100 protein-coding genes, 1 tRNA gene and 1 pseudogene (2 of these 102 only partly in view) are annotated in these 115343 nt (G+C 65.2%); 35 read left to right on the top strand and 67 right to left on the bottom strand.

Annotation, left to right across the window (positions count from 1 at the left end; genetic code table 11):
* From CEK29_RS23835 to CEK29_RS07530, 3 genes are all read left to right on the top strand, one after another.
* Positions 1-16365 carry the 3' portion of a VCBS domain-containing protein gene (locus tag CEK29_RS23835; protein ID WP_094857731.1) on the top strand. Its footprint begins 9864 nt before the window's first position, so 16365 of the gene's 26229 nt are visible here — the last part of the coding sequence; the start codon falls outside the window, past its left edge; its stop codon occupies positions 16363-16365.
* A gap of 89 nt (positions 16366-16454) precedes the next feature.
* Positions 16455-17138, top strand: a complete 684-nt coding sequence (locus CEK29_RS07535; protein WP_094857730.1) for a transglutaminase-like cysteine peptidase — start codon at positions 16455-16457, stop codon at positions 17136-17138.
* Between the two features lie 18 nt (positions 17139-17156).
* On the top strand, positions 17157-19184 hold the full coding sequence (locus tag CEK29_RS07530; protein ID WP_094857729.1) for a bifunctional diguanylate cyclase/phosphodiesterase: 2028 nt from the start codon (positions 17157-17159) through the stop codon (positions 19182-19184).
* Positions 19185-19238: 54 nt separating this feature from the next.
* Here CEK29_RS07530 and CEK29_RS07525 read toward each other — a convergent pair whose 3' ends face one another.
* The 3 genes from CEK29_RS07525 to CEK29_RS07515 all read right to left on the bottom strand — a co-directional run bounded on the left by CEK29_RS07525 (position 19239) and on the right by CEK29_RS07515 (position 22623).
* The gene (locus tag CEK29_RS07525) at positions 19239-20078 is read right to left on the bottom strand and encodes a M48 family metallopeptidase (RefSeq protein WP_094800769.1); all 840 of its coding nucleotides are present in this window, start codon (positions 20076-20078) and stop codon (positions 19239-19241) included.
* Between the two features lie 74 nt (positions 20079-20152).
* The gene (gene aroC, locus CEK29_RS07520) at positions 20153-21211 is read right to left on the bottom strand and encodes a chorismate synthase (RefSeq protein ID WP_094857728.1); all 1059 of its coding nucleotides are present in this window, start codon (positions 21209-21211) and stop codon (positions 20153-20155) included.
* 38 nt (positions 21212-21249) lie between these two features.
* Positions 21250-22623: a putative bifunctional diguanylate cyclase/phosphodiesterase gene (locus tag CEK29_RS07515; protein WP_176456852.1), complete on the bottom strand. Its 1374-nt coding sequence runs from the start codon at positions 22621-22623 to the stop codon at positions 21250-21252.
* 242 nt (positions 22624-22865) lie between these two features.
* On the opposite strand from CEK29_RS07515, the gene CEK29_RS07510 reads away from it, so the two are divergent.
* Positions 22866-25655: an EAL domain-containing protein gene (locus tag CEK29_RS07510; protein WP_094857727.1), complete on the top strand. Its 2790-nt coding sequence runs from the start codon at positions 22866-22868 to the stop codon at positions 25653-25655.
* A gap of 77 nt (positions 25656-25732) precedes the next feature.
* On the opposite strand, the gene CEK29_RS07505 is transcribed toward CEK29_RS07510, so the two are convergent.
* The 3 genes from CEK29_RS07505 to CEK29_RS07495 form a co-directional block, all read right to left on the bottom strand.
* Positions 25733-26461, bottom strand: a complete 729-nt coding sequence (locus tag CEK29_RS07505) for a response regulator transcription factor (protein ID WP_094800309.1) — start codon at positions 26459-26461, stop codon at positions 25733-25735.
* Positions 26462-26589: 128 nt separating this feature from the next.
* Positions 26590-28119, bottom strand: coding sequence for a protein adenylyltransferase SelO (locus CEK29_RS07500; RefSeq protein ID WP_094857726.1), 1530 nt, complete (start codon positions 28117-28119; stop codon positions 26590-26592).
* Positions 28116-28487, bottom strand: coding sequence for a DUF2069 domain-containing protein (locus CEK29_RS07495; RefSeq protein WP_094800312.1), 372 nt, complete (start codon positions 28485-28487; stop codon positions 28116-28118). Before CEK29_RS07495 ends, CEK29_RS07500 begins: the two co-directional genes overlap by 4 nt.
* Before the next feature lie 17 nt (positions 28488-28504).
* On the opposite strand from CEK29_RS07495, the gene CEK29_RS07490 reads away from it, so the two are divergent.
* Both CEK29_RS07490 and CEK29_RS07485 read left to right on the top strand, forming a co-directional pair.
* Entirely contained in the window at positions 28505-29893 is a 1389-nt protein-coding gene (locus tag CEK29_RS07490; RefSeq protein WP_094800314.1) for a YihY family inner membrane protein, read from the top strand.
* A gap of 48 nt (positions 29894-29941) precedes the next feature.
* Complete coding sequence (locus CEK29_RS07485; protein ID WP_094800316.1) at positions 29942-30400, top strand: CBS domain-containing protein; 459 nt, start codon at positions 29942-29944, stop codon at positions 30398-30400.
* Between the two features lie 84 nt (positions 30401-30484).
* On the opposite strand, the gene dusA is transcribed toward CEK29_RS07485, so the two are convergent.
* On the bottom strand, positions 30485-31495 hold the full coding sequence (dusA, locus tag CEK29_RS07480) for a tRNA dihydrouridine(20/20a) synthase DusA (protein WP_094857725.1): 1011 nt from the start codon (positions 31493-31495) through the stop codon (positions 30485-30487).
* A gap of 221 nt (positions 31496-31716) precedes the next feature.
* Here dusA and CEK29_RS07475 point away from each other — a divergent pair, with 221 nt between their 5' ends.
* The gene (locus tag CEK29_RS07475; protein WP_094857724.1) at positions 31717-32685 is read left to right on the top strand and encodes a homoserine kinase; all 969 of its coding nucleotides are present in this window, start codon (positions 31717-31719) and stop codon (positions 32683-32685) included.
* A 65-nt stretch (positions 32686-32750) separates the two neighbouring features.
* Positions 32751-33554, top strand: a complete 804-nt coding sequence (locus tag CEK29_RS24075; protein WP_249279049.1) for a BPSS1780 family membrane protein — start codon at positions 32751-32753, stop codon at positions 33552-33554.
* Between the two features lie 6 nt (positions 33555-33560).
* Here the strand turns inward: CEK29_RS24075 and CEK29_RS07465 are convergent.
* From CEK29_RS07465 to metE, 24 genes and pseudogenes are all read right to left on the bottom strand, one after another.
* Positions 33561-33878 (bottom strand): annotated as a pseudogene (locus tag CEK29_RS07465) (DUF192 domain-containing protein); the annotation flags it as partial.
* On the bottom strand, positions 33875-34834 hold the full coding sequence (locus tag CEK29_RS07460) for a type II secretion system F family protein (RefSeq protein ID WP_255176094.1): 960 nt from the start codon (positions 34832-34834) through the stop codon (positions 33875-33877). The pseudogene CEK29_RS07465 and the gene CEK29_RS07460, both read right to left, overlap by 4 nt.
* Positions 34831-35679 carry a type II secretion system F family protein gene (locus tag CEK29_RS07455; RefSeq protein ID WP_094800324.1) on the bottom strand — a complete coding sequence of 283 codons (849 nt, stop codon included), beginning with the start codon at positions 35677-35679 and terminating at the stop codon, positions 34831-34833. The genes CEK29_RS07460 and CEK29_RS07455 overlap by 4 nt, the downstream gene beginning before the upstream one ends.
* A gap of 3 nt (positions 35680-35682) precedes the next feature.
* A complete protein-coding gene (locus CEK29_RS07450; protein WP_176456851.1) occupies positions 35683-37638 on the bottom strand; it encodes an ATPase, T2SS/T4P/T4SS family in 1956 nt (651 codons plus the stop codon).
* Entirely contained in the window at positions 37635-38951 is a 1317-nt protein-coding gene (locus tag CEK29_RS07445) for a type II and III secretion system protein family protein (protein ID WP_094857721.1), read from the bottom strand. The genes CEK29_RS07450 and CEK29_RS07445 overlap by 4 nt, the downstream gene beginning before the upstream one ends.
* Positions 38952-39117: 166 nt before the next feature.
* Positions 39118-40053: a Flp pilus assembly protein CpaB gene (gene cpaB / locus CEK29_RS07440; RefSeq protein WP_094857720.1), complete on the bottom strand. Its 936-nt coding sequence runs from the start codon at positions 40051-40053 to the stop codon at positions 39118-39120.
* Positions 40050-40919: a hypothetical protein gene (locus CEK29_RS07435; RefSeq protein ID WP_217903863.1), complete on the bottom strand. Its 870-nt coding sequence runs from the start codon at positions 40917-40919 to the stop codon at positions 40050-40052. Before CEK29_RS07435 ends, cpaB begins: the two co-directional genes overlap by 4 nt.
* 137 nt (positions 40920-41056) lie before the next feature.
* Positions 41057-41851: a hypothetical protein gene (locus CEK29_RS07430; protein ID WP_141218317.1), complete on the bottom strand. Its 795-nt coding sequence runs from the start codon at positions 41849-41851 to the stop codon at positions 41057-41059.
* 5 nt (positions 41852-41856) lie between these two features.
* Positions 41857-43263: a hypothetical protein gene (locus CEK29_RS07425; protein ID WP_094857717.1), complete on the bottom strand. Its 1407-nt coding sequence runs from the start codon at positions 43261-43263 to the stop codon at positions 41857-41859.
* Positions 43260-43541 carry a hypothetical protein gene (locus CEK29_RS07420; RefSeq protein WP_432759237.1) on the bottom strand — a complete coding sequence of 94 codons (282 nt, stop codon included), beginning with the start codon at positions 43539-43541 and terminating at the stop codon, positions 43260-43262. Before CEK29_RS07420 ends, CEK29_RS07425 begins: the two co-directional genes overlap by 4 nt.
* Before the next feature lie 175 nt (positions 43542-43716).
* Positions 43717-43848: an entericidin A/B family lipoprotein gene (locus tag CEK29_RS07415; protein ID WP_094800340.1), complete on the bottom strand. Its 132-nt coding sequence runs from the start codon at positions 43846-43848 to the stop codon at positions 43717-43719.
* 27 nt (positions 43849-43875) lie between these two features.
* Entirely contained in the window at positions 43876-44571 is a 696-nt protein-coding gene (locus CEK29_RS07410) for a fumarylacetoacetate hydrolase family protein (protein ID WP_094857716.1), read from the bottom strand.
* A 183-nt stretch (positions 44572-44754) separates the two neighbouring features.
* Positions 44755-45291, bottom strand: a complete 537-nt coding sequence (gene ppa, locus CEK29_RS07405; protein ID WP_094800344.1) for an inorganic diphosphatase — start codon at positions 45289-45291, stop codon at positions 44755-44757.
* 39 nt (positions 45292-45330) lie between these two features.
* On the bottom strand, positions 45331-46938 hold the full coding sequence (locus CEK29_RS07400) for a heme biosynthesis HemY N-terminal domain-containing protein (RefSeq protein WP_094800346.1): 1608 nt from the start codon (positions 46936-46938) through the stop codon (positions 45331-45333).
* A gap of 3 nt (positions 46939-46941) precedes the next feature.
* The gene (locus tag CEK29_RS07395; protein ID WP_094857715.1) at positions 46942-48138 is read right to left on the bottom strand and encodes a uroporphyrinogen-III C-methyltransferase; all 1197 of its coding nucleotides are present in this window, start codon (positions 48136-48138) and stop codon (positions 46942-46944) included.
* Between the two features lie 37 nt (positions 48139-48175).
* Positions 48176-48949 carry a uroporphyrinogen-III synthase gene (locus tag CEK29_RS07390; RefSeq protein ID WP_094857714.1) on the bottom strand — a complete coding sequence of 258 codons (774 nt, stop codon included), beginning with the start codon at positions 48947-48949 and terminating at the stop codon, positions 48176-48178.
* Positions 48950-49004: 55 nt separating this feature from the next.
* Positions 49005-49952 carry a hydroxymethylbilane synthase gene (gene hemC, locus CEK29_RS07385; protein ID WP_094800352.1) on the bottom strand — a complete coding sequence of 316 codons (948 nt, stop codon included), beginning with the start codon at positions 49950-49952 and terminating at the stop codon, positions 49005-49007.
* Between the two features lie 8 nt (positions 49953-49960).
* Positions 49961-50083 (bottom strand): hypothetical protein, encoded by a 123-nt coding sequence (locus CEK29_RS24070; protein ID WP_255176093.1) that lies wholly within the window; start codon positions 50081-50083, stop codon positions 49961-49963.
* Complete coding sequence (locus CEK29_RS07380) at positions 50070-50792, bottom strand: TerC family protein (RefSeq protein ID WP_094800354.1); 723 nt, start codon at positions 50790-50792, stop codon at positions 50070-50072. The genes CEK29_RS24070 and CEK29_RS07380 overlap by 14 nt, the downstream gene beginning before the upstream one ends.
* Before the next feature lie 171 nt (positions 50793-50963).
* Positions 50964-51662: a TerC family protein gene (locus tag CEK29_RS07375; RefSeq protein ID WP_094857713.1), complete on the bottom strand. Its 699-nt coding sequence runs from the start codon at positions 51660-51662 to the stop codon at positions 50964-50966.
* Positions 51663-51962: 300 nt separating this feature from the next.
* On the bottom strand, positions 51963-52844 hold the full coding sequence (gene sucD, locus CEK29_RS07370) for a succinate--CoA ligase subunit alpha (RefSeq protein ID WP_094800358.1): 882 nt from the start codon (positions 52842-52844) through the stop codon (positions 51963-51965).
* Positions 52845-52865: 21 nt separating this feature from the next.
* The gene (sucC, locus tag CEK29_RS07365) at positions 52866-54026 is read right to left on the bottom strand and encodes an ADP-forming succinate--CoA ligase subunit beta (protein WP_094800360.1); all 1161 of its coding nucleotides are present in this window, start codon (positions 54024-54026) and stop codon (positions 52866-52868) included.
* Between the two features lie 10 nt (positions 54027-54036).
* Positions 54037-54645: a DUF2889 domain-containing protein gene (locus tag CEK29_RS07360; RefSeq protein WP_094800362.1), complete on the bottom strand. Its 609-nt coding sequence runs from the start codon at positions 54643-54645 to the stop codon at positions 54037-54039.
* A gap of 231 nt (positions 54646-54876) precedes the next feature.
* Positions 54877-57171 (bottom strand): 5-methyltetrahydropteroyltriglutamate--homocysteine S-methyltransferase, encoded by a 2295-nt coding sequence (gene metE, locus CEK29_RS07355; protein WP_094857712.1) that lies wholly within the window; start codon positions 57169-57171, stop codon positions 54877-54879.
* A 151-nt stretch (positions 57172-57322) separates the two neighbouring features.
* On the opposite strand from metE, the gene CEK29_RS07350 reads away from it, so the two are divergent.
* Positions 57323-58243: a LysR family transcriptional regulator gene (locus CEK29_RS07350; protein WP_094857990.1), complete on the top strand. Its 921-nt coding sequence runs from the start codon at positions 57323-57325 to the stop codon at positions 58241-58243.
* Between the two features lie 15 nt (positions 58244-58258).
* Here the strand turns inward: CEK29_RS07350 and recX are convergent, their stop codons facing one another.
* Positions 58259-58813 (bottom strand): recombination regulator RecX, encoded by a 555-nt coding sequence (recX, locus tag CEK29_RS07345; protein ID WP_440588316.1) that lies wholly within the window; start codon positions 58811-58813, stop codon positions 58259-58261.
* Positions 58814-59090: 277 nt separating this feature from the next.
* Entirely contained in the window at positions 59091-60152 is a 1062-nt protein-coding gene (recA, locus tag CEK29_RS07340) for a recombinase RecA (RefSeq protein WP_094800370.1), read from the bottom strand.
* Positions 60153-60427: 275 nt separating this feature from the next.
* Here recA and CEK29_RS07335 point away from each other — a divergent pair, with 275 nt between their 5' ends.
* From CEK29_RS07335 to CEK29_RS07325, 3 genes are all read left to right on the top strand, one after another.
* Positions 60428-61117: a response regulator transcription factor gene (locus tag CEK29_RS07335; RefSeq protein WP_094800372.1), complete on the top strand. Its 690-nt coding sequence runs from the start codon at positions 60428-60430 to the stop codon at positions 61115-61117.
* A gap of 115 nt (positions 61118-61232) precedes the next feature.
* Complete coding sequence (locus tag CEK29_RS07330) at positions 61233-62615, top strand: sensor histidine kinase (RefSeq protein WP_094800775.1); 1383 nt, start codon at positions 61233-61235, stop codon at positions 62613-62615.
* Between the two features lie 187 nt (positions 62616-62802).
* Positions 62803-64476, top strand: coding sequence for an MFS transporter (locus CEK29_RS07325; protein WP_094800374.1), 1674 nt, complete (start codon positions 62803-62805; stop codon positions 64474-64476).
* Positions 64477-64920: 444 nt separating this feature from the next.
* Here CEK29_RS07325 and CEK29_RS07320 read toward each other — a convergent pair whose 3' ends face one another.
* On the bottom strand, positions 64921-65139 hold the full coding sequence (locus CEK29_RS07320; RefSeq protein ID WP_094800376.1) for a hypothetical protein: 219 nt from the start codon (positions 65137-65139) through the stop codon (positions 64921-64923).
* Positions 65140-65288: 149 nt separating this feature from the next.
* Here CEK29_RS07320 and CEK29_RS07315 point away from each other — a divergent pair, with 149 nt between their 5' ends.
* The gene (locus CEK29_RS07315) at positions 65289-66188 is read left to right on the top strand and encodes a recombination-associated protein RdgC (RefSeq protein ID WP_094800776.1); all 900 of its coding nucleotides are present in this window, start codon (positions 65289-65291) and stop codon (positions 66186-66188) included.
* A gap of 98 nt (positions 66189-66286) precedes the next feature.
* Here CEK29_RS07315 and CEK29_RS07310 read toward each other — a convergent pair whose 3' ends face one another.
* The 4 genes from CEK29_RS07310 to CEK29_RS07295 all read right to left on the bottom strand — a co-directional run bounded on the left by CEK29_RS07310 (position 66287) and on the right by CEK29_RS07295 (position 69052).
* Positions 66287-67582 (bottom strand): aspartate carbamoyltransferase, encoded by a 1296-nt coding sequence (locus tag CEK29_RS07310; protein WP_094800378.1) that lies wholly within the window; start codon positions 67580-67582, stop codon positions 66287-66289.
* A gap of 84 nt (positions 67583-67666) precedes the next feature.
* Complete coding sequence (locus tag CEK29_RS07305; RefSeq protein WP_176456849.1) at positions 67667-68089, bottom strand: hypothetical protein; 423 nt, start codon at positions 68087-68089, stop codon at positions 67667-67669.
* A 10-nt stretch (positions 68090-68099) separates the two neighbouring features.
* Positions 68100-68528 carry a BPTD_2524 family lipoprotein gene (locus CEK29_RS07300; RefSeq protein ID WP_094857710.1) on the bottom strand — a complete coding sequence of 143 codons (429 nt, stop codon included), beginning with the start codon at positions 68526-68528 and terminating at the stop codon, positions 68100-68102.
* A 392-nt stretch (positions 68529-68920) separates the two neighbouring features.
* Positions 68921-69052 (bottom strand): entericidin A/B family lipoprotein, encoded by a 132-nt coding sequence (locus CEK29_RS07295; RefSeq protein WP_094800382.1) that lies wholly within the window; start codon positions 69050-69052, stop codon positions 68921-68923.
* 140 nt (positions 69053-69192) lie between these two features.
* On the opposite strand from CEK29_RS07295, the gene CEK29_RS07290 reads away from it, so the two are divergent.
* Positions 69193-69951, top strand: a complete 759-nt coding sequence (locus tag CEK29_RS07290; RefSeq protein WP_094800384.1) for an endonuclease — start codon at positions 69193-69195, stop codon at positions 69949-69951.
* A gap of 112 nt (positions 69952-70063) precedes the next feature.
* Here the strand turns inward: CEK29_RS07290 and CEK29_RS07285 are convergent, their stop codons facing one another.
* Positions 70064-70396 (bottom strand): hypothetical protein, encoded by a 333-nt coding sequence (locus CEK29_RS07285; RefSeq protein ID WP_094800386.1) that lies wholly within the window; start codon positions 70394-70396, stop codon positions 70064-70066.
* A 265-nt stretch (positions 70397-70661) separates the two neighbouring features.
* Positions 70662-70738 (bottom strand) — tRNA-Met (locus tag CEK29_RS07280).
* Between the two features lie 530 nt (positions 70739-71268).
* On the opposite strand from CEK29_RS07280, the gene CEK29_RS07275 reads away from it, so the two are divergent.
* Positions 71269-72705 (top strand): aminotransferase-like domain-containing protein, encoded by a 1437-nt coding sequence (locus CEK29_RS07275; RefSeq protein ID WP_094857709.1) that lies wholly within the window; start codon positions 71269-71271, stop codon positions 72703-72705.
* 180 nt (positions 72706-72885) lie between these two features.
* Here the strand turns inward: CEK29_RS07275 and CEK29_RS07270 are convergent, their stop codons facing one another.
* A complete protein-coding gene (locus CEK29_RS07270) occupies positions 72886-73131 on the bottom strand; it encodes a hypothetical protein (RefSeq protein WP_094800390.1) in 246 nt (81 codons plus the stop codon).
* A gap of 117 nt (positions 73132-73248) precedes the next feature.
* On the opposite strand from CEK29_RS07270, the gene CEK29_RS07265 reads away from it, so the two are divergent.
* Entirely contained in the window at positions 73249-73704 is a 456-nt protein-coding gene (locus CEK29_RS07265) for an Lrp/AsnC family transcriptional regulator (protein ID WP_094800392.1), read from the top strand.
* A 90-nt stretch (positions 73705-73794) separates the two neighbouring features.
* A complete protein-coding gene (locus tag CEK29_RS07260; RefSeq protein ID WP_094800778.1) occupies positions 73795-74100 on the top strand; it encodes a hypothetical protein in 306 nt (101 codons plus the stop codon).
* 10 nt (positions 74101-74110) lie between these two features.
* On the opposite strand, the gene bla is transcribed toward CEK29_RS07260, so the two are convergent.
* Positions 74111-75037, bottom strand: a complete 927-nt coding sequence (gene bla / locus CEK29_RS07255; protein WP_094857708.1) for a class A beta-lactamase — start codon at positions 75035-75037, stop codon at positions 74111-74113.
* 37 nt (positions 75038-75074) lie between these two features.
* On the bottom strand, positions 75075-75995 hold the full coding sequence (locus tag CEK29_RS07250) for an aldose epimerase family protein (RefSeq protein WP_094800396.1): 921 nt from the start codon (positions 75993-75995) through the stop codon (positions 75075-75077).
* Positions 75996-76118: 123 nt separating this feature from the next.
* On the opposite strand from CEK29_RS07250, the gene CEK29_RS07245 reads away from it, so the two are divergent.
* The 4 genes from CEK29_RS07245 to CEK29_RS07230 all read left to right on the top strand — a co-directional run bounded on the left by CEK29_RS07245 (position 76119) and on the right by CEK29_RS07230 (position 80489).
* Positions 76119-76517: a DUF1090 domain-containing protein gene (locus CEK29_RS07245; RefSeq protein WP_094857707.1), complete on the top strand. Its 399-nt coding sequence runs from the start codon at positions 76119-76121 to the stop codon at positions 76515-76517.
* Positions 76518-76634: 117 nt separating this feature from the next.
* A complete protein-coding gene (locus CEK29_RS07240) occupies positions 76635-77372 on the top strand; it encodes a phosphatase PAP2 family protein (RefSeq protein ID WP_094857706.1) in 738 nt (245 codons plus the stop codon).
* 432 nt (positions 77373-77804) lie between these two features.
* The gene (locus CEK29_RS07235) at positions 77805-79157 is read left to right on the top strand and encodes an MFS transporter (protein ID WP_094800400.1); all 1353 of its coding nucleotides are present in this window, start codon (positions 77805-77807) and stop codon (positions 79155-79157) included.
* Between the two features lie 219 nt (positions 79158-79376).
* Positions 79377-80489: a porin gene (locus tag CEK29_RS07230; RefSeq protein ID WP_094800401.1), complete on the top strand. Its 1113-nt coding sequence runs from the start codon at positions 79377-79379 to the stop codon at positions 80487-80489.
* Positions 80490-80545: 56 nt separating this feature from the next.
* Here CEK29_RS07230 and CEK29_RS07225 read toward each other — a convergent pair whose 3' ends face one another.
* Together CEK29_RS07225 and CEK29_RS07220 are read right to left on the bottom strand one after the other, a co-directional pair.
* Positions 80546-80935: a DUF2809 domain-containing protein gene (locus CEK29_RS07225; protein WP_094800402.1), complete on the bottom strand. Its 390-nt coding sequence runs from the start codon at positions 80933-80935 to the stop codon at positions 80546-80548.
* 31 nt (positions 80936-80966) lie between these two features.
* Positions 80967-82193 (bottom strand): MFS transporter, encoded by a 1227-nt coding sequence (locus CEK29_RS07220; protein WP_094857989.1) that lies wholly within the window; start codon positions 82191-82193, stop codon positions 80967-80969.
* A gap of 434 nt (positions 82194-82627) precedes the next feature.
* Between CEK29_RS07220 and CEK29_RS07215 the strand changes: the two genes are divergently transcribed.
* Complete coding sequence (locus CEK29_RS07215; RefSeq protein ID WP_249279067.1) at positions 82628-83443, top strand: prohibitin family protein; 816 nt, start codon at positions 82628-82630, stop codon at positions 83441-83443.
* Between the two features lie 89 nt (positions 83444-83532).
* On the opposite strand, the gene CEK29_RS07210 is transcribed toward CEK29_RS07215, so the two are convergent.
* Positions 83533-83817: a hypothetical protein gene (locus CEK29_RS07210; protein ID WP_094800404.1), complete on the bottom strand. Its 285-nt coding sequence runs from the start codon at positions 83815-83817 to the stop codon at positions 83533-83535.
* Between the two features lie 396 nt (positions 83818-84213).
* Here CEK29_RS07210 and CEK29_RS07205 point away from each other — a divergent pair, with 396 nt between their 5' ends.
* Together CEK29_RS07205 and CEK29_RS07200 are read left to right on the top strand one after the other, a co-directional pair.
* Complete coding sequence (locus CEK29_RS07205; protein ID WP_094857705.1) at positions 84214-85572, top strand: c-type cytochrome; 1359 nt, start codon at positions 84214-84216, stop codon at positions 85570-85572.
* Positions 85565-86509, top strand: a complete 945-nt coding sequence (locus CEK29_RS07200) for a c-type cytochrome (RefSeq protein WP_094857704.1) — start codon at positions 85565-85567, stop codon at positions 86507-86509. The genes CEK29_RS07205 and CEK29_RS07200 overlap by 8 nt, the downstream gene beginning before the upstream one ends.
* A 25-nt stretch (positions 86510-86534) precedes the next feature.
* Here the strand turns inward: CEK29_RS07200 and CEK29_RS07195 are convergent, their stop codons facing one another.
* Both CEK29_RS07195 and CEK29_RS07190 read right to left on the bottom strand, forming a co-directional pair.
* Complete coding sequence (locus tag CEK29_RS07195) at positions 86535-86819, bottom strand: hypothetical protein (RefSeq protein ID WP_141218316.1); 285 nt, start codon at positions 86817-86819, stop codon at positions 86535-86537.
* Entirely contained in the window at positions 86816-87163 is a 348-nt protein-coding gene (locus CEK29_RS07190; protein WP_141217929.1) for a hypothetical protein, read from the bottom strand. Before CEK29_RS07190 ends, CEK29_RS07195 begins: the two co-directional genes overlap by 4 nt.
* 418 nt (positions 87164-87581) lie before the next feature.
* On the opposite strand from CEK29_RS07190, the gene CEK29_RS07185 reads away from it, so the two are divergent.
* The 6 genes from CEK29_RS07185 (at position 87582) to CEK29_RS07155 (ending at position 94123) form a co-directional block, all read left to right on the top strand.
* Positions 87582-88556, top strand: a complete 975-nt coding sequence (locus CEK29_RS07185; RefSeq protein WP_094800411.1) for an XRE family transcriptional regulator — start codon at positions 87582-87584, stop codon at positions 88554-88556.
* A 75-nt stretch (positions 88557-88631) separates the two neighbouring features.
* Positions 88632-89177, top strand: a complete 546-nt coding sequence (locus CEK29_RS07180; protein WP_094857702.1) for a hypothetical protein — start codon at positions 88632-88634, stop codon at positions 89175-89177.
* Between the two features lie 237 nt (positions 89178-89414).
* On the top strand, positions 89415-90158 hold the full coding sequence (locus CEK29_RS07175) for a sulfite exporter TauE/SafE family protein (RefSeq protein WP_094800415.1): 744 nt from the start codon (positions 89415-89417) through the stop codon (positions 90156-90158).
* Between the two features lie 722 nt (positions 90159-90880).
* Entirely contained in the window at positions 90881-92794 is a 1914-nt protein-coding gene (locus CEK29_RS07170) for an autotransporter domain-containing protein (protein ID WP_141218315.1), read from the top strand.
* Between the two features lie 687 nt (positions 92795-93481).
* Entirely contained in the window at positions 93482-93811 is a 330-nt protein-coding gene (locus tag CEK29_RS07160; protein WP_176456848.1) for an Imm58 family immunity protein, read from the top strand.
* Positions 93812-93853: 42 nt separating this feature from the next.
* A complete protein-coding gene (locus tag CEK29_RS07155) occupies positions 93854-94123 on the top strand; it encodes a transcriptional regulator (RefSeq protein ID WP_094857699.1) in 270 nt (89 codons plus the stop codon).
* 280 nt (positions 94124-94403) lie between these two features.
* On the opposite strand, the gene CEK29_RS07150 is transcribed toward CEK29_RS07155, so the two are convergent.
* Entirely contained in the window at positions 94404-94745 is a 342-nt protein-coding gene (locus CEK29_RS07150; RefSeq protein ID WP_094857698.1) for an XRE family transcriptional regulator, read from the bottom strand.
* Complete coding sequence (locus tag CEK29_RS07145; protein ID WP_255176092.1) at positions 94738-95127, bottom strand: type II toxin-antitoxin system RelE/ParE family toxin; 390 nt, start codon at positions 95125-95127, stop codon at positions 94738-94740. The genes CEK29_RS07150 and CEK29_RS07145 overlap by 8 nt, the downstream gene beginning before the upstream one ends.
* 1002 nt (positions 95128-96129) lie before the next feature.
* On the opposite strand from CEK29_RS07145, the gene CEK29_RS07140 reads away from it, so the two are divergent.
* The 3 genes from CEK29_RS07140 (at position 96130) to CEK29_RS07130 (ending at position 97657) form a co-directional block, all read left to right on the top strand.
* Positions 96130-96345, top strand: coding sequence for a hypothetical protein (locus tag CEK29_RS07140; RefSeq protein WP_094857697.1), 216 nt, complete (start codon positions 96130-96132; stop codon positions 96343-96345).
* Between the two features lie 112 nt (positions 96346-96457).
* On the top strand, positions 96458-96853 hold the full coding sequence (locus CEK29_RS07135; protein WP_094857696.1) for a hypothetical protein: 396 nt from the start codon (positions 96458-96460) through the stop codon (positions 96851-96853).
* A gap of 132 nt (positions 96854-96985) precedes the next feature.
* Positions 96986-97657, top strand: coding sequence for an SOS response-associated peptidase (locus tag CEK29_RS07130; protein ID WP_094857695.1), 672 nt, complete (start codon positions 96986-96988; stop codon positions 97655-97657).
* Between the two features lie 125 nt (positions 97658-97782).
* On the opposite strand, the gene CEK29_RS23445 is transcribed toward CEK29_RS07130, so the two are convergent.
* Positions 97783-98664 (bottom strand): H-NS family nucleoid-associated regulatory protein, encoded by an 882-nt coding sequence (locus tag CEK29_RS23445; protein ID WP_141218314.1) that lies wholly within the window; start codon positions 98662-98664, stop codon positions 97783-97785.
* A 909-nt stretch (positions 98665-99573) separates the two neighbouring features.
* Entirely contained in the window at positions 99574-99804 is a 231-nt protein-coding gene (locus tag CEK29_RS07115) for a hypothetical protein (protein WP_094857693.1), read from the bottom strand.
* A gap of 528 nt (positions 99805-100332) precedes the next feature.
* Between CEK29_RS07115 and CEK29_RS07110 the strand changes: the two genes are divergently transcribed.
* Together CEK29_RS07110 and CEK29_RS23830 are read left to right on the top strand one after the other, a co-directional pair.
* On the top strand, positions 100333-100614 hold the full coding sequence (locus CEK29_RS07110; RefSeq protein WP_440588310.1) for a cold-shock protein: 282 nt from the start codon (positions 100333-100335) through the stop codon (positions 100612-100614).
* A gap of 631 nt (positions 100615-101245) precedes the next feature.
* Positions 101246-101407: a hypothetical protein gene (locus tag CEK29_RS23830; protein WP_176456847.1), complete on the top strand. Its 162-nt coding sequence runs from the start codon at positions 101246-101248 to the stop codon at positions 101405-101407.
* 480 nt (positions 101408-101887) lie between these two features.
* On the opposite strand, the gene CEK29_RS24205 is transcribed toward CEK29_RS23830, so the two are convergent.
* From CEK29_RS24205 to CEK29_RS07040, 15 genes are all read right to left on the bottom strand, one after another.
* Entirely contained in the window at positions 101888-102040 is a 153-nt protein-coding gene (locus CEK29_RS24205) for a hypothetical protein (protein ID WP_440588315.1), read from the bottom strand.
* Positions 101985-102380: a hypothetical protein gene (locus CEK29_RS07105; protein ID WP_094857692.1), complete on the bottom strand. Its 396-nt coding sequence runs from the start codon at positions 102378-102380 to the stop codon at positions 101985-101987. The genes CEK29_RS24205 and CEK29_RS07105 overlap by 56 nt, the downstream gene beginning before the upstream one ends.
* Positions 102377-102931, bottom strand: a complete 555-nt coding sequence (locus tag CEK29_RS07100; protein ID WP_094857691.1) for a lysozyme — start codon at positions 102929-102931, stop codon at positions 102377-102379. The genes CEK29_RS07105 and CEK29_RS07100 overlap by 4 nt, the downstream gene beginning before the upstream one ends.
* 13 nt (positions 102932-102944) lie before the next feature.
* On the bottom strand, positions 102945-103385 hold the full coding sequence (locus CEK29_RS07095; RefSeq protein ID WP_094857690.1) for a hypothetical protein: 441 nt from the start codon (positions 103383-103385) through the stop codon (positions 102945-102947).
* Positions 103386-103450: 65 nt separating this feature from the next.
* Positions 103451-103873 carry a hypothetical protein gene (locus CEK29_RS07090; protein WP_094857689.1) on the bottom strand — a complete coding sequence of 141 codons (423 nt, stop codon included), beginning with the start codon at positions 103871-103873 and terminating at the stop codon, positions 103451-103453.
* Between the two features lie 1201 nt (positions 103874-105074).
* Positions 105075-105872 (bottom strand): hypothetical protein, encoded by a 798-nt coding sequence (locus CEK29_RS07085; RefSeq protein ID WP_094857688.1) that lies wholly within the window; start codon positions 105870-105872, stop codon positions 105075-105077.
* Positions 105869-106717 (bottom strand): hypothetical protein, encoded by an 849-nt coding sequence (locus CEK29_RS07080; RefSeq protein ID WP_141218313.1) that lies wholly within the window; start codon positions 106715-106717, stop codon positions 105869-105871. Before CEK29_RS07080 ends, CEK29_RS07085 begins: the two co-directional genes overlap by 4 nt.
* A gap of 10 nt (positions 106718-106727) precedes the next feature.
* Positions 106728-108200, bottom strand: a complete 1473-nt coding sequence (locus CEK29_RS07075; RefSeq protein ID WP_094857686.1) for a hypothetical protein — start codon at positions 108198-108200, stop codon at positions 106728-106730.
* Positions 108201-108211: 11 nt separating this feature from the next.
* A complete protein-coding gene (locus tag CEK29_RS07070; protein WP_094857685.1) occupies positions 108212-110734 on the bottom strand; it encodes a hypothetical protein in 2523 nt (840 codons plus the stop codon).
* Positions 110704-113019, bottom strand: coding sequence for a phage tail length tape measure family protein (locus CEK29_RS07065; protein WP_094857684.1), 2316 nt, complete (start codon positions 113017-113019; stop codon positions 110704-110706). The genes CEK29_RS07070 and CEK29_RS07065 overlap by 31 nt, the downstream gene beginning before the upstream one ends.
* A 35-nt stretch (positions 113020-113054) precedes the next feature.
* A complete protein-coding gene (locus CEK29_RS07060) occupies positions 113055-113363 on the bottom strand; it encodes a DUF1799 domain-containing protein (RefSeq protein ID WP_094857683.1) in 309 nt (102 codons plus the stop codon).
* Between the two features lie 47 nt (positions 113364-113410).
* Positions 113411-113791 carry a phage tail assembly chaperone gene (locus tag CEK29_RS07055; protein ID WP_094857682.1) on the bottom strand — a complete coding sequence of 127 codons (381 nt, stop codon included), beginning with the start codon at positions 113789-113791 and terminating at the stop codon, positions 113411-113413.
* Positions 113792-113865: 74 nt separating this feature from the next.
* Positions 113866-114513 (bottom strand): phage tail protein, encoded by a 648-nt coding sequence (locus CEK29_RS07050; RefSeq protein WP_094857681.1) that lies wholly within the window; start codon positions 114511-114513, stop codon positions 113866-113868.
* A gap of 107 nt (positions 114514-114620) precedes the next feature.
* A complete protein-coding gene (gene gp17, locus CEK29_RS07045) occupies positions 114621-114977 on the bottom strand; it encodes a tail completion protein gp17 (RefSeq protein WP_094857680.1) in 357 nt (118 codons plus the stop codon).
* Positions 114974-115343, bottom strand: partial view of an HK97 gp10 family phage protein gene (locus CEK29_RS07040; RefSeq protein ID WP_094857679.1) — the 3' portion only. The gene runs 206 nt beyond the window's last position; 370 of the gene's 576 nt are visible here — the last part of the coding sequence; the start codon falls outside the window, past its right edge; the stop codon is at positions 114974-114976. Before CEK29_RS07040 ends, gp17 begins: the two co-directional genes overlap by 4 nt.

The raw sequence follows: 115343 nt of genomic DNA, 5'->3' as shown, positions 1-115343 counted from the left end.
GCGCCGAAGCTGAGTGGCGAAGTCACTGGGTCCGTGACCGAGGATGGCGTCAAGACCGCCAGCGGTCAGCTCACTACGACGGACGTCGACACCACCGACACGCACACCTATTCCGTCGTCGGCAACGCTAAGGGAACGTATGGCTCATTCGGCGTAGATGCCAATGGCAAGTGGACCTACACGCTGGATAACGCCGCAGCCCAGACGCTGAAATCGGGTCAGGCGATTACTGAGACCTATACGGTCCAAGTTAGCGACGGACACGGCGGTACTGACACGAAGGTGATCTCCGTCACGATCAACGGCACAGATGACGCAGCAGTCATCACCCCGCACACTCCGGGTGCCGATCAAGGACGTGTTCAAGAGGACAGTCAGCTCGTCACCAACGGCAAGCTGGATATCGTCGACCCGGATGCCGGTCAAGCTGCGTTCCAGCCGCAACCGTCGACTCAAGGGGCGTTCGGCACCTTCACGGTCGATGCGAACGGCAACTGGACGTATAACCTAGACAACGCCAACAAAGCTGTCCAGGCACTCGGCGCAGACAAGTCGCTGACCGAGACCTTCACGGTCACGTCCGCCGACGGGTCGAAGCACGACATCACGGTCACGATTCAAGGGACCAACGATGCACCGAAGCTCTCCGGCGAAGTCACGGGTTCGGTGACCGAAGATGGCGTGAAGACGGCCAGCGGTCAGTTGACGACCAGCGACGTCGACACGACCGACACGCACACGTATTCCGTGGTTGGCAAAGCCACCGGTGCCTTTGGTTCGTTCGCTGTCGATGCGACGGGCAAGTGGACATATACGCTCGACAACGCCGCAGCGCAGACGCTGAAGTCGGGCCAGGCGATTACTGAGACCTACACGGTTCAAGTCAGCGACGGACACGGTGGCACCGACACGAAGGTCATCTCGGTCACCATCAATGGCACGGACGACGCGGCCATCATCACCCCGCATACCCCGGGTGCCGACCAAGGTCGTGTTCAGGAAGACGGCCAGCTTGTCGCCGGTGGCAAACTGGATATTATCGATCCGGACGCCGGGCAGGCTGTATTCCAACCTCAGCCCGGAACGGCCGGCGCCTACGGCACGTTCGCGGTCGACGCCAACGGCAACTGGACTTACAACCTCGACAATGCGAATAAGGCAGTTCAAGCGCTCGGTGCAGACAAGTCGCTGACGGAGACCTTCACGGTAACGGCTGCCGATGGTTCCACGCACGACATCACGGTCACGATTCAAGGCACGAACGACGCACCTAAGCTCTCGGGCGAAGTTACCGGTTCGGTGACCGAAGATGGCGTGAAGACCGCCAGCGGTCACCTGACGACGACTGACCGCGATACGACGGACACGCACACCTACTCTGTCGTCGGCAACGCGAAGGGAACCTATGGTTCGTTCGGCGTCGATGCCAATGGCAAGTGGACCTACACGCTGGATAACGCCGCAGCCCAAACGTTGAAGTCGGGCCAGGCGATTACTGAGACCTATACGGTTCAGGTCAGCGATGGTCACGGTGGTACCGACACCAAAGTCATCTCCGTCACCATCAACGGCACCGATGACGCTGCCGTCATCATCCCGCACACGCCGGGCGCCGACCAGGGTCGCGTCCAAGAGGACGGACAGCTCGTCACCAACGGCAAGCTCGATATCGTCGATCCGGATGCCGGGCAGAGTGTGTTCCAAGCTCAGCCGGCGACGGCGGGCGCCTACGGCACCTTCACTGTCGATGCCAATGGCAACTGGACCTACAACCTCGACAACACCAATAAGGCTGTACAGGCACTTGGTGCCGATAAGTCGCTGACCGAGACCTTCACGGTCACGTCCGCCGATGGTTCCACGCATGACATCACGGTCACGATTCAAGGCACGAATGACGCGCCGAAGCTCTCCGGTGAAGTCACGGGCTCGGTGACCGAGGACGGTACCAAGACGGCCTCTGGTCAGCTCACCACGACGGACGTCGATACCACCGACACGCAAACCTACTCTGTCGTCGGCAACGCGAAGGGAACATATGGCTCCTTCGGCGTCGATGCCAATGGCAAGTGGACCTATACACTCGACAACGCTGCCGCCCAAACGTTGAAATCGGGCCAAGCGATCACTGAGACCTACACGGTCCAGGTCAGCGACGGCCATGGCGGTACGGACACGAAGGTGATCTCTGTCACCATCAACGGCACGGATGACGCTGCCGTCATCACCCCGCACACGCCGGGCGCCGACCAGGGTCGCGTCCAAGAGGACGGACAGCTCGTCACCAATGGCAAGCTGGATGTTGTCGATCCGGATGCCGGCCAAGCTGTGTTCCAGCCGCAACCGTCGACTCAAGGGGCGTTCGGCACCTTCACTGTCGACCCCAACGGCAACTGGACTTACAACTTGGACAACGCCAACAAGGCTGTCCAGGGTCTCGGCGCGGACAAGTCGCTCACGGAGACCTTCACGGTCACGTCTGCCGACGGCTCCACGCACGACATCACGGTCACGATCCAGGGTACTAACGACGCGCCCAAGCTGAGTGGTGAAGTCACGGGCTCGGTGACCGAGGACGGCACCAAAACGGCCTCTGGTCAGCTCACTACGACGGACGTCGACACCACAGACACGCACACCTACTCTGTCGTCGGCAACGCCAAGGGAACCTACGGTTCGTTCGGCGTAGATGCCACGGGCAAGTGGACGTACACGCTGGATAACGCAGCAGCGCAGACGCTGAAGTCCGGCCAAGCAATCACGGAAACCTACACCATCCAGGTCAGCGACGGTCACGGCGGTACGGACACGAAGGTTATCTCGGTCACCATCAACGGCACCGACGACGCTGCCGTGATCACCCCGCACACGCCGGGGGCCGACCAAGGTCGTGTGCAGGAAGACGGACAGCTCGTCACCAACGGCAAGCTCGATATCGTCGATCCGGATGCCGGCCAGGCTGTGTTTCAGGCGCAGCCTGGAACGGCGGGTGCCTACGGCACGTTTGCCGTCGATGCGAGCGGTAATTGGACTTACAACCTCGACAACACCAACAAGGCTGTCCAGGCTCTAGGCGCCGACAAGTCGCTGACGGAGACGTTCACGGTCACGTCGGCCGACGGGTCGAAGCACGACATCACGGTCACGATTCAAGGGACCAATGACGCGCCGAAGCTCTCGGGCGAAGTCACCGGTTCGCTGACCGAGGACGGCACCAAGACGGCATCTGGTCAGCTCACCACGACTGACGTCGACACGACCGACACGCACAGCTACTCTGTCGTGGGCAAGGCCACCGGCGCCTTTGGTGCGTTCGCAGTGGATGCCACCGGCAAGTGGACCTACACGCTGGACAACGCCGCAGCGCAGACGCTGAAGTCGGGCCAGGCGATCACGGAAACGTACACGGTTCAAGTTAGCGACGGCCACGGCGGTACCGACACGAAGGTGATCTCGATCACCATCAACGGTACCGACGATGCTGCCGTGATCACCCCGCACACGCCGGGGGCCGACCAAGGTCGTGTGCAGGAAGACGGACAGCTCGTCACCAACGGCAAGCTCGATATCGTCGATCCGGATGCCGGCCAGGCTGTGTTCCAACCGCAGCCCGGAACGGCCGGCGCCTACGGCACGTTCGCGGTCGACGCCAACGGCAACTGGACCTACAACCTCGACAATACCAACAAGGCAGTACAGGCACTTGGTGCCGATAAGTCTCTGTCCGAGACCTTCACGGTCACGTCCGCCGATGGTTCCACGCATGACATCACGGTCACGATTCAAGGGACCAACGATGCGCCGAAGCTCTCCGGCGAAGTCACGGGTTCCGTGACGGAAGATGGCGTCAAGACCGCCACTGGCCAGCTCACCACGACTGACGTCGATACGACCGACACGCACACCTACTCCGTCGTCGGCAACGCGAAGGGAACATATGGCGCCTTCGGCGTAGATGCCACGGGCAAGTGGACGTACACGCTGGACAATGCCGCAGCCCAGACGCTGAAGTCGGGGCAAGCAATCACGGAAACCTACACCGTCCAGGTCAGCGACGGCCACGGTGGTACGGACACGAAGGTGATCTCGGTCACGATCAACGGGACTGATGACGCTGCCGTCATCACCCCGCGCACGCCGGGGGCCGACCAGGGTCGCGTCGAAGAGGATGGACAGCTCGTCACCAACGGCAAGCTCGACATCGTCGACCCTGATGCCGGGCAGGCTATGTTCCAAGCTCAGCCGGCGACGGCGGGCGCCTACGGCACGTTCGCCGTCGATACGAACGGCAACTGGACCTACAACCTCGACAACACCAACAAGGCTGTACAGGCACTTGGCGCCGATAAGTCGCTGACCGAGACCTTCACGGTCACGTCCGCCGATGGTTCCACGCATGACATCACGGTCACGATTCAAGGCACGAATGACGCGCCGAAGCTCTCCGGTGAAGTCACAGGTTCGGTGACCGAGGACGGCACCAAGACGGCTTCCGGTCGGCTCACCACGACTGATGTCGACACGACCGACACGCACACGTACTCCGTGGTTGGCAAGGGCAGCGGCACCTACGGTTCGTTCGCCATCGATCCCACGGGCAAGTGGACCTACACGCTCGACAATGCTGCCGCTCAGACGCTGAAATCGGGGCAGGCGATTACTGAGACCTACACGGTCCAGGTCAGCGACGGCCACGGCGGTACCGACACGAAGGTGATCTCGATCACCATCAACGGCACCGATGACGCTGCCGTCATCATCCCGCACACGCCCGGGGCCGATCAAGGTCGTGTTCAGGAAGACGGCCAGCTTGTCGCCGGTGGCAAACTGGATATTGCCGATCCGGACGCTGGGCAGGCTGTATTCCAGCCTCAGTCCGGAACGGCCGGCGCCTACGGCACGTTCGCTGTCGACGCCAACGGTAACTGGACTTACAACCTCGACAACGGCAACAAGGCTGTCCAGGGTCTCGGCGCGAACAAGTCCTTGACGGAGACCTTCACGGTCACGTCCGCCGACGGCTCCACGCACGACATCACGGTCACGATTCAAGGCACGAACGACGCACCCAAGCTCTCCGGTGACGTCACGGGTTCGGTGACCGAGGACGGCACCAAGACGGCTTCCGGCCAGCTCACCACGACTGACATCGATACGACCGACACGCACACGTACTCCGTCGTCGGTAACGCGAAGGGAACGTATGGCTCGTTCGGTGTCGATGCCAATGGCAAGTGGACCTATACACTCGACAACGCTGCCGCCCAAACGTTGAAGTCGGGCCAAGCGATCACCGAAACTTACACGGTCCAGGTGAGCGACGGCCACGGCGGCACCGACACGAAGGTCATCTCGGTCACCATCAACGGTACCGACGACGCAGCCGTGATCACCCCGCACACGCCGGGCGCCGATCAAGGTCGCGTCCAGGAGGACGGCCAACTCGTCGCCAATGGCAAGCTCGATGTCGTCGATCCGGATGCCGGCCAAGCTGTGTTCCAAGCGCAACCCTCGACGCAAGGCGCCTACGGCACGTTCTCGGTCGACGCCAACGGCAACTGGACCTACAACCTCGACAACGCCAACAAGGCTGTCCAGGCTCTAGGCGCCGACAAGTCTCTGACGGAGACCTTCACGGTCACGTCGGCCGACGGGTCGAAGCACGACATCACGGTCACGATTCAAGGCACCAATGACGCGCCCAAGCTCTCGGGCGAAGTCACGGGTTCGGTGACCGAGGACGGCACCAAGACGGCTAGTGGTCAGCTCACCACGACTGATGTAGACACGACCGACACGCACACGTACTCCGTGGTTGGCAAGGCCAGCGGCACCTACGGTTCGTTCGCCATCGATCCCACGGGCAAGTGGACCTACACGCTCGACAATGCTGCCGCCCAGACGCTGAAGTCGGGTCAGGCGATCACGGAAACCTACACCGTCCAGGTCAGCGACGGCCACGGTGGCACGGACACGAAGGTGATCTCGATCACCATCAACGGCACCGACGATGCTGCCGTGATCACTCCGCACACTCCGGGTGCCGACCAAGGTCGCGTCCAGGAAGACGGTCAGCTTACGACTAACGGCAAACTCGACATCGTTGACCCAGATGCGGGCCAAGCCGTCTTCCAAGTTCAACCGGCGACGGCTGGCGCCTACGGCACCTTCACGCTCGATGCGAACGGCAACTGGACGTACAACCTGGACAATGCCAACAAGGCTGTCCAGGCTCTAGGCGCCGACAAGTCGCTGACGGAGACGTTCACGGTCACGTCGGCCGACGGGTCGAAGCACGACATCACGGTCACGATTCAAGGGACCAATGACGCGCCGAAGCTCTCGGGCGAAGTCACGGGTTCGGTGACCGAGGATGGCGTCAAGACCGCCAGCGGTCAGTTGACGACCAGCGACGTTGACACCACCGATACGCACACCTACTCCGTCGTCGGCAGCGCGAAGGGAACGTATGGTTCCTTCGGCGTCGATGCCACCGGCAAGTGGACCTATACGCTCGACAATGCTGCCGCCCAAACGTTGAAGTCGGGCCAAGCGATCACCGAAACTTACACGGTCCAGGTGAGCGACGGCCACGGCGGCACCGACATGAAGGTGATCTCGGTCACCATCAACGGCACCGACGATGCCACCGTAATCACTCCGCACGCCCCGGGCGCCGACCAAGGTCATGTGCAGGAAGACGGTCAGCTCGAGACCAGCGGCAAGCTTGATATCATCGATCCGGATGCCGGCCAAGCTGTGTTCCAAGCGCAACCCTCGACTCAAGGTGCGTTCGGCACCTTCACGGTCGACGCGAACGGCAACTGGACGTACAACCTCGACAACGGCAACAAGGCTGTCCAGGGTCTCGGCGCCGACAAGTCGCTGACCGAGACCTTTACGGTCACGTCGGCCGACGGGTCGAAGCACGACATCACGGTCACGATTCAAGGCACCAATGACGCGCCCAAGCTCTCGGGCGAAGTCACGGGTTCGGTGACCGAGGACGGCACCAAGACGGCTAGTGGTCAGCTCACCACGACTGATGTAGACACGACCGACACGCACACGTACTCCGTGGTTGGCAAGGCCAGCGGCACCTACGGTTCGTTCGCCATTGATCCCACGGGCAAGTGGACCTACACGCTCGACAATGCTGCCGCTCAGACGCTGAAATCGGGTCAGGCAATTACCGAGACCTACACGGTCCAAGTCAGCGACGGTCACGGCGGTACCGACACGAAGGTCATCTCGGTCACGATCAACGGCACGGATGACGCTGCCGTCATCACCCCGCACACGCCCGGGGCCGATCAAGGTCGTGTTCAAGAAGACGGTCAGCTCGTCACCAACGGCAAGCTGGACATCATCGATCCGGATGCCGGCCAAGCTGTGTTCCAAGCGCAGCCTTCGACGCAGGGTGCGTTCGGCACGTTTACTGTCGATGCGAACGGCAACTGGACCTACAACGTCGACAACGCCAACAAGGCTGTACAGGCACTCGGCGCGGACAAGAGTCTGACGGAGACCTTCACGGTCACGTCGGCCGATGGCTCCACGCATGACATCACAGTCACGATCCAAGGTACGAACGACGCGCCGAAGCTGAGTGGCGAGGTTACCGGCTCCGTGACCGAAGATGGCGTCAAGACCGCCAGCGGTCAGTTGACGACGAGCGACGTTGACACAACTGACACGCACACCTACTCCGTAGTTGGCAAGACCACCGGCACCTATGGATCGTTCGCTGTCGATGCCACGGGCAAGTGGACCTACACGCTCGACAATGCTGCCGCTCAGACGCTGAAATCGGGTCAGGCAATTACCGAGACCTACACGGTCCAGGTCAGCGACGGCCACGGCGGCACCGACACGAAGGTCATCTCGGTCACCATCAACGGCACCGACGACGCAGCCGTGATCACCCCGCACACGCCCGGGGCCGATCAAGGTCGTGTTCAAGAAGACGGTCAGCTCGTCACCAACGGCAAGCTGGACATCGTCGATCCGGATGCCGGCCAAGCTGTGTTCCAAGCGCAACCGTCGACTCAAGGGGCGTTCGGCACCTTCACTGTCGACGCCAACGGCAACTGGACCTACAACCTCGACAACGCCAACAAGGCTGTCCAGGCTCTAGGCGCCGACAAGTCTCTGACGGAGACCTTCACGGTCACGTCGGCCGACGGGTCGAAGCACGACATTACGATCACGATTCAAGGAACCAACGATGCGCCGAAGCTGAGTGGCGAATTCACTGGGTCCGTGACCGAAGATGGCGTCAAGACCGCCAGCGGTCAGCTCACCACGACTGACGTCGATACCACCGACACGCACACCTACTCTGTCGTCGGCAACGCGAAGGGAACGTATGGTTCCTTCGGCGTCGATGCCACCGGCAAGTGGACCTATACGCTCGACAACGCTGCCGCCCAAACGTTGAAGTCGGGTCAGGCGATCACTGAGACTTATACGGTCCAAGTTAGCGACGGACACGGTGGCACCGATACGAAGGTGATCTCGGTCACCATCAATGGCACCGATGACGCTGCCGTCATCACCCCGCATACACCGGGAGCCGATCAAGGCCGCGTTCAGGAGGATGGACAGCTCGTCACCAACGGCAAGCTCGATATCGTCGATCCGGATGCTGGGCAGGCTGTGTTCCAAGTTCAACCGGCGACGGCCGGCGCCTACGGCACCTTCGCCGTCGACGCGAACGGCAACTGGACGTACAACCTCGACAATGCCAACAAGGCGGTACAGGCACTCGGCGCGGACAAGACTCTGACGGAGACCTTCACGGTCACGTCGGCCGACGGGTCGAAGCACGACATCACGATCACGATTCAAGGAACCAACGATGCGCCGAAGCTGAGTGGCGAATTCACTGGGTCCGTGACCGAAGATGGCGTCAAGACCGCCAGCGGTCAGCTCACCACGACTGACGTCGATACCACCGACACGCACACCTACTCTGTCGTCGGCAACGCGAAGGGAACGTATGGTTCCTTCGGCGTCGATGCCACCGGCAAGTGGACCTATACGCTCGACAACGCTGCCGCCCAAACGTTGAAGTCGGGTCAGGCGATCACTGAGACTTATACGGTCCAAGTTAGCGACGGACACGGTGGCACCGATACGAAGGTGATCTCGGTCACCATCAATGGCACCGATGACGCTGCCGTCATCACCCCGCACACTCAGGGCGCGGACCAAGGTCGCGTTCAGGAAGACGGACAGCTTACGACTAACGGCAAACTGGACATTGTTGATCCGGATGCTGGTCAGGCCGTGTTCCAGGCACAACCCACGACGCAAGGCGCCTACGGTACGTTCGCGGTCGACGCGAACGGTAACTGGACCTACAACCTCGACAACGCGAATAAGACAGTTCAGGCACTCGGCGCGGATAAGAGTCTAACGGAGACCTTCACGGTCACGTCCGCCGACGGTTCCACCCACGACATCACGGTCACGATCCAAGGCACGAACGACGCACCGAAGCTCTCCGGCGAAGTCACGGGCTCCGTGACCGAAGATGGCACCAAGACCGCCAGCGGTCAGCTCACCACGACGGACGTCGACACCACCGACACGCACACCTACTCTGTCGTCGGCAACGCCAAGGGAACCTACGGTTCGTTCGGTGTCGATGCCACCGGCAAGTGGACCTATACGCTGGATAACGCAGCAGCGCAGACGCTGAAGTCGGGTCAGGCGATCACCGAGACCTACACGGTCCAAGTCAGCGACGGCCACGGTGGCACCGACACGAAGGTAATCTCAGTCACCATCAATGGCACCGATGACGCAGCCATCATCACCCCGCACACCCCGGGCGCCGATCAAGGTCGTGTTCAAGAGGACGGTCAGCTCGTCACCAACGGCAAGCTCGATATCGTCGATCCGGATGCTGGTCAGGCTGTGTTCCAAGTTCAGCCGGGCACTCAGGGTGCCTACGGCACGTTCGCGGTCGACGCGAACGGTAACTGGACCTACAACCTCGACAACGCGAATAAGGCAGTTCAGGCACTCGGCGCGGATAAGAGTCTGACGGAGACCTTCACGGTCACGTCGGCCGACGGGTCGAAGCACGACGTCACGGTCACCATCCAAGGGACCAACGACGCGCCCAAACTGAGTGGCGAAGTCACGGGCTCCGTTACCGAAGATGGCACCAAGACCGCCAGCGGTCAGCTCACTACGACTGACGTCGACACCACCGACACGCACACCTACTCTGTCGTCGGCAACGCCAAGGGAACCTATGGTTCCTTCGGTGTCGATGCCACCGGCAAGTGGACCTATACGCTCGACAACGCTGCCGCCCAAACGTTGAAGTCGGGCCAAGCGATCACCGAAACGTACACGGTCCAGGTGAGCGACGGCCACGGCGGCACCGACACGAAGGTCATCTCGGTCACCATCAACGGTACCGACGACGCGGCCGTGATCACCCCGCACACGCCGGGCGCCGATCAAGGTCGCGTCCAGGAGGACGGCCAACTCGTCGCCAATGGCAAGCTGGATGTCGTCGATCCCGACGCCGGACAATCGACCTTCCAAGTCCAGGCCGCCACCAAGGGCGCCTACGGCACCTTCGCCATCGATGCCAACGGCAGCTGGACCTACAACCTCGACAACGCCAATAACTCCGTTCAGGCACTCGGTGCCGGCAAGTCCCTGACCGAGACCTTCTCGGTCAAGTCGGCCGACGGCACGACCAGCCAGATCACGGTCACGATTCAAGGGACTAACGACGCACCGAAGTTGAGCGGCGAAGTCACCGGCTCGGTGACCGAGGACGGCGTCAAGACGGCATCGGGTCAACTGACCGGCACCGACATCGATGCCGGTGACAAGCTGACCTACTCCGTCGTCGGCAATGCCGCAGGCACCTACGGCTCCTTCGCCGTGGACGCCAACGGCAAGTGGACCTACACCCTCGACAACGCGGCTGCCCAGATCCTGAAATCGGGCCAGGCAGTCACCGAGACCTACACGGTCCAAGTTAGCGACGGCCAAGGCGGCACTGACACCAAGACGGTGAACATCACCATCAACGGTACCGACGACGCCGCCATCATCACCCCGAGCAAGCCGGGTGACGACGCAGGCACGGTGAAGGAAGACGGCACCCTGCTCGCCGCGGGCAAGCTCAACGTCGTCGACCCCGACGCAGGTCAGGCAAGCTTCCAAGTCCAGGCCGCCACCAAGGGCGCCTACGGCACCTTCGCCATCGATGCCAACGGCAACTGGACCTACAACCTCGACAATGCCAACAACTCCGTGCAGGCACTCGGTGTCGGCAAGGCCCTCACCGAGACCTTCTCGGTCAAGTCTGCTGACGGCACGACGAGCCAGATCACGGTCACGATTCAAGGGACTAACGACGCACCGAAGTTGAGCGGCGAAGTCACCGGCTCGGTGACCGAGGACGGCGTCAAGACGGCATCGGGTCAACTGACCGGCACCGACATCGATGCCGGTGACAAACTCACCTACTCCGTCATCGGTGGCGCAACGGGCACCTACGGCTCCTTCGCCGTGGACGCCAACGGCAAGTGGACCTACACGCTGGATAACGCCGCAGCTCAGGTCCTGAAGTCGGGCCAAGCCGTCACCGAGACCTACACGGTGCAGGTGAGCGACGGCCAAGGTGGCACGGATACCAAGACGGTGAACATCACCATCAACGGCACCGACGACGCAGCCATCATCACCCCGAGCAAGCCGGGTGACGACGCAGGCATCGTCAAGGAAGACGGCACCCTGCTCGCCACCGGCAAGCTCAACGTCGTCGATCCCGACGCCGGCCAATCGACGTTCCAAGCCCAGGCCGCCACCAAGGGCGCCTACGGCACCTTCGCCATCGACGCCAACGGCAGCTGGACCTACAACCTCGACAACGCCAATAACTCCGTGCAGGCACTCGGTGCCGGCAAGTCCCTGACCGAGACCTTCTCGGTCAAGTCGGCCGACGGCACGACCAGCCAGATCACCGTCACGATCCAGGGCACCAACGACGCACCGAAGCTCTCCGGTGAAGTTACCGGCACGGTCACGGAAGACGGCGTCAAGACAGCCACTGGTCAACTGACCGGCACCGATATCGACGTAGGCGACAAGCTCACTTACGCGGTCGTCGGTGGCGCAACGGGCACTTACGGCTCCTTCGCCGTGGACGCCAACGGCAAGTGGACCTACACCCTCGACAACGCGGCCGCTCAGATCCTCAAGACCGGCCAGGCCGTCACCGAGACCTACACGGTGCAGGTGAGCGACGGCCAGGGTGGCACCGACACCAAGACGGTGAACATCACCATCAACGGCACCGACGACGCCGCCATCATCACTCCGAGCAAGCCGGGTGACGACGCAGGCATCGTCAAGGAAGACGGCACCCTGCTCGCCACGGGCAAGCTCAACGTGGTCGATCCGGACGCAGGTCAGGCAAGCTTCCAAGTCCAGGCCGCCACCAAGGGCGCCTACGGCACCTTCGCCATCGACGCCAACGGCAGCTGGACCTACAACCTCGACAACGCCAATAACTCCGTTCAGGCCTTGGGTGCCGGCAAGTCGCTGACCGAGACCTTCTCGGTCAAGTCGGCCGACGGCACGACCAGCCAGATCACGGTCACGATTCAAGGGACTAACGACGCACCGAAGTTGAGCGGCGAAGTCACCGGCTCGGTGACCGAGGACGGCGTCAAGACGGCATCGGGTCAACTGACCGGCACCGACGTCGACGCCGGCGACAAACTCACCTACTCCGTCGTCGGGAACGCCGCAGGCACCTACGGCTCCTTCGCCGTGGACGCCAACGGCAAGTGGACCTACACCCTCGACAACGCCGCCGCTCAGATCCTCAAGACCGGCCAGGCCGTCACCGAGACCTACACCGTTCAAGTCAGCGACGGCCAAGGCGGCACGGACACCAAGACGGTGAACATCACCATCAACGGTACCGACGACGCCGCCATCATCACCCCGAGCAAGCCGGGTGACGACGCAGGCATCGTGAAGGAAGACGGCACCCTGCTCGCCACCGGCAAGCTCAACGTCGTCGATCCCGACGCAGGTCAGGCAAGCTTCCAAGTCCAGGCCGCCACCAAGGGCGCCTACGGCACCTTCGCCATCGATGCCAGCGGCAGCTGGACCTACAACCTCGACAACGCCAATAACTCCGTTCAGGCCTTGGGTGTTGGCAAGTCGCTGACCGAGACCTTCTCGGTCAAGTCGGCCGACGGCACGACGAGCCAGATCACGGTCACCATCCAGGGGACCAACGACGCACCCAAGCTTTCGGGCACCCTCACGGGCACCGTCACCGAGGACGGAACGCAGACCGCGAGCGGCCAGCTGTCCGCCACCGATGTGGACACGGGCGACCGACTCACCTATGCCACCGTCGGCAACACGACGGGCACCTACGGCTCCTTCTCCATGGACGCCGCCGGCAAGTGGACGTACACGCTGAACAACGCCGCCGCGCAGGTGCTGAAAGGCGGAGAGACGGTCACCGAGACCTACACGGTGCAGGTCAGCGACGGTCAGGGAGGCACGGACACCAAGACGGTCACCGTCTCGATCAACGGGACGGACGACGCCCCGGTGATCACCGGCCAGACCTCCGGCTCGGTCACAGAGGACTACACGCTGACCGCCACGGGCAAGCTCACCGTCACCGACGCGGACGCGGGCCAGAGCGGTGTCGTGGCGCAGACCAACGTGGTCGGCAAATACGGCAGCTTCTCGATCGATGGCAGCGGCAACTGGACCTACTCGCTGAACAACAGCCTGCCCGCGGTGCAGAACCTCGGGCCCGGCGCCGTGCTGTCGGAGACCTTCAACGTCACGGCCGGCGATGGCAAGACCACTCAGCCGATCACGGTATCGGTCGTGGGCACCAACGACGCGCCCATATCGGCCGACAATTCGACGACGGTGGGCGCGGGTGCAGGCTACGCCTTCAAAACCAGCGACTTCGCGTTCAGCGACGGCGCCGAGGGCAACAGCTTGCAAAGCGTCATCATCTCGCGCCTGCCCGCCAACGGCACGCTGACGCTCAACGGTCAGGCGGTCACCGTCAACACGGCCGTCTCGGCAGCGGACATTGCCGCCGGCAAGCTGGTCTACACGCCCTCGACGGCCGGACAGGACACCTCGTTCGGCTTCAAGGTGCAGGACACGGGCGGCACGGACCTGGGCGGCAAGAACACCTCGGGCGAATACAACTTCGCGATCGTCACGAACAACCTCGTGACGGGCGAGAATTCCGGCAGCGCCCCGGGCTCGCCGCTCGTCGGGGGATCGGGCGACGACATCATCCTGGGCGACAAGGGCGGTACCGTCACCACGGTTGAGCCCGGCAAGAACTACAACATCGCGCTTGTCGTGGACACCTCGGGCAGCATGGCCTTCGGCCTGGACGGCTCGACCAACACGACCTATGCGAATTCGCGGATCAAGCTGGTCAAGGACGCGCTCACCAACCTGGGCACGCAACTGTCCGGTCACGACGGTGTGGTCAACGTCACGCTGATCGGCTTCTCCACGAACAGCAACCAGGCGATCACGCTACAAGGCCTCAACAAGAGCAATCTGCCGAGCCTGCTCACTGCCATCAACAACCTCGTCGCGGATGGCGGCACCAACTACGAAGCCGCGTTCAACACCGCGGTGACCTGGTTCAACAACCAGACTGCGGCCGGCAAGACGGCGGCGGCGGGCTACGAGAACCTCACCTTTTTCCTGACCGACGGGGACCCCACTTACTACATCCGCTCCACCGGCACGATCGGCGGCACCGGCAACTCGACCGACGTGGTCACGCTGCAGGAGTCGGTGAATGCCTTCGCGCCGCTCAGCAACACCAGCAGTGTTCACGCGATCGGCATCGGCAATGGGGTCAACGGCGAGTACCTGAAGCTGTTCGACAACACCGGCAACGGCAACAGCACGGGCTACGTCACCTTCGGCACCGGCACCGAGACGGTCATGGCCAGCTTCAATACCTCGACCGGCACAGGCATGAACAACGTGAGCAACTGGTCCACGACAGGCACGGGCCTGCTGTCGGGATCGGTCGGCCGCAGCAGCAGCAACACGATGGCGATTACCGACTGGAACGGCGGCAGCTCCACGACCGCCACCAGCCCGAACTTCTCCATCTCCTCGGGCAGCTACGGCAAGGTGAGCTTCACCGCGCTCACGAGCAATTTCGTCACGGGCGATCAGTTCAACTGGACGGTGCAGCGTTATGACTCGTCCACGGGACGCTGGGTGACGGCCGACAGCGGCACGAGCACGTCGGGCTACAACAGCACGACCGGCATCGAGTCGCGTCTGTTGTCGGCGGGCACCTATCGCTTCGTGTTCGAGGTGATCGACAACTCCAACAACCTGCGCATGTCGACGGTGTCGATTGACGACATCACGCTGGCGGTGTGGGCATCGAGCCAGATGGTGATCGCGCCGTCCGGCCAGGTCGACATCGTGCTGCAGGGCGACCAGCTCGCCGCCGCGCTCGAACGCGGCAGCTCCAGCACCGACCCGGCCACGGTGGGCAGCGACAACATCAGCGCCGGCGCCGGCGACGACGTCATTTTCGGCGACACGATCAATACCGATCATCTCGCCTGGGGCAACGTCGCGGCCGGCTCGCACGACGGTCAGGGCATGAAGGCGCTGGTCGACTACCTCACCTACACCAACGGCAAGACGCCCACGACCCTGGAGGTCTACGACTACCTCAAGGCCAACCACGCCAGCTTCAACCTCCCCGACGATACGCGCGGCGGCGGCGACACGGTGCGCGGCGGCACGGGTAACGACATCATCTATGGTCAGGGCGGCGACGACTCGCTGTATGGTGAAGACGGCAACGACATCCTCTACGGCGGTACGGGCAACGACCTGCTGCATGGCGGCGCGGGCAGCGACAGGCTCGATGGCGGCAGCGGCAACGACACCCTGATCGGCGGCAAGGGCAATGACACGCTCCTGGGCGGCACCGGCAGCGACACGTTCAAATGGGAGCTCAGCGACCAGGGCACGATCGCCGCCCCCGCGGTCGACGTCATCAAGGACTTCTCCACGGCCAAGCCGGCCGACGGTGGCGACATCCTGGATCTGAAGGACCTGTTGATCGGCGAGAAGGACGGCACGCTGACGCAGTACCTCAACTTCCAGAAAGACGGCAACAACACCGTCATCAACATCAACACGCAAGGCCAGATCGGTCAGGGCGCGGACCAGAAGATCGTGCTCGAAAACGTGGATCTCACGCAGAACGGCACGCTGGACAACCAGGCCATCATCAACGACCTGCTGCAAAAGGGGAAACTCGACGTCAATCACTGATCCCCAAGCCGCGCGGCGCGCTGTCTGCTCCGGGCAGCGCGCCGTCTGTATCGCACCGAAGCCGGCCGAAAGATGTGAAAATCCGTGTCATGCCTTCGAGTCTCCGTCCCCGCAGCCTGCCTCGGCTGAGCCGATGGGTCGTGCTTTGCCTGGCCCTGAGCTGGGGCGGCAGCCACGCCCTCGACATCGACGCCGGCCGATTGCAGAGCCTGGCGGCGAGCCGCTACGGGCATCAGGGCACGCAGGCTGTAAACGACTGGCTGCAGCTGTTGCGCGCGCCCGCCCCCAAGCAAATGCGCGAAACGCTGACGCGGACCAACGACTTCTGGAACCGAACCCTGCGCGCAGGCGAAGACCCGGCGATCTGGGGCCAGGCCGATTACTGGGCCACCCCGCTGGAGTCCCTGGGCAAGGGGATCGGCGACTGCGAAGACTTCGTCATCGGCAAATACTTCACCTTGCTGGCGCTCGGTGTGCCGCCCGAGAAGCTGCGCTTCATCTACGTGCGGGCCCGCATCGGCGGACCCGGCAGCAGCACCCAGGTGGCACATATGGTGCTGGGCTACTACGAAACCCCTAACGCGGTGCCGCTGGTGCTCGACAGTCTCATCTCGACGATCCTGCCCGCCACCGACCGGCGCGATCTCACGCCTGTGTTCAGTTTCAATGCCGAAGGCGTTTACGTCGACGGCAAAGCCGCCGCCCCCGCCGATCGGCTGGGCCGCTGGCGCGACCTCCTTCAACGCATGGAACGGGAAGGCATACGCCCCTGACGTCAGGAAAATTCAACCATGTCCATACTCCGACAATTACTGCTGAGCGTGACCCTCGCCATCGCGGTGATCCTGCTCGGCGCGCTCGCGCTCAACATCAACGCGGCGCGGCAGTATCTCTCCGGTCAACTCCAGGTGCAGAGCACCGACGCGGCCGTGTCCCTGGCGTTGTCGTTGTCACAGCCTGCCAACAACGATCCTGTCGTGCAGGAGCTGCTGGTGTCCGCGCTGTTCGACGGCGGCCATTTCTCGCAGGTGCGGCTGGCGGACCCGGACGGCAAGACGATCGTCGAACGGCAGGCGCCCGCCGCGGCGGACGGCGTGCCGGGCTGGTTCAAGTCGCTGGCGCCGCTGCAATCCGAACCCGCCACCCACGCGGTGAGCGACGGCTGGAAGCAGATCGGCACCGTGACGCTGCTCGCCAACGACGCCTACGCATGGCAATCCCTATGGCACGGCAGCCTGCGCATGATCGCGCTCGTCGCGGGCGCCGGCGCGCTGTGGGCGCTCTTCGCCTTCTGGCTCGTGCGCTGGATTCAGAATCGGCTGCTGCGCGAGATCAGCGACCAGGTGCGCCGCATCGGCCAGGGCGCGGCCGCCACGCCCATGCAGGTGCGCGTGCCCGAGCTCTCGGGCGTGGTCGAAGCGCTCAACCAGACGCGCGAGCGCATCCAGGCCAGCGTGGAAGAGCAGAACGCCAAGATCGAGTCGCTCGAGCTCGAGGTCAATCTGGATCCCGTCACCGGCCTGCCCAACCGCCGCTACTTCCTCAACGAACTGCGCCGCATTCTCGAGCAAAGCGGGCGCGGTGACTCGACGGCGCTCGGCACGGCGACACCCGGCGCAGCGACACCCGGCGCAGCGGCATTCGACGCAGCGGCTTCCGGCGCAACGGCGTCCGGCGGCCATATCTTCATCTTCCGTCAGCGCGACCTGTCCGACCTCAATCGCCACCTGCCCCGCGAGTTCATCGATCAGTGGCTGGGCGGTGTGAGCAACCGCATCCTGGCATCACTGGAACAACTGCATGCCGCGCCGTCGCTGGTGGGCCGGCTGAACGGCTCGGATTTCGCCGTGCTCCTGGCCGGCTGTGCCGCGCCGCGGGCGCTGTCGATCGCCGAACAGCTGCGCAGCGACCTGCACGCCTCGCGCATCCCGGTGGGTGAAGGCCATCTGTGCCGCTGGGCGCTGGCCCTGGCCGATTACGCGCCGGGCACCGGCGCGAGCGCCGTGTTGGGCCGCCTCGATTTCGGCCTCATGCGCGCCGAAAGCGCCGGCGACGATCATGTGGTGGTCGTGGGCGACAGCGACGCGCAAGGGCCGTCCGAAGCGGGCAAGCTGGCCTGGCAGAGCACCCTGTCGGCCGCGCTGGCCGAGCGTCGGTTCGGGCTGGCCACCGACATGCTGCGGACGGCGCAGGGCGAACCGGTGCGGGCCGAGGCGACGCTGACCCTGCTCGACGAGGCCGGCCGTCCGCCGCTGCATGCCACGCTGTTCATCCCGCCGGCGGTGCGTCTGGGTCTGGTCGCCGACTGCGACCTGCAGGCGCTCGAGCTCGGGCTGGCCTGGCTCCAGGCGCATCGCGGCGACCTCGCCGTGCGCGTCGCGTTGCCGTCGCTGCGTACCCTGCACTTCCTGCCGCGCCTGGCCGAAATCCTGCACGCGCAGCCCGCGCTGGCCGCGCGGCTGTGCATCGAAGTGGATGCGCATGGTCTGGTCGAGGCGCCCGAAGCGGTGCAGGCGTTCGCCGCAACGGTAACCGAAGCGGGTGCCCGGGTCGGCCTGCGACGCTTGGCGCAGCAGTTCGCCGCGGTGGCGCAGCTGCACACCGTGCCGCTCGCTTATGTGAAGCTGGGCGGGGGGTTCGTGGGCGGAATGACGCAAAGCCCGGGCAGCCAGCAGCTCACCGCCTCGGTGCTCGAGACGGCGCGCGGGCTGGGCATCGAGGTCTACGCCGAGGACGTTCCCGACGCGCAGACGCGCCGGGTGCTGCTGGATCTGGGGATCAATGTGATGCGCGGCCCGGGCGTGACGGCGCCGGCCTGATACGCCGAAAGGCGGGCGGGCGCGGCGGCGACGTGCCGCCTGCCCGCGCCGGGCTTACTTGCCCTTGGCCTGTTCGTAGAGCGGCATCACCTGCTGCGAGGTCGTCTGCAGCTCGTTGATGCGCGTGGACGCCGACGGGTGCGTCGACAGGAATTCGGGCTGCGAGCTGCCGCCCGACGCCGCGCCCATCTTCTGCCACAACGTGACGGCCGCGCGCGGATCGAAGCCGGCGCGCGCGGCGAGCTCCACGCCCATGCGGTCGGCTTCGGTTTCGTGCGTTCGGCTATTGGGCAGCGTGAACATCACGTCGGTCAGTTGACCGCCCAGATCGGACGCCGCCGAGGAGCCGGTCGCGATCGAAAGCACCTGCAGACCGATGTTGGTGGCCATTTGCTGGGACACTCGCTCACGCGCATGCTCGCGCAGCGCGTGCGCGATCTCGTGGCCCAGAATCGCCGCCAGCTCGTCATCGGTGGGTTTGATCTTGCTCAGCAGGCCGGTGTAGACGGCGATCTTGCCGCCCGGCATGCACCAGGCATTGATCTCGTCGACGCTCAGCACATGCACCTCCCAGGGCCAGCTCGTGGCCTCCGGACGGAACGCTCCCACCTGGCCGATGAGCCGCTGCGAGATCGCGCGCACGCGGCTGACCTGCGCGGCATCGCGGTCGAGCAGATTCTTGGCGCGCGCCTGCTGGAGAATGTCGTTGTACTGCTGAGACGCTTCCTGGTTGAGCTGCTGCTCGGGCACCAGGCTCGACATGTACTGCTTGCGGTCGACGCCGACCGCCCCCGACTGCGTGGTATTGACGCTGGCGCAACCGGTGAGCACGGCGAGTACCGTGGCGGCCGAGGCCAGCGCCGCGCGGCGCAGCCATTGCTGAGTGAGGTTCATCGACGACATGGCGTCCTCCGGTTCGGTCTTGAATAAAGAATCTCGGCCGGCCTGCTGCGCGCGCTGCGGTCAGCTCAACCGCATTGGCCGCGATGCAGCAGCGCGTGGTCGATCAGCACCAGGGCCAGCAACGCTTCGGCGATCGGGGTGGCACGAATACCGACGCAGGGATCGTGCCGGCCGAGCGTTTGCACGACGGTCGGTTCGCCCGCACGGTTGACCGAGCGGCGTTCGACACGAATGCTGGACGTGGGCTTGATGGCGAGCGACACCGTGATGGGCTGGCCGGTCGAGATGCCGCCGAGTACGCCGCCCGCATGATTCGACAGGAAGCCGTCGGGCGTGATCTCGTCACCGTGCTCCGAACCCCGCTGCGTGATGCTCGCGAAACCGGCGCCGATCGAGACGCCCTTGACGGCGTTCAGACCCATCATTGCATGCGCGATATCGGCATCGAGGCGATCGTAGATCGGCTCGCCCCACCCTGCCGGCAGCCCTTCGGCCACCACTTCGATGCGGGCGCCGATCGAGTCGCCGTCGCGGCGCAACTGATCCATATAGTCTTCGAGCGCCGGCACCACCTCGGCATTCGGCGCATAGAACGGATTGTTGGGCACTTCGTCCCACGACTGAAACGGAATCTCGATCGGGCCGAGCTGGCTCATGTAGCCGCGCACACGCACGCCGAACTCGGCGGCCAGCCACTTCTTGGCGACCGCGCCGGCCGCCACCGTGGGGGCCGTGAGACGGGCCGACGAGCGGCCGCCACCGCGCGGATCACGCACACCGAACTTGCTCCAGTAGGTGTAATCGGCGTGACCCGGCCGGAAGGTGTCGGCGATGTTGGAGTAGTCCTTGCTGCGCGCGTCGGTATTGCGAATGAGCAGGCCGATGGGCGTGCCGGTCGTGACGCCTTCGTACACGCCGGACAGGATCTCGACCTGATCGGCCTCCTGGCGCTGGGTGACGTGGCGCGAGGTGCCCGGACGCCGGCGGTCCAGCTCGCGCTGAATGTCGGTGGCCTCGAGGGGCAGTCCGGGTGGGCAACCGTCGATCACACAGCCAATCGCGGGTCCGTGCGACTCGCCGAAATTGGTAACGGTAAAGAGGGTGCCTAAGGTATTGCCGGACATGGGTTTTTTCTGGAAAGCGGGGTTGAGGCCAGCCCAGATTATGACACCGACGCCGCCAAAACCCGTATCTGATGCGCCGGGACCGGCCGGCCCAGCAGAAATCCCTGCATGTAACGGCAGCCCATGCGGCTCAGAATGTCGCGCTGCGCCTCGGTTTCCACGCCCTCGGCCACCACCATCAGGCCCAGCGCGCGGCACATGCCCATGAGCGCCGACACAAGCTCCTGGCTCACCACATCGGATTCGATTTCCGCCACGAAACCGCGATCGAGCTTGACCCAATCGATCGGCAGGCGGCGCAGGTGAGTGAGGCTGGAATAGCCCGCGCCGAAATCATCGAGCGCCACCTGCACGCCGCGTGCGCGCAGGGAATTGAGCGTGGCCACATGGCGCTCGTACTGCAGAATGAACACCGACTCGGTGATTTCGAGCACCAGACGGTGCGGCGCCAGACGGCTGTTGGCCAGCACGTGCGCCACCTGCAGCGGCAGCTCGTCGGCGTACATCTGCCGCACCGACACGTTTACATGCAGGCTCCACGACGCGGGCCAGGTGACCGCGCGCGCGCAGGCCGTCTCGAGCACCCAGGCGCCCAGCCCCACGATCAGACCGGTGCGCTCGGCCAGCTCGATGACCACCAGCGGCGACACATCGCCGTGCACCGGGTGATGCCAGCGCAGCAGCGCCTCGCATCCCTGGATCACGCCGGAATCCGTGTCGCAGACGGGCTGGTAATGCACCTCGAACTGATCCATCGACGACGAAGCGAGCGCCACGCGCAGGTCGTGCTCCAGCCCCTGGAAATGTCGCTGGCGCTCGAGCATGTCGGGCTCGAAGATATTCCAGGCGGGGCCGCCGTCGTCGAGCTGCAGCATGGCGATGTGCAGGCTGCGCTCGAGTTCGTCGAAATCCGCGCCGTGCGCCGGATACATCGCGGCCGACAGGCGGAACCCCACGATCAGCGGCTGGCCTCGCAGCTCGTAGGGCCACGAGAGCTGCTCGAGAATATGTGGGGCGAGCTCGGCGATGTGCCAGCCTTCGACATCGGGCGCCCAGACCATGAACGAATCGGTGGAATAACGCGCGACCAGAAAATCGTCGGACAGCTCATGCAGGCGCTGCGCGACCATGGCGAGCAGGGTCTTGTTGTCGGCCATATTCAACATGGCAGACAGGGAGGGATGCTGGATCAGCTTGACCAGCAGCGCGGTATCCTGGGTGGCCACGGCGCCGGTGCGCCGCATGCTGCGCTCGACCTTGAGGCGCAGTGAATCGGGCGTGAGTGCACCCGTGAGCGAGTCGCGCGCCAGACGGCGACGCAACCGATACTCTCTATATATAAAGAAAACCAATGTGGCGGCCAGCGCCAATCCCGGTAGCAGACTCTGACCCACCAGGTCATCCAATCCCACGGAGCCCCCTTGTCAGCGAGTACAGCGTCCGGTGCCAACCACCGTCACGGGTATCAGCGGGATTATGCATGATTTGATACGAATTCAACGCGATATTTGGCGGTGGATTCGATAGATTTGGGCGGAAATTCGGGAAAGCGAGAATCCGTGATGGGCGGTCAGCAATGTTTTGATTCTTATATTGAAAAAAATCACTACACTCGAAATATTCGAATTGCACTTTTCGCCCACGCCGCCCATCCATGACCTTGCCACATCGTTTCGTATGGGCCGTTCTCACGCCGTCGATCGTTCTCCTGCTCGGCGCGCAGGCACTACAGGCCTGGACCAGTTGGCGTATCGCACAGACTCATCAGCAAGAGACCGCCCAGCTCACCGCCCGGGCGTATGCCGCCGTGCTCGCGGACGCCAACGGCGCACCCCAAGCTTTGCGCGACCGGCTGCCGGCGCCGCCCGCCGGCTTGGTGGTCACCGTCCATCCGCTCGCGGGTGAACCGCTGACGCTGCCGTCCGCGCCCGCATCGGCGGCGCACACCCTGACGCGCCAACCGTATCGCGCCACCGACGGCACGGAGCGAGGCGAGATCGCCGTCGGCGGGCTTCCCGTCGCGCTCCCCGCTTCCCTGTGGCTGAGCGCCGGCCTGCTGCTCTTGCTGTGCCTCGGGGCCGCGGCCTGGATGCTGCGCAATCTGCGCGCCGCGCTGGGCCGTTGGCAGACGGGTCCGCTGGTCAGGCTCGCGGATCATGCGCGTGCCGGCGAGCCCGGCCAGCTTCCGGATGGCAGTGCGAGCGAGCGCACGCTGCTCGCCCCGGTCTACGCCGCGATCGACGAAGGGCTGGAGCGCCAGCGCCGCCAGCTCGGCGAGCGCGACGAACGCATCGCCGCGCTCGAAAGCGAGGCGCGCCACGACCCCGTCACGCGATTGATGAATCGTCGGGTGTTCTTCGATGCCTTCCGCAATGCGCTGCGCGCGCCGGGTCAGGGCGAGCCCGCGGGCCACCTGCTCATCTTCCGTCAACGCGACATGGCGGAGATCAATCGCCACATGCACCACGAGGCGACCGATCAATGGCTGCGCCTCACCGCCACGCATCTGAGCCAGACACTCACGAGCCACGGCGGCGTCGGCACCCTGCTCGCCCGGATCAATGGATCGGACTTCGCCGCCCTGCTCCCGGCGAGCAGCACGCGTACGGCCAACGAGCTGGCCGAGCATATGCGGCGCGAGCTGCGCCTGCGCCGTCTGCCGCTCAAGAATGGCCAATGGTGCCGCTGGGCACTCGCCCTCACGGCCTATCGTTCCCACGAGCAGGTCGGCACGGTGCTGGCCCGTCTCGACCACGCGCTGATGCGCGCCGAGATCTCCAACAGCGATGACCTGCAGCACGCCGATGACCGCAACGAGACCCGGGTCGACGGCGAGTACAGCTGGCAGGACATCCTGGTGCGGGCACTCGAAGAACACCGGTTTTTCCTGCGGCGCGAAGCGCGGCGGGATGCCGCGGGCACCGTGCTGCATCACAAGGCGACGCTCTGGCTGCGCGATCCCGGCACGCCCGAACCCATCCATGCGTCGCAGTTCATGCCGCCCGCCAGCCGGCTGGGTCTGGCCGCCGACTGCGACATCCAGGCCGTGCGCCTGGCGCTCGACCAGCAAGTGGGCACGACCGGCGACCTGGCCGTGCAGCTCGCCCCCGCGTCGCTGGAACAACCTTCGTTCCGTCAGCGCCTGCGCCGCCTCCTCGAAGACCGTCCGCCGCTGGCGCGCAGGTTGGTGCTCGAGATCGACGCCCATGGACTGGTCGATTATTTCGAGGGCGTGCAGGCGCTGTGCGACATCGCCACGGCGGCCGGCGCGCGCGTCAGCGTACGCCGACTGTCGGAGCAGTTCGCCGCGCTCGAGCGTCTGCATCAGTTGCCGCTGGCCTACCTGAAGATCGGCGGCGGCTTCGTGCACAGCCTGGCGGGCAGTCCCGGCAACCGCCACCTCGCCGCCACGGTCGCGCAGACGGCGCGCACGCTGGGCGTTCCCGCCTATGCGCAGCACGCGCCCGATCAGGCCATCCGCGAGCTGCTGAGTTCGCTGGGTTTTGTCGTGCTCGAAGCCGAGCCCGACACGCTCGATGCTGGTGTGCTGGACCTCACCGAGCCCCCCACCGACGAGCCTGTGGTTCACAACGCCGACGCACCGGCGGCCGAGGCCGCGATCGCGCAAGCCGGCGCCGCCCCTGCCGCGGCCGTCGCGAACCCCAGCCCCGCCTGGCCCGTGCCGGCGAGCGGCGTGCTGCGCAAGCGTCAGGAACAAGCCGATCAACGTCTGTCCGAGCTGGCCGGTGCGTTGCAGGCACAGCGCCAGATGCACTCGCTGCTGTCGCACGAGCTCCGCACGCCGGCGGCCACGATCAGCGCCGCGGCGCAGTCGCTCGAAACCATCCTGGCCGGCAGCGGCCAGGACGTCGACACCCGGCTCGCCCGCATCCGGCGCAACGTCACGCGCATGATCGACATGCTCGACCAGGTGCTCAGCCCGCAACGCCAGCACGACCAGGCGCTCACGCCGCGCCCCGAGAGCTGCGATCTGGGCGACATCGTGCGCGATACCGCGGCCAGCATTCAGCCGGACACGGCCCATCTGCTGGTGGTCAACACGGAAGCACAGGTGCCGGTGCTGTGCGACCCCCTGCTCACGGGCCTGGTGCTGCGCAACCTGATCCAGAACGCGATCAAGTATTCGCCGGCGGACAAGCCCATTCTGATCGATGCGGGTCTGTCCAGCGGCGCTCACGGCGCGCTCGCCTGGCTCGCCGTCACGGACCAGGGCCCCGGCATCGAAGAATCCGAGGCCGAACGCATCTTCGAACCGCACTTCCGCCGGGCCGCGCATCGCGAAACCCCGGGCACCGGCCTGGGCCTGCATCTGGCGCGCCAGCTGTGCAGCAACCAGGGCGGCTCGCTCACCGTCCAGACCCAACCGGGCCAGGGCGCGCGGTTCGTCATCGCCCTGCCGACACCGCAAGGGCGCGGCAGTTGAGCGCGGGCCCGGTCCGATAGCGCAAAGAAAAAGGCGGCGCCGCAGCGCCGCCTTTTTTTGGCCGCGGGCCCGTGGGCTTACGCCGCGAAGACGTAACCCTGGCCGCGCACCGACAACACCGGCAGTTTGAAGCCGGCCGATTGCGCCTTGGCACGTAGGCGGCTCACCATCACGTCGACGCGGCGCGGTTCGAAATCATCGGGGTTATCGGGCTGGATGATCTCGGCCAATACCTGGCGGGTCACGGCCTTGCCCGCGCTGTCGAGCAGCGTCATGAGAAAGATGCGTTCCTGGGCGTTGAGGTGCAGCGAAACGCCCTCCGGGCCGACCAGCACCCAACCGCCTTCCTGCAAAGACCATTGCGCCGACGGGCGGCCCGCTTCGACCATGGTCTGACCCGTTGTGGCGGCCCCGCCACGCGCGAGGCGCATGCGGCGCGCCAGGCTGCGGATCACGGAGCTGAGTTCGAGCAGGTCGACCGGCTTGGTCAGGTAGACGTCGGCGCCGCCCTCGAGCCCGCGGACGCGGTCTTCGAGCGCGCCGCGGCCGGTCAGCATCACGATGCCCATGGGGCTGAGCGCGCGCAGGCGCGTGGCGACGGAGAAGCCGTCTTCGCCCGGCACGTTGGCATCGAGAATGACGATGTCGCAGGGCTGCGACTGGAGATTGCGGTAAAACGAGGCGGCGTCGGCGCAATCGAACACCACGTTGAACCCATAGCCACCCAGCCCCAGGGCCAACTCTTCGCGAAAGTCTTCGTCGTCCTCGAGCAGACCAATACGCAACAATCCGTCGGCAGCCAGCATGGCCTTCCCCTACTTCGATGTGGCCTGTCTGTGCAACATCACAACACAGGCCGTTGATGATGTGACAAATTTTACCCGCGATGCAAGGATTTGAGCGGATTGCAAGCCAATGCCGTGGCTAGCAACCCTCAAGAAGAGCAACTGACCTCGATGCCGGCGGCCCAATCGGGCGGTAAACCGGCATAGCCTTCGCATCCGGGCCGCGCTTCGAAGGGGGCCCGCAACACGTCAAAGAGCCGGTCGATCTCGCTGGCATCCCCTTGCGCAGCCGCCCGGATGGCCTGCTCGGCCAGGTGATTGCGCAAGACATAGAGCGGATTGACGCGGTCCATGGCCTGGGCACGGGCTTCGGCCGCCATGCCATCCTGGGCGTGCCGGGCCGTGAGGCGCGCCAGCCACGCGTGGGCCGCGTCCCGGTCGATGAAGAGGTCGGCGAAGCCCTGCGGCTCTCCGCGCACCGCGTCGCTCAGGCGGCGAAAGCTCAGGGTGAAGTCGGCGCGCTGACTATCCATCAATTTGAGAAGATCATCCAGCAGCACCTCGTCGTCGGCCTGCCATTGGGTCAGACCGAGCTTGGCGCCCATGCGGCCGTGGAAGGCCTGCGTGAACACTGCTTCATAACCATCCAGAACGGCGCGCAGCGCGTCGACGTCGGGCACCAGCGTATGCAGGCTGCCGGCCAGGCGATAGAGATTCCAGAGTCCGACCGACGGCTGGCGGTTCCAGGAATAGCGGCCCTGCGCATCCGTGTGATTGCAGATGTGGTTGAGCGCGAAGCCGTCCATGAATCCGTACGGGCCGTAATCCAGCGTGAGCCCCAAGATCGACATGTTGTCGGTGTTCATCACGCCATGGCAGAACCCCACGGCCTGCCAGCCCGCCATGAGTTCGGCGGTGCGGTGCGTGACGGCTTCGAGAAAGGCCAGCAACGGGCCGTGCTCGCCCGGGGCCTCGCGGCAGGCAGGATAGAAGCGGTCGATCACGTAGTCGGCCAGCGTGCGCAGCAGCTCGGGCTGGCGGCGCGAAGACCAATGCTCGAATGATCCGAATCGCACGAAGCTGGGCGCCATCCGGGTCACCACCGCCGCCGTTTCGATGGTTTCGCGCACCACCGCGTCGTCGGACACGGTGATGGCCAGCGCGCGCGTGGTCGGGATGCCGAGACCGTGCATCGCCTCGCTGGCGAGGTATTCGCGCACCGACGAGCGCAGCACCGCGCGGCCGTCGCCCATGCGCGAATACGGCGTCATGCCCGCGCCCTTGAGCTGGAGCTCCCAGTTGCCGTGCGGTCCGCGGACTTCGCCCAGCAGGTGCGCGCGGCCGTCGCCCAACTGGCCGGCCCACACGCCGAACTGGTGGCCGCTATAGACCGCCGCCAGGGTGTCGCCACCGGGCAGCGGCGCGTGGCCCGAGGCCACATCCAGAAAACCCTGGGTGTGCAGCTCGGCCGGATCGAGACCAATCAGCGCAGCGGCTTCGGTATTGGCGTGCAGGAGGCGCGGCGCCGACGGCGGCCGCGTCTGCAAGCGCGTGTAGAACGCGTCGGGCAACGCCGCGAAGCTGTTGTCGGTGACCAACTGATCGAGCCGCAACCCGCCCTGGACGGGGGGCTGCGCCTGATCGGCGGTGTCGGAAGGATGATGGGCGGGGATGTTCATGCTCGGCGCTCCCGGGCCGCGCGCTTGGCCGGCCGGACAAAAAAGATGGCGCTCAGAAAGAACACCGCGGCCAGGATGGCCTCGACCAGACCCAGCAAGGCGGATGCCTGCCCGGGATCGGACATGGCGCGCACGACACCCTCCATCAGGTACACCAGTACCAGCATGCTGGACCACTGATAGGTATAGAGATTGCCGCGGCTCACCCCGCGCAGCGCGAAGGCGAGCGGCAAGGCCTTGAGCACGAGCCAGGATCCGCCCGGACGCAGCGGCGCCAGCCAGAGCTCCCACGCCACGCTGAGGACGATCAACGCCAGCAAAGAGACGGTGGCGAGGCGACGCAACTGCGGATTGAGTTCGACGGTCATGCTGCTATTATCACCCGATGGAGCACCCCCAAGAGTCCAATAAGCAAGGGGCGGTTCCGCCCTTAGGCGACCCTGCACTTCGCGCCCCCTGGCCCGCCCGCCTGGCCAAGGTCGTCCGCTTTGCCGCCGACCGCGCCGACGAAGAACGGCTGCTGCAGGTCGCCTCGAGCCTCACCTTCACGACTGTCCTGGCCATCGTCCCGATGCTGGCCGTGGTGTTGTCGCTGTTCACCGCGTTCCCGGTGTTCCAGGAGTTCCGGGTCGCCCTCGAGGACTTCCTCGCGACCAGCCTGATGCCGCCGTCGGTGTCGGACAACATCATGGACTACCTCAACCAGTTCGCCCTGCAGGCCACGCGCCTCACGACGATAGGCGGGGCCTTCCTGATCGTGACCTCGCTGCTGTTGATCATGACGATCGACAAGACCCTGAACGATATCTGGCATGTCACGCGCCAGCGGCCTCTGTCGCAGCGCGCCCTGATCTATTGGGCCGTCATCACGCTGGGCCCGCTGGTGGCGGGCGCCAGCCTCTGGGCCACCTCGTTCGTGGCGCGCGAGTCGCTCGGCCTGGTCAGCGACGTGCCCGAGTTCGTGAGTCTGGCCGTCTCGTTCATTCCGCTGATACTCACGGGCCTCGCCTTCGCCGCGCTCTTCGTCGTGGTGCCCAATCGCCATGTCTACTGGAAGGACGCCCTGACGGGCGGCTTCGGCGCGGCCATCCTGCTCGAGATCATGAAGTCGGCGTTTGCGTATTACCTGACGCGCTTTCCCGCGTACACGGTGATCTACGGGGCCTTCGCGACCCTGCCGGTGTTCCTGCTGTGGATCTATCTGTCGTGGCTGTCGATTCTGTTCGGGGCGACCGTGGCCGCCAGCGCGCCGATGATCCGGCTGGGCCGATGGGAGATCAACCGCGAAGCCGGCGCGACCTTCGTGGACGCGCTGGGGGTGCTCGAGGCGCTGGTGCGCGCCCAGGGCATGGGGCCTGCCGGGCGCAGCTCGAATCATCTTTCGCGCCAGCTGTGCCTGCACCATGACGAACTCAACGATGTGCTCGAGGCCTTGAGCGATATGGGCCTGGTGGCCCGCACGGCCGACCAGCGCTGGGTGCTCGCCTGCGACCCGCGGGACACGCCGCTGGACGGCGTGGCCGACCGCTTCCTGCTGGATCGCACGCGCCGCCGGGTGCGCGAAGACCCGCGCATCGAGCTCATCGCCGCGCGTTTGCTGCAGCGCGACAACATTCCCACGCTGGCAGATCTCGTTCAGCTGTCGCACAATACCGGCGTAGACTCGGTGCAAGCGCCTCCGCCGTCCGCCTCCTCCACGCCCGCACCCGGCGCCGTGGACCTCCCGCCAACCGAGTCCGCACGACGGCTCCCCGGCAAGGCGCACGAAGGCTGACCACCGAGACAGGCAAGTTCGCGGGCCTCGCGCCCCAGGAGAATCACCATGTTGAAAGTCAGCGAAATTCTGCGCGTCAAGGGCGACACCTTGTACACCGCATCGCCCGACACCCCGGTGTCGGTGGCGGTGCGCACCATGAGCGAGCAAGACATCGGCTCGCTCGTCATCATGGAATCCGGCATGCTCACCGGCATGCTTACGTTCCGCGAGATCATCCGATGTGTGCATGCCGGCAACGGCCAGCTCGGCGAAACCACCATCCGCGCCATCATGGACGACGCGCCCGTGAGCGTGTCGCCCAACACCAGCGCCGACGAAGTCCAGCGCCTGATGCTCGAAAAGCACGCACGCTACATCCCCGTGATGGACGGCCCCACGCTGATGGGCGTGATTTCTTTCTACGACATGGCCCAGGCCATCGTGGCCGCCCAGCAATTCGAAAACAACATGCTCAAGGCCTACATCCGTGACTGGCCGCTCGAGAGCACCGGCGACAAACCCTGAACGGGCCTGGCGCAAAAGCGAAGGGGCGTCCATGGACGCCCCTTTTGCATGGGTGCTCTGCGCGACCCTGCGCCAGCGCGGCCGTCAGGCGGCGGCCAGCGGATCCGCCTCGAACGGCTCACGCATGCCACTGCGCAGACTGCGCCAGGCTTCGTAGATCAGGGCGGGATCATTGGCCGACAGACGGTGCGGATCGGACAGCAGGCGGCGCCAGCGGCGCGCCCCCGACTGGCTGTTGACCAAACCCAGCATCGGGCGCGTGATCATGCGCAACGGCACGCCGCGCGCCACCTGGTCGGCGGCATAGGCCGTCATGGCATCGACGACCTGCGCATCGGACGGCAACCTGACCGACGGCCAGAGCTGCAGCGACACCTCCGACAGCACGCGCGGGTTATGCCAGGCGGCACGGCCGAGCATGACGCCGTCGAACTCCCCGGCGGCGCGTACCGACAGCTCGGCATCGGCCAGCCCGCCATTGAGCACGATGGTGCAGTCGGGAAAATCCCGTTTGAGCTGCGTGACCACGTGGTAGCGCAGCGGCGGAATCTCGCGATTGTCTTTGGGCGACAGGCCCTTGAGGACCGCATTGCGCGCGTGCACCACGAACACGCGACAGCCGGTGTCGTAGATCTTGCCCACGAAGTCGCGCACGAAGTCATACGACTCGTCGTAGTCGAGGCCCAGCCGGTGCTTGACCGTGACCGGCACGCTCACCGCATCCTGCATGGCCTTCATGCAATCGGCCACCAGCGTCGGCTCGGCCATCAGGCAGGCCCCGAACGCGCCCCGCTGCACCCGCTCGGAGGGACAGCCGCAATTGAGGTTGATCTCGTCGTAGCCCCATTGCTCCCCCATGCGCGCAGCCTGGGCCAGCGCATCGGGCTCGCTGCCCCCCAACTGCAAAGCGACCGGATGCTCGGTGGTATCGAAATCCAGGTGGCGCTCGACATTGCCGTGCAGCAGCGCACCGGTGGTGATCATTTCGGTGTAGAGACGCGCGCGCGGCGCCAGCAGCCGGTGGAAATAGCGGCAATGCCGGTCGGTGACGTCGATCATCGGGGCGACGCACAGCCGCCAGTCGGGAGAGGTCAAGAATCGCTCATGAAAAAACAAGGACTTGCGCTATTTTACCGGGGCATGACGCCCGCCGGGAATGGCTGTTGCCGGCCAGACGCGCGACCGTCTATCCGGGGCACGGCGTGGCGGGCCGCGCGGTGGTCTAAAATTGCGGCGCTGCAGGGCTGCGCGTGGCGCGCCCTCCCCTGCATCCGCCAGGCTCGCCTGCACGTCAACTTCAGCCCTGTCTACGATCAATGGCCGTTTTCACCCCCGTAACCGAGCAAGACGCACGTGCGCTGCTGGCACTTTATGACCTGGGAGACCTGGTCTCGTTGCGGGGTATCACCGCCGGTATCGAAAACACGAACTACTTTCTGCACACCAGCAGCGGTGAGTATGTGCTGACGCTGTTCGAGGTGCTGACGCAGGAGCAATTGCCGTTTTACATCGAGCTGATGCACCACCTGGCGAGCCGCGGCATTCCGGTGCCCCAGCCCCAGACCCTGAAGGACGGCACCCGCCTCACGACGCTGCACGGCAAGCCGACCGCGATCGTGTCGCGGCTGCCGGGCGGCTACGAGCCGGCCCCGGGCCCGCGCCACTGCGCCCTGGCGGGCGCCACGCTGGCGCGCACGCACTTGGCCGGCCGCGATTACCCGCTGACCCAGCCGAACCTGCGCGGCCTGCCCTGGTGGGAACAGACCGCACCCAAGGTTTTGCCGTTTCTCACGCCCGAACAGAGTGCGCTGCTGCAGGACGAGCTGCGCGACCAACAGGCCGCGGCCGCCAGCGCGGCCTGGCAGCGCCTGCCGAGCGGCCCGGCGCATTGCGACCTCTTCCGCGACAACGTGCTGTTTGCCGGTACCTTCGACGATCCGCTCATGGGCGGGTTCATCGATTTCTATTTTGCCGGCTGTGACACCTGGCTGTTCGACGTGGCCGTCAGCGTGAACGACTGGTGCATCGTGCGCGAGACGGGCGAGTTTGTCCCCGAATTGGTGGACACCTGGCTGGCCGCCTATGCCGCCGTCCGCCCGTTCACCGACGAGGAGCGCGCGGCCTGGCCGACCATGCTGCGCGGCGCGGCGCTGCGGTTCTGGCTCTCGCGCCTTTACGACTTCTTCCTGCCGCGCCCGGCGCAGACGCTCAAGCCGCACGATCCCCGGCATTTCGAGCGAGTGTTGCAGGCGCGCCACCGTGCCACGCTTCCCGTCTTGCCCTGAAAGCTCAGCACGCCATAATGAATGTTGAACAAGCGTTCCGTCCCTAGCATTTTCTGACGAGACCTATGCAAGCCGCATCCCTCCCCGCATCCTATGGTTGGCAATGGGTCCGCGACGGCATGAAGCTGTTCGCGAAACAACCCCTCGCCATTTTCATCTGGGCCATGTTCGTGAGCCTGCTGGTGGTGTTCGCCATGGTGACGCCGCCCGTCGGCCCCCTTCTGTTCGTGGCCCTGATGCCCGCCATCACCGTCATGACGCTGGCCGCATGCAAGCACATCGACGCCGACCGCGTCATGCTGCCGTCGATGTGGCCCAAGGCGCTGCAGAAGCCGGGCGTCTTCCGCAAGCTTCTGGTGATGGGCCTGCTCTATGCCGTCGTGGCCCTGCTTGCCGGCATGGTCTCGTTTCTGCCGTTCATGGGCGCGCTCACCGAAGGCATGCGCGCCGCCTCCATCGAAAACGACCTGACACCGTTCATCATCGCGATGCGCGTGCCGCTGCTGATCTTCACGGTGCTTTACGTGATCATCGCGGCGCTCTTCTGGCATGCGCCGGTGCTGGTCGCCTGGCACGGCCTGCGTCTGCGCCAATCGCTGTTTTTCTCGGGCATTGCCTGCTGGCGCAACAAGTGGCCCTTCATGGTCTACGGCGCGGTGTGGGTGCTGATTTTCCTGTTCATCGACCTGTGCGCCGGCATTCTCGTGGCGATGGGCGCATCACCCACGCTGGCCAGCACGCTGCAGGTGCCCTTCAATATCGCGGCGGGCGGCATCCTGTATTGCAGCTTCTACCCTGCCTACACCTCCGTGTTCGGCATCGAGAATCCCCACACGGGTCTCGACCACGGCCACAGCGCGCACGCATAAGGCGGCGCGCCAGGGCCGCAGCCGGCGCACCACCCGGATCACGCGCCCGTCGCGGCCCACGAAAGCCACATCGATGGCATAGGCCATGCCGAAGGTGTGGATCATGCGGCAGGGCGCGATCCATACGCCGACACGCGGCCCCGGCGGCCGCCGGCGGCACAGCAGCCCGCAAAGCCGCCGCCACGGCGTGTGGGCCCGCCACAAGCGCAGCCGCGCGGCTTCGGCAAACCGAGCGGGCGCTGCGCCGGCTAACCGAAAGGGCGCTGCGCCGGCTGACCGAGCGCCCTCCGCGCCCGCCAGCCGAGCGGGCTCCGCGCCCTTCATTGCAGTAGCGGCAATAGCTGCCGCACGATCGGAAACGCCAGCACGATGAACGTGCAGGGAAAGATGCACGCCATCAGCGGCAACAGCATCTTGACGGGCGCCTGCATGGCCGCCTCTTCGGCCCGCTGAAAACTATCCGCCCGCTGCTGCGCGGACAGGCCGCGCAGCACGGGCCCCACACTCGCACCCAGGCGTTCGGCCTGCACCAGGGCCCCCACCCAGGCGCGCACACCGGGCGCCGCCAGATGCGTGGCCATACTCTCCAATGCCTGCTGGCGCGACACGCCCGTGCGCATATCGGCCAGGGCCGCCGACAGGCCATTACGCAGAACGCCCTTGGGCGCATGGTCATACATCAGACGCAACGCGCCGTTCAGGCTCAGCCCCGCCTCTACACACAGCACCATCAGGTCGAGCAGAAACGGCAGGTCGTGATCGGCACGCCGCCGCAGGTGTGCGCCTCGCCGCCACAACCACAGCAACGGCAGCACGCCCGCGACGACACCTGCCACCAGTCCGATCAGCAAGGCGCGCGGCAAGCCTGCCGCGCCGACGTCCGGTGCCGCGGCAGACTGGACGATCGGCGTAAGCGGCGCGACCGGCGTCATCAGGGCGCTGAACAGCCCCTGCACCGCCAGCATCGCCCCAAAAGTGCCCGCGGCCGCCGCCACCATGAAAGCCACCAGCAACGCCTCGGACACGTCGGACGAGACACCGGCGCGCAGCATCGCGCCCCGCAGCCGGTGACGCGCCTGCCAGGTCAGCCGGCGTTCGCACAGGTCAGCCACGCGCGACCAGAAGCGCCACGACAGGCGGCACCAACGCGGCAACTCGGCCGGTGCCGGCTTGCGCGGTGCGGGCCACGCCCGCCACACACGCCCGAGCGCGGCCGCCAACAACGCGGCACCCGCAGCGGCCAGGAGGCTCGCCATCACGGCTGACGGCGAGCCCATCATGTGGGAATTCGCAGAATGCGGCGGATCATCACCACGCCCACCGTCTCGAGGATGAGGAGCACACCCAGCACCAACCATCCCACCGGCGTCTGCCATAGCGGTGCGATCTCTTCAGGCTGGAGCTGATAAAGCGCGAAGCCCACCAGCAGCGGCATGCCGGCCAGCAGCGCCGCCTGCATGCGACCCTGCGCCGTCAGCGCGCGTAGCTTGCCCTGCAGTTGCAATCTCGCGCGCAGGGTGTGGGCGATGTTGTCGAGCGTCTCGGCCAGATTGCCGCCGCTGGCCGCGGCGACGCGCAGCGCTGCCGTAACCAGCACGGTCGACTCCGTCGGAATGCGATGACGCATGCGGTCCAGGGCCTGGTCGAATGGCACGCCGACACGCTGCTCGCGCAGCATCAGCCCGAACTCCTGTGCCAGCGGCGGCTCGCTCAGCTCCACGAGATGCCGCAGCGCGTGGTTAAGGCTCGCGCCCGCCCGCAGCGCGCCCGCCAACGACAGCAGCGCACCGGGAAGCTGGCGTTCGAATCGTTGCAGCCGGCGCTCGCGCGCCCGTTTGAGCAGACCCTGCGGCACCCGTTGCGCCGCCACCGCGGCCAACAAGGCGAGCACCGGCTCGCGGGTGAGCGCCAGCAGCGCGAGCCCGGTCAGCAGCGCCAGCATGACGCCCACGCCGAACAAGCGCGCGGGATCGATGAACAGGAACACCTCGGAAAGCCCGGTCTCGGCCGTGCGGGTGTAGGTGTCGCGATAGCGCTGCGCGGCCGGGCCGACCCACACGCTGGCCTGCCACGCCAGGCCGGCAGCGGCCAGCAATGCACCCGCGACGGCGAGCCAGACGAGCATGGATCAGGCCTCCCGCGCGTGCGCGCACGCCGCAGCCAGCCTCTGCGCGCCGCGCCAGTCAGCGGGCGTCATGGCCAGCGCATCGGTCTCGACGAAGCCCTGGCGCGCGTCGAACGCGAAGAGGGTTTGGGTTTGCACACAGCCGCTCTCCATGCCGGTCACCTCCACGATCTGGGTCACGACGCGTCTGCCCGAGGACAAGCGGCTCTGCTGCACGACCAGATCGATGCTCGATGCCACGTACTCACGGACCACCGATAGCGGCAGGTCGAGTCCGGCCATGAGGACCATGGATTCCAGTCGGCCCAGCGCATCACGCGGCGAATTGGCGTGCAAGGTGGTGAGCGAGCCTTCGTGGCCGGTGTTCATCGCGGTCAGCATGTCGAAGGCTTCCGCGCCACGGCATTCGCCCACGACGATACGGTCGGGGCGCATGCGCAGCGCGTTGCGCACCAGATCGCGGATCTCGACGCGCCCCCTGCCCTCGGCATTGCTCGGACGCGCTTCCAGCGCGACGCGATGCGCATGCGCGAGGCGGAGCTCGGCGGCGTCCTCGATCGTAATGACGCGCTCTCCCTCCGGGATGGCGTCGGAGAGCACGTTGAGCAGGGTGGTCTTGCCCGCGCCCGTGCCGCCCGACACGATGATGCTGCGGCGGCGATGGACCGCATGCGTCAGATAGTCGGCCATGGACTCGCTCAGGGCTTGCGCCGCCAGCAGGTCGGCCATTTGCCAATGGCGCTGCGGGAACTTTCGGATCGTGATCACGGCCCCGCCCAGCGCCACGGGCGGGATGACCGCATTGACGCGCGAGCCATCGGGCAAGCGCGCGTCGACCATGGGTGAGGATTCGTCGACCCGCCGGCCCAGGGGCGCCACGATGCGTTCGAGCACGCCGCGTACCGCGGCTTCGCCGCTGAACGCCACGCCGTGACGCGTCAGTCGGCCGCGCGACTCGATGTAGATGCAGTCGTGCCGGTTCACCATGATCTCGGTCACCTCGGGATCCGCAAGCAAGGCTTCCAGCGGGCCGAGGCCGAGCGCCTCGTCGAGCACATCCTGGGCCAACGCGGCGGGATCGACGTCCGCGTCCAACTCCGAACGCGCTTCGCTGATCAATTCGCGCAGGAGTTGAGCGGCCTGTTGCCGCAGCGCCGCATCGCTCATGCCGGATACGTCGCGCCGGCGCAGATCCAATCGCTCCAGCAGGGCGAGATGCAACCGGCGGCGCAGCTGGCGCGAGCCATTGAACGCCGCGTCATCGTGTTTGGCGGCCGGTGCTGCCGAGGGTATCGATGTGCCGTGAACCGACGCGCGCGCGCTATCTGACCGCAGCCCCGCCGCGTCAAGACCCGCGCGCTGCGCCGCCTCGAGACGAAGAGGCAGGCCCGGAGCGGGATCGGGTTCGCCGAGCCGGGGTGGCGCGTGGCCCCCGAGCGCCTGTGTGTGCCAAGCGGGATGCAGCGCCCCGCCCGGCTCCGCCCCCGACGGCAGGCTCGGCTCCCCACCGCGCTCGACCACCCGCGGGGCACTGGCAGCGCCGGCACCCGACGCGCTCGCGGGTGGCATGGTGAACGACGCTTCATCCGGTGTGGACGGTCCGCTCTGGCGCGGCACACCCGGGTCGGCGGGGGCCGGCGCCGGACCGGCGTTGCGCCCATGCATCAGGATTCGCAGGCGGCAGGCGCCGATGACGATGGCGTCATCGGTGTGCAGGGGGCCATAGGTGGCGACGCGCAAGCCATTGACGGTGGTTCCGAGCAGCGTACCCAGGTCTTCGACGAAGATCTCTTCGCCCTGGGCCGACAGGCGCGCATGATGCTTGCCCACGCGCCATCCGGTCAGGCGCAGGGTGCAGTCGTCTCCCCTGCCGATCAACACGGGCAAGGTAACCCGCTGCCGCTCGATCTGGCCGCTCTCGAAATGCAGCTGCAGCTCGATGAGATCGTGCGCGCTCATGGCCGCCCTCCGAGGGCTGCCGGACTCGCCACCCATTGGGAGCCGGGCCGAGCCTGGCGGCCACGTGCCGCCACGGGCTCATCGAGCCCCAACGGTGTGGGCTCGGGAAAGGCCGCTTGCAGCTGCCCCCGAGCGCGATGCAGGCGCCCGGCCTGCATCGGATGGTCGGGTCCCATGACCGTGGGCGTGACGAAGATCACGAGCTCGGTGTCGCGCCGCTCTTCACGCTGAATCGAAAAAAGCGCGCCCAGCACCGGAATGTCCGATAGCAAAGGCAGCCCTTGGCGCCGGCGCGAGGTCTCGCGCGAGAGAAATCCGCCGATCACGAGAGTGCGCCCGGATGGGACGTTGAACTCGGTGCTCGCACGACGCGTGCGCAGCGCCGGCCCGGCGGGCAAGGACAGCGCCGTGTCGATGGCACTGGCCTCCACCTCGATGCGGCAACGGATGCCGCCGTCGGGATCGATCTGCGGCGTGATGGTGAGCCCGACGCCGTAGGGCTTGAACTGGGTTTCGCTACGCCCGCCGTCCTGCGTGGAGGTGTAGGGAACCTCGCCACCCGCGAGAAAGTTGGCGGTGCTGCCGCTGCGCGCGATGAGCTGCGGCTGGGCCAACATGAGCGCATCGCCTCGTTCGGCCAGCGCGGCGAGGCGCGCGCCCACGCCCGCCTGCAGCAGCCAGTGGCGGGGCGAGGCGGCGGCTGATGACCCGGTGGGGTCGGCGAGCGCTCCGCCGACCGCGGCGGCGGCCGGATAGGTCCATTGCGCCCCCGTGCGCGGCGCGCTGGCCGACTGGACATCCCATGCCATGCCGAACTCGCGCAGGCGCGACCTGGGCAGTTCGACCACCTGGACGTCGAGCAGCACCATGTTGTCCCAGCCCACCTGGCCCGTGAAGTCGAGGATGCGCGGATAGCGCTGAGCCAGCGCGGCGATCCGGGTGCGGTCCGTGTCGGACAGCCCGTTGCCTTCGATGACGATGCTGTCGCCGGCGACGTTGGCCCTCGCGCCGGGAATGCGCTGAAGCAGCGCAGAGACCTCGGCCTCCATGCCCGCGAACCCCGCTGGCCTTACGTGCACCGTGTGAACCTGCGTCCGGTTACCGGTGCGCCATATCTGAACGGACGTCGTGCCCTCGCCGCGAGCGAAGAGCAGCACCTCCTTGCCCTCGACCGTCGTGGCCTGGACGACCTGGCCGCTTCCCACAGCCACGCGCGCAACCCCGGGCGCCGGGAGGCTATGGGTCTGTCCAACGTCGAGTGTGATTCTTTGCAGGTCTGCATGAGAAGGGTCCTGTTCGAGAGGGGACGGCATGGGGCCGGTGGCGGTGGCTTTTGCGCGGCCAGGCGTGCCCGCGGCATGGCTTGGCGAGCCGCCAGCCAGCGTGCAACTCAACAAAGCGGCGAGACAGGCACGCAAGGCGGGCCGTGTGTACGTGCCCGGCGGCATGTGCCGGACGACACGCCGGCGAGCGGCGTGATCAGGGCGCAGGGGTGCCATGACGGCGTCCTCCCGTGGGCAGGGACGAGAACGAGGATGCGCGCGAGGCCGGCAGCAGCGGCGCGACCTCGCCATCGCCCTCGGCCATCGCGGGCGCGCCTGCGACGCCGGTCTTCGGTGGCATCGCGCCCACCATGCCGGGCGCCTCGGCGTCGCCGTAGAGCACAGGCACGGGTGGCGCGGGCGGCTCCACCCGGGCGGGGAGCCCGAGCAAGGCGCCAAGATCGCTCGGGCCATCGGACTGCGCGACGGGGTCTTCGGGCAGCCGCAATACGGCAGTGAGCGCGCCGGCCTGCTTGGCCGCGATGACGCGCAGGGCCTCGCCGGGTGCGGCATCCAGCGTGAGTGCCTCCAGCGCGCCGTCTGCATCATTGACCGCAACCGCCATGACCCGGCCGGCACTGAGCAATGGCAGCGTGAAGGCGCGCGCCTCGTGCATGATGGAGACGAAGAGATCCAGCTGATCCCCGACGCGCAAAGGCCGGGGCAAGGCGTGAAAGTCGTGCACGGCAAGAGTGAGCGCGCGGCGCCCGGGCGCCAGTTGAGACGACAGAGAATCCGCGGCCGGTGTCTCGGTCATGCCGCGCAGAACGAGCTCGCCCGCGGCCACGGCGGAGCGCAGCTCGGTGTTCAACAGAAGATCGGCCTCGCTCGCGTCGAGCGCGCCTGTGGGCGTGTAGTCGAGCGCGACATCGCGTAGCGCGAGCATGTCGGCCGAAAGGCGCGTGCCCGCCGGAAGATCGCGAGCGGCGACCACGCGCCCGACCATCTGAATTTGATTCTGCCGCGCGAGCTCGTCTTCGCGTCGCGCGAGATGAGCCTGCACGGCCCAGGCCGCCGCCAGCCCGGCCGCGGCGGTGACCAGCCAGACGCCGTAGGCACTGCCATAGCGCAGGAATCGAGCGCGCAGGTTCATCGCGTGGCTCCTGCCAGATGCGGCGGTATTTGCGCAGGTACTTGTGGCGATGTTGGTGCCGGTATCTGTGCCGGTATCTGTGCCGGTACCTGTGCCGGTATCCGTGGCGGTACTTGCCGCATGGCCGAATGACCGCTCCCGGCTTGCGACCCGGCGGGCCGCGTGCGGCGCAGCCAGAGACCACTGGCGCCTGCGCCGCCCGCGGCCGTCGGGTTGATGACATAGGCGAGCGTTTCGCCTGCCCGCCAATGCTGTGCCGACCGTGCCTCGCTCGTGGGACCGCCGGGCACCGGCGCAGCTTGGACAGGCGCTTCCTCCTGCCAGCCCTGCGCGGCCAGACGCCGGCGGAAGGCCTGATCGAGGTGCTGCGCGGAGAGCGGTGAAGCCCAGACCTGCTGCTGCACCTCCTGCTCATCCTCGGTGAACGACACGTCCAGCAGCAGCTCGGACGACGGCAGAGCGAACTCCGCCGTGCCGACATCGCGGTGAGTGTGGGCCCGACGCGCGCTTGCCTCGCCCGGACCCGACATGGACGCCTGGCAGATGCTTGCGATCGAACCGACGCTGCCGCCGCCGTCCACCTGCGCCACGCTGATGCTCCGGGAGCAGACACCACCGACGGCCGCCAACGTGATGCGCTGCGGCTCGATATGCAGTTGGTTGAAGTCGGGATGGCGGGTCGCGACGTAGTCGAGCAGATCCGCGACATCATGCGCCGAACGAAACACCGCCATTCGGGCGGCTGCGCCGAACAAGCGTGCGCCTTCGCCCAGCACCACTACCTCGGTGGCCGCGGGCAGGGACGGCAACGCGGGCATCGCGCCCGCACGTGCGGCACTCGCCAGCATCACACCGATGACACCCACACACGCAACGGCGATGAGGACCGCGCGACGGCGTGCAGCATTCCGCCTCGCGCCTTGCATAAGGGTGGGATGCCGCGGCGCGCCCGGGCTCCCGGCGTGCCGCCCCGCATGCCTCGCTATCGGGCCGCGCGCGATGGTCATGGTTGCCCCCTGTCGCCCGGCGCACGGATCAGATCCGACCAGGGCGCCAGCCAATCGGTGTTGAGCTTGCGCGCGTGCCAGGGTTTGTCGACGGGCTCCCCGACCGCTGCCACCTGACGCGACAGCGCGATGCTGCGATCGGCGGCCGCCCGCCAAGCGCTGCGTGAGCGACCCAGACGCTGCTGCGTTTGTGGCATTCCCGGGGCATGCCCCGCGCGCGCAACGAGAAGCAGACGGCGCTGCGGCTGCGCGCTCGCAAAGCTGATTTCGTTGCCGGTGCCCGCCAGGCTCGCGGTGCGATGCGGCCCGCCACGCACGGCCGCGGGTACGGCCGGCAACGGCAGGCGCGCCCGTGCACCCATCATGCCTGGCGGCACGGCGAGCCAATCGGCCGCGATGGCACGCGCCGAGGGCACGAATGACGAAGGCATGCGGTGAGCTCGCGGTTCCGACGGCGGCACCGCCGTGCTCGGGCCCGGCGATGCGGCGCCTATGGCCTCGATCGCCACGGGCGACTTCGCACCTCTTGCGAACAGATGTGTCGCGGGTGCACCGGCAGCCAACGCGAAAGCGCCGAGCCGTGCCGCCTGATTTGCCTGAAAGGCACGCTCACGCATGTGGTGCAGATACTCGAACGCATGCCAGCACAGCACCAACAGCCCGCCAATGAGCAACATCTCGGTCAGCGCCTGGCCGCGCTGAGCACCGTGCCCATGGTGCCATCCTGGCGCCCGTGCGGGGGCAGAGACAACGCCATGAGGCCCGCCCGGCGGCATCATGCGCAAGGCCATCGTGCTCATGGCTGCGCCTTTGTGGCAGGCCGCGCGGGCGCGACGGACAGGCTGCCCGGCACCGCCACTCGCCGAGCCATCCAGTAAGGGCGCAACAAGGCCGACAGCTGCGCGGGCTCCAGCCCCTGACGTACGGGCGGCAGTGCGAGATACGCCTGTGCCGCCACCGTATGCGACAGCGGCATATCATCGAGCGCGGGCAAGCGCCAACGCCAGGCCAGCGAGGCAGGCGCGCCACCCGGGCGCGCGGCATCGCTCTGCGCCACGGCGCCCTGCACGCGGATGATGAGGGTGGGCCCTGCGGTATTGGATAGCCCATGCATGGCCGGCAGGCCTCGGCCCGGCAGTGCCCAGGACTCGGCAAAACCGCGCCACTGCGCCATCGGATTGCCGGACAGCAGCCGCGTGATGGGCCCGTGGCGCGCGATCTCGACGAGCCGCCAGCCGTTTTTGGCAGTGACGGCCGGCATGACGCGGTCGCCCCCCGCGCCGCCCACCTGCGCCCAGCCCATCGGGTACTCGCGGTGATAGCAGCCTCGCCACTTGTTGAATCGCAGCGAATGGAATGACTGCGTGTCCGCCGAAGCCCAGCGGCCGTCGCGGCCCAGCATGGTCTGGCCCATGCGCCGCAACTCATGGCGCATCCAGGGGCACCACTTGTAGACAATCCATGGACTGCGCTCGGTGCGATCCCGCGGGAACAGCAGGCCGTAACGACCCGCGGCGTCGAGCGCGAGAGGCCGCAAACCTTTGGATGAGCGCGCGTCGTGTTCGACGACAGTGCCGGCCCAGCCATCACGCAAAACCGAGAACGAGAGCGGAAGGCCACTATCGTCGTTGGCGCTGAGCACGGCCTGCACGATCTGATCACGCAGCGAGGGCGTGTCGCGCAGCTGGTGCCGCGCGGCCTGCAGCAGCACGTCGTGCACGATGGCATCGTGGCGCGTGGCCGCGGCGCGCACCGCCTCGGGCGACACACCGCCATCGCGGGCGCGGCCATACGCCCAACCGAAGCTGGGCCCGAACAAACCGCCGATGAGCGTGGCCGGCGGATTGCGCCGGCGGGACTGCCGTGCCTGCGTGCTGGCAAAGGCATTCCAGCTGGCCACGGTGGCGAGATGAGCAAGGGCCACCTGATGCGCGATCTGCGCCCGGTTGATGTAGGCGACCAGATTGAGCGCGCGCGCCTGCACCAGCGCGCCGCTATAGACCGCGGCGTCGGCCACGTGAACGAGCCGCGTGCTGGCGCCGGCGACGCGGCCGATGGCGGCGGAACCCGCCCAGGCCGCGGTGACGGCCGCCAGCAACACCAGGCCCAACACCAGCGCCTGGCCTTGCTCTGCGCCCGCCACCGGGCGCGCATCGATCACGATGATCACACGGGGCGTAGCCGTGACGCAGGACGTGCTCATTTGGCCGCCGCGGCGTTTCCGGTGTAGGCCTTGAGGGAACGCGACTTGGTCTGATCGGCCGCCTTGCCCGCCGCGCTCTGCGCCTGGCGCGCCTGCGCGGTGCCGTCTTCGCCCGCCAGCTCGCGTGCCATCGCGGCGGTCTGGGCGCGGACGACCTGACCGAATAGCTGGTAGACCGCGATCGCCGCGACCGCGATGAGCGCGACGATGACGATGTATTCGGTCATCGCCTGGCCGCGCTGACGAAGGGCGCGGCGCATTGGAAGGGAAGCTTGCATGGCACACCTCAGGAGAAGGATCGAGGTGCCAGGATGCCGCCGCGGATGAGTCCCCGACTATGCGTAGATACCGAGGCGGCACGGCCGGGCGGGCGTTCGGCCAAATAAAAACCCCTTGCCTGTAAAGGCAAGGGGTCGGCCGTCTGAATATGACGAAGCGACTTAGTCGCTGGTCTTATTTCTCGGCGGCATGAGTGATGGCATTACCGGCACGGGACACATCCTTTCCCATACCAGCCATCGTGTTGCAGCCTTGAAGTACGAATCCGAATACGACGAAGGCCGTCAGCACGATCTTGCTGCGCATACGTTAACGCTCCCTGAAAAGACAAACTCAGGCGATGCGCACGCGCAGTTCGCCCAAACCCTCGACGCCGCCCGTGATGACGTCGCCCTTGACCACCGCGCCCACCCCTTCGGGTGTGCCCGTGAAAATGATGTCGCCCGGCTGCAGTTCGAACAGGCCGGAGAGATACGAAATGCTCTCGGGAATGTTCCAGATCATCTGCGCCAGATCGCTCGATTGCTTGCGCGTGCCATTGACGTCGAGCCAGATCGCGCCCTTGTCGATCGTGCCGGTCACGCTGCGCGGATGCACCGGGCCAATCGGCGCGGAATGATCGAACGCCTTGCCCACTTCCCAAGGCCGGCCCTGCTTCTTGGCCTCGCCCTGCAGATCGCGGCGGGTCATGTCCAGACCGAGGGCATAGCCCCAGATGCAGTCATTGGCCTGATCGACCGGGATATCCTTGCCACCCTTGCCCAGCACCACGACCAGTTCCATTTCGTAGTGCAGATTGCTGGTCTTGGACGGGTACGGCATCTCGCCCGTTTCGCCATCGGCCACGGTCAGCAGCGCATCGGCGGGCTTGCAGAAGAAGAAAGGGTCTTCACGGCCGGTAAAGCCCATTTCCTTGGCGTGTTCGGCGTAGTTGCGGCCGACGCAATAGACGCGGCGCACCGGGAAGCTTGCGTTGCTGCCGGCCACGGGAACGGACGCGACGGGCGCGGGCTGAATGACGTATTCCATGTTCGAAAACCTCGGTGAGGCCACGGCCGGCGAGAGCCGCCCGCGGTCGGTAAACGATGGGGGTGGAGCAATGCGCGAGTGTATCCCGATTCGAGCGGCGGGCCGAAGCGCGCCAGCGCGGGTCGGTGCGCACGCAAAAAAAGCGGCGATTTCTCGCCGCTTTTTTTGACCAAAACCTGAATATCAGGCCTGGCCCTTGTTGTAGCGCTCGGCGCTCTTCACGATTTCTTCGTGAGCGGCGTCCACGCCCTTCCAACCCTTGACCTTCACCCACTTGCCCTTCTCGAGATCCTTGTAGTGCTCGAAGAAGTGCTGGATGCGGGCCACGTCTTCGGTGGGCAGATCCTCGTACGACTTGATGTTGCGGTACGGGGGGTACAGCTTTTCGATCGGCACGGCCAGCAGCTTGGCATCGCCGCCCGACTCGTCGTCCATTTCGAGCACGCCGATGGCGCGGCAACGCACGACGGCGCCGATCTGGATCGGGAACGGGGTCAGCACCAGCACGTCGGCGGGGTCACCATCGTCGGAGAGGGTCTGGGGGATGTAGCCGTAGTTGCACGGATAGTGCATGGCCGTCAGCATGAAGCGGTCCACGAAAATGGCGCCGGTGTCTTTGTCGACTTCGTACTTGACGGGATCGGCATTCATCGGGATTTCGATGATGACGTTGAAATCTTCCGGCAGCTTCTTGCCGGGCGCGACGCGATCGAGACTCATAGTGGAACCTTGCTTAGCGAGTAATGGGTCTGTGGAAAATCAGGCTTTGTCGTTCTTGCGGGCGGCCTCGCCCGGCGCCTGCCGCGCGCCGACCGGGTCGGCTTCAGCAGGCAGGCTGTGCAGCGGTGCCTCGAGGGCGGTCACCGGAATCGGAGCGCTGTCGAAGTAGTCTTCGATGTCGACCGCCGAGCGCACCGGCACGGCAGCTGCGGCAAGCTCCTCGGGCTGCGGCGCCGGCCGGCCGGCCGTACGCGCATCGGGATCGAGCACGTAGTCGACCGCGGAGGCCGCGACAACGGGCTCGCGATCCTCTGTGGCGGCGTCGGCGGCAGCGCCGGCGGACACCGCGCCGTAGTAATCGATATCCCCCGGCTCGTAGCCCCCTTCCGCGTCGAGGTGCGCAGGATCGGCACCCAGGTCGGCCGCCGGCAACGCGGCGTCGGTCGCCAGCACCGGCAACGCCATGCGGGCCGCGGTGGCCAGGCGCCAATGCCGCACGGCGTCCGCGGGACGATTCAGGCGGTCGTAGAGACTGCCCAGCAGCGCGTGGGTCTGGGGATCGTTGCGGCGCGCGAGGCTGCGCTGCAGATAGCGTTCGGCTTGACCCCAGAGTTGGCCGTTCAGACACAGCATGCCCAGCGCGCTGAGCAGATCGGTGTCGGTCGGGCGCTTCTGCAGCCAGGTCTCGGCCTTGGCCAGACGGCGCGGCACCTGCTCGGCATCGCAGCGGGCGTAAGCGGCCACCAGCACCGGGTCGAAGCGGGTTTCGATCGCGGCCTCGAGAATCTTGGCGGCGTCGTTGTGCTCGCCGGCGGCGTCGAACGCCTGCGATCCCACCAGCGCGATATTGGGCAGCAGGCGCTCTTCGGACTTGAGGTCTTTCCAGATGGCACGCCACTCGTCGGTGGCGATGCCGGCGCGCAAGCGCGCGGCGCCGGCCGTATCGATCAGCGATTCGGCTTCGGTCTTGGCCAGGGCGTTGCGGCGCGACAGGCCACGCGCCAGCACGAACACGCGCTCTTGATGGCCCAACGCGGTTTCGGCGCGCAGCAGCAGGCGCATGGTGTGCAGGTGGCGCGCGCCGCCGTCTTGCAGCGGTGCCAGCACCGCCAGTGCGCGCTCGGCCTCGCCCTGATCGAGCAGCATGTCGGCGGCAACCGTGGCCACGGCCTCGTGCAGACCGGCGTCGTCGCCCGCGTGTTCGCGGGCGGCCTCGAGCATGCGATCGCGGCGCTCGAATTCGCCGAGCCCGTGCGCGGCCCGTGCCGCCGACAAGGCGGCCAGGACACGGCGGCTACCCTCGCGGGTCTGGTCGAGCAGCTTGGTGAGGTCTTTTTCGGCGTGTGCGAAACGGCCTTCAAGCAGCTCGATCCAACCGCGTTCGAGGAGCTCGTGGTCGCGCGCCTGGGCGCGGCGGCCGCGCCAGGCACGCAGACGATGCGGAATCGCCAGCAGCCAGGCCAGCACCCGCAGACCGACGTAGAGAACGACGAAGGCGGCGACCAGCAGCAAGACGGCCAGGGTAAGCGAAAGCTCGATCCGCCACGGCGAAACGAGGATCAGCACATTGCCGGGATGGGCGCGCAGCGTGACCGCCAGCGCGACGGCCACCACGGCCAACAGCAGGGTCCAGAACCAGGTACGCATGCGTCAGTCCTGCCCGTCGTCAGTCTTGAACCCCGCCGCGCGCAGGGCGGCGATGTTGTTCAGGCTGTCGGCCACGTCGGGCACGCGCACGGCGATGTCCGTCTGGGCCAGATCACGCGCGAGCGTGAGGGCGGCCTGCGTGTCGGCGGCACGGCCGTCGAAGTATCGGGACAGCGTGTCGGCGACCGTCTCGAGCTCACTCTTCCAGACGGTGGATTGACGCATCAGCATGGACAGTTGCACGGTCAGCAGACGCTGGCGCAGGGTCGAACGGACCTGCTCGGCCTGCTCGGGCGACAGCAGCAGCGCGGCGGGCGCATCGGCGCGTTGCACCGAAATCAGATCGCCGAGTTCGTGGGCGAGCGCGGATCCCGCCCGGCCCGGCCAGGACGTGATCTCGGCACGCCAGCGCTCCCACCAGGCCGCGTCGGCCGGCAACGCCGGCGCGCTGGCCGCGGGCACCGGCACGCGCGCGGCGGCCGGGGTATCGGTGGTGCCATTGGGCGCGGCGGCGTCGGGCACGAGCAGCGGCGCGCGGTTCACGAGCGCCACCAGACGCTCGATGCGAGCCGATTGACCGGGGATGTCGACCGTGGGCACCGCACGCAGGCGATCGAGATCGCCATTGAGGCTTTGCTGCAGGCTGGCGAAACGCGGACGGTCGGCGCGGGCAAGCCGGCCCTGGGCCGTCTCGAGCGCGACAATCGCGTTACCGACATTACCGGCCAGACGCAGTTGCTGGCTGGCGATCGTCACGAGTCGCTCGATGTCGTTGGCCAGCATTTCGTCGCTGGTGCCGTCGTTCAGGTTCTGCAGCGCCTGCTGCAGCGTCTGGGCCTGACTCTGCGCCTCGCGCACACGCGTCTCGAGCTCGGCGACCTTGCCCGCCTGGGCCTGGGCCAGCGCCAGCGCCTCGCGCGTGTCGTTGCGGGATTGGGTGAGGTCGCGCGTGAGCTGGTCGAGTCGGGCGGCGACTTCGCGGCCGGACGACATGAATTGCTTGCGCTGGGCCCACAGACCGGCGCCCAGGGCGCCTGCCAGAATGACCACGATGATGAAGGCGGTGATCAACGTGCCGCCGGTCCGCTTGCCGCGAGCCGGTTTGGCACGCTGGGACGTTGATACGTCTGGCGTCGCAGCACTCTCGCCAGGACGGGCCGGCACGGGTGCCGGCGGTATAGAAGAGGTGTTGTCTGTCATGACGCGATTGTATTCGGTGATGGCCTAAAACGACGATTCAACCAGCAACAAAAGCCGCGAATATCGCCTCATCGGCAGGTATGCAATCTTTTACCAGAGCCCCGTTCCAGCCGCCACCGGCCAGCGTTTGCGCCAACGAGGGGTGCGTGACCACCGCCCTGCCGCGCAGCCACCACGCGCGTACGCCGGCACGATCGATGTTGGCGGCGACCGCCGCGATGCCCTCGCCGCTGGTCAGAAGCCAGGTGTGAGGACGATCCTGCACGGCCCACTCCTGCAATAGCGCCAGCCGGGCGTCGTCCCACTCGCAGGGCACACGACGATAGATGGCGCACGGCACCACCTCCGCCCCGGCCTCGCGCAAGCGCTCCGCCAGCCACTCGCGCCCTTCGGTGCCGCGCACGATCAACACGCGGCGCGGCATGGGCCGCTGCCGCAGCAGTTCCCAGAGCGCTTCGGAATCGTGCCGCGGGGCCGCCGCGGGCGGATGAATCACTGTTGTATTCGTGCCAAAAAGGCCGGATTCGTGCAGCGCGACCGCGCTGGCCGGCCCGACGGTGGCCGCCGCCGTCGCCGCCGGCCAAGCCGACGCGCCCTGGGCGCGCCACGCATCGAAAAACAGCCGGGCCGCATTGCCGCTGACAAACACCACGAGATCGAAGTCGGCCGGCTCCGGCAGAGGCGACTGCCGCGGCATCGGCGCCAGCGCGAGCGCCGGCCAGCCGTGCGTGCGCCAGCCCGCGGCGTCCAGGCGAGCCGCCAGCGTGTCGTTGCGGCCATCCGGCCGCGTCAGGATCGCGAGAGGCGCCATCGAAAACTCCAGCATGCGAACAGACCGGCTCGCGCCCTGAGCGCGAGCCGTGGTGTTACTGCGGGTCTGATTCGGGGCGCAGCAGCTCGGCCAGGATCTGGTCGGCGCCGCCCGTCAGCAGTTCGCGTGCCGCGGTCAGGCCGATGCCCTCGGCCTGGGCCGGAAGCCCGCGGTGTTCGGCACGCACGATGCGCTGTCCGTCGGGCGAAGCCACGAGCGCGCGCAGATGCAGGGAGTCGCCTTCGATCTCGGCGTAGGCGGCCAACGGCACCTGGCAGGAACCGCCCAGCTCGCGCGAGACCGCGCGCTCGGCCGTGACGCACGCCGTGGTGGCGGCACAGGCCAGCGGCGCCAGCCAGGCCTGCATGTCGGCCCGGTCGGCGCGGATCTCGATGCCGAGCGCGCCCTGGCCGGCGGCCGGCAGGCTGTCGATCGGATCGAGGCGGCCCCGGATGCGCGACAGCAGCCCGAGACGCTCGAGCCCGGCGGCGGCCAGCACGATGGCGGCATAGTCACCGTTATCGAGCTTGCCCAGGCGGGTATCGAGGTTGCCACGCAGCGGCTTGACGACCAGATGCGGAAACTGCGCGCGGATCTGGGATTCGCGGCGCAGGCTCGACGTGCCCACGACGGCGCCGGCCGGCAGGGAAGCCAGGTCGGGATAGTCGTTGGACACGAAGGCGTCACGCGGGTCGGCACGCTCGAGCACGGTCGACAGCGCGAACGGCGCATGGAGGTCGACCGGGACATCCTTGAGCGAATGGACGGCCAGATCGGCGCGTCCATCGAGGAGCGCCGTTTCGAGCTCTTTGACGAACAGCCCTTTGCCACCGACCTTGGACAGGGTGCGATCCAGAATCTGGTCGCCGCGGGTGGTGAGGGTGAGGAGTTCGACTTCGCACGCGGGGTACAGCGTGCGAAGCCGATCACGTACGTGCTCGGCTTGCCACAGGGCAAGCCGGCTCGCACGGGTCGCGATGACCAGGCGTTGCGGATCGGGCACGACGAACGTCAGATGAACGACGAGACGACGATCGAAACAACCACGCCGATGATGGCGAGGACGAACAGGCCCTGCAGGAGGCTCAGGCCGGATTCGGTTTGTTGGGCGTTTTGGGTCCTACGCAGACTCATGTGCGGATTCCTTGGAGGCGGTTTTTTTGCGGCTTGCGATCCACCGTCCCAGGACAATGACCAGCACCGCGCCGATAACTTCAGCGGCAATTTTAACCGTCTGCGGCTGCTCGCCAAATTGACGCACGACAAACACGTCGGTAATCAGCATGCCACCGGCGATCCAGCCCAGCAGCGCGGCGCCGAACGTGACGACCAGAGGATAGCGGTCGATCAGCTTCAGAACCAGCGTGCTGCCCCAGATGATGATGGGCACGCTCACGACCAGGCCGAAGATCACCAGGCCGAGCTGGTGGGCTTCGTCGGCGCCCTGCGCGGCGCCGGCAATGGCGATGACGTTGTCCAGGCTCATCACGAAGTCGGCCACGATGATGGTCTTGATGGCCGCGATGATGGACGTGCCGCCCTGGACGTTGCCGTGGGCGTCGTCCTCGGGCACCAGCAGCTTGACGCCGATCCAGAGCAGCAGCAGACCGCCGACGACCTTCAGGAAGGGGATGTTCAGCAAAGTGAGTGCGAAGGCGATCAGCACGACGCGCAGAATGATGGCGCCTGCGGTGCCCCACAGGATGCCTTGCATGCGCTGCTTGGGCGCCAGGTTGCGACAAGCCAATGCGATGACAACGGCGTTATCGCCGCCGAGCAGGATGTCGATCAGGATGATCTGGAAGACCGCCGACCAGCTCAGCGTTTGGAAAAACTCGAGCACTTTGTAAACCCCTAACGGTGTTATGTATGGATATTCCGACTTCCGGAACGCCGGGCAATCCACCCGGGCGTCCGTCCCCATTCCGACGTAGGGAAAGGGATCGGCGCAGCCCGTTATTGTAGTTCAGCTTTGCGTCATTAAGTTGGCGCAAAGCTTTGATTCAGCTTGCATTCAGCTTCGTTGCTGGCGCAACAAAAACAGCTTGCCGAGGGCCAGAACAACCACCGCGCCGACGACACCGGTAAGCATCGCGAAGTGATGTTGAGACATGCCCAACGCGGCATCGATGCGCGCCACGGGCTCCTGCAAAACAGGGTCACCGACCAGCAGTTCGCCCGCGATGAAGCCGAGCAATGCCGCGCCCACCCATACGATGACGGGGAAGCGTTCAATGACTTTAAGGAGGAGCGTGCTGCCGAAGATGACGAGCGGAATGCTGATGGCAAGACCCAGCACCAGGAGCGTGGTATCACCCATGGCGGCGGCGGCCACGGCCACGACGTTGTCGAGGCTCATCACCAGGTCGGCGATCATGATGGTGCGGATGGCGGCCATGAGGCCTCCGTGCTCTTTACCCGCTCCGTCTTCGTCGCCCTCGGGCAACAGCAGCGTCACGCCGATATAGACCAGAAGCAGCGCACCGACCAGCTTGAGCCAGGGCAGCATCAGCAGTTTGGCGGCGACCAGGGTCAGCACGATACGCATGATGATCGCGGCGGCGGAGCCGACGACGATCGCTTTCTTTTGTTGTTGCGGGGGCAACGATCTGGCGGCCAGTGCGATGACGACGGCGTTGTCGCCCGACAGCAGAATGTTGACCCAAATGATCTGGAGCAGTGCGATCCAGAATGCTGCAGAACTGAGTTCCATGCCTCTCTTTCCTAGATGATCCCCTAGGTTTTATGGGTGGAAGGTGCCCAGCATGCACGGGCCGCCGTCTTGTCCAGCGCGAGCCGGACGGCAATTGTTATGGGTGCATGGGAGGGATAGGGAGAATGCCCTACCCTTTCATTATAGTTTCGCCAATCTGTCCACAGCCTTTCAGCGCGCACCACCCACACACATCCTCGGGAAATCCCCGATACCGCCGTCGCCCACGCCTCGCAAGGCGAAAAAAAACCCGCCTGTGAAGGCGGGTTTCCTGGAGCTGGGATCGATCCAGCCAGCGCTTTACAGCACCGACTTGAGCAGCTTGCCCATTTCCGACGGATTGCGCGTGGTACGGATACCGCACGCTTCCATCACTTCCAGCTTGGCGTCGGCCGTGTCGGCGCCGCCCGAGATCAGCGCGCCGGCGTGGCCCATGCGCTTGCCCGGAGGGGCGGTGACACCCGCGATGAAGCCGACGACCGGCTTCTTCATGTTGTCCTTGGCCCACTGAGCGGCGTTGACTTCGTCCGGACCGCCGATTTCGCCGATCATGATGACGGCGTCGGTGTCGGGATCGTCATTGAACAGCTTCAGGACGTCGACGTGCTTCAGGCCGTTGATGGGATCGCCACCAATACCGACGGCGCTCGACTGACCCAGACCCAGTTCGGTCACTTGAGCCACGGCTTCGTACGTCAGGGTGCCGGAGCGGCTGACGATGCCGATGCGGCCCTTGCGGTGAATGTGGCCCGGCATGATGCCGATCTTGATTTCGTCGGGGGTGATCAGACCCGGGCAGTTCGGGCCCAGCAGCAGCGTCTTGCTGCCCTTGGCCTTCATGCGGTTGCGCAGCTCGAGCATGTCACGGACGGGGATGCCTTCGGTGATGCAGATCGCCAGATCCAGTTCGGCCTCGACGGCTTCCCAGATGGCGGCGGCAGCGCCCGCGGGCGGCACGTAGATCACCGACACGGTGGCGCCGGTGTCTTGCTTGGCGTCCTTGACGGAGGCGTAGATAGGGATACCTTCGAAGTCTTCCCCGGCCTTCTTGGGGTTCACGCCGGCCACGAAGGCGGCTTTGCCATTGGCGTACTCACGGCACATACGGGTGTGGAACTGGCCCGTCTTGCCCGTGATGCCCTGGGTGATGACTTTGGTGTCCTTGTTGATCAGAATCGACATTTGTGAATCCTTGGCAATTTTTTACTTGGCAGCGGCGACAACTTGGGTCGCGGCTTCGGCCATCGTGTCAGCGCTGATGATGGGCAGGCCCGATTCGGCCAGCATCTTCTTGCCGAGCTCTTCGTTGGTGCCCTTCATGCGGACGACCAGCGGCACGCTCAGGTTGACGGCCTTGCACGCGGCGATCACGCCTTCGGCAATGACGTCGCAGCGCATGATGCCGCCGAAGATGTTGACCAGAATGGCCTTCACGCCCTTGTTCTTGAGCATGATCTTGAAGGCTTCGGTGACCTTCTCGGCCGTGGCGCCACCGCCCACGTCCAGGAAGTTGGCCGGCTCGCCGCCGAACAGCTTGATGGTGTCCATGGTGGCCATGGCCAGACCGGCGCCGTTCACCAGGCAGCCGATGTTGCCGTCGAGCTGGATGTAGGCCAGGTCGAACTTGCTGGCTTCGATTTCAGCGGGGTCTTCTTCGTCGAGGTCGCGGTAAGCCACGATTTCCGGGTGACGGAAAAGGGCGTTCGAGTCGAAGTTGAACTTCGCGTCCAGGGCGATGATGTTGCCCTTGCTGTCGCGGTTCAGCGGGTTGATTTCGACCAGCGAGGCATCGGTGTCCATGTAGCACTTGTAGAGCTTCTGGAACACGTCGACGGCCTGGGCGGTCGAGTCGGCGGGCAGGCCGATCGCATTGGCGATCTTGGTGGCTTGTTCGGCGGTCAGGCCGGCCAGCGGATCGATGTATTCGGTGATGATCTTTTCGGGCGTGGAGTGAGCCACTTCCTCGATGTCCATGCCGCCTTCGCTGGAGGCGATGAAGGCAACGCTCTGCGTGGCACGGTCGGTGACCAGCGAGACGTAGTATTCCTTCTGGATGTCGGCGCCGTCTTCGATGTACAGGCGACGAACCTTCTGACCTTCGGGGCCGGTCTGATGCGTGATCAGCTGCATGCCCAGGATTTCGGAGGCCAGCTTGCGCACGTCGTCGAGCGAGCGTGCCAGCTTGACGCCACCACCCTTGCCGCGGCCGCCCGCGTGAATTTGTGCCTTGACGACCCAGACCGGTCCACCCAGCTTTTCAGCGGCAGCCACAGCCTCGTCGACGGAAAGAGCGGGAATACCGCGGGGCACGGGGACGCCAAATTGCTTCAGCAGTTCCTTGCCTTGATACTCGTGGATTTTCATGTGTTACCTGTCAGGACGTATGAGAAAAAGAGGGTGAATCGGAAACCGCAGCGACCGTTTCGCCTTGTGCCTCGCCCGTATACCACTGAGGGTAATAGGCGAGCACGACCGGGCCATCGGTACGCAGCGCATGGCAGCCGTCCAGCTGGAACGGACGCCGCTCCGGATTACTGGCACTGTTCTGGCGCCGCCGGCCGGCCATCATCTGGACGGCCGCCGTCGGCAAGACCTGCGAGAGCTCGGTCATGTGCGTACAGCCCGCGACATGACCGAAGCGCTCTTTCACCTGGCGCCGAAACCCCTTGAGCAGGTTCATTCCGACCAGGTCCTCGTAGGCGTCAGCGATCGCCATACAGGACCCGCCGTAAGGCGCGGCATCGTAGGCAGCGACCGCCGCGACGATGCTGTAGTCGTCGTCGATGGTGATGCGCAGATGCATGTGGTGGATGGGGTCGCCCGCCTTGAAGGTTTCGCCGTCACGCGTAAGGAAGTCGTATCCCTTCACGTCGATGAGCTCGGCCTCGAGATCCCATAAGCCGTCGTCGCGCCCATAGCACTGCACGCGGATGGACCGCGTGTGTAGGGGTTGGCGCGAAACTTCTGACAATGGCAAGGGCATAACGAACGGGCCTGCTGGCACGACTTTGACGCAAGGCAGCAAAACCAACAAAGTATAACGCAGCCCTTCCGCATCCCGGCGTCTTATCTCGCCGCGCCGCGCTCACCCCGCGCACCCGCACAAAAAACCGCCGGCGCGCTCCGAGAGGCGCCGGCGGCGGTCATTGCGGCGTGGTAAGGGCGCCCGGCAGAGGCGGCCTCTCCGCGCCTAGCCCCTACTGCCTGAAGGGTTTTAAACCGCGTCGCGCAGCGTGCGCGCCGCCTGGACCATGCTCAGCAGCGCCGCCTCGGTTTCGGGCCAGGCGCGCGTCTTCAGGCCGCAATCCGGATTGACCCACAGCCGCTCTTTCGGCAGCCGGCTCGCGGCCTTCTGCATCAGACCCACCATCCACGAGACCTCGGGCACATTCGGCGAGTGAATGTCGTATACCCCCGGACCGATGTCATTGGGATAGCGGAAGTCTTCGAAGGCCTTGAGCAGCTCCATGTTGGAGCGCGAGGTCTCGATGGTGATCACGTCGGCATCCATCGCGGCAATCGACTGGATGATGTCGTTGAACTCGGCGTAGCACATATGGGTGTGGATCTGCGTCTCGTCCCTCACGCCAGCGGTGCTCAGGCGGAAGCAGTCGACGGCCCAATCCAGATAGGCGTTCCAGTCGGCGCGGCGCAACGGCAGACCTTCCCGGATCGCCGGCTCGTCGATCTGTATGACCTTGATGCCCGCCTTTTCGAGGTCGACCACTTCGTCGCGCAACGCCAGCGCCAGTTGCCGGCAGGTGGCCTCACGCGGCTGGTCGTCGCGCACGAACGACCACTGCAGAATCGTGACGGGGCCGGTCAGCATGCCCTTGACCGGTTTGTCGGTGAGCGACTGGGCATACGACGACCACCCGACCGTCATCGGTGCCGGACGCGCCACGTCGCCGAAGATAATGGGCGGCTTGACGCAGCGGGAGCCGTAGCTTTGCACCCAGCCGTTCTTCGTGAAGGCAAACCCGGCCAAGAGCTCACCGAAGTACTCGACCATGTCGTTGCGTTCCGGCTCGCCGTGCACCAGCACGTCCAGGCCGACCTTCTCCTGGAAGCGAATGACCTGCTCGATTTCCTTGCGGATCGCCGCCTCGTAGGCCGCGTCCGTGAGCGCCCCCGCCTTCCAGTCGCGGCGCAGCGCGCGAATCTCGGCCGTTTGCGGGAACGAGCCGATCGTGGTGGTGGGAAACGCCGGCAGGTCGAGGTCCGCCTGCTGCCGCGCGATCCGCTCGGTGAACGGCGCCCGGGTGCGGCTGACCTCTGCGGCGGCTGTCATCCGGCGGGCGACCGCGGGGTTGTGGATGCGGGGCGACGCCGCCCGGGCCGCCAAGGCCGCACGCTGCCCGGCGAGCGCCTGGCCGACCGCCGCGTCGGCGTCGCCCTGCAGGGCCCGACCCAGCAGGTTCAGCTCTTGGAGCTTTTGCGCGGCGAAGGAGAGCCAGCTTTTGAGTTCAGGGTCGAGGTCGGTTTCGTGGGCCAGGTCGACCGGCACATGCAGTAGCGACGAAGCCGGCGCCAGCCACAGGCGTTCGCCCAGTTGCTGCCTCACGGGCGCGAGCATCTTCAGCACGGCGTCCAGATCGGTGCGCCAGATGTTGCGGCCGCTGATCACGCCAGCCGACAGCACCTGGCCGTCGCGCATGCCGGCGACGACGTCGGCCAGTTGCGCTGGCGCCCGGACCAGATCGATGTGCAGGCCCGCGACGGGCAGACCGAGCGCCGTCTGCAGATTGTCTTTCAGGCCCTCGAAGTAGGTGGTGAGCATCAGCTTGACCGGCGCGCCGGTAAGCGCGGCATAGACCCGCGCGTAGGCATCGCGCCAGGCTTGGGGCAGATCGAGCGCGAGAATGGGCTCGTCGATCTGGACCCACTCCACGCCCTGGGCCCCGAACCGCTGCAGCACCTCGAGGTACACAGGTAGCAGCGCGTCGACCAACTCCAGCTTCGCGACGCTGCCCGGCCCCTCGAACGCATCCCCTTTGCCCAGCCACAGCCACGTCAGCGGGCCCGGAATGACGGGCTTCGCGGCATAGCCCAGCGCCTGCGCCTCGTTGACCTGGGCGAACAGGTCTTCGCGCGCGACGCGGAAGGTCTGGCCGGGCGCCAGCTCCGGGACGATGTAGTGGTAGTTGGTGTCGAACCACTTGGTCATCTCGCAGGCGGCGGCCGGTTTGCCGCTCGGCGCCCGCCCCCGGCCCATGCGGAACAGGGTATCCAGCGAGACCGGCTCATGTTCGGGCTGGCCAAAGCGGGCAGGCACCGCCCCGAGGAGCGTCGTCCATTCGAGAATATGGTCGTACCAGGCGAAGTCTCCCACCGGCACGAACTTCAGACCGTTGGACGCCTGCAGACGCCAATGCTCGGCGCGCAGGGCGCGACCCGTGTCGCGCAGCGACGCCGCGTCCTGCTGCCCGGCCCAATAGGCCTCGACAGCGCGCTTGAGCTCACGCTGAGCCCCCACGCGAGGGAAACCCAGGTTATGAATGATGGTCATGGGATCGCACCCTTACACAAGTTTGGTTCATGGTAAGGCCGTATTCTGCAACCAGTTCAACGTGAGCCAAAATCAATCTCTACATACATTTGTTGAATTTTGCTCATGGTTGAGCGATCATCCCGCCATCGTTCGACGCGCCGCCTCTCCGATGCTAGAAATCCGCCACCTCGAAACCCTGTCCGCAATCCGGGACGGAGGCAGTCTTCAGGAGGCAGCCGAACGGCTGCACCTGACGCAGTCGGCCTTGTCGCACCAGCTTCGGGATCTTGAAACCCGTCTGGGAACACAGCTGCTCAATCGGCGTACGCGGCCGGCTCGCCTCACCACGGCGGGCTTGAGGGTGCTGGCCTTGGCCGACGAGGTGCTGCCACGCATGCGCGCCACCGAACGCGAACTGCAGCGCCTTGCAGCCGGGCGCACCGGTCGGCTGCATCTGGCTATCGACTGCCATTCCTGCTTTCAATGGCTGATGCCGGCGCTCGATGAGTTTCGCGCGCAGTGGCCGGAGGTCGCGCTGGATCTGTCGGCGGCATTCTCGTTCGCACCACTGCCGGCGCTGGTGCGCGGTGACCTGGATCTCGTGATCACGTCCGACCCGCAGCCGCTCGACGCGGTGAGCTACCTGCCGCTCTTCAAGTACGAGCTCGTGCTGGCCGTGTCCGAGGCCAATCCGCTCGCCACCAGCCGCAACATCCTGCCCTCGCAGCTGGTGGACCAGACGCTCATCACCTATCCCGTCGACCGGCAACGGCTGGACGTGTTTACGGCCTTTCTGGATCCCGCCGATGTCGAGCCCGCGCACATTCGCCGTGCCGAGCTCACGCCGATCATTGCGCAGCTGGTGGCCAGCAATCGCGGCGTGGCCGCGCTGCCCAACTGGGCACTGGCCGAGTATCTGAATCAGGGCTGGCTACGCGTCTGCCACCTGGGCCCTCAGGGCGTGTGGCGCACGCTTTACGCGGCGGTGCGCGCGGAAGACAGCGACACCTCGTACATCAGCGAATTTCTGGGCATTGCGCGCAACACCTGCTTCAGCACACTCAACGGCATCAAGTCGGCCAAGAGCTGATCGGACGTCGCCGCGTCAGTCGTCGTCGTGCTCGCTGGCGCCGATCACGCGGCGTATGACGTCGTGGGCAAAGCCGCGCCCCGCCAGAAACCGCGCCTGTTTGGCATAAGCGGCGCGATCGGCGGGCGCCTCGCCAAAACGCCGGCGCCAGACATCGAGCGCGCGCTCGTATTCGGTGGCACGCAGCGACTCCTTGACCTCGGCAATCTGGGCATCCGCCACACCGCTTTGCTTGAGCTCCTGGACGATGCGCGCCGTTCCTTGGCGCGACGCTTTGCGATGCGCAAGGCTTTGCGCGAATCGCTCGTCCGACTGCCAGCCCTCGCGCGTGAGAGCGTCGATGACCTGCTCGACCTCTTCCTCGCTGTCGGCGTACGGGGCGAGCTTGCGGGCGAGATCCGCACGCGTATATTCGCGCCGCGACAGATAACCGACGGCACGCCCCTTGAGGCTGGGCCCGCGGCGTTTTGGCTTGGCATCGGGATCGCCGTCGGCGTGAGGCGGCTCGGCGCCCGCCTCGTCATCACGCCCCCGCGCGGCTGCACGGCGCCGCGCGCCGCCCGTGCGCATCTCCGAGGTGCGGGTATAGACCGGTACGTCCGGGGCGGCCGACGCGGTGGCGCTGCCCTCGCCCTCCGCACGGCCCCGCGAGCGCGGCGCGACCGTCTCGAACTCGTCGTCCAGGCGTTCGAGGGTGCGATCGGAGGGCGGGGAGTAACGCGTGCTCATGGCCGTAGGATAAAGACAACGGGCTAAAAAAAGAGCGGGCGGCGCCTTGGACCCAAAGCGCCGCCCGCTGACGCAGACGGAAACCGGAGACAGGCAAAGACCGCCCTGTCTCCGTAGATCAGTCTTCGGACGACTCTTCGGCCGTCGGCGCAAACTCGGACGCGCGGCTGACGATGCCTTGGTTTTCGCGGATCTTGTTTTCGATCTCGATGGCCATCTGGCGGTTTTCTTTCAGGTATTCGCGGACGTTGTCCTTGCCCTGACCGATGCGGTTGCCCGAGTAGCTGTACCAGGCGCCCGACTTGTCGACCACGTTGGCGGCCACGCCCAGATCGATGATCTCGCCTTCGCGCGAGATACCCTGGCCGTACATGATGTCGAACTCGGCCTGCTTGAACGGCGGCGCGACCTTGTTCTTGACGACCTTGACGCGGGTTTCGTTGCCGACGACCTCGTCGCCCTTCTTGATCGAACCGATGCGGCGGATATCCAGACGCACGGACGAGTAGAACTTGAGCGCGTTGCCACCGGTGGTGGTTTCGGGGTTGCCGAACATCACGCCGATCTTCATGCGGATCTGGTTGATGAAGATCACCATGCAATTGGTGCGCTTGATCGTGGCGGTGAGCTTGCGCAGCGCCTGGCTCATCAGGCGAGCCTGAAGGCCGGGCAGGGAGTCGCCCATCTCGCCTTCGATTTCGGCCTTGGGCACGAGCGCCGCGACCGAGTCGATGACGATCAGATCGACCGAGCCCGAACGCACCAGCGCGTCGGTGATCTCGAGGGCCTGTTCACCGGTGTCGGGCTGCGAGATCAGCAGGTCGGTGAGGTTGACGCCCAGCTTGGAGGCGTATTGGACGTCGAGCGCGTGCTCGGCGTCGACGAACGCGCAGGTGCCACCGATCTTTTGCATCTCGGCGATGACCTGCAGCGTGAGCGTGGTCTTGCCGGAGGACTCGGGACCGTAGATCTCGACAACCCGGCCGCGCGGCAGACCGCCGACGCCCAGGGCGATGTCCAGACCCAGCGAACCGGTGGAGACGACCTGGATGTTGTGCTCGACCTCGTTATCGCCGTAGCGCATGATCGAGCCCTTGCCGAACTGCTTCTCGATCTGCGAGAGGGCCGCGGCCAGCGCCTTGGCTTTTTCCGACGAGGCCTTGCTGGTTTTGTCGTCCATGTGGAGTCCTATCTGAATGAGTGTGCGGGGGTGCGGAACGATGGTTTCGGAGGATGGCGGGCCTGGCGCCCTGGCACGGGTTGGCCCTAAGGCTGGCCCTCACATCGCCCCCGCTCCCTGAAATTTCGATGGCGATTATGGCATTGAATTGTACTGTATAAAAATCCAGTAAGACAAGTTTTCCACGTATTCCCTGAGTGGGCAAGGCTCGCCCCCTATGACAGAATCGCCGGGACGTCCGGGCCCCCGCCCGGGCCGGCCTTTCCGTAGCCTCGATGCGCATTCTCATCGCCGAAGACGACAGCATTCTCGCCGACGGGCTTTCCCGCTCCCTGCGCCACAACGGCTATGCGGTCGACGCGGTGCGCGACGGCCTTGCCGCCGATTCCGCGCTCGCCGCCCAACCCTTCGATCTGCTGATCCTCGACCTCGGCCTGCCCCAGCTCACCGGCCTCGAGGTGCTGCGGCGGTTGCGCGCGCGCAACTCCGTCCTGCCCGTCCTGATCCTTACCGCGGCCGATAGCATCGAGCAGCGCGTCAAGGGCCTGGATCTCGGCGCCGACGACTACATGGCCAAGCCTTTCGCGCTCTCTGAGCTCGAGGCGCGCGTGCGAGCCCTCACCCGGCGCGGCGCGGGCGGCGGCGCCACCGTCATCCGGCACGGCCGCCTCACTTTCGACCAGACCGGCCGCGTGGCCATGGTCGACGATCAGACGCTCGATCTCTCCGCGCGCGAAGTCAGCCTGCTCGAGATCCTGCTGGCCCGCAGCGGCCGCATGGTCAGCAAGACCCAGCTGGTCGACCACCTGTGCGAATGGGGCGAAGAGGTCAGCACCAACGCCATCGAGGTCTATGTGCACCGGCTGCGCAAGAAACTCGAACCCAGCGGCGTGAAGATCATCACCGTGCGAGGCCTGGGCTACTGTCTGGAGCGGGATCACGGTGCCTCTTTCCTCGCCAGCTGAGCCGGCGCGCACCGAAACGCTGAACCACGAAGCCCTCGAGGCGCTGCGCGGCGGCGCCAAGGGGCCAAGCTTCGCGCCGCCTCAGCGCTCGCTGCTGGGCGAAATCCTCGACTGGATGCTGGCCCCGCTGTTCCTGCTCTGGCCGATGAGCGTGGCCATCACGTATGTGGTGGCCCAGAACATCGCCAACGCGCCCTATGACCGCGCGCTGGCCAACAACCTCAACGTGCTCACGCACCAGATCCAGGCGGTACAGGGTCGCGCGGCGCTGCGCATGAGCGATGCCGCGCGCGAGGTCCTGCGCGCCGACGAGACCGACAGCGTCTTCTGGCTCGCGCTGGGCAGCCGTGGCGAATACCTCGGCGGCGACCGCGCCCTGCCCCTGCCGCCGCTGGCCGGCCAGCCGCAGCCCGGCCGCGTGCTCTATGCCGACGACACGCTGCGCGGCTTCGGGGTGCGCCTGGCCTACACCTGGGTCGACCTGAAGCTGCCCGATACCCAGCCCGCCCTCGTCATCGTGGCCGAGACGGTCGAAAAGCGCGCCCAGTTGGCCAACGACATCATCAAGGGCGTGATCATTCCGCAGTTCGTGGTGTTGCCGATCGCGGTGCTGCTGGTGTGGTTCGGGCTGTCGCGCGGCGTGGCGCCGCTCAATGCCTTGCAGCAGCGCCTGCGCGCGCGCCGTCCCGACGACCTCTCCCCGATCGACGAACGCGCGGCGCCCTCGGAGATCGCGCCGCTGGTGGGCGCGATGAACGACCTGCTCAAGCGCCTGTCGGCCAACGTCGAGGCGCAGCGGCGGTTCGTAGCCGACGCGGCGCACCAGCTCAAGACGCCCCTGGCAGGCTTGCGCACCCAGGCCGAGCTCGCGCTGCGCGACGCCAGCCCCGAAGAGATGCAGTCGAGCCTGCGTCAGCTGGTCACGGGCTCGGAACGCGCCACGCGCCTCGTGAATCAGCTGCTGCTGCTGGCGCGCGCCGAGACACCCGATGCCACCGGACTCGCGCGCGTCGATCTGAACACCATTGCCTACGATCAGACGATGCAATGGGTGCCGCAGGCGCTGAACCTCGGCACCGACCTCGGCTTCGAGGGCAATCCGACGGCGCTGTACGTGAATGGCAATCCCATCCTGCTGGCCGAGCTCCTGAACAATCTGATCGATAACGCCCTGCGCTACACCCCGCGGGGCGGCCACATCACCGTGCGGGTACGGGCGCCCAATCCGCTGGCCATCGTGGAAGTCGAGGACTCCGGACCGGGTATCGCGCCCCACGAGCGCGAGCGCGTCTTCGATCGGTTTTATCGGGTGCTCGGCACCGTTTCCGACGGCAGCGGCCTGGGTCTCGCTATCGTGCGCGAGATCGCCCAGAAGCACCGCGCGAGCGTGCGGATCGACGATCACCCCACGACGCACTCCGATCTGCCCGGCACGCGCATTCAAGTGGTTTTTGCGCAGTACCAGGACGATCCGACGCCTTCCGACCCACAAACGTGAACTCAGGGTATGCACCTAGCTCCCAGGAGAGCTGATACATACTGTTTCACTATTAAGATTCAGGTAAGGGTCACGTCAGAACCTCGTCAGCCTCGGGTCCTACCTTGTCATCAGCTCGACGCCACCCCCAAACAGGCACCGGGTAGAACGCACGGCGGATACACCGCCGGCAATCCGAGGAGACTTCATGAGCACAACTACCATGCCGGGTGGGCCGTCGGCTGAAACCCGTCCCATGACCCGGAACGAGCGCCGCGTGATCTTCGCGTCGTCGCTCGGCACCGTTTTCGAGTGGTACGACTTCTACCTGTATGGCTCGCTCGCGGCCATCATCGCGCAACACTTTTTCTCGGGCGTGAACCCCACCGCGGGCTTCATCTTCGCCCTGCTCGCCTTTGCCGCGGGTTTTGCCGTGCGTCCGTTCGGCGCTCTCGTGTTCGGCCGTCTCGGTGACCTGGTCGGTCGCAAATACACCTTCCTCGTGACCATCGTTCTGATGGGTGTGTCGACCTTCCTGGTCGGCATTCTGCCGAGCTACGCCAGCATCGGTATCGCCGCACCCGCCATCCTGATCATCCTGCGTCTGCTGCAAGGCCTGGCGCTGGGCGGTGAGTACGGCGGCGCGGCCACCTACGTGGCCGAGCATGCGCCGCATGGCCGCCGCGGCTTCTACACCAGCTGGATTCAGACGACCGCGACGCTGGGCCTGTTCCTGTCGCTGCTGGTCATTCTGGGCGTGCGCACCGCGATGGGCGAAGAAGCCTTCCGCGAGTGGGGCTGGCGCATTCCGTTCCTGATCTCGGTCGTGCTGCTCGGTATCTCGGTGTGGATCCGGCTGCAGCTCAACGAGTCCCCCACCTTCAAGCGCATGAAGGAAGAAGGCAAGGGCTCGAAGGCGCCGATCAAGGAATCGTTCGGTGAATGGCGCAACCTGAAGGTCGTTCTGCTGGCCCTGCTCGGCCTGACCGCCGGCCAGGCCGTGGTCTGGTACACCGGGCAGTTCTACGCCCTGTTCTTCCTGACACAGACGCTCAAGGTCGACGCGAACACCGCCAACATCATGATCGCGATCGCGCTGCTCATCGGCACGCCGTTCTTCGTCGTGTTCGGGGCACTGTCCGACAAGATCGGGCGCAAGCCGATCATCATGGCGGGCTGCCTGATCGCGGCGCTGACCTACTTCCCGATCTTCAAGGCCATCACGCACTACGCCAACCCGGCGCTCGAGCGTGCTCAAGCCACCGCCCCCGTGACGGTGATCGCGGATCCGGCCACGTGCTCGTTCCAGTTCAACCCGGTCGGCACCGCCGCCTTCACCAGCTCTTGCGACGTGGTCAAGTCGTTCATGGCCCGCAACGCCGTGAACTACGACAACCAGGCCGCGCCGGCTGGCTCGACGGCCATCGTCAAGATCGGCAACGACCAGTTCAATTCGTTCGACGGCGCAGGCATGGCACCCGCCGAGTTCAAGGCCAAGGTCTCCGAGCTCGACAAGTCCCTGACCACCGCGATCCGTGCCCACGGCTATCCGGCCAAGGCGGATCCGGCACAGTCGAACAACGTCATGGTCGTCGTGATGCTGACCATCCTCGTGATCTACGTCACGATGGTGTACGGGCCGATCGCCGCCATGTTGGTCGAGATGTTCCCCACCCGCATCCGCTACACCTCGATGAGCTTGCCGTACCACATCGGTAACGGCTGGTTCGGCGGCTTCCTGCCTCCGGTCGCCTTCGCGGTCGTGGCTGCCACGGGCAACATCTACGATGGCCTCTGGTATCCCATCATCATCGCCGTCATGACCCTCGTCATCGGCACCCTGTTCGTGCGAGAAACCAAGAACAACGACATCAACGCATAAGCCGGGAATTTCCCCCGCCGGGTCGGACCGCTGCGCCGACTCGGCCCTTCAAAGCTCCTCACGGAGCTTTTTTTTTTGCCCGCGCGCAGGGGCTCGGTGACATCGCGCTGCCCGTGGCCCGCGCCCCCCCGCCCTTCAGCGCCGCGGACCGTCGACGCAGTCCCTGGCCAGGATTCAGGACGCTGTCAGACCCTCACGATTAGACTGGCCTCTCAGATCACGGCCTTGCGTTGTTCTCCGGACAAACGATCCCCTGTACGGAGTTTGCAGGGCCAGTACTCTGACACCGATACCGCGTTCCCCGCGAGCCTTTTTATGACGCGGTATCGTGTGCCCCGTATCGGCCCGGCGCTAGCCGGGCCGTCTTTTTTTGTGCGGCCGGTTTCTCGTACCGCCGGGCAAAAAAAAGACCGCCCGCAGGCGGTCTCGATGCGCAGATGGCGCTTAGCGGCGCATCCCCACGCCGATCACCAACACCCCCGCCACGATGGCCACGATGCCAGCCCAGCTCGGAATCGGCACGGACTTCTCGGTTTCGGCCGTGGCCTTCACGGATCCGACTTGCAGCACGGTTTCCTCGGAGGTGTAGTTAAAGCCCTTGTACACGAGCGCGGCGGCGCCCAGCACGATCAGAACAGCACCAATTATGGTTGCAGGTTTCATGGCACTCCTCTTTCTGCGGTGAATGATGTCAGGGACATTACCGGAACGCGTACGCCCTTTCAGTGACAGAGCGTGTCGCCGCTGACACCCAAGATACAAACCCCGCGCGCAGGCCCTGTCGTATAGAATCGACCCTTTTGCCCGAAGCCATGTGGTTCAAGAATCTCAAGATCTACCGACTGTCCTCGCCCTGGACACTGACCGGCGAGCAGCTTGAAGAAAGCCTTGCCCGGCACGCCTACCAAAGCGGCAACAACCTGGAAATGCAAAGCCTGGGCTGGATTCCTCCGCGCGAAAACGGGGGGCTGGCCCATGTGGTGAACGGCCAGATCCTGCTGACGCTGCGCGCCGAGAAGAAGCTGCTGCCGAGCACCGTGGTCAACCAGGTCACGAAGGCGCGCGCGCTCGAAATCGAAGAGCAGCAGGGCTACAAGCCCGGCCGCAAGCAGATGAAAGAGCTCAAGGAGCGCGTCACCGACGAACTCCTGCCGCGCGCATTCAGCGTCTATCGCGACACCCGCGTCTGGATCGACACCGTCAATCATTGGCTGGTCATCGATGCCGCGGCCTCGGCCAAGGCGGATGAAGTCATCGGCCTGCTGGTGAAGTCCGTCGACCCGCTGCCGCTCGAGAACCTGTACGTGACGCAGTCGCCTGCCGCCGCCATGACGGGTTGGCTGGCCGAAGACGAAGCGCCCAGCAATTTCTCGATCGACCAGGACACCGAGCTGCGCGCGTCCGGCGAAAGCCGTGCGGCGATCCGCTACGTGAAGCACTCCATCGACGCCGACGACGTCCGCCGTCATATCCAGTCGGGCAAGCAATGCACCCGTCTGGCCATGACCTGGGCCGATCGCGTCTCTTTCGTGCTGACCGAAGCCATGGACGTCAAACGCGTCGCGCCGCTCGACGTGCTCAAGGAAAACGCCGACACGGTCTCGCAGAACGACGATGAGAAGTTCGAGTCCGACATGGTGCTCATGACCGGCGAACTGTCGAAGCTCATGACCGATCTGGTCGAAGCGCTCGGCGGCGAAAAGAAGATCTGACGTCTCTCCACGCAAGCACAAAAAAAGCCGCGCGGTTGCACCGCGCGGCTTTTTTCATTGCGGTGCGCGGATCGAACCGCGCGCCCACGGACGTCCGATCAATCGAGCCCGTGGAAGACGGAGTCGTCCGGGCCGATGTGGGAGGGGTGCTTCCAGGTCACGTCGCGCATCGAATGCTGCACCAGCCCCTCGACGCCTAGCAGCACCGCGAAAATCGCCATGCGGATGGGGATGCCGTTGTCGGTCTGGCGGAAGATCGCCAGGCGCGGGTCGTGGTTGAGATCGTTGCTGAGGTCATTGGCGCCCGGGCGGCTGTCGCGCGGCAGCGGGTGCATCACGATGGTATCGGGACCGCAGTAGGCGTCGATGATGGGGCGGCTGACCTGGAAATCGGCGGTATAGCCCTCGGCGCTCTCCTCGTTGGCGAAGCGCTCCTTCTGCACGCGCGTGGCGTAGATTACGTCGGCGCCGGCCAGGCCGTCGGCCAGCGAGCTCTTTTGCTCGATCACGTTGCCGTTGCGGCTCGCCTGCTCGAGGATGTATTGCGGCATTTCCAGGCCGGGAGGCGACACGAGCGTGAACTTCACACCCTTGTAGAGCGCCAGCAGCTTGATGAGCGAATGCACCGTGCGGCCATACTTGAGGTCGCCGACCATCGCGATGTGCGCGCCATCGAGCAGCTTGCCCAGGCGGGAAAACTCGGTGAGGATGGTGTAGAGATCCAGCAGCGCCTGGCTCGGGTGCTCGCCCGGGCCATCGCCACCGTTCACCACCGGGATATTGGTCGCTTGCGCGAACTCGGCCACCGAGCCCTGGTCGGGGTGGCGAATCACCATCGCGTCTACGTAGCCGCTCATCACGCGGCTCGTGTCGTAGATCGACTCGCCCTTGGCCATGGACGAAAACGTGAAGCCGGTCGTGTCGCAAACCGAGCCGCCCAGACGGCAGAACGCCGAGCCGAAACTCACGCGGGTGCGCGTGCTGGCCTCGAAAAACAGATTACCCAGCACCGCCCCCTCCAGGACGCGCGACACCTTCTGGCGTCGTGCGATGGGCTGCATCATGTCGGCCACGCGGAACAGGTCCTCGACCGACTCGCGGGTGAACTGATCCACGGAGAGCAGTTGCGGCTTGCCGTCGACCGCGATGCGCTCACGCAGCGGGCCGGCCTGTGCGCTCTGCGTATACTTTTCGAGAAGGTCGCGGTTTTGAACGATCTCGCCGACAAAGCGCTCGACCACCTCGGGCATGGCCCGGAACTCCTGCGAGCCCTCCGGCAGCAGCCAGGTGTCGAGCGCGCGGCGCTTCACGCCGATACGGGCAGCGAAAACGTCACGAGTGAGGTTCAGGCGGCGCATTGCGTCGCGCAGGAAGGCTTGCTGGGAGACGGACATGAGGGCCTCGGGGAGCTGGATGGGTAATGTACGCAATGCGCATATTAATCGCCCAAAAACGCCAAGTCCAGCGGATTCAAGCCATCAGCCCGTCACGAAACGCACGTCTGCGTATACCGTGTCCGTTCCGACATCGCCGCCGATTGGAGCACCCGTTGCAAACCAGCAACCCGCCAGAAAGCTCAGCAGGGCCGCGATATAGAACAGCGTCATCAGCGCCAGCGCGGGCCAGAACAGAGCCCCGCGCCGCTGGGCGGCACCGCGCCGCGACACCTGGCGCGCGGCCAGCGCCGCGAACAGCGACACCAGGCCGCTGCAAACGAAGCCGGCCAGAAAAGCCATGAGTGGAATATCGAGGTCGGGCGGCTCGAACTCGCCCCCGACGATGCCCAGCGAAAAGGCGGCCAGCAAGAGCGCCGCGCCGCCGTTGAGCCACGTGAGCGGGCGAGCGCCCGCCGCGACCAGGGCAAATCCGCGACCACGCTCCTGATCCGGCAACGTCGTCATGGTGCGGCGATCAGCCCAGCTTGCGGCACACCGGGGTGGCCGACTGGATCGACTGGCGTGCCGCGGCGATCTCGTCGCGATCCCAGATCCCCGTGTCGAGGACCGTGACCGTGACGTTGGAACGACCCGGCTGCTCCGACGGCAAGGCCTGGATCAGCTCGAGCAACTTGGCCGGCTCGGTGCTGCGATACACGCGCACTTCGTTCGGATCGCCCTTCTCGCCTTCCGCCGTCTTGGCCACGTAGGCCGCGCCGTAGGGATGCGCACGCTGCTCGTGGCAGACCCGCACGTACTGCACCGCGCGCCGATATGCCGCATTGAAATCGGCCTGGACCTCGAAGGTCTCCTTGATGCCGGGCTCTTCCCGCAGGCCCGTGCCCGCGCACCCCGCCAAGACCGTCAGTGCCACGGCCGCCATCAAACCCGCCTGCTTGCGCATAGTCTCTCCTGCAATCGACGCTCAACGCCGCGATTATGCATCAAAGCTAGAGCGGAACTTGCGCCCCCACGCTGCGCCTTCGGCTTGCTGCCCCCCGAGGGGGCGCTTTTTCCTTGGGGCGGCCCGGCGGAAAAAGGGCCCCCACGCTGCGCCTTCGGCTTGCTGCCCCCCCGAGGGGGCGCTTTTTCCTTGGGGCGGCCCGGCGGAAAAAGGCCCCCACGCTGCGCCTTCGGCTTGCTGCCCCCCGAGGGGGCGCTTTTTCCTTGGGGCGGCCCGGCGGAAAAAGGGGGGCCTCCGGCTGCGCCATCGGCGCACGAAAAAGGCCGGTGGCCAGGGAGCGTTTGAATGCCCCCTCGCCACCGGCCTTGCGGTGGACTCACCGCGAGCCTGTGTTAGCGCTGCGCGGCTCCCTGGATCTTTTCGCCACCGCGCTCGATGTCCTTGCCTGCTCCTTGGACGGTATTGCATCCCGCCGTGACAGCGGCAACGGCCAACATCACAACCAGAAAAACTCGGTTCTTCATGAACTATCTCCTTTCAGGGAAGCGGCTAGACAAAGCGGTTAGTACCGGCCACCCGAAACCAGGGGGCCGGATGCAACCAGAATACCGCAGTGCATGGCGACTGGCACACATCCTCGCCAAAAAACATAAAATGCCGCGCCATGAAACGTTTAGCTGTTGCAGTTTTGGCGGGCTTCATTCTGGGGGCTCCCGCCGCCCCCGTCTTCGCGGACCTCGTCACCCGCCCCGATGCGGTCGGTCCACGCGATTTCCGCAACGCGAAGAAGGTGCTGCCGCGCGTGTATCGCGGACTCGAGCAGGACTTCTATTGCGGCTGTCCGTACACGGGCAAGGAGATGGACCTCAAGAGCTGCGGGTACGAACCGCGCAAACAACAGACCCGTGCCGAACGCCTCGAGTGGGAGCATGTGGTGCCGGCCTGGGTGCTGGGACACCAGCGCATGTGCTGGCAGGAGAAGGTCAAAGGCAAATCGGGCGGACGCAAGAATTGCACCGACAACGATCCCGTGTTCGCGCGTGCCGAGGGCGACCTCATCAACCTGGTGCCGTCGGTGGGCGAAGTGAATGGCGATCGCCAGAACTTCCGGTTCTCGATCTGGACCGACAAACCGACGCCGATGTATGGCCAGTGCCAGACGGTGGTCGACTTCAAGGAGCGGAGGGTGCAGCCGCGTAAAGAGGTGCGCGGAAGGATCGCGCGGATCCAGTTTTATATGGCGGCGCGCTATGACCTGAAGCTGTCGCGCGAAGACCAGCGGATTTTCTGCGCCTGGGCGCGCGCCTACCCGGTCGACGCCTGGGAGCGCCAGCGCGACGAACGCATCGTCAAGCTGCAGGGCAACGGCAATCCCTTCGTGAGCGACGCCGGCGCGATCACCAAGGTCTGCGGGCAGACCTGATCATTTTTTGACCGGCGGTCGCAAGTGCCGGAGACTTCAGGACTTTTTTGCCCTATCCGCAAGTTGTTGCGGCAGTTTTCCACAGCAGATGTGGGCAACTGCCGCAGTGAGCTCAGGCGGGCGCCATCGCGCGCATCGGGCCACTCCAGGGGACCGCATCGAGCTGCAGACGCGTCTCCTGGAATTCGTTGCCGGTCAGCAGGTGGTCACGCACCGCCTGCCCCATCGCACGCCGGCAAAGGGTTTCCGCATCGTCCGGCATCGACTGGAACACGCTGTCCGGAATGCGCAGCCGCAACTGGGCTTCGGCCTGACCGTGCTCGTCGACACGGCCGATGTGTACATGCGCGGGATAGCCATGCGGGCACCAGATACCCACGAGAAACTGCCCGTCGGTGCCGGTATCCGCTACAAAGCCCGGGTGATCGTATTTTGCTGTGCCCACGTCTGACTCCTCTCGGCTGAGCGATATTCGGGTTTTGCTTCAACGCCGATGGTAGCTTAAGGATGTCGCGGCGCAAATCAGGAAAATCTTCCGGCTTGCGATGCCGCAAGTGACGTATCACGCGCTCGCACGTACTTCTCGCGCGAGATCGGTGCCGGAACGGTCATGGAAGGTCGACCGTGGAAGATCGACCATGGAAATCGGCCACGCAACGAAAACAGAAATGAAAAAAGCCCGGTTCGGAAACCGGGCTTCATTCAAGAACTGGTTGCGGGGGCAGGATTTGAACCTACGACCTTCGGGTTATGAGCCCGACGAGCTGCCAGACTGCTCCACCCCGCGTCTGATGAATAGAATCATAACCCATTTTTCAAAAGCCTGCACGCCGGCCCGCCACACGCGCTGCAGAACTGGTTGCGCGCGCAAATAAACCACCCGCGCATCGCGCTGAGCGCGCACGACCACCGGCCCCGAGAATTCGATCGTGCGGCACTCGCCTTCGCGCAGGCGCTCGGACGGCAAAGGCCAGGCCGCTGTGTATTCGCCCTGCTCCGCGCAGGTCTGCACCAGCTCGATCTCGCCGGCGAGACAGACCACATCGGAACCGTGGCGCAGCACGCGGCGTTCGCTGGCGCCGGCGGGCAGAAAAATGGTCGTGGTACGAAGCGACGCGGCGGTGGAATCTGGGGACGTCATGATGCGGTTTCCGATGTGGATGGCGTACCGTCAGATTACGGAGCCCCCGCGAACCGCAACAGACACACCCGAGTGCTATCTGTTGCGCAACACCGCCGCCTGCAGGGCTCTGTTATGGTGGTGTTTTGGGATATCTGTGTCTGTCGGCGCACTCGAGACGCCGGCATGATCGCCACATGGATACGCAGCCTCTCTATCAGCGCCTGGCCGACTACTACCGGCGCGCCATCCAATCCGGCGCGCTGGCGCCGGCGCAACGCATGCCGTCGGTGCGCACCATGGTGCGCACGCATCACGTCAGCCTGACCACGGCGCTGCAGGTGTGCCGCCGGCTCGAAGACGACGGTCTGGTCGAGGCGCGGCCGCGTTCGGGGTATTTCGTCAGGCCGCCTGCCGGCCCTCGGCTCGCGCCGGTGCCGGATCCGGATATCCGCCGGCCCATCGATGTCGCGAACTACGTGGGCATCCACGACCGGGTGGCGAATTTCATCACCCGCTCGGAGAGCCAGGACTGCAAAACCAACTTCGCCCTGGCCGCCGCCCCGCCCTCGTCGTATCCGCACGCGGCCCTGCGTCAGGCCATGACTCGGGCATTGCGCATGAATTCCGCCGTGCTGGCGGGCCGCGCGCCCGCGCACGGCCATCCGCAATTCCGGACGGTGCTGGCGCGCCGCGCGCTCGACTGCGGCATCAGCGCCAATGCCGACGACCTGCTCGTCACCCATGGCTGCATCGAGGCGCTCAATCTGGCGCTGCGCGCCGTCGCGCGCCCCGGCGATACGATCGCCGTTGAATCGCCTACCTATTTTGGTCTGCTGCAGATCATCGAAAGCCTGGGACTGCGTGCCCTCGAAATCCCGACGAGTCCGCAGCGTGGCATATCGATCGAAGCCCTCGAGCTGGCCTTACGCACCCAGCCTGGCATCCGGGCCGTGGTGGTGGTGCCCAATCTGCAGAATCCGTTGGGGTGCATCATGTCCGACGAAGACAAGCAGCGGCTGCTGCAGCTCTGCACCTCGCAGCAGACCGCCCTGATCGAAGACGACACGTACGGCGCGCTGGGCGACGACGGCCCGAGCCTGGCGATCAAACATTGGGATCGCAAAGGCGACGTGATCTACTGCGCCTCGCTGCACAAGACGCTCGCACCCGCGATGCGCCTGGGCTGGACCATGGGCGGGCGCTGGCACGAGCGCATGGCCATGTTCAAGTTTGCGCAGAGTCGTCCCAACGAGCCGCTCGCACAGATCGCGGTGGCCGAATACATGAGCACGAAGGCCTACGATCGCCATCTGGCGCGCCTGCGCCAGCAGCTCCGCCAGCAGCGGGCGCACGTGGCCGAGGCCGTGGCGCGGCACTTCCCGGCCGGCACGCGGCTGGCGCCGCCCGCCGGCGGCATGCTGCTCTGGCTCGAGCTCCCCGAGGGCACGCCCGGCATGACCGTCTTCGAGCGCGCGCTGGAAGCGGGCATCCGCGTGGCGCCCGGCGCGATGTTCAGCAACTCGTCGCGCTACGACCACTTTCTGAGATTGAGTTGCACCGAACCGGCGGTCCCGGAGACCGAGGCGGCGATCCGCGCGCTCGGCGAGATCGTCGCCGCGTGCGCCCCTTGACAGCACGCGCATCGGCTGATCACGGCTTGCGCAGCACCGGGGAAAACCCTCATCCAGATCAAATTAAAGCAAGCCCTTGATGCAAAGGCTTTTTTACCGGACCCCGGGGCAAATATCCCAAGGCTTACCCACAGGTTCTGTGGATAACTTCGGGCGGGCGCCCGGTAAGGTGACGACAGCCTATTTCAGCGCGGCCTGGACGGCGTCGCGCACCGTTTCGAACCCGGCCACGTATTGCGGATTTTCGGAGCGCGCCAACAGACTGGAGTAATTCTGCTCGAGCTGGGCCTCGATGGCCTCGCGCAGCCCGGGCGACGACTTCACCAGATGCAGGGTGGCGGCCAGCGTGGCGCTCAGCGCGTCGATGCGGCCGCCCTGATGCGAGACGGTGTGCACGATGACGGCGATCTGTTCTTGAATATCCATGGTCAACCTCGTAGTTCGGGTACGGCTTCAATCATACGGCGCGCATCCTAGCATGGCGTTGACGGGCCCTCGTGCCCCGGGCTACCGTGCGCCAGACCTCCCGTTCGCACCCCGACCATGCCCGCACCTCTCGATGAGATCGACCGCCGCCTGTTGAGTCTGCTGCAGGCCAACGCCCGTGAAGCCACCGCCATCCTGGCCCGCAAACTGGGCCTGGCGCGCAGTACGGTGGTGGCGCGCATTGCGCGTCTGGAACGCGATGGCGTGGTGGCTGGATACGGCGTGCGTCTGGGTCGACGGCTCGAAGAAGCCGCGGTGCGCGCCTACTGTTTCATCAGCGTGCTGCCCAAAACCCCGGCCGCCGTGATCCGCGAACTCGAACGGCTGCCGGAGGTGGAAGAGGTCTCGTCCGTGAGCGGCCCCTACGATTATCTGGTGTTCCTGCGCTGCGAGACCCACGAGCAACTCGACGACCTGCTCGATCACATCGGCCTGCTCGATGGCGTGAAGCAGACGCAGACGTCCATCGTGCTGAGCCGCAAGCTCGATCGGCGCAATGCGTTCGGCGGCTGAACCACCAGGCCGACTTGTGCAGCCTGCCTGATTTGCTTTGTAATGGCGTTCTGGATCATCCGGTGCCTCGCGCCGCCCAACGGAATCGTCATGCTCTCACGCTTTGCCCTGCTTCTGCCCCTTGCCCTGCTGACCGCGTGCGGCAGCATGAAGCCTGTCCAGCAGGTCGACAAAGAACGCTACAGCGTTTCGTACAACGCAGGCTTCAAGGCCATGACGTGGGTCGAGATCAAGAACGTGGCCCGCCAGGAAGCCGAAAATCACTGCGCCAGCCTGGGCCGCCAATATGCACGGCCCGAGATCACGTCGAACCGCGCCACGGGCCTGATGCCCAAGGAAGCGACGATCACGTTCAGCTGCGACGCCCCCAAGACCAAGCCCGCCCGGGAAGGTTGAGGCAAACAGCTCAGCCGGCGCGCAGGCGTGTCTGAACGACGGCGTGCGCGACGATCCGCGCCGTCTCGGCCAAGAGCGCGTTTTGCGCATCGCGCGACGCGGGTGAATTCGTGAGATAGGCGGTCACGAGAATCGGCGCGCCGCGCGGCGGCCAGATCACCGCCACATCGTTGTTGGTGCCGTGCTCGCCCGCGCCCGTTTTATTGCCCACGACCCAATCCGCGGGCAGCCCCGCGCGCAGCCGCGTATCGCCGGTACGACAACCCCGCAGCCAGGCGGTCAGCTGATCGCGCTGCGGCGCCTCGAGGCCACCCTCGAGCAGCACGCGGCGCAGCAGCCGCAACATGGCCTGAGGTGTCGTCGTATCGCGGGGATCGCCGGGTTGGGCTTCGTTCAGGGCGGGCTCGATGCGATCGAGCCGGGTCTGGTCATCGCCCTGACTGCGCGCGTACGCCGTGATACCCGGCGGGCCTCCCAGCGTCGACAACATCAGATTGGCGGCGGTGTTATCGCTCCACACCACCGCCGCCTCGCACAAGGCGCCCAGCGTCATGCCCTGCGCCACTTGCGGCTTGGTCACCGGAGAGTACGGGACGAGGTCCGTCGCGCCATAGCGGATGTGGCGATCCAGCGAGTCCTGGCCACGCCCCACGCGCGCCAGCACGGCGGCGGCGGCCACCCACTTGAACGTACTGCACATCGGAAAGCGCTCGTCGGAGCGATGGGCCAGTGCCCAGCCGCTGCCGGTGTCGAGCACGCTGACGCCGAGGCGTCCGCCATCACGCGCCTCCAGGCGGGCCAGCAAACGCTGCGGATCGGTGTCGGTGTCGAGGGCGCTGTCGCGCGCGCCGGCGCGCACGAGCCCGGGCAGCGCGCTGCCCGTCAGCGCGGCACCGGCCAGCAAGGCCAGCCGGGCGCTGAAAGTGCGGCGATTCATGAGCTTGTCCTTCGCGGGCCACGGTGCCCGCCATGCATCAGGAGGGTGTCCGCTGACCTGCGGAAGGCAGCAGGACAAAATGCATGGTACTGCTAAAGCGCGCGCCCGGCGCGAGCACGCGCATGCCGGTATCGGGGACGCCTGCCGCGGCGAGGTTGAACGCATCCGCCACATTGGTGACGGGCTCGACGCACAGAAAGCGGGCCTTGGGCGCGGAGTACACCACCAGATGCTCGAAGGCGGGGTCCGCCTCGAGCGAGAGGCGATGCCCCTCCGGCCATTCCAGCAGCGCACGCCCGCCCCACTGCGACAGATACGTGTCGCAGCCTTCGGCGGAGCGCGCGATCATGTCGACGCGCGTGGTCACTCCGGACTGCGGCAGCCCTTGCGTGTCGGCGGGCCAATAGCGGCGCGCCTGCATGCGCACGCGCTCGGCCGTGAAATACGGATGCACACCGCAACCGAACGGCATATCGCGCTCGCTCGTGTTGGTGAGCGTCAGCGTGAGCGCCAGACCCCGCTCGCTCAACACATAGCGTTGCACGCATTCGAACGACCAGGGCCAATCCTGCACGCCCGCAGGTTGCACCAGCACCAGATCCAATGAGTCTGCCTGCGCATTGCGCACCGCCCAGTCGGCATACACGCCCGAGCCATGGATCGCCTGAGGCCGTCCGGGCAGCGAACTGAGTTGGTACGAGGCGCCGGCGAACACGAAGCGGCCGTCACGGATGCGGTTGGAGTATGGCGCGAGAGGATAGGAGCCGGCCCGCGGCCACCGCGTGGCCGGCCATTCGGTCTCGGTGATCGGCACGATCCAGTCATGGTCGCCGGTGCGCAATGCGGTGAGGCGGCCTCCGGCGCGGGGCGCGAACTCGGCGGTGTGCGCGCCATGAGAGAGGGTCACGCGTTCGCGCGCATCGAGCACAGGCAAGGCGGCATGAGAGGCATCGGACATCAGGACTCCAGCGGATGGCCACGGCCACGGCGGCCGCCCTTGCCGATTGTGCACGTGGCAACGCTTGGCGGCAACACGAGCGGGGGCTATGCTCTAAAGCTCCATTGCCCCAGGATGCGTCTCATGAACCCTTTGTTGCGCCGGATCACACTCGCCTCTTTCGTGCTGGGCACCGCCCTCGCCTCCAGCGCCGCGCTCGCGCAAGAGAGCCCGCTGCGAGGTTGCGCCGCCAAGAAGCAATCCATCGAACGCGAACTCACGCATGCCCGTGAGCATGGCAACAGCAACCGGGTGCGCGGCCTCGAGAAGGCGCTGGCCGCGGCGCAAGACTGCGACGATGCGAGCCTGCAGCGCGAACGCCAGGAGAAGGTGCGCGATGCCGAGAAAAAGGTAAAAGAACGCGAAGAAGAACTCGCCGAGGAAAAGGCGGAAGGCAAACGCAAAGACATCCAGAAGGCCGAGCGCAAACTCAAAGAGGCCCAGGACGAACTCGCCGCAGCCCGCGCCGACGTCCATCGCTGAAGCGGCGAGCCGCTGATCATCCGGCGCGTGCAATCCCGGGATCGCGCGCGCCGGGATTTGACGAATTTTCGATCCGTGCCCGACTAGCATGGCGTACCTCATCCTCCCGGTTACGCCATGTCCGTCACGCCACTGCCCGTTTCCGTGCCGGTTCGCCGGTCCTGGATCACGTCCTATCGCCGTGGCCACGTGGTGCTGGTTCCGCTCCTGCTTGCGCTGCTCGCCTGTTGTGTCCAGCAGAGCGGATTGGATGCGTACGTGGCGCATCGGGTGTACGACGCGGACCACGCCCGCTTCGCGTTGCAGCAGGCGCCCGTCCTGGATGCCATCGGGCATCAGGCGCTACGCGCGATCCCCGCGCTACTCGCCGCCGCCGCACTGTTTTTGTTGGCGGCGGGATTCGTCCGGCCGGCGTTGAAACGCTGGCGGGGCCTGGCACTCGCCCTGCTGGCCGCGATGGCGCTCTCGCCACTGTGCGTGGCCATGCTGAAGCAACTCACCGCCCTGCCCCGCCCTTACGCGCTGAGCGAATTCGGCGGCACCCTCGCGTGGCCTGCGCAGTTCTGGGCCGGCGCCGGGCAGCCGGCGGGGCATGCACTGCCCAGCCATCATGCCGCGTCGGGCTTCGCCGTGGGCTTGCTGTACTTCTTCGGTTGGGCCGCCGGGAAGCCGCGCCTTCGCTGGGGAGGCCTGATCGCGGGAGTGCTGCTGGGCAGCCTGTTCGCCGCGCTGCGTATCGGGCAGGGCGCGCACTTCCTGAGTCAGACGTGCTGGTCTGCTGTTGTCGTATGGACCGTGGGCGCGCTCTGCTTCTGGCCGCTGCTCCGACGCGATGGGCGCACGACCAACGCCTGACACGAGCGACGCGCGATCGGCGGTGCACGAGCAGCCGAAACCGTAACGATGCGGCGGGCCGTGAATAGAGAGCCCCCAAATGCGAAAGCCCCGAAGGTATCGGGGCTTTGTGCTCTGCGGATCGCGCGTCGACCAGCGTTTGCTGTTGCGGACCTGCGCCGTGATGAGAGCCCGGCATTGCGCCTGAAGCCCCCGCAGTCATGGCCGCCCGCATCGGTTGCGAGTGCACTGAGCATGACTCGATGCTGCGCTCGGCGCCGAGTGCTGTCAAGCGCGTTTACAGATTGAGCGATAGCTTTCAGCCGCGCGTGGGCAGGGTCGTCATTGATTGACAGTTATATAGTTCAAACCTAAATTATCCGGGCGATCGAACCGGCATGGTTGAGCGACGCCGGTGACGATGAGCCTTCATAACATCACATCGGGAACGTCATGCAACAAGCAGCATCCACCGCGCCCTGGACCACGCCCGCGCGCACCACTCATATCGTGCTTCTCATCTGCGGCCTGGCCATTCTTTTCGAAGGCTACGACGTGGGCGTCATGGGCGCCGTTCTGCCGGCGCTGATCGAAGACAAAAACTGGAACCTCGGATCCCTGCAGGCTGGCGTCCTCAGCAGCTATGCGCTGGCGGGGATGTTCGTCGGTTCGTTCGCGGTCGGCATGGCGAGCGACCTGCTTGGCCGCCGCCGCATGCTGCTGGGCTGCGTCACGCTGTTCTCGCTGACCATGATCGGCGCGGCATGGGCGCCCACGCCGAATTGGTTCGCTGCCTTCCGTTTCATCGGCGGACTCGGGCTGGGCGGGGTGATCCCGGTCGCGGCCGCGCTGACCATCGAGTTTTCGCCCCCGGCGCGCCGCGGCTTCAATTACGGGATCATGTATTCCGGCTACTCGCTGGGAATCCTGTGCTCGGCCGCCGTGGCGATGGCGCTGCTGCCGCAGATCGGCTGGCGCGGGGTGATTGCGGTCGGCGCCCTGCCCTTGCTCGCGGTGCCCTTCATGGCGCGCTACCTGCCCGAGTCGATCGAGTACCTGCTCGCCAAAGGGCGCGTGGACGAAGCGCGCGCTCAAGCCCATCGCCTCGGCATCACTTCGCTGGAAGCCTTCGCCCCGCGCGAGCGCGTCGCGTCGACGGCGACATGGCAGGACATCATGCGCGCCATCTTCGCCACCCGTCACCTGCGCGCAACCCTGTGCTTCTGGGGCGCGCTGTTTCTGGGCATGATGCTGGTCTATGGCCTGAACACCTGGCTGCCGCAGATCATGCGCAAGAATGGCTACGACCTGGGCTCTAGCCTCTCGTTCCTGCTGGTGTTCAGCCTCGCCTCGGCGATAGGCGGGATCATCCTGGGCCAGATCGCCGACAAGACGGAGCCGCGCCGCATCGTCGCGCTTTTCTATCTGCTCGGCGGCGCCGGCATCTTCTGCCTCACCTTCAACAGCGGACTGACGGTGAACTACATGCTGGTCGCGCTGGCCGGCGTGGGCAGCATTTCGTCGTCGTTGATCCTGACCGGCTACCTCACCAACTACTACCCCGCGCACGCCCGCAGTGCCGCGACCGGCTGGGCGCTCAGCTTCGCCCGCGTGGGCGCCATGAGCGGGCCCGTGTTGGGCGGCTATCTTGCGAGCCTGCAGTTGCCGATCGCCTGGAACTTCTACACGTTCGCGGGCGCAGCGGTACTGGCCGGGGTGTTCGTGCTGCTGATTCCCAACCGCTACGCGCACGACGCCGCGCCCGTTGCCGCTCAGCCCGCAAGCCCGCACGCCGCGACGCGCTGAAAAAAGCCGGCAGCGCGATTCATGCAACAAAATACGACGGCATTTCGCTGCCATCGGTTGCGTATACACAACAATTTCGGGCATTTATCGGGCAATTACCCTGCCGAAGGGTGGGCCATTGTTGCTGCGTCTGTTGCAATAGGGCCTGCCCGCCGTCGAACTCAGGCACCTCGGACGGCGAGCACGTTGTTCACTATTAAAGATTACGGAGAATCACATATGACCAAGACGCTGCTTGTTGCCGCCCTGATGGCAGGTTTCGTGGGTGTTGCTAACGCAGAATCGTCAGTCACTCTTTATGGTGTCATCGACACCGGTATTGGCTACAACAAAATCAAGGGCGCAGGCTACGACGCCAGCCGCACCGGCATGATCAACGGCATCCAGGACGGATCGCGTTGGGGCGTGCGCGGTCGCGATGAACTCGGCGACGGCCTGCGTGCTGAATTCGTGATGGAAAGCGGCTTCGACTCGAGCGACGGTTCGCGTGCCCAAGGCGGCCGCCTGTTCGGTCGTCAGGCCACCATCGGTCTGGCCAACGACGCCTGGGGCGTCCTGGAGTTCGGCCGTCAGACGAACCTCTCGTCGAAGTGGATCGCCGACATCGACCCGTTCTACACCAGCTACACCCAAGCCAATATCGGCGTCGGCTTCTCCTCGGCCAACACCGTGCGCTGGGACAACATGGTCATGTACCGCACGCCCGTCGTGAACGGCTTCCAGGTTGGCGTGGGTTATTCGTTCAACGTGGACGGCAACAACGGCGACGAATCGGGCTTCGCCACGCCCGACAACACGCGCGGCATCACCGCCGGCGTGCGCTACATGCAGGGTCCGCTGAACGTGACCGCCACGTACGAACAGCTCAACGGCAGCAACCGCAGCTCGCAAGCCGATGCCGACAGCGCCACGCCGCGTCAGTACTCGCTGGGCGCGACGTACGACTTCGAAGTGGTCAAGCTGGCGGCCGCCTACGCCCGCACGACCGACGGCTGGTTCGGTGGCCAGGACCTGCCCGCCGGCACGCCGCTGTCCGACCTGTTCGGCAACAACCGCTTCGTGGACGGCTTCAAGGCCAACGCCTACATGGTCGGCGCGACCGCCCCGATCGGTGGCGCGAGCAGCCTGTTCGCATCGTGGCAGCTCGTCGATCCGTCGAACGACCGTCTGACGGGCGACGACGAGAAGATGAACGTCTGGAGCGTGGGCTACACCTACGACCTGTCCAAGCGCACCAACGTGTACACCTACGCGTCGTACGCCAAGGACTACGCCTTCATCGACGGCGTGAAGAGCACCGCTGTCGGCGCCGGTGTGCGCCACCGCTTCTAAAGCGAGACAGTCGGAGAGAAACGGGGCGGCGCGCCGCCCCGCTCGAAAACGGCACCTCAGGGTGCCGTTTTTGTTGCCCGCTGCCGAGGCAGCTCGATGGCCAGCACCGCGATCCAGCCGAGGGCATAGGCAAGCATGTCCCACCAGTCGGCCGTGCTTCCCAGCACGATGCGCAGCACCGGATTGGGGATGCGCCATCCGAGCTCGCCGGCCAGATATTGCCCAAGCTCTACGAACGCGCCCATCCCGAAGGCGAGACCCGCCAGCGTGAGCACATGCGCACGCAGAAATGTCTTGAGCACGAAGTACACCCAGATCACGGCGAGAGTGTCGCCCAGGAAAGTGCGTATCCACCCCAGGCCGGCGCCCAGCGTGGCGAGCAGTATCAACAGCACCAACAGAACGGCCGCAACGGCCAGGGATCGGATATCGAAGCGCAGCGTCATGCGCCTGATCGTAACCCGGCGCACGAGCGGTTCACGGTGCGCGTGGCAAGGTGTCCAACTTGCGGACCGGCGACCGCCAGAGAATCGCCCACTGCAAGGCGAAGCCGACCACACAGAGAAAGAGCGCCGCCGCCACGCCCGCCTGCGCGGCCACCAGCGCACCCAGTGCCGCGCCCAAGGGCCTGGCGCCGTACGTGGCCGTGAGAATCACGGAAGACACGCGCCCAAGCATGTCCGGCGGCGTGACGCCCTGACGCAGCGACGTGGTGGCGATGGTCCATACGATCGGCCCCGCGCCAAACAGCACGAAGGCCGGCGCCACCAGCCACAACGTCGGCCAGGCCACGCTGCCCGCCATCAGCAGCGCCGCCACCAGCGCACTCGCCGGCCCGCAGGCCACCAGACCGCCGAAGGTCCAGCGGCGCGCCAGCGCCGGCGCCGCCCACGCCCCGGCCACCATGCCCACGCCGTACAGCCCCAGCGTGAGACCGATCTGCGCGGCCGAGAGCGCCAGCCGCGATGCCGCGTACGCCACGTAAATGCCCTGCAGCACGAACCAGGCGATGTTGAAGACCACCGCCGTGAGCATGATGGGCCGCAGATAGGGATGGCCCAGCACGAACCCGATGCCCTCGCGCAATTGCCGCAGCGGTCGCGCATGCGACGGCCGGCGCGGCGCCTCGGGGGCCAACTGCCGCAGTTGCCAGGCGGCAAACAAAGACATCAGGCATGCGAGGTCGAGCGCCACGGCAGGACCGGCACGCTGAAAAGCCACCCCTGCCACCAGCGGCCCGAAGGCCAGCGCCAGGCTGCGCATGAGCTCGAGCTGCCGGTTGGCCTGCGTGAGTTGCGCATGGCCCACCAGCGCAGGCACCAGCGCCGGCGCCGCCACGCTATAGGCCACCGTGCCGCAGGCCCCCAACGCACCGAGCAGGCCCAACCCCACGAGCGAGAGACTGTCCTGTGTCCACAAGAGCGCCAGCAGCAGCAGCGTGGACGCGCGCAGCAGCTCAGCGGCGCACATCAAGCGCGAACGCGATGCGCGGTCCGCGAGGACGCCCAGTGGCAGCGCGAGCAACAGAAAGGGCAAGGTCTGGCCCGCTTGCAACCATGCCGTCCGAGACGCGTCGGCACCCCACGCCAGCACGGCGATCAAGGGCGCGATGGCGAGCGCAAGCTGCTCGGCTCCCTGCGCGGCGAAGCAGGAGCGCACGAGGCGGCGCACGTCGGGCGGCAATGGCGTGTCGGATCGGGTCATCATGGCGCGCAGCGTAGCGAGCCGCGGCCCGGCACGCCTCCCGAATCTTGCGCGAGCAATCCGCCCGCGCACGACAGGCGGCGTGCCTGCCCGCCTGGCCGCGCGGCGCGCCGGCAGCAACAGGCATAGCATCAACATTCAGTTTCATGTAGCCACATTCAGCGTCACAACCGTTGCCCGCGCAACCACCCTTGGCCCTACTATTGCGCCCGGCACGAATCACGGGAGGGAACCCCATGCGCACCGCATTGATATTCATTGGCGCGGCGGTCGTCGCCTTTTTCCTCGTCAAGGGCATCAAAGCCTATTTCGCCGAACGCAACGGCAAAGGGAGATAACAAGCAATGGCAAGCAAAGAACTGATCAAGAGTGGCGCGGTGCAGGGGTCCGTGAAGTGGGCGGTGCTCGGCGTCGTCGTGTTCCTGGTCGTCCTGATGCTGGTGTTCGGTTCGTGGTTCCAGGTGGACCAAGGCGAACGTGGCGTGGTGTTGCGCAACGGCAAGATCGTGAGCGTGGCGGATCCCGGCCTGGGCTTCAAGGTGCCGGCGATCGATACGGTGCACTCGATCTCGGTGCGCGACCACACGATCTCGTTCGGCGGCCGCGGCTCGGCGCCGCTCGAGGCCTACAGCTACGACCAGCAGCCTGCCAGCCTGCGTGTCTCCATCACCTACCAGGTGCCGCCCGAGAAGGTGGCCGACCTATACTCCGAGTACCAGACCCTCGGCAATCTCGAACAGCGCGTGATCGAACGCCGTACCTACGACGTCATCAAGAACGTGTTCGGCAAGTACACGGCGGCCAGCGCGATTCAGCAACGCGAGAAGATGGGCATGGACGCAAACGCCGCCATGCGCGCGGCGCTGCAGGACGTGCCGGTCACCGTGGTGAGCGTGCAGATCGAAGAGGTCGGCTTCTCGAAGGCTTATGAGGACAGCATCGAAAAGCGCATGCTCGCCCAGGTGCAGATCGAGACGACGCGTCAGCAGAAGCAGACCGCCGAAATCCAGGCCGAGATCCAGGTCGTGCAGGCAGAGGCCGCCGCCAAGGCGCGTATCGCGGCCTTCAAGGCCGAAGCCGACGGCATCAAGCTGCGCGGCGACGCCGAAGCGGCCGCCATCGAAGCCAAGGCCCGCGCGCTGGCCACCAACACGAACCTCGTCAACCTGAACGCGGTCGAGAAGTGGGACGGCAAGCTGCCCGAAACGCAGGTGCCGGGCTCCGCCCTGCCCTTCATCGGCATCAAGTAAACGCCTGGGCCCCGCGCTCAGACAATAACGGCGGCCCAGGGCCGCCGTTATTTTTGGCCGCGCGTCGGCGGCAAGATTTTCGGCAGGCATCACTTAAAGCCTTGCCAGGCGGACCCGGCCGTCAGGATGGCCGTCACCAATCCGATGATGCAGGCCAGCGGTTTCGCCAGGCGCCCCAGCCCCTGCAGCACGCGAATGCAGCCTGCCCACGCCTGGTAAGTCTCGACGATATCCTGGGTGTCGCGACCGAGCTGCTCGGTCAGTTTGGTGTTGCGCGTCGTCATGCGCGCATTGGCCGCCATGTCGCGTTCCATCCGGGCCACGCGCGCGTTCAGACTTTCGAGGGCGGCTTCGATATTCGGCTCTTGTGCCACGATGTACTCCTCTGCTGGCGAGGCCAGCGTAAAGAATCAGGCTGTCATACCGCTTCCGCGATGCCGGGATCACGATCGACAGACGAAAAAAAAGTCCGCGAGATGGCGGACATTGGTGCTGGAGCGGTGTCGCGGGCAGCGCCACTGATCGCGCTGACGGTGGACGCAATGCCCCGGACAAATTGTCGCACTGTCCGTCCCGCCGAAGCGGCCAGGATGTCCTGCTAGCGCGACACGCGCCCTGCGTTTGCGGGGGATCAATCGAACGCGTTTTATATCGGCCGCGCGAGCGCTTTTGCGAGGAGACGAACACTAAGCTTGCGCCCATAAGCTGGATACACCGAGGCGCGACATCTGCCGGGCACGGACCAGCGACTCAGCCGTAGGGGTTGCTGCATGGGAAAGAAACTGCTGTCGGCCGCGGCCGGCATCGCGCTGGTTGCCGCCGGCGCCATCGGAGGCGCGCACTGGGTGGGAGAGAGCCGGCGAACGGCGCAAGCCGCCGAGCCCGACGTGAAGGATCCGGGTCGCATCGCGCGCGGAGAATACGTCGCACGTACCGCCGATTGCGTTGCCTGTCATACCGCCCCCGGCGGCCGCCCGTTTGCCGGCGGGCGCGCGATGGAGACGCCGGTAGGCGCCCTCTACACCACCAACATCACACCGGATCCCGAGACCGGTATCGGCCGTTATAGCTATGCCGCGTTCCGCGATGCGGTTCAACATGGCGTGCGCATGGATGGCGCGCCGCTCTATCCCGCGATGCCCTATCCGTCGTACGCCATCATGCCCGACGCGGACATGCAGGCGCTGTACGCCTACTTCCGCAGCGGCGTCGAACCTGTCGTACAGCGCAACGCGCCATCGACCATCCCCTGGCCGCTGAACATGCGCTGGCCGATGGCCTGGTGGCAGCTGCTGTTCGCACCGGACCGTGAGTTCGTACCGCCCGAGGGCGCGGACGCCCGCATCACGCGCGGCGCATTTCTGGTCGAGGGCCCGGCGCACTGCGGTTCGTGCCATACGCCACGCGGCCTCGCGTATCAGGAGAAGGCCATGTCGCTGGCCGATGGCGATGCGTTCCTGTCGGGCGCCGTCATCGATGGCTGGCGCGCGAAAAGCCTGCGCGGCGAGGCCCAAGGCCTGCAAGCCTGGAGCCAGGCAGAGATCGTCGACTTTCTGAAAACCGGCCGCACGGACAAGGTCGCCGCGTTTGGCGCGATGGCGGACGTGGTGGAGCACAGCACGCGCTACTTCACGGACGACGATTTGCAGGCGGTCGCGGCGTATCTCAAGCACCTGCCGCCGGTGGCCGGTCGTCTCAAGCAATTTCCCGACAAAGCGGATACCACCACCGCCGATCTGCAGGCGGGCCGACTCACGACGCGCGGCGCCGTGCTTTATATGGAGTACTGCGCCGCGTGTCACCGTGCCGATGGCCAGGGCGTGCCGCGGACGTTCCCGGCACTGGCGGGCAACTCGGCCGTCTTTGCCGAGTATCCGCAGTCGCTGATTCAGATCACGCTGGAGGGCGGCACCATGCCCGCCAACGATCACGACGCGATGGCGTTTGCGATGCCGGCCTTCCGCATGTTGAGCGACGAAGACATCGCCAGCCTCGTCAGCTTTATCCGTGGTGCATGGACCAATCAGGCGCCGCCGATCGCCGCGCGGGACGTCGCGGCCACCCGCGCGTTTCTCGCGGCAAAGGCGCCGCACATCGTTCCCCAGGTGCAAGGAGACAAGAATGAATGAGCGTATGCGTGCGAGCGTGACGGCTGCCCTGCTGAGTGTGATGCTGGCGCCCGCGGCAAGTCTGGCCGGATCCGGGGCGCGTGCCCCCGCGCAGGAAGCGGCCGAGCCCGCCGCGCGCGCCCCCGGCGAGATCATTCGCTACGAAGTTCGCGACAAGGACGGCAAACGCCTGCCCGACTACGTCATTCCCGACGACACCGCGATCGACCGCGAGCCCAACGCCGCGCAGATCCGGCTCGGTCAGCGCCTGCTCAACGATACCCGCCGCCTGCTGCCGGCCAATACCGGCGCGAGCATGAACTGCAATAGCTGTCATATTCAGCAAGGCAAGAAGCCGCTGGGTGCGCCCTACATCAATACCTTCAACACGTTTCCTCAATACAACCCGCGGGCCGACCGCATCGTGACGCTGGAGGATCGCATCAACGGCTGTTTCCAACGCTCGATGAACGGCAAGCCGTTGGCCCGCGACGGCGCCGACATGGCCGCGATGGTGGCCTACATGAAATGGCTGGCTCAGGATGTGCCTCACGGCGCGAAGGTGCAGATCCAGAACGCCTATCCGATCGACACGCGCCTCGTGCCCGATGCCACGCGCGGCGCGGCGCTGTATGCCAAGCACTGCGCCGCCTGTCATGGCGAGAATGGGGCCGGCAAAAAAGATGCCGCCGGCCAGGTGACGTTTCCGCCCTTGTGGGGCGACGAGTCGTTCAATATCGGCGCGGGGCTGGCGCGCACCTACAAGGCGGCCTCCTTCATTCGCAACAACATGCCCATGGGCGTGAACATGACCGGGCATTGGGGCGAAGGCGGCGTGCTGTCCGACCAGGACGCGGTGGACGTCGCCGAGTTCTTCACCCATATGCCCCGCCCCGACTTCGCGGGCAAGGCCAATGACTGGCCCAAGGGCAACAAGCCGAAGGATGCGCGCTACTGATCGCCGAGGGCACCGAGGTCTCCATCTATGCGGCTGCCAGCGCCATGGTGCGGCTCGCGGGTGCCTCTCGACCTTGCAGCGCCATGCCGTACTCCGCATAAGAGCCGGGCGTGGTGGCAGGCACCACGACCTCGACCAGGCCGGTGTCGATGAAGGCATCGAGCACGCGTCGTACGGCTTTGCGTGCCGCCGCGCGCTCGCGCACGTCCAGCGCGCGGCCCCGCGTGGCATGCCGCACCAACTCCACAACCCGGAACGAGCGCTGCGGATAGGTCTCGAGCAGGTCCATCACTTCCATTGCGTATTTCACAAGATCCTCCTTGCGACAGCTTCGCGAAACATTCCTACGTAGTTCTGATACTGCGCCTGCGACAGCGTGACGCCGGTCGTCTCCGCGATCCAGCGGCGCGCCGCGGTGCCACGCGCGCCGGCATCGAGCGCGCCGAAGCGCGCGTGCTTCTGCGGATACTCGGCGATCACGGCCATGCGCTCATGCCAGGGCAGCATTTCGTACATCGACTGCACCTGCTGGGCGTGACGCTCATTGATGGGCCGCACCACCTCGGCTTCCGACAGGTACGGCGCCATGTTGCCTACGGCGGTGCCAGACCAGGCCCAACGCGCCCAGTTCCAGAGCAGGTCGTCGCCGGTCAAGGTGCGCCCGGAAATCCCGGCATTTGATATTGGCCGAGGCTCGCGCCATTGGCTGCGAGGTGATGCATGCATGTTGTTCTCCTTGATGAGGGCGCGGCGTGGTCGCATCGCACGGCCGCCCAGGTCGAACCGCCACGCTGGCCTTGCGGTTGCCCTGGGCACCCGCAAGCCGTAACGGGGAGCCGCGACGGGAGCCAATGGATGAAAATGACCAATACGGTCATACCTTCGCTGGCGCCGCCCTGCCCACAGCAGGTACACTGGCCTCTCTCCTACAGTGCTGTAGGAAGATTCGCTGCGTTGGTTCGTCAAATTCATGCGAATCAGTCTATTACCAATTTGGTAAACCGCACAAGTGATTTAGCGTTACCATATCGGTTCATTTACCAATCCGGTCAAGGCAGGGCCCGTGCCGCCTATGAAGTCCATCAAAGAAATCCGCCGCGACAATCTCGCGCGCGCCATCGACCTGCGGTGCGATGGCAACCAGACCCGCGCCGCGTTGCTGCTGGGCTACTCCACGCCCTCGTTGGTCAGCCGCTACACCACCAGCGCCAAGGACATCGGCGACCGCGCCGCACGCAAGATGGAAGAAGTCTTCGGCTTGCCGGCCAACTGGATGGACACGCCGCACGAGGCCGCCAACGGTGCTGCCCGTGATCCGGCCGGCGCATCGGCCGCCGCGCCCATCGGCCGCGCGATCCGGCATGTGCGCATGGCGCGCGGCATGTCCGCCGAGAAGCTGGCCGATCTCGCCGGCATCGATGCCGCCGCCCTCGCGGCCATCGAGAAGGGGGCCACGCCGGCTCCTGATGTCTTGGCGCGTTTCGCGCACGCGCTCGAGGTCGACACGCCGCTGCTCGCGCGCCTTTCGGCGCTGTCGTTCGGCGAGGTCACCACCGCGCTGTTGCAGCAGCTTCCGCCCGACGACCTCACCCACACCTTGTCCGAAGACGAAGTCACCTACGTCGGCCCCTATCACGCCACCCGACGGATTCCGGTGGTGGGCATGGCCCAGCTCGGCGAAAACGGCTTCTACGACGAGCTCGAATATCCGGCGGGCCACGGCGACGGCTATCTGCTCTTCAACTCCAAGGATCCCAACGCCTACGTCTTGAAGGTGCGAGGCGACAGCATGAAGCCCGCCATCCGCAACGGCTGGTACATCGTGGTCGAGCCCAGCGGCCGCCCCACCCCCGGCGAGTACGTGGTGCTGCAGCTCGAAGACGGCCGCAAGATGGCCAAAGAGCTGCTGTTCCAGCACGCCCGCACGGGCGACATCGAAGTGATGTCGGTCAATGGCGAGATCCGCATGAGCGTCCCCGGCACGGCCGTCCGGCACGTGCACCCGATCGCGGCCGTCGTCCCGCCGAGCCAGATCATCTACAGCTGAGACAGCGCCCGTGATACCGATTCAGTCCTCGCGCCGCTCGCACGCGCGCCGACACCGCCGGGGCCGCCGCTCGTGATGCCCGACACGCCCCCGGCGCACGGTCCATCCGACGCCCACCCGGCGCTGTTTCGTATCGTCCGATCGCAATTCCCCTTCGGCGCTTTCTTCGGCCATGACCTGATCGCGCTGCTCGATCCGGCAAACCGCCTTCTGCGCGAGGCCGATGGCCTGGCCACCTCCCGCAGCGGCCGGATCAAGCCGATCGGCTATCTGCCCTCGGATCGGCTCAAGGTGCATGAGTTCGATCGGGCCGCGCTCTACCGCCCCACCCAACCGCGGGTCACGCTGTTCGAAGGCACTCACGCCGAGGCCATGCAACGTTGGGCCGCGCTACGCGAGGCCGGCCGCATGCTCAACGCCCTCGACCTCCCCTACCCGTTCCTCGGACTCGGCCCCAACAGCAACTCCGTCGCGTGCACACTCACCGCCGCCATGGCGCTCGACGATCGCCTGCGCTGCGGCCGCCGCCATGCGCCCGGCCGTGGCACGCTGCTGCTGCAGCCCGCTCAGCTCGCCGACCTCCACCAGCGCCACGGCTGGCCGAGCTCGAAGGCCGTCTAGGCGTCCCCTTCCACACACGCGGCCGCTGTTCGCGCCCCTGTCGGCATCGCCGAACCGCCCGATGAGGCGCTGGGCACCCTGCCGCCGCGCACGGCCCCGTCACGTCGCCGCGCTCCCCGGCGAGTAGAATCCAGGCTCCTCACAGGAAAGGCCAAGGCCGCAGGGCATGGCCCTGGTTGTGCGCGCAACAGGGCCGCACGCCTGGCCCTTCCCGGGTCACTCGAGTCGGATGCTGCAATGACGCTATATCTGGTGGTCGCCGCGGGAGCGGTGGTGGCGGGTTTCGTGCAAGGTCTGTCGGGCTTCGCGTTCGGCCTGGTGGCCATGTCGTTCTGGGTCTGGGTGCTCGAGCCGCAACTGGCCGCGGTGCTCACGGTGTTCGGCGGCTTGCTGGGCCAGCTGATCGCCGCCTTCTCCGTGCGCCGCGGCTTCCGCCTGCGTCAGCTGTTGCCCTTCGTGCTGGGCGGCCTCGCCGGGATTCCGATCGGCGTCGGCCTGTTGCCGCTGATCGACACCCACACGTTCAAGCTGGTGCTCGGCACCTTCCTGCTGATCTGGTGCCCCACGATGCTGCTGATTCAGCACATTCCGAAGATTTCGGTTGGCGGCCGTATCGCCGACGCGCTTGCCGGCCTGGGCGGCGGCGTCATGGGTGGACTCGGCGGCTTCACCGGCGTCGTCCCCACCCTGTGGTGCCTGCTGCGCGGCTTCCCGCGCGACGAACAGCGCGCCATCATCCAGAACTTCAATCTGGCGATGCTGGCGGTCATCATGCTGACCTATCTGGGCACCGGCCTCGTCACCCGCGACACGCTGCCCCTGCTCGCGATCGTCGCTCCCGCGATGCTCATCCCCACCTTTCTCGGCACGCGCCTGTATCTCGGCATCAGCGATCAACGCTTCCGCCAGATCGTCCTGGGTCTGCTCACCCTGTCCGGCCTCACCATGCTGAGCTCGGCGCTGGCGCGAATGCTGGGTTAGCCCCCGGCTCCGCGGGCGCGCCGCTCAATTGAGATTTGCGCTCCTGCACCGCCTTGCCCGTCGCCGCAGAACCCGCCGCGCGCCTGGCGCCGCCTGGCGCCGTTTGCCCGCGCATGCCCAGCGCGTGCCCCGCGTCTGCACGCGCCAGCCCGCGTCTGCCACGCGACTGCCACGCGCCTGCCTCGCGTCTGCCACGCGTCTGCCCCGCGCCAGCCCGCGTCTGCCCGCGTCTGCCCCGCGTCTGCCCCGCGCCAGCCCGCGTCTGCCCGCGTCTGCCCGCGCCAGCCCCGCGCCTGCCACGCGCCTGCCACGCGCCTGCCTCGCGTCTGCCCCGCGTCTGCTCGCGTCTGCCCGCGTCTGCCCGCGTCTGCCCCGCGTCTGCCCCGCGTCTGCCAGCGCCTCTCCGCCAGATTCTGTGTATTTCTTTCGGGCTCTCGCCTTTCATAGTCGGAGGATTCTCACTTTCAATTTAACGTTGCATGCGACCCTCCGCTTCCGCCCACAGCACGGCCCACGCCCGCCCCCCTCTCCTGTTGCGTCGTCTGCCGTCGCTCATCGGTGTGTGCGGCACCGCCTTGCTCTATTCGCTGTCTCCCGCCCACGCGCAGTCGTCCGTCTTTGGCGACCTGACCACGCCGGGTGCCGCCTGGGCCGTGAGCGAGGATGGCTCCACCGTAGTCGGAACGCGGTTGTGGCTCAGCACAGGCCCCCAAGAGCCTTGCATGAATTGCACGTTTCGCGCGGTCAATCCAGACGGCAGCGTCGCCGTAGGAACAAACGGCAGCAACGCCATCCGCTGGACCCAACAGTCCGGCCTCCAAACCTTAGATTTCGGCGTCGGCAATACCGACGCGGTTGCCACGGCGGTGACCGCAGACGGAAATACCGTCTACGGATGGCGCCGACTCCAAAGCGGATCGATTCAGGCGATTCGCTGGACGGCAGCCTCGGGCGCCGAAAACTTCAATGCCAACGCGTCGAGGTATGGCGCAGACGCGCGCGTGCTGGACGCCAACGACGACGGCACCGTGGTGGTAGGCTACCAGGGTGACTCGGCCGCGGTATGGCGAAACGGATGGGCCCTTTATGGCAGCGATCGCGTCGCGACCGGCGTCAGCAAAGACGGCAGCGTCGTGGTCGTTGGCGCTCAGTTTGTGCCGGGGCAGTTCTACAACGGCACCAACAACTGGGCCCCCGGCACCCGCGCCATCATCTTCGACCTCGGCGACTCTCGCCGAAACCGTGACCTCGGCACCCTGGGGGGTAACGCCTCCGGCGCGAATGCCGTCAGCCGCGACGGCAAGACCGTGGTCGGCGACTCCACGACGGCCACCGACGAATGGCGAGGCTTTCGTTGGACGCTGGAATCGGGCATGCAATCGGTGGAAGAGTGGCTGCGCTCGGCCGGCGCCACCGTGGAGGGCGTCACCACTCGCAACGCGCGCGGCGTCAATGCCGACGGCTCCGTCGTCGTGGGTCAACTGACCAATGGCAATCCGTACATCGCACGCGCCCCCGCCCGGCAACCGCCCCAAACCACCGTTCCCGACTCCGAGCCCACCACGCCGCCCTCGACGCAGCCACCGTCGACGACGCAGCCGCCGTCGACGACGCAGCCACCCTCCGCGACACCCCCGTCATCCAACCCGCCCCAGTCGTCTCCCCCGACCGTCACCGTGCCGGCTCCCGGCACCGGCCTGATCGATGTGTATGAGTTCAACCAGGGGCTTGCACGGGTCGCGAACGCCGGGCTGGACGCATCGCGAAGCATGACCATGCTGATCAACGGCTTGCACAGCAACCCGATGCGTGGGCTGATCCCCAACGGCGGGCAGTCATCCGCCTGGACCTCGGGCGACTGGGGCAATCAAACCCACTCGCCGTACAACGCCAAAGAATGGAACGCCGAGGTCGGCTTCGGATATCGCGTCAACGAGCAACTGCAGTTCAACATCGCCGGCGGCTACGTCGGCAGTCGCGCCGACACCGGCCTGGGCGGCATCACCAAAACCCAGGCGGGCTACGTCATGCCCGAAGCGATCGTACGCCTGAGCCAGACTCCGCTCTACACCACGATCACCGCGCTGTACGCGTCGGGCCGCTCCGACATCGACCGCGCCTACCTGAACGCCGGCGTTCGAACGTCCGCCTCCGGCAAGCCCGACACCCAATCCTGGGGCGCCCGCGTACGCCTCGACTGGATGAACGCGGCAACGCTGGGCAAGGTCGCCCTGACGCCTTACACGAGCCTCACTTACCTCAACACGCACCTCGACGGCTACACGGAAAAAGACGGCGCATTCCCCGTACGCTGGGACGCTCGCACCACCGACAGCACTACGGCCCACCTGGGCCTGGACGCCACATGGCGCGCCACGGAACGCCTCACGATCCTCGGCCGCATGACCTACGCACACCGCTTCGAAAAACGCGACGTCGCAGCCTCCGGCAACCTCATCGGCCTCTACGACTTCCGCTTCCCCGGCCTCGCCCTCAAGCGCGACTGGCTGCAATGGGGCCTCGGCGTCGAAACCGACATCACGCCCAAGAGCAAAGCGTCGTTCATGGTCAACGTCACGACACAGGGGCAGGCGCCGATCTACTGGGGCTCGTTCAATTACCGGTATTTGTTCTGACACTGCGAACGCGCGCCAGCGGCAACCCATCGCCGCTGGTGCGGACGGTGCCGCTGGCAACACGCGGCCCCGCCACCAGACCCGCACATGTGTCTTTGCGATCTCGGCCCCGCCCCCACGCATCCGCGCCAACCGGCGACAGAGGATGATCGAAGCGCAAACGGAGCCACGGAGCATATCGAGCGGGTCGCGCTTCATCCCATCCCGACACGGACGAATTTCTAAAACAGGCTCGCCGTGGTCGGCCACCACGATCGACTCCCCGGTTGCTTCAATGTGCCGGAAAAGCTCACGCGCACGAGCCCTGAATTCGATCCTTGTGAAAGGTAGTCTGACACCTTTATGCGGGTGGCCGTTCGCCCGATCCCGTAGGTGAGGTCGCAGCCACTGCACCAAAAGCAAAAGGCCGCCCGTGGGCCGCCTTTTGCTTAGGAATATGTATGAAAAGGCAGTCTGACACCTTTAAGCGAAAAGGTAGTCTGACACCTTTATGCGCCAGCCTTGCGATCGTAACCGGTGATACCGTCGACGAGCGTTAATAATGACCACCCAAGGCCCGGTCGCCTTTCAAGCACGCTGATGCCAGGCTGGGAGATAGCTCCCCGGGGGAACCAACGGCGTAGATTGCATGCGTCGCAGTTCAAAAGTAGTCTGACACCTGAACCTAATGCGAGACGGGTGACTGGTATGAAAACCAAAATTCTTGCTGTCGCGTTGACGCTATCCCTTTGCGCCTGCGCTCTCTTTGCATACCTCTGGATCGACCGATCAATAACATTGACATACACTTCGGCGAGCTTCGATCTCAACGCCGCTGTGACGCGACAGCTAAAGGTGCTTTTGGAGGTCGCTTGGGTAGGGATGCCGGAGGACGAAGTCGTTCAGAAGCTGCAAGCCGCGTCTGAACGACTTCCCACTAAGCACTCCTTTATCAAGAAGGAAGAGAATGTGATTTGGTTTAATCAAGTACCTTTCACATTCGACGATGGCAAGTTGGTGAGCGTTGGCTCCCACTAACAGTGCTGCGCAATGGTCAGATAGCCGACACCATCGACTCGTATGGATTACAAAGCACCCACCGCAGAACAACTGCAGGCTCTGAAGAATGCCTACGGGCTCACGGGCAAGCAGATGGCAGCCCTCGCCTGTGTCGGCGAGCAGCACTGGCGCAAGTACACGGGCGGCGCCGAGCCGCGCGAGATGCCATTTCCCAATCTCTTCCATCTCGCCGCACGCTTAGCTCTCTCACAAAGTGAGTTGGCAAAGATCGAGTCGAAGATGCGAGCGATCGGCGCCCAGTTCGACGTCAACGATGCGCCCGCGGCGTGAACGCGCGGATATAGCCCTGCAGCCCGTTCACTTGATCGGCCCACCCCGAATAAGGTGTCAGACTACATTTCACTGTAGGCACCAATAAGTAGATGGCTCCACACCGCTTCTCCCAATAGCCCCCCTGTGGCGCGAACGTTGGAATCGCGGAATAAGGTGTCAGACTACATTTCATTCGATAAGGTGTCAGACTACATTTCCCTGTAGGCACCCGGAATAAGGTGCCAGACTGGACCAATTCGGGTTAGCTCAACCTGAGACCTTTCCGGTCTCAGGGCAATCAGGTATCTGAGTCGCCAGCAGCAGCAGTGGTCGACAAATCCGAAAAGTTGCTGATCCGCACTGCCCCATCCGGAAAGCGGGCCACGATGTCGAGCTGGCCACCCATCGCCTCGATGTGGTTGCGCAGCGTCGAAATGTACATGTCCGTCCGCTTCTCCATCTTGGCAATGGACGGTTGCTGTACGTGCAGAATGTCGGCCAGGGCCTTCTGGGACAGGCCGCGGGCCTGACGCAGTTCCTGCAGTGGCATCTCCCGAAGCATTTCTGCGGTCGCGGCCGTGGCGCGAAGCTGCGATTCCTGCGACATACCCGCCCGGAGTGCTGCAAATTTCTTAGCCATTGTTCTGCCCTTCCTTCCGCAACTGTTCCAAATGCGCGTCGTAGATTTTGTCTGCTCGCGGCACGAATTCTTCATACCAGCGGTCATTGCCAGTCTTGTCGCCGCCGATCAGCAAAATGGCGATTCTTCTCGGATCGAAGGCATACAGCGTGCGTAGTGGATGACCACCCGACTGCGTTCTGAGCTCACGCATGTGCTCGTGCTTCGAGCCCTTGATGCCGCTCGAATGGGGGAACCCGAGCGCCGGGCCGAGATACTCCAGCAGGCCCACCGTGGCTGCCACGGATTCCTGCTCGCTTTCCGATAACGAGTTCCACCAGTGCTCGAACTCGTCGGTGAACTCGACGTCCCACGCTATCAACCGCCTGCCTCTAGCGTCCATGGAATTATAGCCCCGAAGGAATATTCCACCAAAGGAATGCAGATCCCGACAGACGTGCTTGTCGCAACGCCAGAGATCACATCAAAAGGGGTGCAGCAGTATGGATCCTCGGCGCGAACCGATAGAGCCGCCCGCGCAGAAAGGACACACTACCGGGCACACCAGACGCCAGAAACGAAACAGCCGCCATTGCTGGCGGCTGTAGTACCTGATGTTGCAGGATTTCTTGGTAGGCCCCCCGAGAGTCGAACTCGGCACCAACGGATTATGAGTCACCTACCACGAGTGCCGCGCACACACTAAGACATTGATTTAACACCAAATTCCATGTCGCGGCGAGTGTGGCAAGTACTGCGATTTGTGCCCGTTGTGTCAGCTTTTCCCCCACCCTGCCTCGCGCGCGCAGGCTGGCAGGGCTTGCCCGTGGCCCCATTTCGAAAGCTGCACCCCTCCGGTTGATACGGCCCACAGATCCGGCGGTTCACCCCCCCGCGACCTCCGAAGCACTGCAAAATCGTATTTGCGATCGCTCGGGGTCTCTCGGACTGAGAGATGCGACGCGCTAACGCGGCTGGCCGAGTTCTTAGTGCAATTTCAATCCGACGACTGCAGATCTCTAGGCTACGGAAGAAGGGTTATGCAAAGCCGGCTTACTCGACGAAAGGCCCAATAGCGCAGCGCCATTGTGACAGCCGCTGACAGACGATACACTTGGAGACACCTCGCTCACACCCGCCCGGCTCAGGCTCCCGTTAAAGGCGCCCCACGATCGGGCATCACCAACTGGGTCCACCTGTGTTGAATCGAAGCGCTTGTTTTAGGTTGATGGCCAGCGCCGCACTGCTTATCCTGGCCGGATGTGCCACGGCTCCCGCTCCCAATCTGGTCAATGGCCGATATTACATGGCCGGCGATGCTTCATGCGAACGGTACCGCGTATTGAATGACACTCGGATCATGTGCCAAGACAAGAGCGGCGCGGATACGGGTTATCGAGACGCAATGAGCGCCTACGACATCCAAGTTTATCTGATGGCAATGCAGCAGCAGAATGCGCAGATGATGTCTCTGACGCAGCAACTGCAGCTAAACCAGCAAATGCAGCAGTCTCGGCAACAGCCGACCTATTATGTCCCTCCGCCCGTGCTAGCTCCTTCTAAGCCCACGCGCATGCAGTGCATGAACAACGGACCGGTCACGAACTGCAACATGTATTAGAGGCTGCATTCCGCCAAGCCGAGGCTTGGCGCAACCACCCCTACGAGCAGGTTTTCGCCGGGTCTTTACATCAGCGCCATAATATTTCCCCCTATCTTGAGGAGCGGCCCACATGGCGAACGTAGTCTTGAACATTATGATCGGACTGGGTACCGGCATCGTGGCCGGTATTGTTGTCGTGCGTGCAACGCGGTTCGGACATCTGAAGCAAGAACTGCATCGGATGATTAGAAACTGGGGCGTGATGGGGAACGAAGTAATAGAGCCGCTAGACTGCCGCAGAATGCGGGACATCGCAGCGGAACTCGCCTTTTTGGGGCACAGATTAGCCTGCGAGTCTGTCTTATCTGCGTCCGCTGAAGTTGAACGACGTCAGGATCCCGGGCAGCTGAAGTCGCCCGAGCCGACGTGGCCTACCAATCTCCTGGATCTTGATCGCGTACTCCAGAAACGCTTCAGGGAGCTACGCCCGGACTGGATAGCAATCCTTGTCAATGGAAGCCTCTGACAAACGCACAATCTCCAAATATGCCAATGCAGTCAACACCGGCGCCATCAGATCGAGTGTCGGTTGCAGCAATTGGGGCACGCCGCTGGCCGATCTGCGTGGGCGGCCTGTTTGCTGTGCACAGGGTGCGAAATGTGTAGCCACTACCAAGCCGTCAAGAACGCCGAGCGCCTTCGCAAGTACTTCGACGCTCACCGCCCCACCGTCGAGCTGCCCGCCGACATGTGGCCGCGTTACCAGGGGCTCTTCATACGCCGCCCCGTCGAATGGGATTCCGGCGACGAGGCCGTGCCGTCGCGCGAGGCCGTCGCGGGACGCTGGGGTCTGATCTCGGCGCGAACACATCCGGCGCAGTTGGATAAGGCCGGAAAGCTCTCGACGTTCAACGCCCGCAGCGAGAGCGCGGCCAAGTCCTTCACTTTCGGGAACGCCTGGCGCCGGGGGCAGCATTGCATCGTGCCGGCCGAGGCCGTATTTGAGCCAGACTGGCGCACCGGCAAGGCCGTGCCCACCCGCTTCACTCGCGCCGATGGCCACCCTCTTGGCGTGGCCGGGCTATGGGATCGGTATTGGAATTCCGCCGGCGAGCTGGTTGAGTCATTCACCATGCTCACCATCAACGCCGCCGATCACCCGCTGTTCCGCGAGTACCACAAGCCGAACGACGAGAAACGGATGGTCGTGATCCTGCCTGAGGCTGCCTACGGCGACTGGCTGGCGGCCGGGCCGCGGGAAGCCGGCGACCTCCTGATGGGCTATCCCGCCGATAAGTTGGTAGCTGCTGAGGCCGTCCCCAAACCATAGGCCGCGAGCCGGCGATATGCTGAATTTTCATCCAGTCTTCATCGCCATGCGGTTGCTGTACCCCGCCCCATCCGCCCCCATAGCTACTAGCAGCGCCTGCGCGAGAACGACTGGGACGAGTCAAATCAGTCCAGCCACCCAGTCACGCGCAAGGTTCCGGTGAGTGCATCACCCAGGTCCGCCCCGTCCTCGGCGGACCATTCAGCTAGAGCGGCCAAGTAGCCAAATTGAAGTTGTCGAGCCACTCGGGCGAATGGCTGACTCTGGCGCGCAGCACCGAGATTCACGCCCAGCAAAAGGCGTTGATACAGCGGCGCGAAGCTATTTGGGAACATCGCTTGCTCTGAATTCAACTGCTTGCAAAAGAAGCAATGCAGATAGGGCACAGCGTAATCCTCGTGCTCGGCCCACCAGGGCACGGTAGCCAACCATATCGCCTGAATGCGCGCACCTGCAGAGCCGCTCTCTTCCGCTGGCACCACCGCGGCTGCGAGCACATCGCTCAGACGTCGATCCACCCAGTGCCCGATCACGGCTTCCTTCAGTGGGAAGTGGTTGTACAGCCCCGCACGCGAGATCCCGGTCGCCCTTGCGATCTGTTCCATGGTCAAGGAGTCGAAATGCCCTCCTTGGGCTAACCCATGCGCGATGTCAGAAATATGGTCGCGCGCGATTTGCTGACGTAAGCCGCGACCGAAAGTATTACCCGGCTCCCTGTCCCGCCGTCCCCGGGGCGCTGACTCAACTCGGAAGCGATCCCGACTCACACCCGTCACCTCACCATCGACGATCCAGCGGGGTGGGCGCCCTCGGCCGGCCCAGGTTTGGCCCGACTCAGGATCGCGATACTGGGCAGCGACCCGCATCTCGTCGTGCAGATCCTCGTTGTACGCAGTGCGGATATCCTCAATGGAGATGTCGTGCGTGTCCATCAAGTCCAAAAGATGGGCGACCACGCGCATCCTGCGACCGGCGCGCTGCTCCGGAACTGCCTCTATTGCTTCCATACCTCACCCGCTAATCTGGCTGCACATCGTAGCCCTCACTGCCTCGCCTACGGACACGATCCCCCGAAAGGGTGATCCCCAGGGTCAGTCTACGCCTATCCGGCGGCAGAGAGCTAAAGTTAGCTAGCGGCGGCAGTGTTCGGGTTCCGGCGCACAACCAGCCTCTCGCGGCATGATGCCTGCCGGCTTCGAGGAACTCGAGAACCAACTCTACTACCAGGGATGGTGGTTGCGGTGGACCGGATCGGGATGATGCAACAGTTCGCAAGAAGGCTCGCAGACGTTTCGCCACCGCAGTACCGTTTTCCGAACGGCAGCAAGAATTACCGTCTGTCTCCACCGAGGACCAAGATGACGCCTACAGCCACACTCACCATGGTGATCTCTGGATACCAAGCGGCCGCCATTGGCGCCACGTGGGCTCATTGTAATAATTTCGATGAGACGGCCGCTGAGGAAACTGCCCAAGCTTGGTATGAGCAGACATCTCAGATGGAGCGATATCGCTCCACGTTGGAACAGCATCTCGCTGAAACCTTTCACGAGCAGGCCCACGTGAGGTAGGCCCTTTTATGCGAACTCCAACTCACTCAACGCGAGGTCGCCCGCAGCTTGCGCTGACGCGAACGTGGTGAACCGCTCGCGCGACTCCGCGATGGAATGAACTCGCCCGATATCCTCGTCGATCGTGAGGATGCGCCAGAAAAAGCTGATCGTATTGGGCTGGAGGATTTCGACTGTGCTGACGAAAGAAGTGCCGGGTGAAGCTTCATGGCTTTCCGATATAGGGACACCCCTACCATTCAGCGTATATCAGTGCCGGCCTGGGGATCCCGGAATATAAGTAAGTATCATGCCTCTATTAAACCCCTTCCACATTAAGAGCGCGGACATACCTCTGCAGGCCGCTCACTTGGTCCGCGAACCGCGCAGCATCTGCTCCCACCCGGCCAAGTCGTCGCCCAAGACTTTCAGCTCGGGCGAGACACTCTCCAAATAAGCCGATCCAGTCGGCACCGGCGCCATCAGCTCCTGGGCCGGTTGCGGCGGTCGCGGGCCGCCGCTGGGCGAGCTGCTTGAGCAGGCCGTCAATGCGCGCGACGTCAGCCCACCGCGATCGCGCTCGAGCGCGGCCAGCATAGCGCATGCTTCTTGCCACATTTCGATTGCATCGCTATAGCCCACACCGCCCCAGACTAACTCTGTAGCCCAGCAGATACCCAAGGGGACTGAATTTCAGGGACGGGGCCAACGTGGTGCTTATCCAGCAGTCCTCGCCATTTTTTATTTGCAACCAAGTAGCGATTGAACTGTTTCAATTAAAGCCTATGTCTACGGAGTCGGACGGGGTACTGTAGTCCAGCGGACCCGTCCATTCGAAGGGGGCCGCAACTGCGACTACGCACCTCATTTACCTAGCGGGAAATACGTCGACTTTTCGACGACGCGCGGGACCATCGACCGCGTACTCCTCTATCCCCGCCAAAACGACATTCAGTTCGACCTGGGGTGACAAATACGCGCTACCGCTCAGCCCCCGTCCTGAGCCAGGTTGCGCGATGCCACTTAGCATCAGGCCTTTGCCCGTTCCATTTTGGAGTGCGACGAAGGCGCTCGGCATGCGCACCCTCATTTTCCCGAATGAACCAAACATCGACAGAATGAGATATGCGGGCCGCCTTACAAGTGAGATTCAAAATGAATACAGGCACTGTCAAATGGTTCAATATTCAAAGTGGCTTCGGCTTCATCACGCCGGACGATGGCAGCAACGATCTCTTTGCACATAGTGCGAACATTGAAGACCCCGGCCGCCCACTCCTATACCAAAACCAGCGGGTAAGTTTCGACACGCAATTTTGCGATAGGGGTCCGTACGCCGTGCATATCCGCCCCTTCCGCGAGGCAGCTCGTTCGCGAACCTGGGCTAGCAATGAATCACTCACGTGATTGTATTGCTTACCTCAAACATTGGACTATCAAATGCACGCTGCTGAACAAGTGATTTCAGAAAGCCAGCAAGCCAGGAAGGTTGCCACCCTATGGGCGAACTCCAACCACATCGCCGTTTTGCCCTGTGTAACGTGCGCTCATCTGTGGTTCCGTCAGATGCTTCCTGTTAAAGAGAGAACGTGGCGATCTCTTGAGGCACACTTGCGTACCAAATTTCCTTCCAATTCAGCGCAGCCACACTGACGTCTCGCGCTGGAATGCGGCGCGCGCAGCTCACCAGGACCTCAATGCCCTTCCCCTTCATAAATTACATTACGACAGCCATTCAACAAGCGATCATGAAACGGATGGTTTGTCACGCCCCCGATGGCCTCTCCTCTCGTCAGAACTTACTCATCAAGTCGAGCAGTGCTCCTAACGACACTGCGACTAGAGAAGAAGCTGACCCGTGGACACCAGACAATTCTTACTACGCCGGCTAGATTTTTAGTTCGCAGACGGCCAAACAAGAAAACCTTAAAATAATCAGCAGCGCGCTGCTTGTTTCAATTGATCCGTTGGTTTGGCCTTCGATTCAGCGTAGTGTGAAAGTGTGGCATTTGCCACTCACAAAATACAGGTATTTATCATGACATTCCCTACACGTTTTGGCCCTTTGGAGTCTACGGATCAAGTCGACCCGAAGAATTCGGGTAACAGCCCGCAAGATCAAAAAACCCAAGAACAGCGCGAAGAGCAAGAGCGCAAGCGGGCGAAAGATGCAACGCAAAAGCAACGCCCTCAGCAATGAAGAGTATTGCATTTTCGCCGCAGCACTCTACCTGCGTGAACTGTAAAAGCTTGGCCTGAGACGGCCTAAAAAACGATCGCTGGCTTATCGCTTGGACGCGAGAGTCGGCGATGTTTTTTTTGGGGCTCAAGAAACAGCTGAAGGATCAAGTTGGATTTAAATTCCGCAGGGCCTCTTCACCTGCAGCTTTGGCCTCCGTCCAGCTTGAGTAGCGTCTTTTACTCTCTACTACCGAGTGCAGAACGCCACTCTTCTCATCGACAGTGACGATGCGCCAAATAGCGCTTAGTACGTCAAATTGGATGATCTCCAACGTACTGACTAACGTCGTTCCGGCGTGCTCTTTCATCATGAGTCCTGAGTATCAGTGGACCCGAAGAGGCGGCCGGCTGAGCGTTATGTTGTGAAGACTGGGGCGCGTACCCTAGGTTAACAGCAATTCTCATGCCAATCCGCGACGCTAAGCTGGGCGTGGCGTCTCTATCTAGGCCACGACTCCACCAAGGAGCGGTGCCGAGCAGCGCAAACTCCGTATTGGACAGCGAGCGCCATGTAGCTGCGCGCGAAGTCGTCCCAGCTATCGCTGGCCACTTCTGGCACCGGCTGGCACGGCTGGGCCAGGTTGGCCGGCAGAATTGGCCAGGCGGCCGGCTTCGTTGATGTGCTGCAGCCGGTTAGCGTCAATGCGGCAGCCAGCAGGCAAAGGGCTTTGGATTTCAACACGGGTGTACCTCTCGATGACCTTAGGCTCGGCGGCGCGCAGCTCGGCGACGGACGCCTCGAAGGTCGTGGCGATGCCGGCCAGGCGGCCGGTCTGGGTCTTGAACTCGTTCAGCTCGGCCAAGGCGTGGTCCGCGTTGGCCTTGGCCACGCCGGCGTCGTACCGGCCGGCGCCATACCAGCGCGCGCCGACGAGCACGGCCACGATGACGGCGGCACCGATCAGATACGGCCCAACTGCGCGGGCGATCATTGCAGCCCCGTCAGGCAGAGCCGCCGCTCGTCCAGGCGACGATTGCGCAGACCCTGCACGAATACCTTTTGCCCCTTCGGCCCGCTCACATACGACCACACGGGCGACCCGTCCGGCGCGTTCGCCAGCGCGTTGCACCCTTCAGCCAGCCGCCCGGCATTGATGAGACCCACCGCTCGGCTCGCGCAGGTCGACGGCACGCCCACGTTGTGCGCATGGCTGCTGAGCGCGTCGAAGATGGGTTGGCTGATGACCACGTTGATGCATTGGGCCAACTTGAGCTGGTCCTTCTCCACCACCATGCGCTCAACCTCAGCGCATCGCTCCGGCGACCAGTAATCACCCACCACCACGGGCGAGGGGCTCGTGTGTTTGGTGATGCCCTTGCACACGGTCGGCAAGCCTCCCGCCAGTCGATCGGCATACACGACGTTCTGGCCGGTCCCCTCCCAGCGACCGAGGAAGGTGCTGAGAGGATTCGAGAGCAGCGCCAGTGCGCCGGAGGCGACGAGCGCCGCAGCGCCACCCGCAATTTTGGTTCCAAGTTTCATCTGGTGCCTCAGTTCATTTGGGCTCGGAGCTGCGAGGCGCCCCGAAGACCTGTTCTACCTGCTTGCCGCCCACGAGCAGCTCCAGGATCGCGATGCGGTTGTCCATCTGGTACAGGTACTCGATGCGCTGGACGCCCCACCCCACCACGCCGATGCAGGAGAGGGCCAACGTCCCCAGCACCTTGTTCCAACGCTCCAGCGCGGTCACTCGCTTGTCCTGCAGCGCCAGCAGCGGCCCGCGCTGGTCGGAGATCGCGAAGAGCTGCCGTACCTTCTCGTCAATGTGGGCAAGGTCGCGCTGCATGCCGGTCACGATGAGGAGCGCCTGGCTGATCTGGGCCACCGAAGCCTTCATTTCCTTGATGTCCTCGGACTGATTCCCGACGCGCTCGATGAGCTGAGCCACCTGCGCCGCGGTCGGGATGTCCGGTGGAAGTTGTCGACGCTCAGTCACGTCTCGCTCCTATGGGCCAAAAAAAACCGCCCCGAAGGGCGGCATGGTTTGATGCAGCGGCGACGCTATGCGTCGGCGGGTTGCGGAAGGCCTTTCACGAAACGCTCGTCGTCGGTCGTCGGCGCGTTGAGGATCGAATCCGCCAGCGCCTCCGTCAGTTCCGGCACGGCCTCGGCGATGTAGGCGACGAGCTGGCCGACGTCGGTCCGCTTGAGATCGATGTACTGGCGGATCTGCGTGTCGCGGACCATGGCCTGGATCGTCGGGTCGGCGCGCGCGAGTACTGCGATTTTGGCGCCGGCAAACCGATCGTAGAACGCCCCCACACCGATCCACCAATACCGCCCATCCACCACGGTGTCCCAGGTGAACAGCGGGGTGGCGATCTCCTCGAAGCGATCGGGAAAATGAACCTGGACGAAGGCCAAGTCAGCCACGATCGTATTGATGTGGGCGCCTTGCTCATCGAAGATCTTGAACGTAGGCATTACAGCTCCATAATCATGACGAAGGCGGCACCGCCTTTCCCCGACGCGAACGAAGAGCCGTTGATACTTCCGCTCTCGCTGCCCACATGGATGGCGGCACCGCCCCCACCCGCACCAAAACCTGCATCTGCACCCAGCGTTGAGGTAGAGGTGTTACGGCCAGTAGCCGCAAGTCCCCCGCCGCCCGCCATCGGCCCACTTTTAAAACCAGTGACCGAGGAATTTGACTGTGACGAGTTAGTGGCAAGCCCCCCCACTGCTCCACCTGGGGACGTTGAAAAGTCCAATGCCCCCGCGACCGGAACGCTGGTGTATCCAGCGCCTCCATTCCCAAACAAATTGAACAGGAATTGGCTCAGATTGAACGGGCTTAGGGAAGGTGCTGCTACCGGGCTCGTCGAGGTGTTCCCGAAGATATCCGGACCAGCACCGCTGCTTCCTTCTCCAGTGCCACGCCCGCCCATACCACCACCACCTGTGGCGCGATTTCCGGGAGAGGTTGTGACGACATCGGCCGATCCGCCCCCTGGTGAACCACCTCCCGTGGCGACACCGACAACATTGGACCCCGCCGAGACGGAGAGTGTCACGCTTCCCGTTTTAAGGTCTGTTTCAGATCGGCCTATTACATTCGGCGCGGTACCGCCCGTAGCGACCACACGTACTGTGCTTCCACCGGAACCAGATACGTCAATGTCTCCACTCCTTCCAGCCTTCTGAGGGGTATACGAGAGGCCAGTTGCAGTACCGGGCTGTGCACCAGTCAGAGTGGAACTCATCAGGGTGCCTTTTCCACCCTCTCCCCCTCCCAAGGTGATCAGAGGTCGACTACCGATCTGAATGGTGGTCGTACCGCCTGCAATGCCGTTTATTCCTTGGCTCGTCGTGTTAGAAACCGGATTGACCGCGCTCCCGGCCGCACCAACTACTACGGTGACGGTCGTGCCAGCGGTGAGCCAGTAAACATCCTTCATGTCCGCACCGGCTGCCCCACCCGTAGCCAAACACGAGAGTACGGCGCTACCGCGGAGGAGAGCCAAACCGCCAGACCCACCTGCCCCCACTCCGACGATTTGATACCAGCCATCGCGCGGAATAACGAGCTGGTCAGATGACCAGAAGATGCGGCTAAGGATCGGTGTAGCAGGCGGCTTGTTGCTCTGAGAGCCGCTGGCACCGCCGAAAAATTGACTGAGAAGGCTCATCGTGCGACCCATCCACGAGTGACATTGAACGAAACCTCAAGAGAGGCGTTTTTGAAATCAAGGCCCATGTTTTCGGCCAGGCCCATGATGAGTTGCCCATTGCGCTGGAGTTGGGGCGGGCTGTCCGACCAGCTGCCCGTCATATCGGTCAGCCAGAACCGGTCCCCGTCAGCCGGCGCCGTCGGGCAAACCATGACCGAGACCGCTCCGGGGAGGGAGAACACGGCGTAGCTCTTGCCCCGCTCCAGCTGATGCGGACCCACGCCGCTGATGGGCGTGAAGCCCTGGCGCTTCAGCTGGGCGAACTCGGCAAAGCGCTTTTCCAGTTCAATGGATGAGTAGGTCTTGTCCTTGAGTGCCTCCTGGTCATTAATGAGCGCGCCCACGACGGCCTCCTCCGCCGCCTCGGCCGCCAGCTCGGCCCGCGTTGCCTGTTGGCCTGCGGCGGTTGCGGCATTCACGGCCGCCGTCGCCGCGTTGTTCGCGGTGTTAGCCGCGCCAGCCGCGGAGGACGCTGCATCGTTCGCGTTCCCCGCATGCACGCCGGCCTGGTTGCGAGCACTCTGTGCCGCCGAGCGCGCCGTCTGCGCCTCGTCGCGTGCGGTGCCGGCGGCGGCCTTCGCCTCGTCGGCCGACTCGACGTCTGCCTGCATCTGCGCGAGCGTCGCCACCACCTCTTCGAGGAAGTCGTTGATGAGCGGGAAGAACCAGGTGGTGTACCCGTAGCCGCGCATGTCGCGCTCGGACGTCCCATCGTCGCTGTAGGTATTGCCGTTGACAGTGGCTTGCGTCATCGCGCTTCCTTGATCTCGTAGCCGGTGGAGTTCGCACCGAAATGGGGGTATGTGATCGGGTTGAGCTTGCTCAGACGCCCGAGGAAAGAGGTGCGCAAAAGATTCTCCGAGTCATCGGGATTGAGGAAGAAGAGCAGCTGCTGATCGACGCCCAGCACGCGGTGCATCTCCAGCACGCGGGTCATCGCCTCCTCGCGCGTGACGCGGGCCAGTTCGAAGGTCACCGAGCGCAGGCCCTCGCGCCGGTCGAAATACTCGGTGCCGTCCACCGCGCGGTCCGAGCTCGACTCGGTGCCCCACTGGAGGCTCGCGCCGTAGCTCGCGTTGAACTTCGGTTGCCAGCGGTCGCCCACGTACAGCCGCCCGATCTCGATGTAGCCGTCCTGGTTCGTGTGATCGTCGATTTCGATGCGCAGGTATCGGCCGAACGTCGAGCCCGCCTGCAGCATCACAGACAGCGACGGGTAGCCGCGGCGGTAGCGCTCGCTGAGCATGCCGTCCCACCAGTTGGGCGAGCCCCAGGGGACATTGCCCCACGGGTACACCCGATTCCAGGCCGGCCGCCAGCCACTGTCGTAAAACGAGGTGGCGAAGTCAGGCACGCCCGAGATCCGCACGCGCCAGCGCGCGCCCAGCGACAGGTTATGCCGCACGAGCGCGACGCCCGCGACCGCCTGGGCTTCGCCGAGGTCGACGTCGAATGCGGTATCCGCCGGCGCCACGGTCGCTGAGCGTGCCACGCGCGACAGTCGCGGATCCTGCATGGCCGCCAACGGCGTGCGCCAGGCCGCTCCGGCCGTGCTGACCGTGCCCCTGTCGCTGTAGCAGGGGTAGATAAAAGTCACATTGCCCACGTCATCCCCACAGGGTCAGTTCGGCTACCCCGCTCGAGTAGCCCGCATCGATTCCGGTCACGACCATGGCCTTGCCGTTCAGGCCGTATCGGCCATACTCCAGCGCCACCACGTCGGACAGGTCCACGTCGCCCAGCTGGGACACGGGCACCTGCACCGCTACCAGGTGACGCCGCACCGAATGCAGCGCGAACATGCGCGCGGCTTCGGCCTCGGCGTCGGCCTGGGCGTGCAGCTGGGTGTCCAGCGTCAGCTCGTCTGCGCTCGGCCAGGGCGTGCGAATGGCCTCGTCCTTCACCTCGGCCGTTCGGTACTCCTCGGCCAACCAGCTGACACGCGCTGGTGTGGCCTGCACCGAGGTGGCGAGCCGCGTCTGTACGGTGTAGTTGCGGCCCCACCGCAGCGAGACCCGCCAGGCCGGAGTGAGCGACGTTCTGATCTCGCACGAGACGAGCGCCGACCGGTCCCACGTTGCCGCCGGCGTGCCGCTGGGCGCCGTGAGGATGCCCATGCGCAGCACGCCGAAGCGATCGAAGGCGTACCAGGCGCCCACCGATGCGGCCACCGCGTCCATCAGCGCCCGAGGCGCGGCTTCCGAGTCGGCATACACACCGACTGGCGCCGCGTTCATCAGCACGTCCGACGAGATGTCGGCCGGTGCCAGCCCGCCGTCCTGCGCGATCTGGCGCAGCAGCTGCGTCGGCCGCACCTCAGCCGTCGCCGCATCTGCCGTCACAACGCCCGCCGGCGCGCTCGCCAAACGGAAGTACCCCTGATAAGTGCGGAACTGGCCGGCTGCCGGCGGCGTCGCCTCCAAGTCAGTCGCGCTCGCATAGTCCGCGCCACGGGTGAGCGATACGCCCTCGTCATAAACCGCGCTGACCACGCACGCCTGATCGCTCACCTGGTAGATGCGCTTCGACGCGTTCACGAGCTTGCCCTGCACATTGGCGACGCGGCCGTATACGCGTGGCTTCACTTGGCCTTTCAAATCGTCCGCGGTGCCTTCCAGCCCGTTGGGCGCCACATTCGTGCCCGCATAGGTCGGGCGGTCCCATTTATCGAGATCCGCCAGGCGGTCCTTGATCTGCAGCTGCAGCACCGATCGGCTCACCGTCACGCCGCCCAACGTGCCCGACATGATGACGACCCAGTCGGCATACCGCGCCGTCCACTCGCCCGAGCGCACAGTGAAGCGGCGACCGTCGAAGGCGTATGCCGTCACCAGGTCGTCCAGCGCACCGTCCGTGTTGGCCAGCTCCACACTGCCCGTGCTGGCACGGCTGGCGCCGTACACGGCCGCCCCCTCGAAGATCACGCGGCCAAGCCCCGGCACCCGTTTGATGCGCGGCTCGAAATACACGTTGGCCGGCGTGTCGTCCGGCCGAGTCGTGTGCCCCTCCGTCGCAAGATAGAGGGTCCGCACCTCGCCACTGGCAAGGTGCAGCGCCTCAACTTCAATCGCAACTGCCATACGGCGTCCTCCTATGCCGGCAACAGCCGCGACTTGCCGCGCCGGATCTCTTCGGTCTGCTCGGACATGAGTCGCTCGTCCTGATCAGCGATGGCGGCCTGCTGGGCGATTTGTGCGCCCTGCATCCTCACCACCTCGGCCAGCTGACGCGTCACATCTTCAAGCTGGCGGCGCAGTGACTCGATTTCCCCACGATCGTCCGCGCTCGAACGTAGCGCGGCCATGAGGGCCCGGTTATCCGCCGCAGGGATGATTCGCTCCCCCTGGTGGATCTGAGCCGTCATGTCATACGGCACGAAGTTCGTCCCGATCGCGAAGGAGCGCCCTTCCTTGCGGCCGTACTTCTCGAAGTGCATGCGCGCGAAATCGGCTGCCGACCCCGCGTATCCGGCCTCCTTCTCGCGAAGGTAGGCCTGATAGACGTCCGGGTTGCTGTTCAGATAACGCTGAGCGTCGCTGGCCTGCGCCACCGGCGCGCCGGCACGCTGTTCGGCGAAGCCGTAGTTCTCGAAGTGGAACCGCGCGAACTCGGCCATGCTCATGCCGCCCGAGTCCGCCTTGAACGCGGCGAGCACGTCCGGGTTGAGCGTCATGTAGTTCCGCCCGTCGCCAAACGCCTTCAGGTACGCCAGAACAGCGTCCGCCAAGGTCATCATGGTTTCGTCCAGGCTCAGGATCCCATCGGCCTGGCGCTGCAGGGCGGTCAGCTGTTGCTTGGCGAGCGTCAGCTGGCTACTCGCCGCCGCACGAGCCGTCACCAAGTCAGCCTGCACCTTCGCGAAATCGGCCGCGTAGTCACCAGACGAGGCATTCCAGTTACGGGAGGCTTCCAAGAACTCCTGGGCAGCCGATGTCAGTTGCCCTTGAGCGTCGGTGTCACCGGCGCGCGCTTTCGCGAGCGTGTCCTCGTATTGCTTTCGCGCCAACGCCAGCTTTTGGCCGTTGTCCAGCGGTGAAAGGTTGCCGAGCGACAGCGAATCCAGATAGGTGCCCAGCGAGCGGAAGTAGGATTCGGCCTTGTTGATCCGGTCTTGCAGCAGGGCCGACTCGCGGTCGTACGCGGCTCTCACATTGCCGAGCAACGAGTCATACAACCCCATTGCGCTCTGCCGAGAGGCCTGGGCCTGCTCCTCCAAAGCTCGCGTGTAGGTCGCAAACGCATCGCTCGTCTGAAGCAGTGCCAAGTAGGCCTTGCGTCCCGAATCAGTGGTCATGTCCTGCGCATCGACCAGCTGGCGATACGCCTCGATGGTCTTCGGTACGGCAAGACCCACAGCACCGAGCGCAACTTCCATGTTCGACATGGCCTGCGCGCGCTTTTCCTCCTCCGAGTAGAAGTTTTCGAAGTACGACTGCTGAAGCGCGGCCAGGCCTTCCAACCCGCCAACCGCCGAAGTCAGCTCGACCAGGGCCGCGGTCGCATCGAAGGACAGGTCACGCAGGTTCTTGAACGGCAGGCCATTCAGCCCCTCGCGCAGCTGGTTGACGCCCGCAATCGTCTGCTGGACCTGCGCCACCAGCGCCTGCGCCTGCTCAGACGACAGCGCGTCAGCATCGACGCCGGCAACCATATTGCGGATGATGTCGGGAAACTCGTCTGCGCCCGCCTGCCAGGCCTGGATGATGGTCTGATAAACGTCGGTGGTCAGCCACGCCAGCATCTCTTCCATGTCGCCGGAGCGCTCGCCGAATCCCTGCCCCTTCTTCTGGGTGCCAAAATCGCGGTCGGCGCCGGACACGCCCGTGAGGCTTCCGCCCGACGACGTGCCGCCTCGCCCCTTCTCCGACGTCTCCGCACGCGCCGAGAAGAACGTCAGCTGCGCGCTCGACCCGACGCCTTCGAAAGCGCTGTTAATCGACTTCACCGCGCCGTTGATGATGTCGCCGACGTATTTGTCGACCTCGGCGCCCGGGTCTCCATCCTTCCACCCTTGACGAGCTGGCGTCTGGGACCCAGCGTCCCACATGTAGAAGCCGCCCTTGCGCGACTCAGCACTGCCGATGATCGACCCAAGAGCGGCACCGGCTACCGCGCCGAGAGCTGCACCGATGGGGCCGCCGTAGGCGCCATACGTCGCGCCATACGTCGCGCCGGCCGCCGCGCCTAGGCCCCCGCCCGTGCTGGACTGGCCCTTGTTGCCGAAGAGGGCACCGCCAAGATAGCTGCCGGCAATGCCATACCCCGCGGCGGCGAGCCCCGAGATGCCATTGCTGGACACGGCGCCCATGGCACCGGGCTGCGCGGCGGACGTCCCCACGGAGTTGGTGAACAGGTCCAGCGATCCGAATGCGTTGCCAGCCCCTCCAATGGTCACGCCATTACCAACCGAGGTTACCGGTCCGCTGAACAGGTTGTAGACGTACGAACCAGCGCTTGAGAGCTCGGACGTCAGGCCCTTCGAGCCCAACTGGCTACCGAGGCTGCTCAGTAGTCCACCTCCCGAGCCTTGGGCCGCCGGGGCACCCACGAATGCAGACGCCGCCCCCTGAACAATCGGCTGGATCAGCGGGCGCAGCACCAGCGTCGCAAACATGTTTTTAGCGTGTCGCGGAAGTTCTCCGCGAACGACTTGCCCGACTCGAACCCTCGCAACAGCGCGTCGGTCAACGACTGCTCGATCTGGTCGCTGGCGCGACGCCATTCGCGCGTCGCCTCCTCGACGGCCTTCTTCTGCGCGTCCAGGATGCCCTTTTCCGCCAAAGTGGCCTGAAGCCGCTTACGCGCCTCGATCTCTCTGTCGATCTGCTCGACCAGCCGCTCCGACCCTTCGAAGCCTGCGAGGACCGCGCGCTGTTCCTGCAAGCGCGCGAGTTCCATCGCTTCGACAGCGGCCTTTCCCAGGCCGTACATGGCCACCTCATCCTCAACCGCGATTGCCTTGTCGTTGATCCCGGCAATCTCGCGCTGGCGATCCTGATACTCCTTCTCGCGCGTCTTGAGGAACTCTTCTTGCAGGTCATTGGCGCGAATGAGCACGCCCAGCTCTTCAGCTGCCGCTTTGGCCGACTGCAGCGAGGCTTTTGTCTTCGCGTCTGTTGCTGTCTTGAGCTTCTCCGCGTAGGTGAGCGCTTGGCGCTCACCCTCATTGAGTTGCGTGGTCTGGTAGACAGTCTGCGCAAGCGCGTCAGTGCGCTCACGCTCGGCCCGCGTCTTCGCCGCCAGCTGGGCCAGCTCGTTCAAAGATCCGCCGGTTACACCACCGGTCGCCGCCTTCTCTTTGAACTTGTCGTCGATGCCCTTGAGGTTCTCTTTATGCTTCGCGTAGAGCTTTTCGTACTCGGATGTGCCTTCCCGCAGGTTCTTGATCAAACCGGCGAACTTCTTCTTCTCCTCTTCCGTTTCCTTCGCGCGTTGAGACGTCTTCGAGGCATACGTCATGTCGGACATGTACGCCGTCTGCTTCTCAGCGAGATCCAGCGCCGCCTTACGGTCCTTGTCCGCCTGCACCTCGGCGACACCGGCAGCTGCCTTGGCCTGCAAAGCCGCAAGCTCTTGGAGAGATGCGTCGTAGGCTGCTTGCTCCTTCCGCGAGATCTTCACGTCGGGCCCTTGGCCCAGAGCCAAGCGCATGTTCTCCGCCCTGGCTCGAACATCGCGCTCCTTCTTTGCAATCACGTCATCGAGCGTGTCTTGACGCCCGATGTTCAGCATGGCGTCCCAGGTGCCAGTCGCAGCAGACTTAACGCCCAGCCAGGCCCGCTCCAGGTAGCCCAGGTTTTGAACGATCTGGGGCGATCGGGTCATCAGCGCCTCGGCGTAGGTGCGCTGCGCAAGCGCACCCGCCTCCGCCGCCTTCCCTTGACGATCCAACGCGACGATCTGGGCGTAAACGCTCTCAGTCAGGAAATTCATTCCCTGATTCAGCTTGAGCGTGGCTTCAACCGGCGCTTTCCCGATCTCCTCGAAAGCCTTGACCGTATCCTCAGCCGCGGCCCCCGTCGCTTTCTCCCACTGCACTGCCGCAGCAGACAGCTGAACAAAGTTATCGGCCCCCACTTTCGTCGTACGCGCGAACTGCTCGAGAACCGCCGACGCGCGGCCCTGCGTTCCGGCGATCCCAGCGACCGAGCGCGACATCGAGGTGAGCTGACCAGTGGTCACCCCGGCCTGATTGCCCGTTTCGATCAAAGTTCGTGCGAACTTTTGGGATTCGCTTGCGCCCTGGCTGTATGCCACGTACAGCGTGCCGATTGCCGCTGCGGCGAGCGTGAACGGATTGATCAGGCCCGACACGTACCCGCCCATGGCACGCGCGGCCGGTCCGATGCCGCCGAACATGTCCTTGAGCTGGCCGCCTTGCTGCATCAACACGGTCATCGGACGCTGGCCGCCCTGAAGCGACACGACGATGTCGGTGAATTGGGCAGGTAGACCTCGCGTGGCCGCGGCCAGGGCCTTACTCGACATGCCCAGGTCTTCGAAGGCGGGCGCCGCCGAACGCGCGGCCGCCGCCGCCAGGTCTTGCTTGGCCTTGACCGCGTCGAGAGCACGCAGGCTCGGCTCGATCGCCTGCAGAGAGACGCCACGCTGGGACGCCATCGCCTCGAAGTACTTGCGCGTGCCAGTGGCGCCCGCTTCCGCGACCGCCGTGGTGCGCTGGATCGAGTTGATGATCGACCGCGTCGAACGATCGACCTCCTTCGCTGCCGGGTCTGCACCCTCGCCAATCTTCTGGATGCCCTTGCCGGCCGCCTCTCCGGCCGCCGCGATGTCCTTCGCGGCGTTACGGACGTCCTGCTTGATCTGCTCGAGCCCAGGTTTCACCTGCGAGCCATCCACCGCGAAGCTTAGCTGCGCCTTGCGATCTTCAGTTGCCATTTGGGTAAATCCAGGTGATTGCGGGGCGGAGCGCCCTATCGTTTCGACGCAGCCGCCGCAGCTGCCGCTTTCTCGCGCTGCTCGCGCTCTTCATTCATGACTTGAAGCGCCTCGGCCTCCATGACCCGAACGTCCGCGTCGATCTGCTCGCGCACGTCGCCCTCGATCAGCATGCGGTCGAGCCTGAGCAGCAGCACGTTGTGATCAAGACCCGTGGGGCCGCAGGCCCCTATGCGCCATTGGCTTCCGAGGGATCGAAAGAGGTCAAACGCCGATTCGTTCTCCGGCCAGACCTCGGTCTCCTCATGGGCGTAGTCGGAGGGTTTGAAGCCCCACGCTGCCATTTCCTCTGCGGAGGTTGGCGTCTCGTACAAGGCCCGAGCCGCTGCCCTCAGTTTCCCAGGCGCCCCTCGACAATTCCGAGCTGGTAGGCATGGGCGATCGCGGCCCCTGCGGCGGGCAGCTCGTCGGCCAGTTGCTCCACCGATTCCGACGTCAGGTCAGCCTCGACGTCCCAGCCCTCCAGGATCTGGAGGAGGTGTTCCGCATTCTTCTTGTTCACGCCGCCGTAAAAGTCGGACAGCGAGAACGGCTTCTCGGTGTCCACTGCGGCGCCGACATTGGCACCCAGCTTGTCGAGCAGCTCGCCGAACTCGGTTTTCGTGCGGTACTTGAACACGCAGTTGATGACGCCTTCAGTTCCATCGAGCATCGGGAAGGTGACTTTGCGGGTGAACGACTTCGGGCGTTTGCCCAGGACGATTTTGGCCATTTGATTTGATCCGGGTGTGTACGAACGCGCGCCCACCCATGGCGAGCGCGCGGACCATAGGGTTGCGAGAAGGCTCAGGCCGAGTAGCGGACCGGGCGGCCTTGCAGGGAGAAAGTGGCGGTGACCTGCATCACTTGGCCCTTGGTAAGCGTCGGGGTCTCGTTAAACGACACGATGCCGTTGTAGAGAATCACCGAACCATCCGCCAGGCGGAACATCAGCGCCCGGTTGTCTCGGCGTTCGCCAGCGATCTTCAGGGCCTGATAGCCGGCGAGGGTCGGGTCATCGCCGATACCGAGCGTGATGGACTGGGGGCTCGTAGTAGTCGGCAACTGGCGGTCGAAATCGTCCTCGAGGAACGAACCGGTCCAGAACTGCTGGTCTCCGCCTTGGGTCTGGACGTCGAGGATCTGCGTGATCTGAGTCCATGCGGTAATCGCGCGCAAAGTGCCGCCGGAGGAGCCCGCCGGAAAGCGTCCAGTGTCGGACGTGTCCGCACCCAACAGCGGAATCGCGTTAGCGGTGGTGGTTCCGGCCCGCCAGACGCGCTCGCTGATCTTCTGCCAGCCGCTCTTGAGCTCGAGGTAGTCGCCCGTGGTCAGGCCGTGGGCGGCCGAAGTGGCGACGCCGGGGTTAGCGTTGGTAATTTCGGAGAGCGTCTTCGCAGCGCTGTATCCGGTGGCAATGAAGACGGTCGCACCGTCCGGCAATCGAATAGCCATGTGGGCCTCTCAACAGGTGTTGCCCTGGACGGGCGAAAAAAAGCCGCCCGAGGGCGGCAACGAAAGAGGGCCGCCCGAAGGCGGCCCTTGAAAGCGGGTGAAAATGTCTAGGAGCGATCGCCCCAAATGGATAACGACTGAAGGACGCCGCGACGCTCGTCGGCATCGTCGAACGAGTCGAGCGGCTCACTGCGCACTGTCACGGTCAGCGCCGGCGCGGCGAGCAGCGCACTCACCATTTCGGCGAGCACTTCGCTCGCTTCCTTGGTAGTGGCAGCCCAGACCTCAACTTGCACCTCGGCGTGTCGCCTATCTGCAAGGCGGCCGTCGAAGAACTGCACGGGATCTCCGCCCATGCGCTGCCAGACGGCGTACGGCATCGCAGTCTCGTAAGGTGCGACCGTAGGGAAGACGCGGGCGACGACGGAGGCAAGCGCTTGCTGCAGGTCAGATTCCAGACTCATTTTTTGGCCTTTGCCAGGATCCGGCGCTTCAATTCGTTCTCGGCGGCCTCCATGGCGCGCCCATATGCGACAGACGCGCGCCGCACGAAGGCTTTGCCCGGCATGTGCCGGGGAGTGGGTAGCGGCACGTAGTACGCGTCCTTCTCAGCCTGACTCGCCCGGCGCCGGGGCTTCTTCGTGCCGTCCATTCCAGGGCGGACCAGAGGGAAGAAGCGGCCGCGCTCGTCGCGCGCATACACGTAGCGCTGCATCCAGCCGTACTCGAGGAGATGGCCGTGGGGTGCCTTCCTGTGATTCCAGCTGACGTGGTAGACGGCCTGCCGGCCCTCTGTTGAACTCTCTTTGCTGTAGACCTGGTAGATGGCG

This window comes from Bordetella genomosp. 5 (assembly GCF_002261475.1).
Lineage (GTDB): Bacteria > Pseudomonadota > Gammaproteobacteria > Burkholderiales > Burkholderiaceae_B > Bordetella.
The sequence above is the reverse complement of the archived record's forward strand: the minus strand, read 5'-3'. Positions and strand labels throughout refer to the sequence as shown.

Excerpts from the sequence above, each read along its gene's own strand:
- CEK29_RS07205 (WP_094857705.1), top strand. The coding sequence starts at position 84,214 with ATGGGAAAGAAACTGCTGTCGGCCGCGGCCGGCATCGCGCTGGTTGCC.
- CEK29_RS07240 (WP_094857706.1), top strand. The coding sequence starts at position 76,635 with ATGTCCGTCACGCCACTGCCCGTTTCCGTGCCGGTTCGCCGGTCCTGG.
- bla (WP_094857708.1), bottom strand. The coding sequence starts at position 75,037 with ATGAATCGCCGCACTTTCAGCGCCCGGCTGGCCTTGCTGGCCGGTGCC.
- CEK29_RS07060 (WP_094857683.1), bottom strand. The coding sequence starts at position 113,363 with ATGGCAGCGTGGGGCTTCAAACCCTCCGACTACGCCCATGAGGAGACC.
- CEK29_RS07415 (WP_094800340.1), bottom strand. The coding sequence starts at position 43,848 with ATGCGCAGCAAGATCGTGCTGACGGCCTTCGTCGTATTCGGATTCGTA.
- sucC (WP_094800360.1), bottom strand. The coding sequence starts at position 54,026 with ATGAAAATCCACGAGTATCAAGGCAAGGAACTGCTGAAGCAATTTGGC.
- CEK29_RS07350 (WP_094857990.1), top strand. The coding sequence starts at position 57,323 with ATGCTAGAAATCCGCCACCTCGAAACCCTGTCCGCAATCCGGGACGGA.
- CEK29_RS23830 (WP_176456847.1), top strand. The coding sequence starts at position 101,246 with ATGACATTCCCTACACGTTTTGGCCCTTTGGAGTCTACGGATCAAGTC.
- CEK29_RS07290 (WP_094800384.1), top strand. The coding sequence starts at position 69,193 with ATGAAACGTTTAGCTGTTGCAGTTTTGGCGGGCTTCATTCTGGGGGCT.
- CEK29_RS07250 (WP_094800396.1), bottom strand. The coding sequence starts at position 75,995 with ATGTCCGATGCCTCTCATGCCGCCTTGCCTGTGCTCGATGCGCGCGAA.
- CEK29_RS07475 (WP_094857724.1), top strand. The coding sequence starts at position 31,717 with ATGGCCGTTTTCACCCCCGTAACCGAGCAAGACGCACGTGCGCTGCTG.
- CEK29_RS07275 (WP_094857709.1), top strand. The coding sequence starts at position 71,269 with ATGGATACGCAGCCTCTCTATCAGCGCCTGGCCGACTACTACCGGCGC.
- CEK29_RS07325 (WP_094800374.1), top strand. The coding sequence starts at position 62,803 with ATGAGCACAACTACCATGCCGGGTGGGCCGTCGGCTGAAACCCGTCCC.
- CEK29_RS07535 (WP_094857730.1), top strand. The coding sequence starts at position 16,455 with ATGCCTTCGAGTCTCCGTCCCCGCAGCCTGCCTCGGCTGAGCCGATGG.
- CEK29_RS07150 (WP_094857698.1), bottom strand. The coding sequence starts at position 94,745 with ATGGCTAAGAAATTTGCAGCACTCCGGGCGGGTATGTCGCAGGAATCG.
- CEK29_RS07490 (WP_094800314.1), top strand. The coding sequence starts at position 28,505 with ATGGAGCACCCCCAAGAGTCCAATAAGCAAGGGGCGGTTCCGCCCTTA.
- aroC (WP_094857728.1), bottom strand. The coding sequence starts at position 21,211 with ATGTCCGGCAATACCTTAGGCACCCTCTTTACCGTTACCAATTTCGGC.
- CEK29_RS07400 (WP_094800346.1), bottom strand. The coding sequence starts at position 46,938 with ATGCGTACCTGGTTCTGGACCCTGCTGTTGGCCGTGGTGGCCGTCGCG.
- CEK29_RS07180 (WP_094857702.1), top strand. The coding sequence starts at position 88,632 with ATGCCCGACACGCCCCCGGCGCACGGTCCATCCGACGCCCACCCGGCG.
- CEK29_RS07495 (WP_094800312.1), bottom strand. The coding sequence starts at position 28,487 with ATGACCGTCGAACTCAATCCGCAGTTGCGTCGCCTCGCCACCGTCTCT.
- CEK29_RS07160 (WP_176456848.1), top strand. The coding sequence starts at position 93,482 with ATGAAAACCAAAATTCTTGCTGTCGCGTTGACGCTATCCCTTTGCGCC.
- CEK29_RS07455 (WP_094800324.1), bottom strand. The coding sequence starts at position 35,679 with ATGCTCGTCTGGCTCGCCGTCGCGGGTGCATTGCTGGCCGCTGCCGGC.
- CEK29_RS07105 (WP_094857692.1), bottom strand. The coding sequence starts at position 102,380 with ATGATCGCCCGCGCAGTTGGGCCGTATCTGATCGGTGCCGCCGTCATC.
- CEK29_RS07130 (WP_094857695.1), top strand. The coding sequence starts at position 96,986 with ATGTGTAGCCACTACCAAGCCGTCAAGAACGCCGAGCGCCTTCGCAAG.
- CEK29_RS07100 (WP_094857691.1), bottom strand. The coding sequence starts at position 102,931 with ATGAAACTTGGAACCAAAATTGCGGGTGGCGCTGCGGCGCTCGTCGCC.
- CEK29_RS07530 (WP_094857729.1), top strand. The coding sequence starts at position 17,157 with ATGTCCATACTCCGACAATTACTGCTGAGCGTGACCCTCGCCATCGCG.
- ppa (WP_094800344.1), bottom strand. The coding sequence starts at position 45,291 with ATGAGTCTCGATCGCGTCGCGCCCGGCAAGAAGCTGCCGGAAGATTTC.
- CEK29_RS07360 (WP_094800362.1), bottom strand. The coding sequence starts at position 54,645 with ATGCCCTTGCCATTGTCAGAAGTTTCGCGCCAACCCCTACACACGCGG.
- CEK29_RS07145 (WP_255176092.1), bottom strand. The coding sequence starts at position 95,127 with ATGGACGCTAGAGGCAGGCGGTTGATAGCGTGGGACGTCGAGTTCACC.
- recA (WP_094800370.1), bottom strand. The coding sequence starts at position 60,152 with ATGGACGACAAAACCAGCAAGGCCTCGTCGGAAAAAGCCAAGGCGCTG.
- CEK29_RS07135 (WP_094857696.1), top strand. The coding sequence starts at position 96,458 with ATGGCGAACGTAGTCTTGAACATTATGATCGGACTGGGTACCGGCATC.
- CEK29_RS07305 (WP_176456849.1), bottom strand. The coding sequence starts at position 68,089 with ATGACGACGTTGCCGGATCAGGAGCGTGGTCGCGGATTTGCCCTGGTC.
- sucD (WP_094800358.1), bottom strand. The coding sequence starts at position 52,844 with ATGTCGATTCTGATCAACAAGGACACCAAAGTCATCACCCAGGGCATC.
- CEK29_RS07230 (WP_094800401.1), top strand. The coding sequence starts at position 79,377 with ATGACCAAGACGCTGCTTGTTGCCGCCCTGATGGCAGGTTTCGTGGGT.
- CEK29_RS07310 (WP_094800378.1), bottom strand. The coding sequence starts at position 67,582 with ATGTCCGTCTCCCAGCAAGCCTTCCTGCGCGACGCAATGCGCCGCCTG.
- CEK29_RS07295 (WP_094800382.1), bottom strand. The coding sequence starts at position 69,052 with ATGAAGAACCGAGTTTTTCTGGTTGTGATGTTGGCCGTTGCCGCTGTC.
- CEK29_RS07185 (WP_094800411.1), top strand. The coding sequence starts at position 87,582 with ATGAAGTCCATCAAAGAAATCCGCCGCGACAATCTCGCGCGCGCCATC.
- CEK29_RS07505 (WP_094800309.1), bottom strand. The coding sequence starts at position 26,461 with ATGCTGGCTGCCGACGGATTGTTGCGTATTGGTCTGCTCGAGGACGAC.
- CEK29_RS24075 (WP_249279049.1), top strand. The coding sequence starts at position 32,751 with ATGCAAGCCGCATCCCTCCCCGCATCCTATGGTTGGCAATGGGTCCGC.
- CEK29_RS07200 (WP_094857704.1), top strand. The coding sequence starts at position 85,565 with ATGAATGAGCGTATGCGTGCGAGCGTGACGGCTGCCCTGCTGAGTGTG.
- CEK29_RS07390 (WP_094857714.1), bottom strand. The coding sequence starts at position 48,949 with ATGGCGCCTCTCGCGATCCTGACGCGGCCGGATGGCCGCAACGACACG.
- CEK29_RS07085 (WP_094857688.1), bottom strand. The coding sequence starts at position 105,872 with ATGACGCAAGCCACTGTCAACGGCAATACCTACAGCGACGATGGGACG.
- metE (WP_094857712.1), bottom strand. The coding sequence starts at position 57,171 with ATGACCATCATTCATAACCTGGGTTTCCCTCGCGTGGGGGCTCAGCGT.
- CEK29_RS07320 (WP_094800376.1), bottom strand. The coding sequence starts at position 65,139 with ATGAAACCTGCAACCATAATTGGTGCTGTTCTGATCGTGCTGGGCGCC.
- CEK29_RS07065 (WP_094857684.1), bottom strand. The coding sequence starts at position 113,019 with ATGGCAACTGAAGATCGCAAGGCGCAGCTAAGCTTCGCGGTGGATGGC.
- CEK29_RS07460 (WP_255176094.1), bottom strand. The coding sequence starts at position 34,834 with ATGATGGGCTCGCCGTCAGCCGTGATGGCGAGCCTCCTGGCCGCTGCG.
- CEK29_RS07115 (WP_094857693.1), bottom strand. The coding sequence starts at position 99,804 with ATGCTGGCCGCGCTCGAGCGCGATCGCGGTGGGCTGACGTCGCGCGCA.
- CEK29_RS07330 (WP_094800775.1), top strand. The coding sequence starts at position 61,233 with ATGCTGGCCCCGCTGTTCCTGCTCTGGCCGATGAGCGTGGCCATCACG.
- CEK29_RS07500 (WP_094857726.1), bottom strand. The coding sequence starts at position 28,119 with ATGAACATCCCCGCCCATCATCCTTCCGACACCGCCGATCAGGCGCAG.
- CEK29_RS07425 (WP_094857717.1), bottom strand. The coding sequence starts at position 43,263 with ATGAGCACGTCCTGCGTCACGGCTACGCCCCGTGTGATCATCGTGATC.
- CEK29_RS07445 (WP_094857721.1), bottom strand. The coding sequence starts at position 38,951 with ATGCCGTCCCCTCTCGAACAGGACCCTTCTCATGCAGACCTGCAAAGA.
- CEK29_RS07225 (WP_094800402.1), bottom strand. The coding sequence starts at position 80,935 with ATGACGCTGCGCTTCGATATCCGATCCCTGGCCGTTGCGGCCGTTCTG.
- CEK29_RS07110 (WP_440588310.1), top strand. The coding sequence starts at position 100,333 with ATGCGGGCCGCCTTACAAGTGAGATTCAAAATGAATACAGGCACTGTC.
- CEK29_RS07170 (WP_141218315.1), top strand. The coding sequence starts at position 90,881 with ATGAATTGCACGTTTCGCGCGGTCAATCCAGACGGCAGCGTCGCCGTA.
- CEK29_RS07485 (WP_094800316.1), top strand. The coding sequence starts at position 29,942 with ATGTTGAAAGTCAGCGAAATTCTGCGCGTCAAGGGCGACACCTTGTAC.
- CEK29_RS07245 (WP_094857707.1), top strand. The coding sequence starts at position 76,119 with ATGAACCCTTTGTTGCGCCGGATCACACTCGCCTCTTTCGTGCTGGGC.
- CEK29_RS07265 (WP_094800392.1), top strand. The coding sequence starts at position 73,249 with ATGCCCGCACCTCTCGATGAGATCGACCGCCGCCTGTTGAGTCTGCTG.
- CEK29_RS07260 (WP_094800778.1), top strand. The coding sequence starts at position 73,795 with ATGCTCTCACGCTTTGCCCTGCTTCTGCCCCTTGCCCTGCTGACCGCG.
- CEK29_RS23445 (WP_141218314.1), bottom strand. The coding sequence starts at position 98,664 with ATGGAAGCAATAGAGGCAGTTCCGGAGCAGCGCGCCGGTCGCAGGATG.
- CEK29_RS07090 (WP_094857689.1), bottom strand. The coding sequence starts at position 103,873 with ATGCCTACGTTCAAGATCTTCGATGAGCAAGGCGCCCACATCAATACG.
- CEK29_RS07335 (WP_094800372.1), top strand. The coding sequence starts at position 60,428 with ATGCGCATTCTCATCGCCGAAGACGACAGCATTCTCGCCGACGGGCTT.
- CEK29_RS07525 (WP_094800769.1), bottom strand. The coding sequence starts at position 20,078 with ATGAACCTCACTCAGCAATGGCTGCGCCGCGCGGCGCTGGCCTCGGCC.
- CEK29_RS07300 (WP_094857710.1), bottom strand. The coding sequence starts at position 68,528 with ATGCGCAAGCAGGCGGGTTTGATGGCGGCCGTGGCACTGACGGTCTTG.
- CEK29_RS07375 (WP_094857713.1), bottom strand. The coding sequence starts at position 51,662 with ATGGAACTCAGTTCTGCAGCATTCTGGATCGCACTGCTCCAGATCATT.
- CEK29_RS07220 (WP_094857989.1), bottom strand. The coding sequence starts at position 82,193 with ATGACCCGATCCGACACGCCATTGCCGCCCGACGTGCGCCGCCTCGTG.
- CEK29_RS07070 (WP_094857685.1), bottom strand. The coding sequence starts at position 110,734 with ATGTTTGCGACGCTGGTGCTGCGCCCGCTGATCCAGCCGATTGTTCAG.
- CEK29_RS07450 (WP_176456851.1), bottom strand. The coding sequence starts at position 37,638 with ATGAGCGCGCACGATCTCATCGAGCTGCAGCTGCATTTCGAGAGCGGC.
- CEK29_RS07510 (WP_094857727.1), top strand. The coding sequence starts at position 22,866 with ATGACCTTGCCACATCGTTTCGTATGGGCCGTTCTCACGCCGTCGATC.
- CEK29_RS07235 (WP_094800400.1), top strand. The coding sequence starts at position 77,805 with ATGCAACAAGCAGCATCCACCGCGCCCTGGACCACGCCCGCGCGCACC.
- CEK29_RS24070 (WP_255176093.1), bottom strand. The coding sequence starts at position 50,083 with ATGAGTCTGCGTAGGACCCAAAACGCCCAACAAACCGAATCCGGCCTG.
- CEK29_RS07175 (WP_094800415.1), top strand. The coding sequence starts at position 89,415 with ATGACGCTATATCTGGTGGTCGCCGCGGGAGCGGTGGTGGCGGGTTTC.
- CEK29_RS07050 (WP_094857681.1), bottom strand. The coding sequence starts at position 114,513 with ATGGCTATTCGATTGCCGGACGGTGCGACCGTCTTCATTGCCACCGGA.
- CEK29_RS07315 (WP_094800776.1), top strand. The coding sequence starts at position 65,289 with ATGTGGTTCAAGAATCTCAAGATCTACCGACTGTCCTCGCCCTGGACA.
- CEK29_RS07410 (WP_094857716.1), bottom strand. The coding sequence starts at position 44,571 with ATGGAATACGTCATTCAGCCCGCGCCCGTCGCGTCCGTTCCCGTGGCC.
- CEK29_RS07140 (WP_094857697.1), top strand. The coding sequence starts at position 96,130 with ATGAGCGCCTACGACATCCAAGTTTATCTGATGGCAATGCAGCAGCAG.
- CEK29_RS07215 (WP_249279067.1), top strand. The coding sequence starts at position 82,628 with ATGCTGGTGTTCGGTTCGTGGTTCCAGGTGGACCAAGGCGAACGTGGC.
- cpaB (WP_094857720.1), bottom strand. The coding sequence starts at position 40,053 with ATGAACCTGCGCGCTCGATTCCTGCGCTATGGCAGTGCCTACGGCGTC.
- CEK29_RS07155 (WP_094857699.1), top strand. The coding sequence starts at position 93,854 with ATGGATTACAAAGCACCCACCGCAGAACAACTGCAGGCTCTGAAGAAT.
- CEK29_RS07395 (WP_094857715.1), bottom strand. The coding sequence starts at position 48,138 with ATGACAGACAACACCTCTTCTATACCGCCGGCACCCGTGCCGGCCCGT.
- CEK29_RS07270 (WP_094800390.1), bottom strand. The coding sequence starts at position 73,131 with ATGGATATTCAAGAACAGATCGCCGTCATCGTGCACACCGTCTCGCAT.
- CEK29_RS07055 (WP_094857682.1), bottom strand. The coding sequence starts at position 113,791 with ATGGCCAAAATCGTCCTGGGCAAACGCCCGAAGTCGTTCACCCGCAAA.
- CEK29_RS07430 (WP_141218317.1), bottom strand. The coding sequence starts at position 41,851 with ATGGCCTTGCGCATGATGCCGCCGGGCGGGCCTCATGGCGTTGTCTCT.
- CEK29_RS07420 (WP_432759237.1), bottom strand. The coding sequence starts at position 43,541 with ATGCAAGCTTCCCTTCCAATGCGCCGCGCCCTTCGTCAGCGCGGCCAG.
- recX (WP_440588316.1), bottom strand. The coding sequence starts at position 58,813 with ATGCGCACGGGCGGCGCGCGGCGCCGTGCAGCCGCGCGGGGGCGTGAT.
- CEK29_RS07075 (WP_094857686.1), bottom strand. The coding sequence starts at position 108,200 with ATGGCAGTTGCGATTGAAGTTGAGGCGCTGCACCTTGCCAGTGGCGAG.
- gp17 (WP_094857680.1), bottom strand. The coding sequence starts at position 114,977 with ATGAGTCTGGAATCTGACCTGCAGCAAGCGCTTGCCTCCGTCGTCGCC.